This window comes from Pseudoalteromonas sp. T1lg76, from assembly GCF_002964725.1.
In the GTDB taxonomy this organism is placed as follows: Bacteria; Pseudomonadota; Gammaproteobacteria; order Enterobacterales; family Alteromonadaceae; genus Pseudoalteromonas.
Map to the genome: position 1 here is coordinate 57,672 of NZ_PQCE01000002.1, position 82,110 is coordinate 139,781.

Here is an 82,110-nt window from a genome sequence, read left to right on the forward strand (position 1 = left end):
TTTATCTAAATAAACAGACTCTTGGGTACAGTCTACCTGGGGATATAAACTAAACAACTCATTGCGATTAACTGGTTAGTTTGGCGCAGAATCTGCTACCATATAACGCTTAATCAGCCCCCGATAGCAACATGACCAGCACAGCACCTCATCCTAAAATCACCATCATTGATGTTGCCCACCAGGCCGGAGTGTCTAAATCCACCGTATCTTTGGTGATCACCCAACCGGATAAGGTCAGCGATAAAACCAAGGAAAAGGTACGCCAGGCAATGGCTGAGCTGGGCTATGTGTATAACCGGGATGCGGCGGCGCTGCGCTCAAAACGCTCGACCTTGGTGGCCATTATGCTGCCGACCTTGACTGATCCCAGATTCAATGAGCTGGCAATCACTTTGCAGCAAGGGGTACTTGAGCTGGGTTTTGTGCCCATGTTGCTGTGCAGCAATGATGAGCTTGAGACCCAACAACAACTGATGGAACGCCTGCGGGAGTCTAATGTTACCGCAGTGATCTTGTGTCCGGCCACAGGCACGGATGTCACCTGGCAAAATGCGCTTAGCGAAAGCGGCATGCAGATCATTAATGTGCTCCGTGAAGTGCCTTTTAGCGAAGCTCCTTGTGTACTTGCCGATACCCAGCGCGGTGCTTTTTTGGCGACTCAGGCATTAATAGCCGAGGGCTGTAAATCCCTGACCCTACTGGGCGCTCCTTCAATCAGCGATTACAGCCAGCTGGTGGAAGGATTTGAGCAGGCGCTGCATTTGCATCAAGAGCCTCTGACGCGCCAATTGATTGCCTGTGACAATACCCGCCTAGCTGGCCAGCAGGCCCTAAGTAACTCGGCGCTGGCAGACGCACTCGATGAGGCGTTCTCTACGGAGCTGGCATCGCCCCTGGGCATATTATGCGCCAGCGATCCAATCGCTTATGGTGTGCTCGATTCCCTGCCAAGTCTTGGCCTAAGTGCTGGCAATAAGGTGAAGCTTGTGGGCGTTGGCGACCTGCCGGACTCCGCCATCTTGCCTTGCCCGCTTAGCTCTGTGGCCTATCGCAGTACCGACCTTGCCGAGCACAGCTTGAGCATCTTAACCGCCTTACTCAATGGCCAAAGCGTACCCCGTCGCACCCTTATCGATGTAACCCTTATCAAACGAGCGTCTTGTTTATGACCCAAGTATTAGTGATTGGCTATGTGTGGCCAGAGCCAAATTCCTCGGCGGCCGGCAGCCATATGATGTCGCTATTAAAACTGTTTCGCGCACAAGGATGGCAGGTAGAATTTGCCTCACCGGCACAGCGCACCGAGCATATGGAAGACCTGGCGCAATATGGCATCAGCAGCGCGGATATTGCCCTCAATTGCAGCAGTTTCGATGCTTATCTTGGCGAACTAAAGCCGGATATTGTGATGTTCGACCGTTTTATGATGGAAGAACAATTCGGCTGGCGGGTCGATAAATATGCGCCCAACGCATTAAAAATCCTCGATACCGAGGATCTACAATGTTTACGTGGCGCCCGCCATGAAGCCCATAAAGCGGATAAGGAATTCGATACCGCCGACCTGCACACGGATTTGGCCAAGCGTGAAATCGCCGCTATTTTGCGCAGCGATCTCAGCCTGATCATCTCCAGCTACGAGATGCAGCTGCTCAACCAGGTATTTAAAGTCGACTCTCAGCTCTTACATCACCTGCCCTTTATGGTCGACTTAAGCGCCCTGCCCACGCACACCCCGAGCTTTGCCGAACGTCAACATTTTATGACCATAGGCAACTTCAGACATGCGCCCAACTGGGATGCGGTGCTCTATTTACAACAGATCTGGCCGCTTATCCGCAAGCAACTGCCCAAGGCGGAACTGCATATTTACGGCTCCTACCCGCCGCCAAAAGCCACCGCCTTGCATAACCCCAAGACCGGCTTTTTGATCAAGGGCTGGGCCGATGATGCCCTTAAGGTTATGAGCGCGGCGCGGGTGTGTTTGGCACCGCTGCGTTTTGGTGCCGGTATTAAGGGCAAGCTGCTGGAAGCCATGATCACCGCAACGCCGTCGGTAACCACCTCTATTGGCGCCGAGGGCATGCATTTGGATTTACCTTGGAATGGTGCGCTGCACAACGACCCGCAAGCGTTTGCCGATGCCGCGGTGCGATTGCATGAAAATGAGGCCGAGTTTACTACCGCTCAGGAGCATGGCCGAGCAATACTGAACCAGATTTACGACAGCAACACCCTGGCGTCCGCCTTATTGGCGCGCATCAATGACATGCAACAAAACCTGGCACTGCACCGCCGAGATAACTTCACCGGGCAAATGCTCAAACACCACACCATGCGCAGTACCCAATACATGGCACAGTGGATTGAGGCAAAAAATTCAATAAAATCTTGATAGAAATCAGTAGACAGGTAACCTTAGATTAATAAAATGCGCACGCTCTGTGCATTTTGAACAACAACCGAGGACCCCGCGTGGAAGACGCTCTCTTTAAAGAAAAACGTAAATTTATCGTTAAGCTCGGTAAAATGCTGCATAAATACGGCACTCCGGCCTATCGACTCGAGGCGCACCTGATGGAGGTCGCGACCTATTTGGAGCTGAAATCTTCCTTTGTTATGTCACCCACCTCGGTGACCTTTGTGATCTGGACCGAAGGTCATGAGAACGAGTACACCCATGTCGCCCGCGTTGATCCGGGCGATCATGATCTCGGCTCGCTAGCCAACACCGACGAAGTGGTAAATTCCCTTATCCAGGGCGAATTAACCATTAACGAGGCGGATAAGCGCCTCGATGAAATCGCCGTGATGCCCGCCCCCTACAACCGTTTGGTAACTGCCGGTGCCTTTGCCATGTCTGGTGGCGCCTTTGCCATGCTGATGGGCACCAGCTGGACCGATGTTTTTTATTCCAGCCTGCTCACCCTGGTGGTGTATTTATTCGTGCTCTGGTCAAGCTATTCGCGCCGTGTAGGACACATGCTTGAACCCTTGGTGGCCGTGGTTTCTGCCATTTTAGCCTGTGCCGTTAGCGTGTATTTAGACGCGCAGATCAATATACGTTTAGTAGTGCTCTCCAGTATTATCGTCTTTATCCCCGGCCTCGCCTTGGCGCTGGGTCTGGCCGAACTGGCGGCGCGGCATCTGGTGTCTGGTACGGCGCGAGTAATGGACTCCTTTATGCTGCTGTTTAAGCTTTATTTCGGTGCCTTTATCGGCATCGGCATCGGCTTTGCACTCTTTGGGCAGGCAGAATTTGTAACGCCTGAGCCCTTACCCAAATGGACTGCCTGGCTCGCTATCCTCCTGCTTTGTTCGGCGCTAGTGGTTATTTTTAGAACCAAAGCCAAACATGCACTGTGGTCGCTGGCCTCCGGCTTTATCGCCTATGGTGCCAGTATCGGCTCTGCAGCTTACTTGGATTACACCTTGGGTACCTTTGTTGGCGCCCTGGCGGTGGGGATTTTTAGTAACCTCTTTAACCGTATCGCCAATGCCCCGGCCTCCATCGTTGCCATGCAGGGCTTGATCGTTCTGGTGCCTGGGTCAAAAACCTATATAGGGCTTAATTCACTGATTGAAGGGCAGGATTTTGTCTATGCCGACCATATCGGCCAGCAAACCTTTTTGATCTTTATGTCCCTTGTAGCCGGGCTTATTTTTGCGAACGTGGTGTTGCCACCAAAGAAAAGTCTCTAGTACCAATTCACTTAAATAGCTAATCATTCTAGCGGGCTAGATATCATGCTCACGGCGTTGGAATTTTTCTATGGAGAAGACTACATAAGAAAAATTCCGCCTTGTTATCACATCATCTATCCAGCGCTATATCTGCTCACATACTTAACAGAATTGGTAGCAAAAAAAAAAGGTGAACTTATTGATAGGAGGCCACAGGGAAAAGGCCATAAGTTCACCTGAAAATGTTGTCACAACAATAACAACAACGTACTAGCAAATTGTACTCACCGTATTCCAGCAGAAAAAAAAGGGGGAACTCCTAGGGAGGGAGCCTCATGGGTTAAGGCTACAAGTTCACCCCAAAACACTGCAGGAACAGAACTCAACATTAGCCCTTGGCTAACAACTCTTGATTCACCTGGTCGATACCCACCTCAGAGATACGGGCAATAATTTCTTTTTGCTTGGCATCGAGTAGTGAAATACCCTCGGCGACCAGGTCATAGACGCGCCAGCTTCCGGCCTTGTCTTGGCGCAGTTTAAAGACGATATCTATGGTCGGTTTGCCCGCCTCAACTATCTCGGTTTTCACCGCCGTATAACCATTGCTTGGCGCCGCATTAGGCTTAATAAAGTGTACTTCCTGGCCCTTGTAGCTCATCAAAGCATTGGCATAGGTATGAGCCAAATACGACTCAACGGCATCAATAAAGGCGACTGCCTGCTGCTTATTGATTTCGCGTACATGCTTACCAAGGAGTTTAAAGGACACGAATTTGGTGTCGATATGGGGGATCAACTGCGTCTTAACCAGGGTGCGTAGCTCGGCCTTTTTCTGTTGTTCATCGGCCTCTATATTGCCGATATCTACAAATAGCTGTTCGCCGACCTGCTTAAGCATAGTATAAGGCTCTTCAGCATTGGCTGCCTGCGCCTTGGCGGCCGACAAGCTCAGCATGGCGGTGGTAATAAACAGTAAAAACAGCTTAGGTGCGCGCATTGGCTACTCTCCTCACATCGAATTGGCAGCCATGGTAGCGGATCGTATTTTGAAATATAAGCAACAAATACGCACATTATTGATTCCATATATGCACATATAAATTTATTCTTAGTATTCATATAGTTAGATTATTGGTGCCAAGTTCGCACCACCACTGTGCATTTTCCTCCATTGATCCCTAGCCCCTCACAATGAATAGTACGCGCCCTTTTTGTTGTGAGGTTAAGCGTATGAAATCACTAATGTTAGCCACCTTGGCCGGGGCCTTAAGCCTGGCTCCCCTAGCTGCCAGCCAAGCACAGGAAACGCCACGACATGGCTACACCCTGCATTACATTCAGGGTGAAGGGGATGTACAAGGGATCAAATTAGGTTATCAGTATTATCTCAGCGAATACCTGCCGGAGCGCTTCAATAATTTTGAGGTGTTTTTTGAAAGCAGTGTGAACTTCTGGCGCTATGGCGACAACAATGACTATGATCGCAACTTTGTTGTGGCACTAACCCCGGTATTTCAATACCCCATCACCCAATATCGGGGCCACCCGGTGCTGTTTGAATTTGGCATAGGGTTGTCGCTCTTAGATGACACCCAGTTCGCAGGCAAGGACGTAAGCACCCACTACCAGTTTGAAGACAGAATAGGCGTAGTCTACAAACTGGATAATGCCGAGTTTGGACTGCGCTACCTGCATTATTCCAATGCCGGTTTTGAAAGCCCTAACCCGGGGCTGGACTTTATTTCCTTGTCCTACTCACGTTCATTTTAGTGTGCCCAGATAAGGGCTAATTTTATTCATGCGGTGAGCCTCAGCGTGGCTTAACCGCTACCACGGGGCGCACGGCGGTACTTTGTTGATAGAGTTGACGCAGCGCTTCGCCTACCAATTCGGTATCAAAAGGCAAAATGCGATGGCCGGGTGCCTGAATCTTACCCGAGCCCACATCCTGCAATAGCTGTTGCCCCATAAAGCTTAATTTTTGCTGCGCACACAAGCTATTAGCCAGCCAGGCACCGCCTAAAGACACGGCGGCGATAATGGGCGCGCGGCTAAATAACAGCTCTTGAGGAATTTCGGCAAAGCCATTTAGGCAGGCAATACGGCCGCCAAAGCGCAGATGCGCCAAATCGGTAACAAAGGTGTCACCACCACAACTATTGAGTATGGTGTCAAAACCATCGGGCCCGAGTTCATGCTTAATATCCCGCGCCAGTTGCTCTTCAGTGCTGGCAAAGACTACATCGGCGCCCAACGCCTTAATGCGCTCGTGCTCACGCTCAGGTGCACTGACAAATACCTTGGCACCGCGCTGACGCGCATATTGAATGGCAAAGTGAGCCACCGCCCCACAGCCGGAATTAATATAAATACTCTCGCCGGCCTGCAGCTGAATTTTGTCCAGCGCCGCCAGCGCCGTCATCCCGGCATTGGGCAAGGTGGCGGCCACAGCACTGGGGATGGACTCGGGCACTTCAGCAACCGCATAGTTGGCCACCTTGGTATAGCGCTTAAGTACCCCTTGATCCGCCAAACTGGTAGTAAAGATCACCCGGGTGCCACGCTTAGGAAACACGCCGACCGGCGCCTCAACAACAGTGCCTACCGCATCAATGCCAAGCACATGAGGATATTGCCAACGACAAAAGCCCTCCGCACCAAGGCGCGCATCTATATGGTTCAGACCCACATATTCGACTTCCACCAGCACCTCGCTGGCACCAATGGACGGCACCGGCAATTCTTGCAACTGCAGCGCCAGACTTGGCGAAGCTTCATGTAGTACAAGAGCCTGCATGGTGGAGTTGGGGCCGGACATAGCTATTTCCTATGATTAAAAAGTGGTTTCAACGCCTGATGGCGAATATCATTATCGCGGTTGACGCCGCTGCAATACTCATACTGAGCAAATAGGCGCCAAGATTCAACCTTACCATGGTAAATAACCGCCGCGTCATCAGATACACTGGTTTTATAAAAACATTAATGCCAGAATGGCATCAATAAATTATTGCCCCACCGAGACGCCAGCTATGGATACCACCAGCCGACTTATTATGCTACTTGAGGTAGTGGAGCAGGGTTCTTTTTCCAAGGCCGCGGCCATGCGCAATATAGACAGGTCGGTGATATCTAAACAGATCAGTAAACTGGAAGACGAGCTCGGCGTACGCTTACTTAATCGCACCACCCGCTCGTTTTCATTGACCGCCGCCGGAGCCGAAATGGTCAAAAAGGCCCGAGACTTACGCATGCTGCTGGCCGACACAGTGCAACTGGCGGAAAACTACCATCAGGAGCCGCGCGGTCTGTTGCGCATCGCCACCTCTCACACCCTGGGGCGCCGCTATATTCAGCCGGTGATTAACGACTTCCAAAAACGCTTTCCTCAGGTCAATGTGGATATGCGTCTGGACGACCGCCCGGTGGATATGATCTCCGAAGGCTTTGATCTGGCGTTTCGCATCGGCGAGCCCAGAGATTCGTCATTGATTGCCCGTAAAATTGCCCGCAACCGCATGCTCTTGTTGGCCAGCCCGGAATTTATCGCCACCTATGGCGAGCCTAGGACCATGGAGGAGCTAGGCGCATTGCCCGCGGCCACCTATACCAGCTCCCATAAGCGCTTAGACTCGATAAGCTATATCAATGCCGAAGGTGAGCATTGCGAGCAGGTGATTAACGCCGTCTATACCTCCAATGATGGCGAGGTGCTGATAGACAAGGTGCTTTCCGGCACCGCCTATTGCCTGGTGCCGGCGCTGCTGATCCAGGATGAGATCACCTCTGGCCAATTGCAGCCGCTGCTGAGCGAGATAAACCTGCCGGACTACAGCGCCATGTACGCCCTCTACCCCCATCGCGATCTACCTGTGCGCACCCGCTTATTGTTGGATGCGGTGCGACATTATATCGGCGAGACCGTGCCCCGCTGGGAGTTGAATATCCCCGATCTGGACTCCCTGTACCGCCCTAAATAAGCGCCTTATGTTGATGCACAGCGCTCGGGTTTCTGCGACGCTACATATGTAATTACCCGGCGTAAAATCGCACACTTTTTCACACTTGTGTAAACATCTGTTAAGCGGAGTAATACTATGTAAAACATGGGATTTTTTTGTTTTTTATCGGTCATACTGAGCATCTAGTTCACGATGAATCAAGTATGAAACACAACAATAATAAAGGTCTTAAGCCAACCCTGGCGGCACTTTTTGGCACCGCCTTAGCCAGCCTCAGCGGTTGCGGCGGCAGCTCCGACGGCAACAGCGACTCCGGCAGCATTCAGCTATACAACGGCACCACCAATGGTCCCACCATGACCCTGAGCATCGCCGATGTAGCGCGTACCACGGCAGAGCTGGGTAATGTCACATCAACGCACAGCTACACCACGGATGACTATGATTTTGCCATTCAATACCGTAACGATCAGGGTAACCTGGTCGATATAATCAGCGACACCTTAAGTATTCGTAACGACACTAAGACCTTACTCATGATGTATGGCAATATCGAAGAGCAGAAGCTGCTAAGTGTCGACTTGCCCTATCGTGAAACCAGCGATATGTTCTCACTGCAAATGCTCAATGTGACCAATGCAGAACGTAATTTCGATCTTTATATGGCCGCGGATGATGGTGTATTCGAGCAAGCAGAGCTGGTTGGCTCGGCAATGTTTGAAACCCTGAGCGCCAGTACAGAGCATAAGATAGATGATTATACCTTTTACCTGACCGAGGCCGGCGGCACGACGCCGATTTGGCAATCCGATGAAACCCGCATCAATGTCGATGATGCCCTGGTCATGGCCATTCGCCCCAGTTATGACAATAGCAGCGACTATCTGACGGTGGACATTATCACTAATGGCAATACTCCCTATAGCCTGAAAAACAAGGATGCCCAGGCTCAGGTGCAGTTTTACAACAGCATGGACGAGTATCCAAGCGCCCAATTCACCGCCAGTAAGGGGGATTTCCAGCTAAGTACGGCGAGTACCGACGCTGATACCCTGTCGCAGACACTGCAACTGGCACCGAACAGCTATTCCATTTCCATGCTTGATGAACAAGGCAATACCCTGGTAGATAATTACCTGCTAACCCTGGAGCAGGAGCAAAGCGCTCTGGGCGTTTTTTATAAGGATGCCGAACACGGCCCAAGACTGATGAGTGTGGCGCAAAACCTGGTGCCTAACAGCGTCAGCCATCAGGTGACTGTGGTGAATCTGGTCGATGAGTACGCCGGTTTGCCGGTTAATAAACTGGACATTTATTTTACCCTAGATGGTCAGCCCATTTCGCAAACCGAACATCATCTCGACAGCCTAAACAGCTATGGCGCCAAGTCTTTAACCCTACTCGATAAGACGTACGGATTTTACGCCATTTTAGAGGACAATGGTCAGGAGATAGTGCTGCATCAACAAGGTGCGGTAGATGTGACCGCCGATGGTAACTACATAATGATCTTAGAGGCCGATGCCAGCACAACTTCCGGTTACAAGCTTACTAGCCTGCATACGGTGGCGGCGCAAGGCGAAGAGCTGGCTCAGTGACGGATAGGATAAGCTCCTAGCGCCTGAGATCCTTACCCAGATCCCAACCCTGTTGGTGGGTAGCTGCTCCCCAGTTCCCACCGACATCTTACTGCTACCCGTTGTTTAACCCACCGATTACGAGCTTAATCGCAAACACTGGCTTTCGCAGTGCGCTTTTGTAGAATAGCGACCACTGACAACAAGCGAAGGACAGAGATGAAATTATTGAAATCGACGCTAGCCCTGGCCATGGCCGTGGGTGTAAGCGCTCCAGCATTTGCCAATGACACCATCACGGTTGAAGACATTCCAAAAATAAAAAGCGTTTTACAAACCGCTATCAGCCCGGATGGCGAGCAGGTTGCTTTTACCCGCTCCCTGCCACGTGAGCTCTACAAGGACGAAAACGGTCTTAACTACAGCGAATTGTATGTTATTGATGACGAAGGCGTTGAACGTCCGTTTATAACCGGCAAGGTCAATATTAAGAGCATCAGCTGGTCTGCCGATGCCAAGCATGTTTATTTCCTGGCCAAGCTGGGCGACGATAAATTCACTGCCCTGTACCAGATCCCTGTCGATGGTGGTCAGGCACAAAAAGTCATGGCCCTTAAAGGCCGCGCCATTGCCAGCTATCAGCTAAGCCCCAATGGTGAACAGGTAGCGCTACTGGCCATGCCAGCCAAAGACAAGTCTGAAAAAGAGCTTAAAAAGCTTGGCTTTATGGCCGAAGTGTATGAGCTAGGTCTGGATAACAAACAGCTGCACCTGGTTGACCTTGCCGCCTCTGATAAGCCTCTTGACCCAGAAGCCATCAGCATCGACGGCTATGTCAGCGATATGAACTACTCTGCCGATGGCAAAAAGCTATTGGTTAAGACCCAGCCAACGGCGCTGATTGACGACAAGTACATGAAGTCTCAATGGCACCTGTTCGATCTGGCCTCCAAGCAAGTAACCCTGTCGTTTAAAACCGAAGGCAAGCTAGGCGCCGCCGAGCTGTCGCACGATGGTCGCTATGTGGCGATTCTCGGTGCCGATGACAAGCACGACCCGGCAACGGGCCGCTTATACCTTGCGGACACCGAAACCGGTGAGATCAACGAATGGCTGCCTGACTTTATGGGCCATATCAGCGATTTTGAATGGTCAAACAAGCGCAACACCCTGAACTTTGTGGCCCAGGTCAGCCCTGAGAGCTTTATCGGTCAGATCAAGGTTGGCTCAAACACATACAAGAAGCTGGTTAAAGAAGGTAAGTTTATCGCCGGCTCATTGAGCATTTCCGACTCGGACAAAACCCTGGCCCTGAGCGCCAACAGCGCCAAGCACCCGAACGAGGTGTATATGGTGCGCGGCTCTAAGGCGACCCGTTTAAGCGATTCAAACCCTTGGTTAAACGACAAGCGCTTCGCCAAACAAGAAGCCCTGACCTTCAAGGCCCGCGATGGCGTTGAGATCGGTGGTGTGCTGGTTTACCCGCTCGATTATGAAGAAGGTAAAACCTACCCACTGATCATGGCGGTACACGGCGGTCCTGAAAGCCACGATAAAAACGGCTGGGTAACAAGTTACTCAGATCCAGGCCAAATGGGTGCAGCACGCGGCTATGCGGTTTTCTATCCTAACTACCGTGGTTCAACGGGTAAAGGCGTTGAGTACTCTAAGCTGGGTCAAAACGACTATGCAGGTAAAGAGTTCGACGACCTAGTCGATATGAAGCAATACCTAGTAGATATGGGTTTGGTTGACAGCAAGCGCGTGGGTATTACCGGTGGTTCATACGGTGGTTATGCCTCGGCCTGGGGTGCAACTAAACTGACCGAGCACTTTGCCGCCAGCGTGATGTTTGTGGGTGTAACCAACCAGCTTTCCAAGTTTGGTACCACGGATATTTCCACCGAAATGCACCTGGTACACGCCCGCTCTTACCCTTGGGATAAGTGGCAGTGGTACCTGGAGCGCAGCCCAATCTACTGGGCCGGCCAGTCAAAAACACCTTTGCTTATTATGCATGGTAAAGACGACCCGCGCGTTCACCCGGCACAATCCATGGAGCTATATCGCTATATGAAGGTGCAAGGTAAAGACGTACGCCTGGTGTACTACCCGGGTGAGGGCCATGGTAACCGTAAGGTTGCGGCGCAATACGACTACAGCTTGCGTTTAATGCGCTGGATGGACAACTACTTGATGGCTGGCAACAAAGAAATGCCTGAATTTGAGATTGACCATGCCGCCAAACTAAAAGCGGTAAAAGACGCACAAAAAGAAGATTAAGGCACCGCCTTAAGCAAGCCCTTTGACCCGCACTAACGTGGGTTGACAGATATGCGTTTAAAACGCCTGATGTACTTCATCGGGCGTTTTTTATTTTAAAGCCAACTGCCACCTTGGTTCATTACAAGTAGCCGCCGATTCAGCAACCATCCTTCTTACCTGTTTCAGATCTTTTGGCTTGGCCAGCAGGTACTCATTTTTCAATATAACCTTAACCCTTTGTGCCAGGACCTTCTGATAACACTCATACCCATCTGTCGTCGCGCAACCTCTCCCAAACTGAGTGTAAAGCTGCGGCTATCCACCTGAGCGGTATTGAATACCCCCATCAACATGATGAATTAAAGGCGAGCGAATAATCACCTTAAGTACGCTGAGTTGTTGATTTGAAAACACTCTCCAAAGGGTGCTGAAAAAGTGTCAACCAAATTTAGGAGGGGTTAGCTTGCAAAAAAAAAGCCCTTCATAACGAAGGGCTTTTATTAGCATTTCAGTATCTAATCCAAGTTAAGACCTAGATTAGAAGTTGTAAGTCACGTTTGCGAAGAAACGACGACCTAGGTTGTCATACTGTGAGTACAATGCAGAGTTACCCGTTGCACGTACGTAAGAAGGAGAAACCTGAGGTGGTACCTTATCGAACAGGTTCGAAATACCCATGGTTACGTCTAGATTCTCGAACTGCATGCTACCTGAAAGTGCATGATAGAACGTAGTAGGCGTATGCGCGATAAAGGTCACGTCTTCACCACGGTAGGTAGTTTCGTTGGTATCGTCATAGTATTCATAATCGTTTGTCTTATCGACATAACGAGTAGTCCAAGTAACGCTCCAATCATCATTAGAGTAAGTTAGTCGGCCGATACCTACGTGCTTAGGATCACCGATTTCACCGATGTACTGATCTTCTTCACTGTCAGCAAATAACTGGTACGTACGCTCAAGCTGGATTGTGTGCTCTAGGCTAAAGCGAAGTGAACCAAAGTCAAAGTTGTCCTGGTAGGTGAAGTTTAAGTCCACACCACGTGTACCTTGGCTTGCTACGTTAGTATAGCCACCGAAAACAGTGTCGATACCGTAGTCACCATTCGTACCGTCGTTACGAGTAAACTGTGAACACAGTGGATCGTTCGGGAAGTCCTGTGAACGATAACAACTACCAGTGATATCCGAACCACCTAGGTTCGCAACCTGGTTGCTGATATCAACATTATAATAGTCTGCTGAGAACGCATAAGTGTCTTCTGGGCTGGTCCAAACAAAACCAAAGCCTTCAGATACCGAAGTTTCAGCTTCTAGACGACCGGCACCACCGCTGGTTACAAGCGTTGCACTGCTGGTAGAAGAACCATCATAATCCGCAGGAACACCATCCGCCAAACAGTTGTCAGCCACTTGTTGTGACACACTGCCGCTTTCTAAACGGTTACCCCAATCGTAACAAGGGTCGATTGACATTTGTCCACCGAAGCTTGTTTGACCTGCAAGGTATAGCTCAAACAAAGCAGGTGAACGGAATGATGTACCGCGTGAACCACGGACAGTGAAGCCGTCAACCACTTCCCACGTCAAGCCTAGTTTATAAGTAGTGTCGCTGCCGTAAGTTGACACATCTGTCCAACGACCCGATGCGGTTAAGTCCATGCGGTTAGCCCACGCCTGACCTTCTACGATTGGAACACGGACTTCACCGAATACCGCGCGCGTATTTTGATCACCCGCTGTACGGCTAGCACTTGATAGGCCCCAAGAGTTGCCATTAGCACTGTGTAGACCAGGAGAATCGTCTAGCTCATCCTTTTGGAAAGACATACCAAACGCACTACCTACCGCACCGGCAGGAAGTTCGAATAGATCACCGGTAACATAAGCTTCAACAGTTTGTTGCTTATAAATGGTCTCGCCCTTTTCCGTACCAAATAGGAAGTCACGCACTTCGGCAGAAGGGTTACCATAAATCTGCTGTGGATCTGCCCAAGGCACGTCTACACAGGTTTTGCCTGATACAGCCGTTACTTCACCACTACAAGATGTGCCATTAGCTAAGTGGCTTTGTGCCATCAACATTGAGTCGCGGAAGATAACCTTGTTACCATAAGTACCTTTGTTGTAGCTGTTCTGGTAAGAAACATCCCATTCCCAATCACCAACAATACCTTCAAAGCCAATAACGCCACGGGTATAGTCTACTTCGGTGTCAGAGCCGTAGTGGTCAGTCAATGCAACTGGCATCATAAATGAGGTACCACCAGAGAAGCCATCGAACAGGCCAACCCACTGTGCACCAACATCACCAGTCCAGAATTGACGATAGCCTTGCGTCGTTGTTTCACGTGAGCTATGTAGTAACTCGGTGTAACCACGTACATTTTCGGTAAAGTTAAAGTCACCTTGGAAGAATAGTGACCAAGTTTCCGTCTCTGGGATCATGCTTTCCTTGTCTAGGAAAGGGTGATCGCGATGCCAGTAACCGTCACTTTCTTTGTCATAGGCAACTGGGTACCAGCCGTCTGGAGTTGTGAAGTCATTTGGACCTTGGGCCCAATCGTTGAAGTTTTCATAGTTATTAGCAGCGAAGAAGCCATCATAGTCGTAGAATGCACGAACACCTGGTGGTAAGTTCCCTGCACCGCCGTTCTCTAATGAAGCGTTATATAGCCACAAACCGTAAGGCGTGTCGTTACAATGATAGTCATTAGTACGCGGATCGATAGGATCGGCACGGTTACCATCCGCATCATATAAGCGACGAGCAGAACAATCGAAGAAGTCACGATCACCACGCTGTAATTCTTGTTGGATGTTGTAGTCACCTACTAAACGAACAGAACCGTCTTGGAATTCTTCACCGATAGAGAAGTTAACACGCTGCGTTTCACCGCCTGACTCGAATGGCTGGCTGATGTCCACAGACACTGACTTATCATCGCCTTTTTTAGTGATGATGTTGATTACACCAGCTACCGCATCAGAACCGTATAGAGAAGATGCACCATCTTTAAGAACTTCTACACGCTCAATAGCAGAAATAGGAAGCGCGTTCATATCAAACGCAGAAACCTGACCACGTGTACCCGCTGGGCCGGCACGACGGCCGTTAAGTAGTACTAGGGTACGGTTTGCACCTAGACCACGCATTGAAATGGTTTCTGCACCGGCACCACCCGAGGTTACATAACCTACGGTTAATGCTGACGTGATCTGACTTGAACCCGCTGCAATAGTACTGGTACGTAGTAGTTCACCCAGGGTATTGATACCCTGCTCGGTAGCACTTTCTACAGAAATGATATCGATAGGAGTATCACTTGCGAAACTGTCGGTACGGATACGAGAGCCGGTTACTTCGATACGCTCTGGAGCTGCTTCTTCAACTGCTGCTTCAGCTTCAGCTGCAACAGAAGAAAACGCTGTAACGCTTGAACCTAGAAGCAAAGAGTATTGAATCGCTCTGCCGATTTTAGATTTGTTAAACATTTTTATTCCCTAACATTATTATTATGAACTGCCCAAAGTACCTTAAAAATTGAGCTGAATAGCTTTGTTGAGATTGGGCCCTGTTTTGTTTTACCTACTCTACTAACTTTTTACAACAAAAATAGACAAAAAAATACACACTTTCTCATTAGGGTGAAGTATTTAATTTACCTTAAAGAAACAATCAAGCTTATACCGCCTTAAACCGTACAAAATAATACAATTTAACACCCTTTAATTCATTTTTTCCCTTGACAAAAAAGAGTGGAAATGAAAATAGAAAACAGTTTGGTTTGAAAATAGCAACAACGTAAATTTAAATAAAGCAATTTAAATTCATATAGTTATAATTTATTTCCTTTGCTAAATGTCCTAACAAGGTTTTATTTGGCTACTACTTTTTTTCCATTACCCCAACGAATAAACGATGCCATAAGTTTGCTTTCAAAGGCTTTCCTTGTGAACAAATTGCTATTTCTTCAGGTGTGTTAGCAGCTGCATGGTAATGGGACATAAATCTCATCCCCAAATATTCAGCACTTAACTTAAATGGCGCGGCAAATGCGTCTAGGCCTAGTTCTACATTACTGGTAGACAGCAACGACATTTGCTTTTTACGCAATAGTCTCAATTGCGGACGCAACTCATGTTCAGTCATATATTCGGTGAGGCGATCAAAGAAGTTCTTTAGCTGAGGTGTGGTGTTATACCAGTACATTGGTGAGGCAAAAACCCAATGCTCAAACGTTAGTAATTTAGCCATTAGTGCTTGGAAATCATCCTCGCCATCATTGTTATACTTATTTATTTCATAGCAATAAGGTTTTATTCTAAAATCGTCTAAAAACAAGATGTAGGTATTTAATCGCCGCGCCAGCGTTTGTGCCGCTTTATAAGTGTTACCGTGGCGTCTGGCACTGCTGAAAATAATAATGTGTTGAGTCATAACTAATTGCCTTATTTGAAGTTTAGCAATAGGTTAAAAGCTCAACTTAAGTTTAGGTCAAGAAACATGACACTAGAAGCGAACTTGTCCGTGGGACTGGTGGCCAACCGCGCCGGCGTGAGCATTTCAGCATTACACTTTTACGAAAAAAAAGGGCTTATTCGCAGCTGGCGCAACCAGGGTAACCAGCGCCGCTATAAACGTGATGTGCTCAGGCGCATTGCGGTGATCAAAGCTGCGCAGAAAATGGGCATCACCCTTGAAGAAATAAAAGAAACACTCAGTACCCTACCGGACAAGCGCACCCCAACAAAAGCCGACTGGCAACAGTTGGCGCAGCATTGGCAGCGGCAATTGGATGAGAAAATTGCCTATATGCAAAGGCTTAGAGACAGGGTCGACGGCTGCATTGGGTGCGGCTGCCTGTCCATGGTAAATTGTCCCATTTACAATTCCGACGACTACCTGGGCGAGCAAGACAGTGGCGCCGTGTTACTCGAACATCCAGAACTAGAACGAAGTGGAGATTAGACCCGCTTTTCTATATCTTATTAACTGCGAAAAACAATAATAAATAGCGCCCAGCTAAATTGGCGCAAAAATGACAGGGTTAACAATATGAAGAAGTTCGGTCCCGGCCTGCTCGTTGCCGCCGCTTTTATCGGTCCAGGCACCATTACCACCGCATCGGTAGCCGGTGCCAATTTCGGATTTACCCTGCTATGGGCGCTGTTATTTTCGGTCGTTGCCACCATTTTATTGCAGACTATGGCCGCCCGCCTAGCCCTGGTAAGCGGGCAAGGTCTAGCACCGGCCCTGCGCGCCAATATTAATCAACCCTTATTAAAGTATCTGGCGATCTTTTTAGTGATCAGCGCCATAGGTATCGGCAGCGCCGCTTACGAGGCAGGTAACCTCAGCGGCGCCAGTCTCGGCTTACAAGGTCTGTTCGGCCAGCACACCGGAAGCATCTGGACACCCGTCATAGCCCTGGTCAGCGCCCTGCTTCTTTATAGCGGCAAATACAAGCTGATTGAGCGCACCTTGATACTTCTGGTTGGTGTTATGAGTGTGGTGTTTGTCGCTACCATGGTGCTTGCCCAACCATCCCTTAGCGATCTCTTTGCCGGTTTTAAGCCCAGCCTACCAACTGACTCATTAACCACAGTGCTGGCGCTGATAGGCACCACCATAGTGCCTTATAACTTGTTTTTACACTCGGGAGTCATTGCCAGGGAAGATACCCGGCAACAGGAGGTAGACCAGGCCATTCGTGTTCATAATTGGGATACCGGACTGTCGGTTGGTCTTGGCGGCCTTATCACCCTGGCCATAGTCGCCACCGCCAGTGTTGCCTTCTTTGGCCAACAAACGGGTACTCTCAATGCCGCCACCATGGCTAAACAGCTTGAGCCCCTGCTCGGCACCTATGCTCAGTACTTCTTTGCCATCGGCTTGTTTGCCGCCGGCCTCACCAGTGCCATTACCGCTCCATTAGCCGGTGCCTATGCCGTTTGTGGCATGCTCGGCGGTAAAGACAAGGTAGAAGACACCCGCTTTAAACTGGTGGCCATTGCCATCTTGGTATTTGGCGCTGTGGTAGCGAGCCTCGGACTCGACCCCGTCGCCGTGATCATCTTTGCCCAGGCCAGCAATGCCTTGCTGCTGCCCATAGTTTGTATCTATTTATTGTGGCTTCTCAATAACAAAGCCGTTATGGGTCAGTATAAAAATGGCTGGCTCGTGAACCTCTTGAGCCTGCCTGTCATTATTACCGTGGTAGGCTTAAGTGCTTATAAGCTAGTTTCACTGCTCTAATGTCTGAAGCTCCTTTATTGTCCGCAAAGGGCCTAGGGTGTACATACTAATTTGCTGTATTCATTGCTTCTTTCTTGATCCATCAGCAAATTTCGCTCACTCTTAGTGCAACAAAAAATTCACAATTAGAGATACCGATGAAATACCTGATCAGCACCCTCTTGCTCCTTTGTACCCATCTAGCAAATGCCAACGGCAAACTTGCCAGCGAGCTGCAAGTGTTTGAGCCCTACCTCGGCACCTGGGAGTCCACCTTCAGCATGGGCCCCGAGCAACCGAGTGTCACCGACGTTGGCAAGTGGGAACGAGCACTTAACGGCAAAGCTATACGCACTGTGCACAGTATTAATGACGGTGCCTATGGCGGCGAGTCCCTGATTTTTTGGGATAAAAGTAAAGAATCCCTAGTGTTCTACTACTTCACCACCGCCGACTTTTATACCCAGGGTACATTGGAAGTCACTAAGGATGGCTCCTTCGTTGCCTATGAAGATGTTACCGGCAGCAGCGAGGGGATCACCCAGGTGAAGTCCACCAGCTCTTATGTGGACGGCCAGTTTGTGGTCACTACTCAATATCTAAAAAATGGTGAATGGACCCCAGAACAAAAGCGTCACTACAGCCGCTCGCAAAAAGAAGTGGTGTTTAAATAGCCTGTAGGTCGGTGCTTCGCGCCGACAAAAAGAGAATAGTATGCATCGTTGTCGGGGCTATCGGCAATTGCTCTTGCATTGTTACCTACACGAGAATAGCTGCGATTATCTGTGGGCGAGGCTTTAGCTTGGCTAATGTGCTCTCTTGTCGGGGTTTTCGACAATGTGCTCCTGCATTGTTCTACTACCGCCATCCATGGCGGTAAACTCCGACCTACAGCGGCAAATCCCGACCTACAGTATAAATTTCAAACTAAGTCATAAAACCGTCATATTTATAGCGCATAATTGTCCACAAATCGGCAATAATAGACAGGATATGACCCAGTTTCGCTCCGCGTTGGCAGTATTTTCACTGCGTAACGACAATGCTTTAGCAGACTTTGATAGTTTAACGCAGCAGCCCGTGCTTTTAGGTGCGCCGGGGCAGCCGCCGCAACTGCTTTGCCGTCTGCCCAGCAACACCCAGCCTGGGAACTGCTTACATGCCAGCGTGAGTTTTGCCGAACAGCGCCATGCCTTGTTGCAGGCGCGCCATAGCGTCCATGAGCGCGATCTTCTAAGCACCATGGTGGTGCTGACCCTAAGCCCAGGCGCTGAGTCGATGCAACAGCAAGTTCAGGGACAAGGCCTGTTACAGCTGAGCCTTCACGGTCGCCATGAGATCATCAAAGAAAGCGCTCAATTCAGCGTTCATTTGCACCCGCAAAGCCTGTACCAAAGCCTAAATCCAGATCTGCAAAGTCAATCAAAAGCCCGCCGTTTAGTTAACTACTGCCAACGTATTTGGGGTGATACCAATTCATTTAAATAGCTAATCATTCTAGCGGGCTAAATAGCGTGCTAACTGCGTTGGAACTTTCCTTATGTAGAATAACTACATAAGAAAAATTCCGCCTTGTTATCACATCATTTATCCAGCGCTATATCTGCTCACATACTTAACAGAATTGGTATTAATCAGGAAAGCTGACTTTACCCATGGTAACGCCCGGCATGCCCGGGTGACCAGCCTCACTGCTTGTGCTACCGGCCAAGGTGTCATTGGCCAGCAGGGCAAACAATACGGCTTCCTTAGCATCCGGATTGATGCCCAGTTGCTGCAATGAATTCAGCTCTATACCTGCACTGCAATGCGCCCTAATGCGAGCCATCAGCAAGGGGTTATGAATACCACCACCACTGGCATAAACCTTAATGTCACCGAGTTTTTCCGCCAAGCTATTCAGCTGCCTGGCAATTTCCAGCGCCGCAAACTCGCACAAGGTCGCCAGCACATCGTAATGGCCCAACTCCTGAGTGTGACTCTGCGTCTGGCATTGTGCCAAATAGTTGAGGTTAAACACTTCTGGCCCCGTGGTCTTGGGCATCGCCTTGGCAAGAAAGGGGTGGGCCGTGAGTGCTTGCAGCAATGCCGGTGCAACCTTGCCCTGTTTTGCCAAAGCACTCTCTTTATCATATTCAAGGGGAGCAAAGTAGCGCTGCACATAGGCATCTAGCATGGTATTGCCTGGGCCAATATCGGCGCATAACGTCTGCTCTAACGGCGCATCTTTCGCCAGCACAGTCAGATTGGCAATACCGCCCATATTCAACAGCACCCTATGCTCATCACCGCTGGCGAAATACCAATAATCACCATAGGCGGCCAAGGGCGCCCCTTCACCTCCTGCGGCTATGTGTTTTTGGCGAAAATCACTCAGGGTAATAATTCCAGTTTCTCGCGCCAGGTGACAGCCATCGCCAAGTTGCAAAGTGGCATTGCCATAATCGCTAAGCCCATGCTGACTTTGCGGGCAGTGATAAACGGTTTGCCCATGACTGGCGATGATATCAACACTCTGTGGGTCTATATGCCAACTTGCCAGACACGCATTGACCAATTGCCCGTGCAACTGCCCTATCCAGGGATTGAGCAAGGTGAGGTGCTGCAGATCTATATCGCGCCTGGCAAAAATCTGGCGCACCCGCTGCTGATAGCTTTCGGTGTAGGGGCAAGTGGTAAATTGCAGCACATCCACCTGAGTATTCGAGCCGGCGCCGCGAATGCGGCACAGAGCCACATCAAGGCCATCCATGGACGTGCCACTCATTAATCCGATAATAAGTCGCTCCGACTTGGCGGCGATATCATAAAGGCGTTCAATATGTGCATGCATAGGGGGGAACCTAAAAATCAATTACCGCCAATCTAAGCGAATGACCGGCAGAACTCAAATCCCGTCCGCATCTTATTCCCGTAGAAATGGAGATTTGTGTGCATTTTTGCGCTATTCAATACACTACAACGCCTTAAAGCAAAAATTCTAGATCATGTTTTTGCAAATTGGTCGTTATATATGCTGCGCCATCTCCCTGTTATCAGGAAGCGGGTAAATTTCTGCGCGCCTCTTTTTAGCGCCCGCGGTATTGCGTATTATTGCGTTTTCGCCAGGTAGTAAATGGGGTGCTATGAATATCCAACAGGTAATTGACGACATTAGCGCGGACGTTCGGGCCCGTTTGCCTGAGATGGCAGGCGAGGTAGCCAGTTATATTCCGGCGCTCGCCGAGGTAAAAGGTGAGCAGTTTGCCATGGCGGTGCATACAGTTGATGGACAGAGCTATTTCAGCGGCGACAGCGAACAGTGCTTTAGCATTCAGTCAGTTTCCAAGGTTTTGACCCTCACCCTGGCGCTGCAGCGCTATGGCGATACCCTATGGCAACGGGTGGGCAAGGAGCCCTCGGGCACAGCCTTTAACTCCCTGACCCAGCTCGAATTTGAGCAGGGTATTCCCCGCAACCCCTTTATCAACGCCGGCGCTATAGTCACCTGCGATGCGCTTTATTCGCGTCTCAGTGCGCCCACCCATCATATGCTGGCGACCGTGCGTCAGCTCAGCGGCAACCCGCGTATTAATATCAATCAGCGGGTATCGCGATCCGAATATCAACACCGTCACCGCAACGCGGCGATGGCCTATTTAATGGCGTCCTTTAATAACTTTGAAAACGAAGTGGAAGAAGTGTTGAAGGTGTATTTCGGCTTTTGTGCCATCGAGATGAATTGTGCCGAATTGGCGCGCACCTTTTCCTATCTGGCAAACAGGGGGGTTGATGTGGCCTCAAAGCGGCGCATTCTTGCCGCCAAGCAAAACTCCCAGCTCAACTCCCTGCTCTTTACCAGTGGTTTGTATGATGCTGCAGGGGATTTTGCCTACCGGGTCGGTATGCCGGGTAAATCCGGGGTGGGCGGCGCCATTATTGCCGTGGTGCCGGGGAAGTTTACGGTCGCGGTCTGGTCGCCTAAGCTCAATGAATACGGCAACTCCAGCGCCGGTATTTATGCGCTGGAGCAGTTTGCCGACAGGCTTAAACTACAGCTCTTCTAGCACTTCCTGAGCGGCTTGTGCGGTCGCTTTTTTCGACTCTGCTTTTGACGCCGACTGCGGCTTATCAAAAATACCCAGGCGAATGCGAATAAAGTGGAAGATCTCTCGCGCCACATCTATGGCAGTGGCCTGTTCCAGGCCTTCAAAACCCGGGCTGGAGTTGGCTTCACAAATTTTAAAGTGCTGCTCATCGAACAGCAAATCGATACCAGCCACATCCAAGTCCAGGGCATTGGCGGTTTGCGTTGCCAACCATTCGATTTCCGGGGTAATGGCATACAAGGAGCCTGTGCCGCCGGCGCTGACATTGGCCTTAAAGTTATCACCACCACTGTTGCGCTCCATGCAGGCAACCGCTCTACCACCTATGGTCAGAACCCTTAAATCACGACCATGGCTGCTTTTAACAAACTGCTGCAAAATAATATTGGCCTGAGGGCTGGTCGCCTCAATAAGTTGCATTAAATCGTCAAATTCATTGCGGGTTTTGCTCAAAAATACGCCGCTACCCTGCGAGCCGGAAAGGGTTTTCACCACCACGGGAAAACCAATTTGCTGTTCAACCAGGGCGATATTTACCGGGAACTTAACCAACATGGTGGTCGGCGTCGGCAGATTTTGCTTGGCTAAGATTTGCTGGGCATAAAGCTTGTCTTTGACCGTTTCAATGGCGTGGGCCCCATTGACGCAGTACACCCCAAGGCGCTCCAAATGACGGATAATGGCAAGGGCGAAGTAGGTGGTTCCGGCCCCCATACGCGGCATAACAAAGTCCGGTAAGGGCACGGGTTTACCGTCAATCAGAATACTTTTTTCGTCTTCACGGGTCACCAGCAGGTCGAATTGATCCGGAGCATAGACCTCCAGCTCGATATTCTCTTCTTTGGCAACGGCCACTAACCGTTCAATTTCATACCGCTCTGGTTTTAATAGATTGGCGCCATCAGTGTAGATAATCCAGCCGCGCATAGTGCCCTCTCGACAAGCAAAAGGCGGCATTATGCGTTGAGCGTCAACATGGGTAAAACAAGAATATTTTATCGTGGCGATAAAATATCACACTGAAAACTTACTATTTCCCCATATTAATTTGCATCCCTGGTGGCAAATTCCGACCTACAAGGTGTCGACAAAAGAGTCGGCTTGCTCTAGCAAGGCCAGTGCCTGGGGTAGGCTGACCGGCTTGGAATAATAATAGCCCTGGCTGAAATGGCAGCCATAATCATGCAGCTGTTGGTGCTGATCAGCGCAGTCGACGCCCTCCGCGATCACTTCCATATCCAGCTCTGAGGCTATGTTGATCAGGCTGGCGATCACCACCTGATGCTTATGTTCACTCAGCAGTTTATGAGTAAAAGATTTATCAATTTTCAGGTAATCAGCACGTAAATCAATAAGATGACTAAGTGAAGAATAGCCGGTACAGAAATCGTCCAGGGCTACCTTAACGCCCTGCTCGCGCAAAATATTGAGTTGATCCTGCACCTGTTGCACGCCTATGGCCACAGACTCGGTCACCTCTATGGTGAGCTGATGGGTGGCGATCTGATGTTCGTGCAGCGCCGCTAAAATGACTTCGACCGGCTGCAATAACTGATTGAATTCTGATACCGAACGATTGACCGACAGACAGATATGAGGATAACCGCGTTTGTGCAGGGTGGATAAGTCTGCCAAGGCCCGCTGCAGCACAAATTGCCCGAGCTGGGAAATCAGCCCAAACTCCTCAGCAATGACAATAAATTCTTCGGGATCGATGGTGCCAAGCTCGGCATCATGCCAACGGGCCAGGGCCTCAAACTTGATGATTTTACCACTGCGAAAATTGACAATGGGCTGATAGGCGACGGTCAATTCATTGGCTTTGAGGGCCTTAGCGAGTTTATCGCGCAATTGAATTTTACGTAGATACCGACCTTCAATTTCGTCGCTGTAGATGGCAATGCTTTGCGACTGAGTTCGTTTAGCGCTGAGCATGGCATGATTGGCATTGCGTACAAACACAGTAGCGCTATCTAGCTGCTCGTCGATATGGGCGATACCCAGGCTACAGCTGAGCTCGATATTCAGCTCGCCCAGGCGAACGGGCTGACAGACATGGGTTAGAATACGCTGCGCACAGGCATAGGCCTGCTGCTTTGTGCTGTTGGCCAGCAGCAGGGTAAATTCATCGCCACCATAACGGCTAAGCACATCCGAGCTGACAACGCAGTGCTGCAGTCGTAAGGCCACCGCCACCAACACCTTATCTCCAACCTCCGGGCCATAGAGGTCGTTAATATCTTTAAAACGGTCGAGATTTAAAAACAACAAAGAGCTGGGGGTGTTTTGATCATGATGCAGGCTAATATGCTGCTCTACCCGCTCTAAAAAGCTGCGCCTGTTGTGTAACCCGGTGAGCGGCTCCTGAGAGGCATAAAAGCGCAATTGTCGCTCACTTTCTTTCCAATCGCTGATATCGCGAAACAGACCGATATAATGAGAGATCTCGCCCTGCTCATCGCGGTTGACTGTGATCGATAATTCCTCCGGATACACCTCACCGGTTTTGCGGCGATTATAAACCTCACCACGCCAGTGCCCATGGGTGTGCAACTGCTGCCACATATTGGCGTAAAACTGCTGATCATGACGACCTGAGGCCAAGAGCCCGGGAGAGCGCCCTAACAATTCGCTTTCATGATAACCCGTGTAGAATTCAAAGGCCGGATTCACGCGCAGGATTTTATTCTCAGCGTCGGTGATCATAATGGCTTCTTTGCTTTGCTCAAATACTATATTTCGCAGCGACAGCTCCGCCAGCATGGCATTTTTTCTTTCTATGTCTATCTCGTGACGGGCTTGCGCGGCTACAATAAAGGCCAGGTCTTGAAACCACTGCAGGCTTTGCGCGCTGAAGTTTTGCGGTTGCTCAAACATGGCCACCAGAATACCTATGGGCCGACGGGACACATCGCGCATTGTCATGCCTAAGTAGGCCTTAATACCCAGCTCATTGAGCATGGCATCGTGAGGAAATAAGGCCGCGACTTGATCCTGATAAATACAGACATCGACGCTGCAGATAGCATCAGCACAGGGAGTCGATTCAAGCTCATATTCTATGTTGTCCAGCACCTGACCTTGAGAGTGAAAGGCCAAGGTGCGCACCTGTAAGCCATCGTCACTTAGGCGACCAATAAAACAGTATTTAGCGGCAAACACTTGGTCAATCATTGACAAGGCCAGCTCATAAGCTTGCTCACTGCTGCTTGTTTGGTACAGTGCGTTGAAGGACTGGGTCATGAAATAGTGTTAATCTTTTTGTATTATTTTCTTGTAGCTTAGCACAATATCGCCGCTGAACCTGAGTGTATTGCGATATATGAAAGCGATATAAAACAATGACTTCAAGATGACAGCTTTATCACTGTGACAAAAAGTCAGCCTTTTATTTGTACCACTTACAAATACAAAGAGCAATCATACCAAATTCTGTTAATTAGGTGATCAGAGATAACGCAGGAGCTTGTCCTAAAGCTCTGCAACTTCGGTGCGATTACGGCCATTGTTTTTTGCCTTGTACAGCGCATTGTCAGCGGCTTTTAATGCCGCCTTTAGTTCTACACCGCCCTGCCACAGACTCACACCCACAGACACTGTAACCTGCGTCACTGGCTTAAAACTATGCTCGGCAACCTGCTGGCGCAAGCGATCGGCCAGTTCTTGTGCCCTGTCAATATCAAGCCCAGGCAACAACAGCATAAACTCCTCACCACCACTGCGACACACATAGTCATACTCGCGACATCCCAGCTTAAGCAATCGGGCCAGGGTTTTGATCACCTGATCACCAACATCATGACCAAAGCGATCATTGATACACTTAAAATGGTCGATATCCAGGGCCAGTACGGCAAACGTTTGTCCCTGCTCTCGCATCGAGTCCAGACAGGTTTGCAGGTAGCGACGATTGCCTATGCCGGTCAGGGGATCGGTATTACTCGCCAGATTAAGGGCACTGATACGTTGCAACTGTTCATGGCTATAGGCTGCAATGGCCCGCTTCAGGGTTTTCGCCTCGGCATACCAGGCGGGAATATCGTTAAAGGTTTTGTCGTTATCGCGCACCCGTTGGGCCAGAATTTGCAATGGCGCACTGATGGTGCCGGCAAGCAACCAAATGGCCAAAAGCGTGATTAAGGTCACCGGTGCACCTTTTTCCATCAGGTTGCCTATGGTATTGCCAACACTGTTGACCACATGCTGCTGTGCACTCGAAACCAACACCACCCAGCGCATGTCCTTAACCGGTGCATAACCTATTAACTGGGCGCTGCCCTGCGTGCTGACCATGGCACCGCTTTGCCCGGCTTGCGCTTGCATAAACGCGTCCCACAACGGGTGCATTTCACCCACTGTCATACCAATCTGCCGGCTCTGACTGTCGTAAACCACGGCGCCATTCTCACTGAGCACCATAATACGCGCTTCCGCACCATGAAAATGGGTGCCCAGCAGGCGCGACAAGATATTATTGCCATGCAAATAAATATTGCCGGAAATATAGCCCAGATAACGCTGGGGCTCTGTGTCTGACATGATCGGATGCGAGGGGCTGACCACCAGGTTACCCAAGGGCGATACATAGGGCTGCGGCATCATGGCTTGTGGCACCATTAATGACTGCTTGGTGGCAGAGGCGTGCAAAATAATACCCACGGCACCCAATTGCTCAGGGGCGGCGCTGATCACCTCGCCGCGGCGGTCGACAATCACCACCGAATTAAAAGACTGGGTTTGTGATAGTAAACGCTGTGCTTCTTGCTCACGGCGGGCGGCGTTATCCAGATCACCGCTCAGCGACTTGGCGCTATAAGACAGTTGCATTTGCAATGATTGAATAAACTGGCTGGTAATATCGGCCAGTTTACCGGCATAGGCACGGTTTGCCTCAAGGCTTTGCGTCATGGCCTGTTGGGTATAAACCCGGTCGCTAATCACAAACTGGTTAGCCAGGGTAATAAGCACCAAGAGCAGAGTAAAACCTAAAATTACTTGGCGCAGATCGAGTATAAACAATCGCGGAAGACGCATTAACCATTCACCACTAATACTTATTCATTAAGCGAGAGTAACAAAAAGTCATGCTAATAATTTGTTATTAGTCAATGTAATCGCACAAAATAAGCACCATTACCTTACTCTCTAAAGCACTAATATCTCACAGAACAGGCAATTAACCTATTGAATTTTAAAATGACTCTATAAGGGTATGGCATAATTTATGGATTAGCTGTTAGACTAGGGATAGATAACAGAAATTTTACTTATGTTTCGGAAATGAGATTAGCTTTTCTACTACTTTTCACCCTAGCCCTGTTGCAAGCTAGCGAGACCGAGGCGCGAGAATATAACCGCGCTATGTGTATTCTATTAAAACAGCAAATGGCGCAGTTCGATCATGCGCGTACGCACCCCAGTTACCGTAAGGCGCGACGGGATTACGACAGCAACAACTGCCAGCAAATTGATAAGGCACAAGCACAGCAACAGACAAGAACTCAGGTTACCTCAACCGCGCCCGAGCGCTCGGCCTTGGTAAAACCAGAGCCTTTTACAGAGCAGGTTAAAAGCACCAGCGGTGCCGACCTAGCGCTGGCCTCGGCACAGGTGCAAAGCGAGCTGAGCGAAGGTATCGCTAGCGAAAACACCAAGCTCGAAACCAGCGATCCCCTGACTGAGCCACAACAAGCCACTGGCGACCTAGTAACCGAAACCAAAAGCGCTGTTGCGGCGCAGGCCAGTGAGTTAACCACGCCAGCAGATAACACGCCGCTCGAAACTAAGCTGGCAGCTAAGGGCACTCCCGCTGAAGCCGCCAAAACTCAGCTTGCAGCGGCCAAGGTAAGCCCGAAACCACAGCCAGTTGCACAAACCGAAACATCTGGCCTGATGGACGTGATGCTCCCAGCGCTAATTGGTTTACTCGTGCTCATAGTCGGCATTGCCGCACTCATCATGGTGCGTAAAAAACGCCAGAGCTCAATTAAAGTCGCCAAACCGAAACTCTCTTCCGAAGGCAAACCGCAAGTCATGGGTAAGCCTTCAGAATTTAAAAAGGCGCTGAAGAAGTTGCTTGGCAATCAAAAAGCCACCCTGGATCCGCAGCTCTACAGCAAGTTTACCAATGTGCCCATCGCCACGGGTGAGGAAGGAAAAAGCACTAACATAGAGCATCTTTTGCTAAGCCCCTTTGGTGTCTTTATGGTCGCCCATATCGATGCAATCGGTGATATTTATGGCGGCGAAAAGGCCCAGGACTGGACCAACCGCCACCATGGCGAAGACGACAAGTTTGCTAACCCTCTTACCGCACTGCGTGAACAAGCGCAGCCATTGGCTGAGCTACTGGCTCTGCCAATGGAAGAGATCCACTGTCTTATCGTGTTTAACAACGAGGCGGTATTTAAGTCTCCAATGCCGAGTTTCGTTATTCATGAGAAAGAGTTTGTTGACCATGTGCTGAGCATTAGTACATCTGACTATGGCGAAAAGCAAAGCTCCATCCATAAAGACATGATTAAACATCTGCAGACCTATGGTGCCCACGCAGCGCTCAGCCCCGAACTGACCAGAACACTGTTGAACGAAAAAGCGGATGCCCTGTTGGGAACACCGTCAGCTGAAGCTTCAGCTGAGTCCTCGACCGAGTCCTCGACCGAGTCCCCAACCGAGCAAGCACCGCAAGCCGATGGCAACGACGAGCCACAGCCGCAGAATGTTGCGCCGCTGCGCCGTACTGCGGCTACCAGCAAAGCGGCCTGCCATAGCGAGCACCAGCATTGCGCCGAAATCCACCCCTTTGTGCGTAAAAAAGCGCAAGCCAATGCTGAGCAGCCGAGCCCGACACCTGCAACCGAGCCCACGGCTACCCCAGAGGCCGAGACAAACGCACAGCCGGAAGAAGATATGCGTGCAGCCACATCGCAACCGACCAGTAAAGATTGGTCGAGCATGTCAGATGAAGAATTTCAGGCCTATTTAAACCAGGCAAGCGGCTCAAACACCACGCAAACGACTGACAGTACGCCAGCTGAGCAAGAGCCCCAAAGTCACCAAGGTAGCCACCAAGGTGAACCAAACAGCGAAGAGTCACAGCTTCCTGCTGAGGACGAGCCCAGCATGGAAAATCCGACTCACGCTGAGGAGATCGAGCAAACGCCCGAACCACAGCAAGATCTCGAAGAAGCCGTTAATGAGCAGGCTCTAGAGCAACCGAATGCGGCCCAATCTATTGAGGCCCAACCGAATGCGGCCCAACCTACTGAAGCTCAGACTGAGATAGTTGAGCCTCTCGCCACGCCAATGCTTGAAGACGAGCAAGGCGAAGTGGAGCAAGCCGAAGCGCAACCTATCAACACCCAAGCCATTACTGACGAGCCAAGCGAAATCGAGCCTGAGCCAGAGCTCAATCTGGAACTCAACGAGCCCGAAACACAATCACTGGACGACGCCCTAATGGAATTAGAGTCAGCCCTGGCACAACAAACGCCTGTTCAAGAGCAAGAACTGGCTCCAGAAACCGAGGTTGAAGAAGACAAAGAGCAGAACAAAAAAGCCAAGGCCAACCCCTTCGCCAACCTGTCACTCGACCCCGACTTCACTCCTCAGGAAGAAAAGATAGATATAGGCGCAGGCCCGCTGGAAAGCGAAAAGTCCTAATGTGAAATGGCGCCCGATGGGCGCCATTTTATTGTGTGAAAAAGTGCAATAGAGCCGATAAGTTACCACTCCTGCAATTGCTGCAATTCACGTAAACGCCCGCGCTGCAATACCAAAGCGGCAAACAAGTCGTCTATCGAACGATTGCCCACTCCTAAGCCAGGTAGCGCCAGATTGGCCTCGGCGAAAAAGCGCTGCGAAAGCATGCTTTCTTTTTCCGTTTCCCAGGCTTGTTGCCACCAGTGGCGTATATGTTCCCCTGCATGAAGCAAACGGGTATTGCTAGGCAATCGGTCGCGCTTTTCATTATTGGCTTTGGGTGTACTCGGTAATAAATTCCATAAATCGTTATTTGGCCAGCGTGAAAAAGGCATGCAATGATCAACATCAAAACCTTGCTGCAGCGAACGTTGCGTCCAGACACAATGAATCGCATCACCCTCTTCAGCCATATCGGTCACTCGCTGGCGCACTTCTGTGGTCGTGCGCTTAGGGTCAAGCCAGTTTAATGCCTGAGAAAAGATATATGGCTGCTGGTTTAAGTGAATCGCATTACCGCGATAACTTGCCATGGTTTTTGCCCATTCGCTGACTAAAACGGGTTCAATCCAACAGGCATAACGATTCAGAGCTGTCCAAACATGCTCGGGCAGGGAAAATTCGCCCCATTGGCACAGACCCTCAAAATCTAAAAACAGGGTGTCCTTGGCACGAACGACTTGGCTCGCAAGCTCGAATACACAACGTTCGGTGTTGGGAAAGGTAATGTATTTGCAGGGCATATTGCGGATATTCTGCACTGCGTGGGAGAGAGTTCGATGCAAGGCTCGCGCATCCTCACCCACAAATTGGTTGCCGACGCGAAAATCTGTTGAGTTCAGGTGCCTTAATTTATGCCAGCCATCGTCTTTCATAAACCCCATGTTTGGACTGGCGTTGGGCGTTTGATACAGATCGTAGTGATCGATCAAATCCTTATACTGATGACACCAATACAAGGCGACCAAACCCGCGGGCAAAATGACGCGATTGTCCTCCCTGCGTATCACGGCTCCTGGGTGACCATCGGCAATGCGCAACAGCACCCGCATCAGTGCCAATTTATGAGTCGCAGATTTACCATCATTGAGGGCTACATGACGAATTAAACTAAAAGAGCCACTCCCATCATCAGGCAAGCGCAGTACCACTGTTTGCCAATGTACATCTGCACGATTGAGCTCGTCAGTTTGGAGCTCGGTACACAAAATACACTGCAAGCCAACTTGCGTTGCTAATTGCTTTAACGTATCGGCGCATACCTGATACATACCGCGCTCTTTGCGTTCCACCTCTCCTTGCCCATGGCGCAGGGAGATAACCAGTTGGCCGCCAGGTTTCAGTAAGTTTGCCAGCTTGCGGATCGCTCGCGGACGTTGCCCTTCGGGAATATGCATCCAAACGGCACTGAGCAAAATAAGGTCAAAACTGATTTCTTTGCTGGTAACACTTTCTAATTCCGGCAAGGAATCTTCTAGCCAATGAACCGCATAGTCTTTGGTATGTCTGGCGCCTAGCTCGGCAAGCATTTGCGCCGGCTCAACCGCATATACCTCAACATCTTGTCCGTGCTGAGCCAGATATAAGGCATCCCGACCGGCTCCCGCACCAATATCCAGCATACGACATTGTGGCTTTTGCAGTAACGGCTGAAGCAGGTGCAACCAAGCCGCATGTACCTTTTCAAAATCGGTGCTTAAGTATTGCTCGGCCAATTGCGAAGCATGCTGGTTATAAAACTGAGCGCTCAAGAAGAATCCTTTCTACTACTTATAGTTATGAAGGAAAAGTAACACACCAAATAGCAATAACAAAGGCCGGTAAACTTTTCTTGGCACAAAAAAACGCCCCTTGCGGGGCGTTCTGGTGCGTATATGAATTAATGGCGACGGCTTAGGATTTCTACAATCTCCAGGCTGTTTTCCAGTACCCGGAAAATGTCGCCGTGCATATCAACAATCACGTGGCCGTGGCGGTCGCGGCGCAGTATTCTGCCGTGACGGTATAGGTCATAATCAATATGGTGACCTACACGCCAGTAGCGGTCATGGCGGCGATGGCTGTAATGGTCGCAGTAGTAGTGACGATTACGTTTATGCTTTTTATGATAGCCATAGTAGCGGCGATCATGGTGACTGTCATAGTGGCGGTCCCTTTTATGCTTACTATGATGTTTATCATGGCGTTTTCTGTCCCGCTCGTGGCGGTCATACCGCTTTCTGTCACCTTCATGGCGATATTTGTGATCACGGTCGTCGTGATTCACCAGTTTTTTCTCTTGGCCCGGCGGTACGAAGTGTTCAGGTTTCGCCAGAGCTGCATCCAGGGGTGCCAAACAAAATAGTGCCGCACCGATAACAAATGTAGTGAGTCGCATAAGGACCTCCTTTTTCGGTCTGTTGACCTCTTTGTAATATCTTTACTCTAGTGGCAATTCCATGAACCCCAGATAAACCAACGTGTCCTTTACATTTATTTACACACGCCAAAAATTCCTTAATGAAAACTGAACAAAGTTACGCAGATATCAATCCCTACACTATACTTTTTTCTTACTACCGCGAGCTCTACTACCAACAACTAACACTAAAGAATCCGGCTCGATAACTCTTAGCTAAACAGTTGTAGGAACCAATTTGAGCAACAATGAAAATACCATCATCTTGCTTTTCGATTGTGGCGGGCTTTGCAATGCTGTCTTCCCTCGTCATTTGCAGCGCTACCTGGGCCTGCATATAGACGAGTTTGCGTTTCGTACCAGTGTCGAAACTCTGAACTTTAGCGCCCTGCTTTTAGATGAGCATTATTGGGTGAAGACCGAATGCGAGAACGGTGAGTATCAAGGTGACTTGCATGTGTGCAGCGGTGAGCTGGCATATATTATGGTTTCCCTGCAAAGACGCCTGTCCGGCTACCACCAACTGAGTAATGCCGAACGTCTGCAAAACATTATCAACAGCACCCGAGCCGGGACCTGGGAGTGGAACTATCAAACCGGGGAAGTGATCTTAAACGAGCGCTGGGCGCAAATTCTCGGCTATACCCTGGAAGAACTCTCCCCCATCTCCATAGATACTTGGCTGGAATTTGCCCACCCAGATGATATTAAGCGTTCCAACAGTGCCCTGGAGCGCCACTTTTGCGGTGACGACGAGGTTTACCTGTGCGAGGTGCGCTTAAAACACAAGGATGGCCACTGGGTTTGGGTTCGGGATTGCGGCCGGGTAGCCACCCGTACAGCCAATAATCAGCCGGAGTGGATCACCGGCACCCATATAGATATCAGCAACCGCATCAACACCATTAACGAGCTGCAGCAAGTACGTAACGAGCTTAACTCCATTATCGACAGCCTGCCGGCAGCGGTGTTTAAAAGCCCACTCAATCGGCTTGGCTACTTTACCTATATGTCGGTAGAAGTAGAGCGCATCACCGGCTATAAGGTCGCCGACATACAACGCAACAGTCATTGGTGGCTGGCGCAAATACATCCGGAAGACAGAGAAGCGCTGCAGGCGGAGTATAATCACTGGCTTGCCCAGGGAGCGCAAGGCGTGTGTAAATGCGATTACCGCTTTCGCCATAGTCAGGGCCATTATGTGTGGCTGTGCGAACATAGCCAACGCATTAAAGCACCAAAAGGCAATAATGGCGCTGAGGATGCCCTGGTTGGCTCACTGTTCGATAAAACCGAGAACATGAGCCTGCATACGCGCATGGATGCCCTGGCACAGATCATCCCGGGTATGATCTATCAATTTGTGCTGACGGCCTCGCGCTCCTGGCACTTTCTTTATGCCAGTGAGGGAGTAAAACGTATTTTCGAGGTGACACCCGAGCAGGCGCTGCAAAACCCGGCACGCATGTTGAGCAAGGTGGCCCACAGCGACAGAGAGAATATGCTTGAGGAAATCGTCCACTCGGCGGCCAAGCTGGAAGACTTCGAATGTGAATTTAAAGTCACCCTGAGCGTTGGCTACAAGTGGCTGTTTGCCCACGCTATTCCGCAGCGCCAAAGCGACGGCGGCATTATGTGGACCGGCATGGTGATAGATATAACCGAGCGCAAGCTGCTGGAACTGAGGTTGCGTAAAGAGTCGACCACAGATCCCCTAACCGGGCTTTATAATCGCCGCTTTTTCTTCGCGCAATTGCAACTGCGCCTCGACCAGGCGGTGCGCGAAGAGCAGCCATTGGCGTTGATCATTCTCGATCTTGACCTGTTTAAACAAATTAACGACAACTTCGGTCATCATGGCGGCGATTTGGTACTGCAAACCGTGGCCCAGCTGCTCAATACGGTGATCCGTAAATACGATATCGTGGCCCGCATTGGCGGCGAAGAGTTTGCCATTATTCTGCCCAATACCACACAGGAGCAAGGGGTGAGTGTGGCGGAAAAAATCCGCGAGAAAATTGCTCAGGCCAGCATTTGCATTAATCAGGAGATGGTCGAGATCACTGCCACCTTAGGGGTAGCCAGCACCGAGTATACCAAGTCTCAGGTTAATGCCTTGTTTAAACAGGCAGACTTGTGTTTGTATCAGGGCAAACGCTTGCGGCGCAACTGCGTCATTAGTAGTTCGCTGTAACGCCGCCGCTCCCTATTACAGCAAGTTGCCGTCGTCAGCATAGGCCTTTAAGCGCAAACCATCGGCGTCTTGTTCATTCTCGCCCGGCACCCATTTGTTCATGCAGCTGGGTGTTTGTGTGCAGGGATCGGTTAAGGTTGCCAAGAATGCCAATAAGTCTTCGATTTGCTGTGGCTCATAACTCTGTGGCTGCAACTGTGACTTACCCTCACTTTGCAGTCTGTCCAGTTGCGCTAAGGCCAGCTCGGTGTTGTCTCGCCAATGCGCTATTTGTATTCCCGGCTGAGTGTCATCGGGCACATAATCATTGATGCTTTGATGAGGTTGCAGGTGATGCACAAGCATATCGCTGAGCTCGGTAAAGGCGCCGCTGTGTCCCCAGGGTCCGGTTTGCGTGACATTCAGCAGGGTCGGCGTTCTAAATGCATACTTATCATCCGCCGCCTTGGTTTCCCGGTAACGGCCAAAGTCATCGTCTCCCCACTCGCCATCACCTTTACCACGACCTATCTGCGGCACCGCCAGCACATGGAAAGACTCGTCGGTGAAAAAGCCACCCTGATGGCAACTGGCACAAGCAAAGCCGCCCCGCTCGCTTGCTTTGTAAAATAGCAGCGCCCCACGCTTGGCTTGCTCGCTGATGGCATTTTGCTCGCCGTTTAGATACGCGGCCCAGGGGTTATCGATTAGCACCTGGGAGTTTTCATACGCGGCAATGGCCAGGGTGATGTTATCAAAGGTCAGCAATGAAGCTGCGCTGCCTTCGGGTTGCTCCAGGCCTTGACGAAAGGCGTCCAGCCAGTTGTTGATGGCCAGTTCGTCGGTGTTGCCCTGAAAACGCGCTTGCAGAGCGGCACGTAAATCGTCGTTATTACCATCAATAACAAAGTCAAAGCCACGCATCTCCTCTTTTGAGGTCACCGGGAATCGCGCTTGCGCCTGAGCCAGAGAAACGCCGGCCTTATCATCACGCTCGCCGAAGGCGGAGTCTGGAGTGCGCATTTCGCCTTGTTCATCTAGCACTTCGATACGCCCATCATGGAACAAGGTACGTTGATAGAATGCCAGGTTAAAGGTGCTGGGGGAGTTACGGGGAACGGTGGGCCCGCCATCATGGTGATAACCGCTGGCATCATGAAGACGACCCGGCCCAAGCAGGTCGGGCTCCAGCGCTTCCACGCCCACCGGCAAGCTTAAGGCATCGCCACCGCCTAAATTGGGGTGATGGCAGCTGGCACAGGCGGTGTCTAAATTGCCACTGAGCGCCTTGGTAAAAAATAGCTGCTTGCCTAATTGTGCCAACGGACTACCGATGGCGACGGCCTCTTGCGGTGGTGCTAAAGGGGCAATCTTGTCTGTGGCGATCAGGCTTTGCAGCTCGACTTCTACCGCAGAGGCCTCAACGGAGGGTGGCTCCTGGGTTTGAGTATCGCTGGAATCACAGGCACTCAGCATAAAGCACACGGCCAGAGGCAGCGCTATTTTTGTTGTCATTGCGTTATTCTCATTAATTGAATTTATTATTGCTTTGCTACGCCAGGCTACACATCAAGCATGCTGCAAGCTAGATAGCAGGCGTTCAGAATGCGGGCATGATATCCCAAGTGCACCTCTATTAACATTACTTAACATTACACAAGGCGCTATATTGGCATTTGAGGGAGGGTTTATACCTATACCTAGTTAAAATATAACTAGGCTATGCACTATGTAAGGGGGAAAAGCGGAATAAATGACTAGAATTCGTCCCTTAAAAAATGACATAATTACATGATTATTACAAATAAATAACAACAATAAGGGAATTATCCATGAAGAAGCTCACCTTAGCTGCCCTGATCTCTGCCACGCTCGTGGGTTGTGGGGGCTCGGACAATAATGACGATTCGACCCCGACTCCGATAAACAAAAACACTTCCCCGACGCTTAGCGGCCCCCTCACTTACGATGTAAAAGCCGCCGCAGAATACCAAGCGGTATTAAATCTAGCCGATGCCGATGGCGACACCATCTCAGTTTCGGTAGCAGATAAACCTGCGTGGTTAAACACAGAGGTAGCAAATTCGCAGCTCACTTTAACCTTAGCTCCAGGCTTTTTTGATATTGGCGAACACGCAGTTACTTTACAAGTAAGCGATGGCAAGGCCAGTGTCGATTATCAACTGACATTAACCGTAGGGGATAACCCAGAAAAATGGCAAGACATTGCGCTTGGAGATGGGGTACTCGAAGGTTTATGGACTAACCCTGCTAACGGCAATTCTTTAGCATTCACCGAAAGCAACAACGGGGTTATGACCGATGCCAATGGTGATATCCATCATTTTTCCTATGAAGTGAGTGACACAGGTTTTACTACAGATATCAAAAAATATGCCTGTCTATCATGCACAGAATATGACTCGCTGGAATTCGAAGTTGTTGCTCAAGAACAGGATAAGATTCGTGTGGTGCTGAGCACGGGTGAAACAGAAACCGTTATGAATTTAAATAAAACGGTTCACCCTGAGTTACAACCGAGCTATTTCTTCATCGACGAGCCATCAAGCTATTATGGGGTCGGCCAGCTTGCGCCAAGCACCAATAAAGCCAGCCTGCCTGTATTCTTTGCAAGAATAAAAGGGAAAGACTTCAATAGCACGACTATCAATACCCAAATAGAAGGTAATCGGCTGGTTATTCCTGCTCTTTCAGAGGATTTTTCGAGGTCATTCTATGATATCGATTATAACTATGTGGAATTATTTTTTACTCATCATATAGACGGCATTAAAGTACTGGCGCAAACGGAGCAAGGCTTAGCCATTGAGTTACTGCACTACAATGATTTAAAGGCAGAATCTCAAGGTGTCAGCTTGCTTAATCCCAGTGAGTTAGAAGACGCGCTTATGCCGCAAGCAGATGTGCTCATTTATAGCAAAGTAGATAAGATCTCTGCGCCAGCGCTGGCGACTGGTGCTAGTTACTCGGGACGCTTTATTACAGAGGCGACCACAATTGGTGAAGAAGAGTATTTGATTGGTGGTACGGTCCTGACATTGGAGTCGGCAAGCAAGGCTAAAACGCAAATTTACAGTCCTAAAACCAAGCAAAGTGAGGAACGCACTGTCACCCTGACTCAGGGCGCGGATATCCTGGCAGTAAATGATGGAACAACGACCACGGAATACAGCTTCTTTAGTAATGGAGAGAGAACCTGGGCAGCTCGGTATTTTGCAGAGTCAGAAAGTTATCTTGCCTACCCCTTTATGGAAGTGGATACCAACCTGGCATCGGCTAACACGCTGAGCGATGTTATCGGCATATACCAGCATCAGGATGCATTCACTAGCTTGGATAGCAAAGACACCACTAATTATATGTGGTTGCACAGCGACGGCTTTGGCAATTATAGCGAGCTCTTTAATTATCAGCCAAACCTGAATGAGCTCTACAGTGGACGAGACCTATGGAAGCTTGATGAAGAAGGCAGAATTCAGTTTATCTCAAACTATTATTGCCCTACTGCTACAAACTATGATGAATGTTATACCGAGACGCTGGCGACTCCAGAAGCAGTGTATTTTATGCGTTCGCTACGTCCGCTGCACAGCGAAGGTGGTCAGATCCTCTTTAGTTACAGCTTTGCCGTAAAAAGTGGTGCAAGTGACTACTCATATCAGAGCCTAAGACTGCTCAATAAAGTTGAGTAAATAGAATAAAAAAGCCGAGCAGAAGCTCGGCTTTTCTTTTCTGATTAAAGCGGTTCGTTAACTTTAACGACCATTTTACCGAAGTTGCGCCCATTGAGTACGTCGTTCAATCCCGCCGGCGCATTTTCAAGGCCTTCTATCATATGCTCCTTGTACTTGATCTTACCCTCGCTCACCCACTGTTGCATATCCTTGGCGAACTCGTCATAACGGTGGCCGTAATCATCGTAAATGATAAAGCCTTTTACCGTCACGCGCGTTACCTGCAAAAATGACATCAACTGGTATGAGCGGTCCGGCCCCTCTGGCAGCTCGTCACTATTGTACTGGGAAATATTGCCGCACAAAGGAATGCGGGCGCAGGGGTTTAATAACGGTAATACCGCATCGAACACCTTACCGCCAACGTTTTCAAAATACACATCTATGCCCTTGTCACAGACGGCGGCTAATTGCTCAGCAAAATCATCCGCCTTATGGTCGATACAGGCATCAAAGCCAAGCTCTTCAACCACGTAGCGACATTTTTCTTCGCCACCGGCAATGCCCACCACCTTGGCGCCTTTAATTTTTGCAATCTGACCCACGTTCGAGCCCACCGCACCGCTGGCCGCCGCGACCACCACGGTTTCGCCTGGCTGAGGATTGCCGATATCCAGCAAGCCCATATAGGCGGTAAAGCCGGGCATACCCAAGACACCCAAGGCCCAGGATGGCTTACTGGGATTTTTACCCAGGTTAATCGCCATCTCGCCTGTGCTGATGGCATAGTCCTGCCAGCCGTTAATCGACAGCACCCAGTCACCGACGGCATAACCATCCAGGTTAGACTCCACTACTTGCGCCACCGTGCCACCGAACATCACCCCGCCAAGAGCAACCGGCTCGGCGTAAGACTTGGCGTCACTCATGCGCCCACGCATATAAGGGTCGAGGGAAAGATAAACGGTACGCAGTAGCATTTCCCCTTGTTTTGGACTCGGGATCTCCCCCTGGTGCAAACGAAAGTTTTCGGCTGTGGGTTCCCCGACCGGGCGTGAGTTCAACAGGATTTGACGATTAACTGTATTCATTAATAATTCCTAAACATTTTTGAATGGTTACTCAAGTATAATTGGGATCGTCACTCGGCTTTCAAGACGGCAAAGCGTTGCAAAGTGTAATTCTAGGTAATAAAGCGTTATTAGCGCTAACAAGTCGAGGCGCGCCAGTGAAGAAACCTGGGCAAAGGCGTTCATCATTCGGTAGACTCTTTACAAAAGTCCCGTTGTCGAATCTCATGAGCTTTAACCCGCATTTGCCCCTGGTTTATCACCCAAATTACTCATTCAGCTTTGATCCCAACCATAGGTTCGTAATGAGCAAATTTGCGCGCCTGTATAAGCATGTGAAGGAGTTGGGCTTAGTGCGAAACAACCTGCATCAACCGGAAATAGGCTATCCGGAAGATCTCGCCCTGGTTCACTGCGACACCTATATCGACGATCTGTGGCACAATCGTCTCGATGCCAAGGCCATGCGGCGCATCGGTTTACCCTGGTCACCCAGCTTAATGGCCCGTACCTTTACCGCCCCGCTGGGAACACTGAAAACCGCCCGCCTGGCACTTAAAAATGGGCTTGCCTGTCATCTCGCCGGGGGTACCCATCATGCGCATTATGATTTCGGCTCCGGCTACTGCATGGTTAACGACCTGGCCTTCACCGCCCAAACCCTGATCCAATCGGGCGAGGTGACCAATGTGCTTGTCTTTGATCTGGATGTACATCAGGGCGATGGCACCGCAGCGCTTTTGCAACATCAGCCCTATGCCTACACCTGTTCAATCCACTGTGAGAAGAACTTCCCGTTTCGAAAATGTGCCAGCGATCTCGACATAGGCCTGGCCAATAATATGGGCGATGAGGAATATTTGGGCATAGTCGATGACACCCTCAGCCATTTATTGCACAGCTTAAACCCAGATTTAGTGCTCTACGATGCCGGCGTCGATATCTGGCAAGAGGATGGCCTGGGCAAGTTGGATATCAGTTGGCAGGGCATAGCACGTCGGGATCACCTGGTTCTCAAACGCTGCCTGGAGCACAATACCCCGGTAGCAACCGTAATAGGCGGTGGCTATGACAAGGATCATGCCCGCTTAGCGGCGCGTCACGCCATCGTCGTAGAGCAGGCCGCACGCCTGTAAGAAAAAAGGCTCCGAGGAGCCTTTGCTTATCATTTACTATTGGGAATATGCCGCTTTGGCGCGCTCACCTGAGACTAGGTCAGCGCTATGAGCTGTGGACCCGCGGCATGATAATCCACAGCCATGGTAATGCTTAAAATGGTGATATTAACGATGGAAAAGGCAAACACCTGCCTTGCCCAACCGGAAACATCGATATTGCGACGATAGCCGCGCAGCGCCATCAGCAACCACCAGAAACTGGTGGTGCAGGCCACCGCCGTAAAGGCCAAGCCGGTGTAGCCACCAAGGGGCAGCAAGATCACCACTAAGGCATATAAGGCGATGTACAAGACGATTTGCCGCTTGGCCCGCTCGATTCCCTGTGCCACGGGGAGCACAGGAATGTTGGCGTCTTGATAGTCTTGATAGCGAAAGATAGCGATGGCGTAGGAGTGTGGCATTTGCCAGACGCAGAACATCAGTAGCAAGACGGCGGCACCGGCATCGAACTGGCCGCTTACCGCACAATAGCCCACCACCGGCGGTACCGCCCCCGACAAGCTGCCCACCAGGGTGCCATACACCGAATTGCGCTTCATATAGAGGCTATAGACGCCTACATAAATAACAAACCAAAGGCTGCAAAGCCCAACGCCAAGGTATTGGTGTACCAGTACAATGCGCCAAAACCTAATACCGCCAACACCAAGGCGTGGAACAATGCCGCCGTTGCCGACATTTCGCCCGTTACCGTCACTCGGCGTTTGGTGCGCGCCATCTTGGCATCGATATCGCGGTCAATGACATTATTGATGGCACAGCCCGAGGCCACCACCAAAGACAATCCGACCAAGGTTGCCAGCATCAAGGCAAGGTCCACTTCCCCGCGAGCGGCTAGCAAGAAGCCCCCCGCGACGGAAATAAGATTCCCCATAATGATGCCGGGTTTGGTCACCGTAAAGTAACGACGAAACATAAGCACGACCCTTTTCTTAGTACATCATCATGGCGTTGGATTCATAGATGATCCACACCGACAGGCCGACCACCATAACGATGATCAGGGCACTAAAAATAAACGACACACTGTTGGCCTTGCCCTCATCGGTGACAAAGTTAAGGTGTAAGAAGTATTTCAAGTGCACCCAGATTTGCACTATGGCCGCCACCACCACGGTGGCCATAGTACTGCCTTGCGACAGCGCCCCCGTCATCACCGCCCAAAAAGGGATGGCGGTTAACAACACCGAGAGCACAAAGCCGATAACATAGTCTTTAACCTGACTAGACGCCTGCTGATGGCTTATTTCTTCAACTATTTCAATTTGTTGAATTTCGCTATGACTCATTACATGGCTCCCATCAAGTACACTACGCTAAACACACAGATCCAAACGATGTCCAGGAAGTGCCAAAACAAACTCAGGCAGCTTAAACGGGTCACCGTTTGCTTGCCCAAACCACGGCGCAGCACTTCAATCATCATCACCGTCATCCAAATCAAACCGGCAGTAACGTGCATACCGTGCAGGCCCACCAAGGAGAAGAAGGAGGTTAAAAACGCACTCTGCTGTGGCCCGTTACCATGGGCAATCAAATGATGGAATTCATACACTTCCATGCCGATAAAGACGGCGCCAAAGGCAAAGGTGACCGCCAGCCAACCCAGAGTCTGTGCTTTTTTCTGGCCGTTGGCGGCTATCATGGCAAAACCAAAGGTAATACTGCTCAGCAGCAGCGCCGCCGTTTCCACTGCGACAAAGTCGAGTTCAAAGATATCCTTGCCGGACACGCCGCCGGCGGTATTCATATAGAGCACCGCATAGGTTGCAAAAAAGGACGCAAACAACAAACAGTCGGTCATCAGGTATAACCAAAAACCGAATACAGTGTTGCCGCCGCTGTCATGATGCTCATGGTGGTGCTCATGCGCGTGCACGCCCGCTAAGGCATTGATTGAAGCTGAAGTTGTGGCACTCATAGCGACCCTCCCGCTGTAGCTTGCTGAATATGGGCGCCTTCGATGCGTTCAATTTCATCAACCGGCACGTAGTAATCGACATCCCTGGTGTAACAACGCTTAATAAACATGGCGATGGCACCGGCTAGGCCTACCATGGCCAACCACCAGATATGCCAGATCATGGCGAAGCAAAATAGCGTGATCCCGGCACTCATCAGTACACCCGCCGAGGTGTTCTTCGGCATATGGATAGGCGCGTAACTTAATCCTGGCTGATAGGCCTTGCCCTGCTCTTTCACCTCGGTCCAGGCATCGATATCCGAAACCACCGGAGTTTTGGCAAAGTTGTAGTATTGCGGCGGTGATGCCGTTGACCACTCCAGGGTGTGACCATTCCAAGGATCGCCACTGGTGTCTTTAAGCTGCTCGCGGTTTTTGTAGCTCACATAGAGTTGGATCACCTGGCAGACAATGCCAACCATGATGATCACCGCACCGACAAAGGCAATGTACAGCCAGATATTCCAATCCGGGTTATTGGTGTGGTTAAGACGGCGGGTCATACCCAAAAAGCCCAGCACGTACAGCGGCATAAAGGCCACGAAGAAGCCCACCAGCCAGCACCAGAAAGACGCCTTGCCCCAACGCTCATCGAGCTTATAGCCCATGGCTTTAGGGAACCAGTAAGCAAACCCGGCCAGGTAGCCGAACACCGCACCACCGATAATGGTGTTATGGAAGTGGGCAATCAGGAACAGGCTGTTGTGCAGCACATAGTCGGCACCCGGGATGGCCAGTAACACGCCGGTCATACCGCCAACGGTAAAGGTCAGCATAAAGCCGATGGTCCACAGCACCGGCACGGTAATGCGCAGGCGCCCGCGATACATGGTGAACAGCCAGTTAAACAGCTTCACCCCGGTGGGCACGGCTATCACCATGGTCATGACCCCAAAGAAGGCGTTGACGTTGGCACTTGAGCCCATGGTAAAGAAGTGGTGCAGCCAGACGATAAAGCCGAGGATAGAAATGGCGCCGCTGGCATAGACCATTGACTTATAACCGAACAGGCGTTTGCCGGTAAAGGTGGAGATCACCTCGGAGAAAATGCCGAAAGCAGGCAAGATCAGGATATATACCTCAGGGTGACCCCAGGCCCAAAACAGGTTGATATACATCATGGCATTACCACCGGCTTCATTGGTGAAGAAGTGGAAGTCCAGGTAACGATCAAGCGTTAACATCGCCAATACCGCCGTCAAAATAGGGAAAGAGGCGGCGATCAGGATGTTGGCCCAGGTACAGGTCCAGGTAAAGATGGGCATTTTCATCAGGCTCATACCCGGCGCACGCATCTTAAATACGGTGACCAGGAAGTTCACCGCGGTCAGCAAGGTGCCAAGCCCGGATATTTGCAGCGCCCAGATATAGTAGTCGACCCCCACGCCCGGGCTAAAGGAGAGCTCGGATAAAGGCGGATACGCCACCCAACCGGTTTTAGCAAATTCCCCCAGTCCAAGAGACAGGTTGATCAACACGGCACCGCCGGCGGTCAACCAAAAGCTGAGGTTGTTCAAAAACGGAAAGGCCACATCACGAGCACCAATTTGCAAAGGCACTATGATGTTCATCAAGCCAATCATAAAGGGCATGGCCATAAAGATGATCATGATCACCCCATGGGCGGTAAAGATTTGGTCATAATGCTCCGGCGGCAAATATCCCGCCGCGCCGCTGGTGGCCATGGCCAGTTGCGTACGCATCATAATGGCGTCGGCAAAACCGCGAAACAGCATGATCAGCGCCAAGGTGATATACATCACTCCCAGGCGTTTATGGTCGATGGAAGTGATCCACTCATACCAGAGCACTCCCCACTTTTTGTATTTTGTAAGCGCGGCCGCCAGTAGCAAGCCGACCACGGCCACCACCGCCAAGGTCACCATAATAATGGGCTCATGGTAGGGGATGGCATCGATTGATAGCTTTCCAAATAAACTCATATTCACTCCTCGACGCCGTGCTGGATGTGCGCCGAATGCTCGGGTTTAGCGTAATAGTTCATCTCGCCATGACCCTGCATATACTTCATAACAATGCTGTGGAATAAGCCGTTTTCCACGGCGCCATAGTAGGTAACCGGGTGGTATTCACTGGGCTTGGCAAGTTGCTCGTAAGTGGCCTTGTCCAATGTCTGCCCCTTTGCCTTCACCTCGGCCACCCAGTTATCGAAATCCGCCTGGGTTGGCGTGGCAATGGCATCAAACTGCATTCCGGTGAAACCGGCGCCGCTGTAGTTGGCGGAAAATCCATTAAAGGTGCCGGCTTCATCGGCTATCAGGTGTAATTGGGTTTCCATGCCGGCCATGGAATAAATTTGGCTGCCCAATTGCGGGATAAAGAAAGAGTTCATGGTGCTTTCCGAGGTGATCTTATATTCCACCGGTACATTGGCTGGGAACACCAGTTCATTCACCGTGGCTATGCCCTGCTCGGGATAGATAAACAGCCACTTCCAGTTTAACGACACCACTTGCACCTTGAGGTGCTCGCCCTTGCCTTCAAGCGGCTTATAGGGGTCCAGCGACTGGGTCGAACGCCAGGTGATCACCCCCAGCACTATGATGATGACAATCGGAATGGTCCATACCGCCGCTTCTATCTTGGTGGAGTGGGCCCACTTGGGTGCATAAATTTCATGGTCACGACCATCGCGGTATTTCCAGGCAAAATACAAGGTCATGACAATCACGGGGATCACCACAAGTAACATAAGAAGAGTGGCGATAATGATGAGGTTTTTCTCATCCACGCCAATTTGCCCCTTGGGGTCCAGCACTCCGCCGCTACAGCCGCTGAGCGCCAGCACCATCAGGGCCAGAGCTATTGAAAAGAGTTTGCGAGTTAACAAAACACTACCCTACAACCTAAAGGTTAAACCTCGCCACCGGCGCGCGAGTGTATATCCGACGCACGGGGCCTGAGATGTTTAAGCACGGCATAGCTATGCTCAAAGCGCATTAATTCGCGGTAGTAAGGTATTTTTTGGTTGGCAGCACACACGGAAATGAATGCAAACCAGAGGTGCCCGACGCACCGCGAACAATACTGCGGTGGGTTGACTGTGTTCAGTGACAGGTATTAAGCAGACGCACTGAGGCCGTTACTTGGAAAGACGCATATTCCTACTTGTGCACAACAAGGTGTAACGGTGCTGACAATCAACCGGCAATGAGGGGTGGCGCGCGACAACCGTGGGCATCGTGCACCGGTTGGCTGCGCGTGGGCGCAACAAAGGCAAAGGCCGCTTTACGCAGAAAAATACCCGCGCGTTTGGCCACAAAGACATGAAATAACAACCAACACAGACCAATCAGCAACTGCGCACTGAGCACCGGATGGGCAAGGAATTGCGCCAAGGTCACCAGCACAGATTCATGCTGTAGGCCATTGCCAAGCGCGGCCTCCAGTTCAGCTGCATCACCCAGCACACCGCTAAATAACAGTATGAGGTTCATGCACACAAACACCAACGCCATGGTGACTGCCCGCCCATACACACGACTTTGCTCCACATTCGCAAATAGCGACTGGGGCAGACAGTTTAACTTGTGTAGGCTTGGCTTTAGCACTCGGTGTTTCCAGATTGGTTCGGGTAACGTAAGTTTATTTCGAAGTTTCACTACTTACTGAAACTTCGAGCGCGAGTATATCAAAGGCCAGCTGGGTTTCAATAGTCGAGAAAGTTTTCCTGGTTATCGATGAGTCATAAACTGCTATTTAATGTAACCGAGGGCGCGCTTTGTAACCTTAGTAATTGACTTTAAGTCATTCCATTGCCAGATTTAACTTATTGAGGCTAAAGGCTTTGGAGCACAGTATGGCGAATTGGTTAGAGGCAAAAGTAAAACGGCTGATCTGGTGGAATGAAAAGCTATTTAGTTTAGTGGTCACCGCGGATATTGAACCATTTACGGCCGGACAATACACCAAGCTGGCGCTGCAAATCGGCGATGAGCGCGTAGCAAGAGCTTATTCCTTTGTTAATCCACCGAGCTCAAAGAACCTGGAGTTTTACCTGATCAAGCTGGATGATGGCGCCCTTTCCGCAGCCCTGGCACGCTTAGAGCCCGGTGACAGCGTGCAAATTGCCGCCAAGAGCAATGGCTTTTTCACCCTGGATGAGGTGCCAAGTGCCGAGCAGCTGTGGATGTTAAGCACGGGCACCGCCATCGGCCCGTTTTTATCTATGCTGCAAGAGCAACGGGTATGGCAACAATTTCAACATCTGGTACTGGTACACTGTGTTCGTCACAGCAAGGATCTCAGCTATAAAGAGATGATCCTGGAATTACAGGAGCAATACCCACAATTACACTATGTGCCCGTGGTCACCCGCGAGAGCGAAGCCACGCCACTGAAACAGCGCATTCCGCAACTTATTACAAGTGGCGAACTTTTTGCGCACGTTCAGCTTGAAGCCACCCCGGATGTGGCACAGTTTATGATTTGCGGTAATCCCGACATGGTCAAAGAAACCAGTCAATGTTTAATGGATTTAGGCTACAATCGCAATCGCCGCCGAAGCCCGGGGCAAATAACCGTAGAGCAATACTGGTAGTAACCAAAGGACTAACACCCACTATGAAAACCCATATTGTCGCTATCTTGGCAGCCCTGCTTTGGCAACCGGCACTGGCCAATGACAGCGCAAAACCGCTAAGCGCCCAAGCAAGCGAGCTGGTTGAGAATCAACTCGAGCAGCAAACCGCAAAGCAATTAAGCAAGGCACAACAACAGGCCGTTGCCGTGGTCGATGCCCTGCTGAGCGCTTACAACGACAAGGATATCGATACCTTTATTAGCTATTTTGCCGAAGACATTTCCTTTTATATGTTCCCGGATCAGCTGATGTTTAGTGGCAAGGAACAGTTAATCGCCCGCTATGGCGCCATGTTTAAAAGCCTGCAATGCGTAAAAAGCACACCCATTAAGCGCATAGTTCATGGTAAATACGTGATAGATCAGGAGCTTTCCGAGTCATGCTCCAAAGACCCCGAGGTGGTGGATAAGCGTGGCGAAGTGGTTGCCAGCTATGAAATCAATAATGCCAAGGTAACCAAGGTCTTGTTTTTTAGAGGTAAATAACTACCGCTCAGCAAGCACTCTTACAGAAAAAAAGGCGGCCATTGGCCGCCGTTTTTATATTTAAATCTATTTCGATTAGCCGTTAACTATGTCGTTAAAGCTGGCATTATCGTGCAGGCTGGCAAAAGCGCTTTCGTGAAGCAGCTCATTGCGTAGATTTGGCGAATATTCCAGGGCCATACGTATATCCGCCAGGGCATCGCTGTGCTTATGCAGCAAAGAGTATGCACAGGCGCGCTGCCAATAGGCGTAACCATAGTCTGAGTCGATATCCAAAGCCAGATTACACAACATAATGGCCTGCTGAGTATCGCCTAACTCCAATAAAGCATCCGCCTTGTAGGCGATGGCTTCAACGTCTTCGGGCTTACGGGAAAGGATTTCGTCATAGATTTCCACCTTAGTGCCGTAATCACTTTCAAGATTGGCGCGCATCCACAAGGAGTGGATTTCATTGGTAATGGTGATCTTTTTCTGATTATTGAGTATGGCTTCAGAGCGTTCACGCAACTGACTTTCTAACCCGGCCAGTCGCGATTCATACTCTTCCGTAATCGCTTTTACCCGGGTGTTAACTATATCTTCTACCTTGTTTTTCACATCACGCAATGAATTCCAGCCCACCAATACCAGGATGGATACTGTGGCGGTAATAAGAATAAAGAGGTTATTCATTGTATCTGTGGTGTAGCCAAGGGCGCGGTCGGCGGTGTCCAACTGAGCATGAGCTATTTTTTCCACGTATTCGGCGCGCAATGCCTGCTGATCTTTGCGAACCGCCTGCAGTTCATCGAGAATATAACGTTCGATCAAGGGGCGGTACATGGGCCCATCCAACTGTGAAACCGATTGCTGCGCCTGAGCTTGTTGCTCTTGAGAAAGTCCTTTCGCTTGTTGCTCGGGGAGCGTAACCGGCTCCTGCTCGGCCTGTGCCCACGCATTTTGCGCCGTTGAAACACTCAAAATAACACCAAATAGCAGGTAACTCGCCCATTTCAGCATGCTTAGATCCTTTTTCTCTTATTTTTGCAGCCCCTATGATGCCAGCTTGGCAACGCCTAGGCAAAAAAAAGCCAGCTACAAATGTAGCTGGCTAACCTGCTTAACAACAATAAAGGTTCAAGGAACATTAACAGGAGTGAATGGCCATAGTATTCCTCACACACTGAACCCATACTTAATTTATCTTATTGTTAGTTATATTTTTTTGCTGCTAGATTCGTCAGTATTTTTAGGCATAATAGGTAACACTTGTGTAACTTTAAAGCAGTGTTCTCGTCAACTTATAAGATTTGGTTAACGCAACAATTGCGGCTCCCTCGGATTGAGCGGCTTTCAAGACAAAAGTTAAAGATACATGGGGACGAGCCCGAGCGTGAATAAACTTTATCCTGGTGAGGCAAGACTCTGATATACAGGGCAAGTCTCCTTAACCTTTTGGATAAGAGCAAATCTGGCAGGATCGACACCAGACACAATTATGTGGCTTTATTGGATAATCGGTTTGCAACTGGGAAAATGTGGGCTTTACTTCCTAATAAGGCCGTTTTCAGCACGGTACACAAGAACACAAATAATAATAACGCGGTTACCAACAGGAAGTGTATATAAACGCGAAATTCACCTAGCTTATAGGGTATTGATAAGGGTAAGGACTTGCCAGATCATGCTGATTTAGGATTATAAATGTTTGATATAAGCAAAATTTACAAAGGTAAGATTTTTTTGTTTGCAGTGGCCATATCGGCTTTATCAACCTTATCTATGATACTGTTTTATAAGCTTTTTGCGCAAAATATGAACAACACCGCCAAGGTGCTTTTTTTGCTCAGCTCACAACTGCTGGTAACCTTCGCCTTGTTGCTTCTGGTGTTCAAGAAGGTTAACAAGCATGCAGGCGTTATCAAGCAGCTACTCAACTCCATTAACGATGTAGTGCTGATCAAGGACTATCAGGGCAACTTCCAGTTTTGCAACGACACCATGGCCAAGCTGTACAACAGCTCGCCGGAGCAAATGCTTGGCAAAGACGACTTTTACTTTATAAACAATAAAGAGCAGGCCGACTTCTTCAAAGAAAATGTTCAGGCCATTATGCGCCGCTTTGAAATAGAAGAAGTGTACGAGTCGACCACAGATGCAAATACCGGAGAAATCCGGCACTTTCACTCCATAAAGGTGCCATTTCGCGACGTTCGTGACCGACTTCATATTGCAGTTATCGCCAAAGACATCACAGAGATCACCCGCTTAAAAGAAGAAGCGGATCGCAACAAAAAGCGCTTAGAGCATGTGTTGGACGTTTCCGAAGAAGGGCTGTGGGAATGGAACGTACAGACCAATCAGGTGCTGCATAATCGCCAGTGGGAACTGATCACCGGCATTGAACATAGCGACAGTTCATTTAAGGAATTTGAGCAATGTATCGTCCCTGAAGACCGTCCCATGGTTGCCAAGGTGCTGAAAACTCTGATGCGCAACCACAAGTCCTACAGCATCGAATTTCGCATGAGAAAGCCCAACGGCGAGGTGATCTGGATATGGGATCGAGGCCGTGTTGCCGAATTCGACGACAATAACGAGCCACTGTGGCTGGTAGGCCTGGCACTGGATATTACCGAAGAGAAAAGAAATCAGGATAAGATAGTTAACCTCGCCTATTATGATCAGCTCACCGGCTTACTCAATCGCACACGATTGGAAACAGAGTTAGAAAAAGCAATAAAATCAAACCAGGAAACAGACAGTTATAGTGCATTACTGTTTCTCGATCTGGATCGTTTTAAATTATTAAACGACAGTTTTGGCCACCATATCGGTGATCAGCTACTCAAGGTAGTGGCCGAGCGTCTAAAGCATATCAATCAGGGCCAGGGGATTATTTCCCGCTTTGGTGGCGATGAATTTGTGATTGTCCTTCCCCAGCTCAACAAGGTTCAAGGTGAAGCATTACGCATCGCAGAACATTATGCCGAACTGGTACTTAAAGAAATTTCCAAATCAATATCCTTGGCCAGCGACATACAGAATATAGATATCGACTACTCGATCACCGGCAGTATTGGCGGTGTGGTGTTTACCGCCGATGATCTATGCACCATGAAGTTGCTGCAGCTGGCAGATATGGCCTTGTATCGCACCAAGGCCAGCGGTGGTCAAAAGGCGATGATCTTCGATACCAATATGCAGGATGAACTGCGCCAGATCAGTGAATTGCAAAAAGCCATGCATGACTCCATCGCCAATCGTGATTTTTGCATTTATCTGCAGCCCAAGTTCGATATGAAAGCCACCCTGATTGGCGCCGAAGCCCTAATTCGCTGGCAGCACCCTACCCTGGGTTTGCTCTCTCCTGATGTATTTATGCACATGGCCGAAGAAAGCAATCTGATCGTGCCCATGGGCGCCATAGTGCTCGAGCGCGCCTGCCAGCAACTTGAGCAATGGCAGCGCCATGACCACAGCAAACACCTGCATATAGCGGTTAATCTTAGCGCTAAAGAGATCTGGCGCGCCCACTTTGTCGAAGACTTTATTAAGGTGGTGCAGCAATACCAGATTGACCACAGCAAGCTGATCGTTGAAGTGACCGAGTCCGTGCTTATTCGTGATATCAATGATGCCACAGACAAGCTCAATAAACTCAGAAAGTTTGGTGTCTCCATCGCCCTTGATGACTTTGGCACCGGCTACTCATCATTGAGTTATTTGCGCTCGCTGCCCATAGATGAAATTAAAATCGACCGCTCCTTTGTGCAAGACATGGTCACAGATGAACATGCCCACCTGGTGGTGAAATCCATTATCGATTTGGCGAATAACTTTAATCTCACCGTGGTCGCTGAAGGTGTTGAAACGCAAGAACATTTTAATTTACTGAAAAGCTACCAGGTCGACTCTTACCAGGGTTACTATTTCAGTAAGCCGATATCTGCAACTGAGCTTGAACGCCTGTTTATCACCTCTGATGCCAAGGTTGAGCAAGGTAACAGCTCACAGCTGGGTTCGGCGATAATAACAGACTAATAAATAAACGGAACTCATGCCATGACCGAATTATCAGCAGCAAGGCAGCACAACGCAGACGATAACTGGCTGGATGCCGAAGTCTGCTACATCGAATTGGAAGGTGGCTTTTTTGGCCTGCTCACCAACGACGGTAAACGCCTGCTGCCATTAAACCTGCCCAAGGCATTCTGCAAACCAGGCGCCAAGGTCAAACTGCGCGGTCACGAGCAGCGCGAGATAATGACCATACAGCAGTGGGGCACCCCCTTTCACCTTACCCAGATTGAATTTATCGACCCAGAGAGCAACTCCAAGCTACATAACCCCCTGATTTAAAAAACGTTGCAAACGCTAACTTGCTTGGCCCAGATACGCTACAATGGGCCGGCGGCACGCCCCAAGGGCTCTATGACGCAAGGAACCGAGTTAAGCCACACAGATCATGGATGAAAAAATGAAATCACGCCGATTAAGTAAACCCCTGGTGTTTGTTTTAGTGCCCTTATTGGCCATTGTTTTACCTGGCCTTGTCACCTACACCTATACCCCTTACACGCTAACAATCAAGGATGTCATCCTAGATCGCACCAGTGGCACCCTGGTCAAATACCAGGGCGAATACGGCCCACGCACCCCCTGGTCGGATTATGTTGCAGTACGTATTCCCAGTAATCTCGATGGGGTGAGTATCACCCGCATCGCGCCGTCAGCGTTTGAGCGTATCCGGCTATCCAAGGTCATTATTGCCGATTCGGTCACCCACATCGGCAAGCGCGCCTTTTGGGACAGCACACTCAGCGGCGTTCGCCTGCCCGCAGCCCTGACACACATTGGCGAAGATGCCTTTAGATTTAATGAGTTAGTAAGCGTAGATTTACCGGACACGCTGAGCAGGATTGACGCCGGGGCGTTCGAGTACAATCAGCTGACCCAGGTTAATCTGCCCGACTCGCTGAGTCATTTGGGGGCGGATGCCTTTCGGGTCAACAAGCTCACTTCGGTAGCTATTCCCGCGGCGGTGACACGGATTGATGAAGGCACCTTTGAGCACAATACCCTTACGGCCATCACCCTGCCAAAAACACTGGAGCATATTCACTATTCCGCGTTTCGCTATAACCGAATTGAAAAGGTAAACGGCAAGATCACACATGGTTTTATTTATGGGGAAGAGTCTAACCGCACCTTGATTGCCTATGGCGGCGAGCGTAAGGCCATTACCCTGGCCGATTCGGTCACCAGCATTGCCCCTCATGTCTTTGATTGCCAACACCTAACAGCCGTCACCCTGCCAGACTCGCTGATCCATATAGGCACTAGCGCCTTTGATAGTAACGAGCTCACCGAGGTGATCCTGCCCGACTCCGTTACCTCGATTGGTAGTTATGCGTTTTGGGGGAATCCAACGGCCGAGATAACTGCTCCGGCAGCACTGAAAAGTATGGGCACCGACGCGTTAAAAACGCGCCTACACCCAAGTTGGGACTATATGGATGAGCTCAGAAGAAGTCTATGCATAGTTGATGAGCCAGCCTAACCAATACGCCCTTTACTCATTGGCTAGGGCGTATAACTCATCGATATCACTGATGTAGATCTTTTTACGCTTAACCTCGAGCACGCCCTCTTGCTTTAAGCGGGTGAACTCGCGGCAGACCGCCTCGGAGGACACACCCAGTAAATTAGCAATATCGGCACGACTCATGGGTAACTCAAAACACAGGGTCGGCACCCTTGAGCTGCCCAGGCGCGAGGAAAGGTTCAGCAATAAGGAAGCGACGGCCGACTTAATGCTTTTGGTCGGCAGTTGACGTAGGTGCTGATCGGCGGAAAACTCCTGGCTGATCAGACTTAGCATGGTCAGCAATACATCGGAGTTGGCAACCGAGTCCTGTAGCAGACGAGCAAAAGGAATTTCGCACACTCGCGAGTCCTGCAACGCCGACACCGAATAAAAGTGTTGCTGCTGTGCCAAACCGCCAACGCCAATAACATCGCCGGGAAAATACAGCCCGGTGAGCACTTCCTTGCCCGAGGCCGTTAGTCGATAACTTTTGAATGCACCGGATTGCACCAGGTAAAGCGCTTTAAATTCATCCTCTTGGCGGAACAAGTGCTGCTCGGCGTCAAGGGATTTGCTGCCCTTTACCAGCTCGCTTAGGCGCACCTGAGGTGTCTTCTGAGCGGCCTTGGCCTGCTTGCCTAAGCCCAGCTTAGGTGCCAACAGGTTAAAAATACTTCCTTGCATAGCCAGCTCCAAATTCACAGTGTTCAATGGCATGTTGTGATCAATCATGGGTGCCTCGCTACATTCAATTCGCTGTTCGTGTCTTGCATGCTGCTAATTTAGCCAATTCAATGGGGCGCTCGCTATGCGTAGATGTACCTATGGGGGATCGGAAACTACTTATATTGACGTAAAAGTGAACATGGTAGCGTGCCTTATCAGTTGTTTTTTAGGTCGAGGCCTTGCCCATGAAGTTAATACGCACCGCACTCACCCCTTTAGTTTTATCCGCTCCAGGATTTGTCACTGTGGCTGCCCACGCCGATGGCATGGAGCATATTGAGGTGCTCAGCAGCACCTCGAACTTTTATCAATCCAGTCTGCAATTAATCGAGGTCCAGCACATCGACCCGCAGCAAGCCCAGGGCTCACCATTGCAATTGTCGGAATTGCTGGCGCAGGAGCCGACCATTTCCCTAAACGGTCAAGGCGGCATGATGCAGATGTACAGTATGCGCGGCTTTTCCCGCTGGCGGGTGCAAACCCTGATAGAGGGCATTCCCATTTACAGCGATCGCCGCGCCGGCAGCGCCGCCGAGTTTATCGACCCGGCGTTAATCGGCCAGGTGCAGGTAATTCCTGGCGCCGCTTCAACCTACTATGGATCCGGAGCCATGGGCGGCGCCGTGGATATCAAACTGAACCGCGTCGAGGGTCAACAATTGGATGCCCAATGGCAAAGCAATAACCAAGCGCAACATCTGGCCTGGCAAGGGAGCAAGGAAGGCATTTCCTGGGGACTGTCGACCCGCACAGCCGATGAAGGCGAAAGCGCCGATGGCAACAGCATCTACAACGGCTACGAAAATCACAATGTGTTTTTAAGTGCCGACCTTGAGCTTCCCTACCTCACGCGTGCCTGGGTGCTCTATAGCGAAGGCAACAATCTGGGTAAGGCCAGTGCTTCGCCACTGAGCAAGAAACGCACCCTCTACCCACGCAATGATCATCTCTTAGCCAAGGCGGAGTTTGATTTTGACCAGATTTATGCCGATGTCTATGTGCACAATGCCCATCTCGATACCTATATTGAGCGCCCCAACAAGCGCATCAATACCCTGAGTAATTCATCCTTGGATTATGGGGCGGCGCTTTACGGCTATCAGTATTTTGGCGATTGGCAGGGCAAATGGCGTTTGTCCTTCGATGCCAGAACCCAGGTGCAAGCGACAGAAAATGAGCTTGATTTAGCCTCGGGCCTAACCAGCAGCGACACCGTGCTGGACGCCAGCCAGTACCAGGGCGCCCTTGTGTACGATGCCACCCGTAGCCTGGATAACATCGACCTGTTGCTTGGTGGCCGCCTCGATTACAGTAAAACCAAGGCACAACAAGGGAGCCGCAACGACACCAATGTCAGTGGCTTTGCCGGTATTAGCTGGGCACTCACGCCCGAATTAGCGGCGAAGTTTATCACCAGTACGGCCTTTCGCCAGCCGGCGCTGACGGAAAGCTACTTTTTTGGTGAAACCCCCCGCGGCCGCGTGGAGGGCAATCTGGAGCTCGAGCCGGAGCAAAGCCTGGGCTTTGAAGCCAAGCTCTCCTACCAGAAATCGGATTTTAACTGGAGCCTTAGCGCCTTTTCCCAGCACATTGACGACTATATCGAGCGCATCGATATCGATGCCGATACGCGTCGCTATATCAATGTTGGCTCCGGGAAAATTAAAGGACTGGCATACAAGGCGGCATATCAGGTAACCGACAACTTCTCCCTCGGCCTCGGTGGTCAGTGGCTTAACGGCGAGGATGAACAGGGTCGCCCCCTTGCCGACATTGGCGCCGGCGAACATAAACTCACTTCGAGCTACCAGGGCGACCGTTGGCAATGGGATCTGGGTGCAACATTACGCAGTGCCAAGGACGAGGTGGGACCCTCCGAGTTACCCCTGCCCAGCCATACCTTGCTTTCGACCAAGCTGACCTATCAGCTCAATGAACGAACCAAGGTACGTCTGTGGCTCGACAATGCTGGTGATCGCCTCTATCGCGTCAGCGCCGATGACAGTGCACCCTACGCGCCGGGGCGAAACGTGGGCATTGCCATCACCTACCAGTTTTGAGCGCTATTGAAGCAGTTGGGTGCTAGTTTTCGCCCAACTGCTGTGCCGCCAGCTTGTCTTTATTAAACAATGCGTTGACTTCTTTATCCGTTAAAATTAGTTCCGACATAAAAAAGTCGTCGATAACGCCGGCAAAGGCATGCTTGCCTTGGGTGGCATGTTGCTTGGGGATCCCCCCTAAAAACACATCATTGACGATAGAGCTAACGCTAATGTTGGCGTCTTGGGCGGCATCAAGCTCGCCGTTAATAAACAGCCGCGCTTGTTTACCATTATGCACCACAGCAACGTGCGTCCACTGGCCGTTTACCAGGCGAGTGTTGCTTTTAACCACTGATTTTGGCTGGTATCCGGAGCTTGAGTAGATCAACAGTTCTACACGCCTATCCACCACCCTGAGCTTGTTACTTTGTACATCGCCATACCAGCCACCATACAAGGGATAAATTTGCTTGTCTTCCAGGGCCAGGGGCTTGAGCCACATGGCGATACTGATGCCACCATTTTCAAAGGTCACCTCACGCCAACGCGTAGTCGACAGCGGCTTACCGATTTTACAGCAAATATCCACGCCCATATGAGCGTCCTGATGCACCGAGAAGTCTAGACCCTTGCCGGTTTTACCGGCACTGCGCACGGCGCCGTGCAAGGTCCCTGGCCAAAAGCTGGCAAAGTCATCCAGTACTTGGTCGCCCTCGCCCTCAAAGGAATAATAGCTGGAGTGACCGTGTAAATTGACCTGCAACACCTTGGATAATTCGTCTTCAACCTGTGTTTGTTCAACTCGCTGCAGCTGAGAAAACGCCAAGGCCGCTATGATGATAAAAATGGCGCACAGCAGCAGGGTCACTCGCAGCGCAAAGCTCATTTTAAACGTCATAAGCCACCTCCTCGCCAACGGCAGGTAAGGTCAAAGTAAAGTCGCATCCGCCCTGAGCATTGGCCTGATACTTCAAGGTACCATTGTGCGCCTTGGCAATCGCCAAGCTGATTGACAGTCCCACACCCATGCCTTGCTTCTTACTGGTATAAAAGGGTTCAAAAAGATGCTCGACGGCCTCGCCACTCACCCCCACGCCTTCGTCGTGAATGCACAACTCCACCTCATTATTCTCGCTGTTAAGGCAGGTAGAAATAACCACCTGAGCGCCCGGGTGACTGGCCTCAATGGCGTTTTTAATCAGGTTAATGCTCACCTGTTGCAACTGAACCGGATCGCCCTCTACATACAAGGGCGACGGATTGAATTTGAGTACCAGGCTCACCTGGTTACTGTTGGCCGTGGTCTCCACCATATCGCCCACTTCGCGAAGCATGGTATTCACATCCAGCCGCTGCATATCCATGGCCCGCAATTTCACAAAGTTGCGGATCCGTTGCAGCACCTTGCCACTGCGCAGCGCCTGCTCGGAAATTTTCTTTAAGGTAGTCGCTAACCATTGCTGCAGCTCAGCCTGCTGCTCGGGCCGGGCGCTGTCGATACGGCGGGTGGCACTTTGGGCATAACTGGCAATGGCGGTTAGAGGCTGATTGATTTCATGGGTGATGGTGCTGACCATCTCACCCATGCTGTTGAGCCTGTCGAGGTGGGCGATTTGGTCGCGACTGGCCAATAGTTTTTGCTCTGCTTCTTGGCGTCTTTGCAGCTCATCGCCAAGACGTAATTGCATGCCGTTGAGGGCGCTCACCACGGTTTGCAGCTCATCCGGAGCGTTTCTTTCCTTCGCATCTCTATCCAGAACTAAGGGTGGTATAGGCTTATCAAAGGTCAGGTTTTGTGCAAAGTCACTGATTTTACTGAGATGACGAGTGACCAGGTATTGAAACAGATAGAGGATAAAACCGGCCACCAAAAAGGTTTTAATACCATTACTGATAACAATAAAATACACTCGGTCGGTGAGGCGGCTATATAACTCATCCAGACCCACCACGATTTGCAAAATCCCCAGGGGCGGCTCCTGCTCCCTGCCATGCTGATACAAGACAAAACGTTCATCGATAATTTCATTGGACATCACCTCACCGGCACGCCATTTCACCCTGTCGGTGGTAACAATACTGATACGCTCGATCCCAGGCAGTTTAACCAGTCCATCAAGTTGCAGCTGGAGCAACTGTATATTGCGGTCTTGCACATTGAGGGCAATGCTTTCAAGCTGGCTGTCTTTGATTTGATGGATCTCGGCATTGATCTCCGCCACCCCCTGAGTGTATTCCAAGTACAGTTGCAGCGCCGACGATATTAGAGTGATCGCCGAGCTAAACAGGATGATATAGAGGATCAGCCGTCTGACCGTTCTATGCCGAGAAGAAAAGGTACGCATGGTATGAGTCCTCAACTGACTACCTCCCTTAGCCTGCGCCAAGGCGGTGTATTACTCTCTTTACCATACCTTAAATGACGCAAACAGCCACTATAAACACAGCGACAATTAATTGTTTCCTTTATCCTTTTGGTCCTTTTTCTGCTTGCTGATGGCGTTTTCTACCGGCAGTCGGCCAATGGGCATCACCTTAACGGGCTTGGCGTTTGCGCACTCTTGCTGACGCTCCTCGGCGCTGATATCACGTAGCGATTTTGATTCGCCCTTGGCCGCATTAGCAGCTATTTTAGCCTTGGCAGGCTGTGTTTGGTTCGGCTTTTGTTGCTCAGTCATAGACGTTTTCTGTTCATTGAGTTTGCGCTCCACGGGCAATTGATGCAAAGGGATCACCCTGGTTTCGCCCTCACACTCCGGTTTAGAAGCCACTTGTTCAGGCTGTGCTTCCTTTTCAGGTTTGACATTAGTTGTCACCTTAGGAGGCTTGCTTTGGTTGGTGTCAACTTCGCCGTTATGGGCAAAAACGGGTGCGCTTACATTGAGGGTCATGAACGCAGTCATGCCAATTAATAATCCGGGCTTAAAGGTTTTCATAATAACTGTCTCCTAAAGCAAATAAGGCGCCGAAACTCGGCGCCTTAGGGTTAGTTTTACGCTTTTCTGCGAACCAGAGTTAACGCTGCTAGCATGAACAGTAGGTGGAACAGTGAACCACTGCTGCCCTTCAGCTTGTCGTTATCGGTTATTTTGACCGTGGTAACCACCTCGGCGTTCAATAACGTCTCATCGTCGGCACTGAGCAGGATATTAAACGACTCCATGGTTTCTACCTCGGCGTCATCCACCAGCTTAACGGTGAAGGACTTCGCCTCCCCATCTTGGTCATCCCAGTACAGCATGCCCGACGCAGGTTGATAATCCGCCAGCGCTTTAGCTGTGCCATCAAGACTTTGATAGTTCAGTGCCACGGCGCCATCGCTGCCGCCGGTACGTTGTACCGTCACCACGACTTGATTGTCACCTTCATTAACTTCATAGGCGCTCACCGCAAAGCCAAACTCGCCCAACACGGGTTCGTTGACATTCAGGGTTACGGCAATTTCGTGGGCCGCGTAGGCGGTATCGTCTTGCAGTAACAAGGTGGTCTGGTAGACACCCGGAGCCAAGGCGGCCGCATCGGCACCCAGGGTCAGGGCCTGTTGCTCGCCGACATTTAACGCTCCACCATCTTCGGAGTAGGTGAACCAGCTTGCTTGCGGCTGTGCACACACCTGTTGCTGCCCCGAGGCAAGGCTAAAGGTGCGCGACATTACCAGGTCCATGGCATGCAAGGTGCCATCACAATCGAGGTCTAGACCCGCTTGCGAAAAGCTATTCATACCATCTACACGCGTTGCCCCAACCAGGCTTAGTTCGTTGTGCAAATCAACAACGTACAGATCTAAGATCTGATCGGCCTTGTCACTGCCTACCCCATTCTCGCCATTGGCGCTGACATACAGATGACCAACATTCGGGTTGTAGGCCAAACCAAAGGCAGGTAGACCAAGGTCGTATTCGGCGCTGACGCTGCCATCGAAGTTCACGCGATACAATTTCTGTGCATTGTAGCTACTGACCAGTAACTGATCGGCATGCGGATCATAGGCCAAGCCGCCAACCCCATTACCGTCCAGGTCTGGACACACGCGCTTGCCCGTCAACTGCATGGCGTTAAGGTCAAGCTCATGGATACAGTTTGCATCACTGAAAATGGCCTGCCAAGCGGTGTTGGTGCGGGTGTTAAACGCAAGATCCGCAACCAGATCATCGCCTGCCGCTAGCGGATTCAGGTCGATTACATCGCCGGTTTTCTGGCCCTGTTCGTCTAAACGATAGAGCTTGTTGTCACCGCCGAAGGCTTTGGCACTGTTAACCCAAACGCTGTTGGTCACCTTATCAACCACCATGCCATACGGGCGGGCAATGTTCAAAGCCTGTGCTTGCTGGTTATCGCCCAGGCTTGCCTCACTCGGGTTATCACCACTGGGTAGGGCGACTTCAGCAACCTTGTAGTTAAGCCCATAACTGCCTTCGTTGGCCAAGGTGATATCGCTGGCAACTTTGCGTCCGGCAACCACATCCAGTTCGAGCGCCTGCGCCGAGCTGGTTAGCAGACCGGCATTAAGGGCAACATTAAGCTCGCTGACCTGATCGTTGGCGATGCTTACGCTTTGCTCGGCCTGCGCATAGCCGCTAAGGGCGATGCTCATGCTCTGCTCACCGGCGGCATTAAACTGACGATAGAAGCCATCCTGAGCGGTTAATGTAACCTTACCCTGCTGGTTTTGTACCTGAGCTTGCGCTAACGGGGCCTGGGTATTGGCATCGGTGATCATCCCTGCCAGCAAACCACCTTCGGCAAAGCCACAGCCTAAACCGAACTCAACATTATCGATTTGCACATACCAGTCATAGGCATTATCAACACTCAGGGTGTAATAACGCCATCTTAGTCTGAAACTCTCAGCGCCATCTAGGTAAGTGCCCAAGTCAACAACGACCTTGCCGATGCTGTCTGTGATCAGATTATGAATGTTCAGCCATTGACCACCGTCAACGCTGATATCAAAATCGAATACCGACTGGGCATACGCCTTAAAGGCCTGCTCATAACTCACGGTTTCAAAGCCTTGCAACGAAGCAACAGAGATAACAGGAGTGATCAACTCGGTATCGTAAAGGTTACGACCGCCGCGGTCGCTGTCCGCCGCCGCCGACATACCGCTGCCAGCGGTTAAGTTAGGACGACTCCATTGCTCACTGGTTTTCCACACCACGCCAGTACCGGCATTATCGACAACGGTCCAATCCGTAGGTGGGAAGTTCACATCTTCAAATTCGACCACAGAGGAGGTGCTGCTATCGGCCTTATTGTAACCGGGAGCAACACACACATCCTTGTTCACCTGCAGGGCAATGTTACCTAGCTCGGTATCGCCATTGGCCTGAGTCGCCACATTTTGCGGATTATAACTGACGGACGATGCCATCAGGTTTACCGGCCATCCGGCGTAACCATCGAGGGTAAATTCACCACTGATGGGGTCGGTGTTGATCACCGTATAAGGCACCAACTCGCCGCTTAGCTGCAAGCTTGCCGGTAATCCCCAACCGTGACCTGAACCATCAACCACCTTACCGCTAATGGTTGCCTTGGGTAGGGAAACCAAAGACGCGTCCTTAGTTAACTCACCTTCGCTGGCCACCTGCACCGACCCCAAGTTGGTCATCGGGTGACCATAAGCACGTGCCTTAAATTCATAGCTACCCAGAGGTAAAGACAGTGTATAGACGCCTTGTGCATCGGCTATGGTGCTGTAGTCGCCAAAACGTACTTCGGCGCCTGCCAGTGCTGCATTTGTTTCGCTGTCACGGACAACCCCAGTGACCACGCCTTGCGGCTCGGCCTGACATTGATCGAGCTGGAATTTCGCGATGCGTGTTCCCCAAAGGGTTTCGAAATCGGTGTCAGCACCGTACTCACTGGAAAACCAGAAGGTGCAGTCATCGCTTGGGTCGATGGTCATTTGCGCACGCTCGCCCCAGCTGCCGTCGAACGAGTTAACCTGAGGTGCTAAACCTTCGGTGACGCTGCCTTCGCCATAGCCAAGTTGGCCAAGAGGATCACTGGCTAAACGGCCACTGTAACGCATCGCCGGCAACATATCGGCACTGGAAACGCTGTAGCCTAGAGCGATGTTGCCCACCGCATCCATGGCCATAGTGCCTAGCCAACGGCTGGCGGCATCGGGCGCATAGGTGCCTTGCTGATGAATCGTGGCTTCACTACCTGGGTTACGCACTTCATACCAGCGCACACCAAAATGCTTATCACCGGTTGCCACCGTGTGGTTTACCACCAGGCTGTCATGATCGCCAAAGTTGCGGTAAGCCAAGCGGTACATCAGCGCTTGCTGATGAGCGTCTAGGGCGTTATAGCTGTCGCCACCCCAGGAGTCCTGAGCAACACAGGTTTTACCACAGCTTTGATCGATATCGAAAGGCTCGGTAGCCAAGGTCGCTAGCAAGGCAAAGTTACTTTGCTCCGGGTTTTGCCAATCGGCCTCTAAGCCCCACAGCTGCAATGCGTCCGCGGCAACGCCATGAACCTGATCATCGAGCATTTGCATAAAGTAGTTAGGCGAGCCTGCCTGTGGTGCGCGCATGCCATCCATATCCGCCGGTAAGGCGTTGTGCATATCGGCTTGGTCGAAATACAAGGTTTGTGCCGCTAGACCATGGAGCATTTTTTCACGCTCAAAGGCCACAACCGCCATCCCTTGCTTAGACTTGTCGACAGGAGAATATTGTGGCGCGGCCATATAATAGCCATCACCCCAGACACCGAATTGCGCCTTGTCATACCATTTCGAGTCGGTGGCAATAAAATCGTAAAGATGCCACTCGCCGGTGGGATCGCCACTTTTCGACACCGCCACACATTGGTGCATCTTGGCGCCGTCAAACGCAGTTTGGCTTAGTAACCAGCGATCCGCTAAAACGTCATACAGGACCGCGCCATCGCGGTCTTGTTGCGCTGTCCAACCGACAATAGCCGGTGGCTTGGCATCTGGATCGGCACACACGCCACCAAGCTCCTGCCAAAGCTGTGTAGTTGGCGTACGCCCTTGAACTAATTGGCCGTTTTTATCCCATACCGCATAGGACATGTTGACCACTTGCACTACGTGGTTGGCGCCTACATCTAAACTGGTATCAGGTACGGCGGCATCGCCCCAGTCGGCGCCCTGGCCATCCAGGTTAAGACTGGGTTCGGGGATGGCTCGCTCACCCAGCGTAGTTTGTACTAGGGGATCGGTAAATCCATCTAAAGCCATTGAAACCAGGCTTTGTTGTTGTGCGTTATACAATTCGAGCTGATCCTCGAACTGGCCTGTTACTGACTTTGAAAGCGGCGCCTTACCCGCGGTGGCCAAGGTTGGGCTCACCGGTTTTAACGCCATGGCTGCATTGCTAGTACTCTGGCTTGTTACATTCTTGACTGACTCACCAACCACTGGAGCCTGCGGCATCTCGGCAAAGGCATGATTACTGCCTATTAGCCCGAGCAAGCCAATAAGCACACAGCTTTGCAATTTTGACTTGTTGAAGTTCATCAAAAGTCTCCTGTTATTTACTTTTATGACTCACGTATTCGCACTGCCGGTAACCAAACTCGAAATTATGCGATCTAGATACGTGTAAATAGCCGTTACATTTGTGCCTTTTGTATACTCATGCCAAAGTACGAAACTATCGTCGGGCTGTAACTGACAATTATCAGTTAACAGGATGTTATTTTTGTTTACTTGTTGTTTTTAACTTAGGGGTATGAATTTGCGGGGGAAAATTCCGGGCCACATCAGCAATTGAAGAGCCCGGAGAACATGGAAAGAGGATGTTTAACGCTCGGCCATCAATTAACGATAGGCCTCCAAGGAAAGGGTCAAGGTGGTGTTGTCCTTAAGTTGCGCCGGCAGTTGCGCCGCCAACAACAAGCCACTGGACAGGGAAGCATGGATTTTTCGCTTTAACAATGGCGAGGCCGACACTAGCAGCTTTTCGCTGCGATGTTCAAATTCATTCAGTTGCACCGTCAGATCCTGTAGCTGCTTACGTAGAGCCAGGTAACGAGCCTGTAGGGAAGTATTCCCTCCTGCGGCGGCGGTGCCGAAGTTCGCCAGCAGCGCATTATTGGCATCGGCTAATCGGGTCAGCTGTGCACTTAAGTGGTCGACAAAATAATAACTGCCTTTGTCGAAATCCAGGTCATGTTGACCGCTTGGCTCCAGCGCCGGGGATGTTTGCTGTGCATCACTCACCTGCAGCGCTAATTGCTGCACCTGAGCGTTTAAATCTAAAAAGCGCGCAACCAGGCGCTCCTGCTCGCTATTAAAAGCGTGTAACTTATTGATCTTGCTTTTTTTCTCCTGCTTCATCGCTTGCCAACTTTGCGCCTCAACCGGTGCGGAAAGAGCGCCGGCAGCTAGGCAAAAAACACCGATAAGAAGTAATTTATTCATGGTTAACTCCTAAGGGAAATAAGGAGCTCTAGGAGCTCCTTAGTTACAGGGTACTACTTTACGCGTTAGTCTTTAGCGCACGACCGTGGCCGCGTCTAAACAAGGCTAACGTGGCCAGTAGCATTAGTACAAATGGGTGGCTGCTACCGCCGCTGCTCTTAGACTTGGCGTCTTCGATCTCAACCGTTGCCAATACCTGGCTTGAAAGCGTTGCGCCGCCGTCAACCTGGTGCAAACGCACGGAGAAGGACTCACTCTGTTCTTTCTCGCCGTCGTTCATCACGGCAATGGTGATTTCCTTGTCGCCGTCGTCCAGGTCTTGCCAATGTAATTGGCCGCTGGCGCTTTGGTAATCGCTACCGGCAACCGCCGTAGCATCCAAAGTTTCATAGCTTACGCTTAGGGCATTATCGCTGCCGCCTTGACGAGATACGGTCAAAGTCACCGAACCTTGGTTTTCGTTCACGCGATATTGGCTCACGGTAAAGCCCAACTCACCGGGGGTGCGCTCAAGTACGTTGAGGTTAACCAATACATTTTGCGCTAGGTAAGGCGAATCATTGGCCATCAACAATTGTGCCTGATAGAAGCCAGGCTCCATGTCTTTGGCATCAACATCGATTTGTACTTGCTGCATCTGTTCCAGAGCAAGTTGACCCTTGCTTGGCGTCGAGCTTAACCAGTCCACTTCTTTGAATTCGCAGACCCCGGTTTCACCAGACTTAATCTGGATCATCTGCTGGCTTTCGATATCCAACACCCACAGGTTGCCGTCGCAATCCAGGCTGATACCAGAGCCACCGCCGTCGGCACGGCCAGGCACTGAATAACCACCGACCACGCGATATTCGTCGCTTACATCCAGCACATAGATATCGATATCCATAGGCGCAAAGCTGTTAGCGGCGACAAACAAGTGATTGGTTGCCGGGTTAAAGGCTAGACCGGCCACAGGCAGACCCACATCGGTCGACTCTAACAAAGTACCATCGCTGGCAAAACGGTGTACCAGACCATCAATAAACGAACCAGAGAAGAATTGGTCGCCATTGGGATCATACGCCAGGCCACGTTGTGAGCTAGGCAGATCTGGACAAATACGGTTACCGGTAGCGCTTAGGCTGTTGGTATCGAATTCATAGATACAACGGTCGCCGCCAACGATGATCTGCCAGAGCTTACCGGTACGCTTATTAAACGCCATGCCGGCATGGGCACCACGGGTGCTTAGCAAGGGGCTCACATCCATGGTTTGATCCGTTTTCGTACCGTCGGTTTTAAAGCGATAGATTTTATCGTCACCACCGAATACACCCAGGTTATTGAGCCATAGATCGCCGGTGCTTTGGTCAAAGGCAACACCATTGGTGGCAACCAGGTCGATCGGCCAGCTTTGTACCAGCTCGGCATTCATTTTCGGTGCATCCGGGAAGATAAATGGCACACGAATATCACGGGTGTTTAAGTCCCATAGATCTTTAGGGCCAAACTTACGGCCACCGATAGCAAACGCAGGACCTACCATGTCTTGGCGCGGCGCCGCATTGATTTCTTCGATATTGAAGTTCAATACGTCCGAACCCTTATTGGCGAGATTCAACGCCGTTGACAGGCTACGGCCACTGGTCACAGACAGCTCTAGAGTTTGCGTATCCACATCCAATTTACCGGCATTAAGCGTGAAGTCCTGCTCTAGCACTTCATTGACCGCCACGCTCAACGTCTCACTTTGTAGCGTATAACCGGCCTGTTTCACCGCCAATTCTACGTCACCCAGATCGGTGAACAGAAGATAGCTACCATCGGCTTTGGTTGATGTGCTGCGACCTTTGTCCGTACTGACGACCGCATTAGCCACCGGCTCGCCGGTATTGGCATCCAGCACGTGTCCCGATACCAGACCACCTTCAACACTGGCACAGCTTTGGGCTATGGTCACATCATCGACTTGGGCCCAGTTATCGAACTGTTCTCCGTCCCAGATTGTGTGATAACGCCAACGTAAACGGAAACTCTGCGCACCTACCAGGTGTTCGGCCAGGTCATAATCGACGCGGAATTCACGCATGGTATTGCCATAGCTCAGCACCGTATTCCAGGCACCGCCGTCAAGACTGATGTCCATATCCAGCATGGAGCCACCGTAGATGCCACCAACGAAGTCCATTTTGAACTGCAAGCTGGTTACACCGTTCAGATCGCTAACCGCAATCTCAGGCGTGATCAGATCCGAGTCGTAACGACCCCAACCATAACGGTCGTTGTCGATAGCCGCGGCATGACCGCTGCCACCGGTATAGTTAGGACGTGCCCAGTCGGTGCTGGTTTTCCAGATAATTTCATCGCTGCTGGCATTATTTACCACGTTCCAACCGGCCGGCGGGAAGGCCGTGCCATCGAAATCTTCAACAATACCCAAAGACTGATAGCCCGGAGCTACACAGGCTTTGCTGTCAACCATCAGGGCAATTTCACCCAGATCATTGGTTTGCAAAGTATCGACTTTCACCTCTTGAGCAACATAGCCCTCGCCCAGTGAAGCAACCTTAATGGCATAAGGCCAGCCTTGATATACTTCAATGCTGAATTCGCCGGTGCTGGAGTCGTTGCTGAAGTTCACATCTTTGGTTAGATCGCCCATCAGGGTTAAAGATGCTGGAATTGGCCAGGCATGACCTGAACCATCGACAACACGACCCACTAGTGTGGTTTTCGGTAGCTCTGACAAGGTGGCATCAACCACTTTTGTGCCATCTTTGACCACATTGATGGCGCTGAAGTCGACCTGCGCATAACCGTAAGCCACCATGGCGACATCATATTCGCCTACCGGGGCCAGAATTTCATAGTAACCAGACTCATCGGTAAAGGTAGTCATGGCACCTACGCTGATCTGCGCTTGCGCTAAAGGTTCCCCGGTACTGCCATACAAGTGACCCTTTAGGGTACCTGTTGGGCCTGCGGTACAGTTAGGGAATTTGAACGAGCCGATACGGGTACGCCAGTCAATGCCGCCCGGGTTGGTGTCGCCGTAATATTCCTGGGTATACCAGAAGGTACAGTCATCAACCGGGTCGATGTTCATAGAGCTGTAGTCACCCCAACGGCCATTGGCACCGAGCTGTGAGCTGCCACCAGCAACTATTTCCTGCTCACCCTGAGCCATCATATTAAGAGGGTCTGAGGCTAAACGACCGGTGTAACGTACTGAAGGATAAGTATTTTCTCCGCTTACGGTATAACCTAGGGCCATATTGCCCATGGCATCCATGGCCACACTGCCCATCCAGCGCGAGTCGCCATCTGGCGCATAACTGCCCTGCTGATGCAGTACGGCTTCGGTGCTCGGATTACGAATTTCATACCAGCGCGGGCTCCAACGAGCGGCACCGGTTTCCGTTGGTGTATAAACCGTGTGGTTCACCACCAAAGATTCATGATCGCCAAAGTTACGATACGCCAGGCGGTTCATAAGACGGTAAGGGATTTTATCCAGGTAGTTTTCGGCTGATACACCCGGCTGCGGAATACAGCCGCCGCTACAGCTGCTGAAATCCATACCGGTCACCGGCACCGCGGCCACCTGCTCAAAGGTTGAGTTTTCTGGGTTTTCCCAGTCTGCTTTAAAGGCCCAGACATGCATTTCGTCGCTGTCGTAACCTTGCGACTCATCGATGGGTTGCAAGAAGTAGTTCGGCGCGCCCTCTGGCGGCGGCGTCATACCATCGAGATCGGACGGTAACATACCACCGAGTACTGGGTGCGGATCGTCGAAATAGATCATTCGCGCCGATTCGCCGCGCAACATTTTATCACGCTCAAAGGCAACGACACCGGCACCACCCCACTGATCTTCACGACCATCAAGGTAGAATTGGTTGACCGACATATAATAGCCATCGGGCCAAACCCCGAAGTGCGGATAGTCGTTCATTTTGACTTCACTGATTTTGAAGTCATATAAGTGCCACTCGCCGGTCGGATCCGAGGTTTTGGAGATGGCGATACATTCATGATAATCGCTTGGGTTGATGGCAAACTGACTCACCATCCAACGCTCGGCAAATTGATCGTACAGCACAATGGGGTCGCCATCGTTATTCGACGCACAGATACCACCGAGTTCATTCCACAGGGCATTGGTCGGGGTTGGCTCAATCAGCATATTGCCTTGCTTATCCCATACCGCAAACGATACGTTCACCATTTGCACATAGTGATTCGGGCCGACATCACCTACAGTGTCGGGCGGTGCTACGCGATTGACGTTATCGACGCCGTCAAAGCTTAACAGCGGCGCCGGCATGGTATCGCCGGCAAAGTCGGTTTGCACGTTTTTCGCCGCCATAAACGGCTCAAGCATGGATAGATTGCTGTATGCGTCTAATGTGGATGCATGTTTTTGCGATTCGCTGGTTACAAACGGCAGCTCGAAGTTTTGAATCACTTCGCTGGTTTTATGCGACACTTCACCGCTGATGGCATCCATTTTACCGATCTGCAGACGTGCTTTAGCGTCTTTATTGACCGCTGCGGCCAACTGAATTAAAGGGCGAGTTGTGGTGTGTACCACAGCTTCATTGACGATCGGCTGTGCCGATTTTGCATAACTGACCGGGCCAGCAACCAACGTTGCTGCACCCAAGGAGATGCATAAGCTAATTTGTGACTTTTTGAAATTCATCAAAAGCCTCCTCAACATGTGTTTGTCGGTTTCCCTAAGGCGGGGGAAACGCATTTGCCCGACGCGGCAGATGCACACGCGAGCGCTTATTGAGTTTGGTTTTGTATACTTGGCCAGTTCAATTTACAGAAAACACACGAGCGCCAACTGACAAAAGTCAGTTAGCGTTATATTTATGTAAAAAAGATGTGTTATGGAAAGATAAATGGCGCCCTGACCGGCCAGCGCCGGCACCTAAGGGCTGGGACCTAAGGGCTGGGACCTAAGGGCTGGGACCTAAGGGCTGGGATAGGTGAGCGCTAAGAGTCTAGCAGGGTGTTCATTCGTACCAGCTCGGCCAACGAACGCACGGCCATTTTTTTAAACACCCGGGCGCGGTGAATTTCCACCGTGCGTTGGCTCACACCCAGCTCGATAGCCATCACCTTGTTAGCCTTGCCGGCGACCACCAGATCATAAATTTCGCGCTCCCGGTTAGTTAGGGTTGCCAGCCGTTCCTTAATCTCAGCCTGTCCCGCTTGCCCCGCCCTGGCCTCCTTGTCTTTTTTCAAGGCGCCATAAATGCATTCAAGCAAGTCATTGTCTCTAAATGGTTTTTCAATGAGATCAAAGGCACCCTCGCGCATCGCCCGCACCGCCAGCGAAACATCGGCATGGCCGCTGATAAAAATAATGGGAAGCTTGGCATTAATGTCGCTTAAGCGCTTTTGCAACTCCATGCCGTTCATCTCGGGCATACGAATATCAAGCAGCAGGCAGCCGCTCATGTCATCGTTGTAGGCATCGAAAAACTGCTGCGCCGAAGCATAGGTATGGGTGTTTAACTCGACGGATTGCAGCAGCTCGGCAATGGCATCAAGCACCACAGGATCGTCATCAACTACATACACACTTTGGGTTTCGCTACCACTCATAAGCCTTACACCGTGAATATTTATTTAGTTTTTGTGATTATTTTATTAGTGCATATTTTTCCACAAATATCCACCGCCACCGATTTTGACAAACCCAGAAACCACTGCTTCATTCTTTTGTTAAATATGTAACAAAGATGATCTGGATCATGCCAGTTTTTACGCAGTCGCTAATACTGGTTATGGATAGTTTTTGCAGTGCTCGATTTATCGCTGAGCTGGCACGTCCCATCACATCGCGGGCCTGTATACCTGTGTGTATTCAAGAACAAAATATGCACACAACCAAATACTAGGGTTATAACCCGACAACACACGGAGTAAGGACTATGGGTGTAAAAACACTGTGGATCACTCTGGCTATAACGGCCTCTTCCTACCTTGGCACAGCTTCAGCACTCCCCGTTGAAGACGCCGTACTTACTGCCCCCCCGCATGTGCCTCCGGCTATTAGCCGCGATCATAATGCGCGCGTGGTAGTGCACCTGGAAACAATCGAAAAAATCGGCACCATGGCCGATGGCGTAGAATACGTGTACTGGTCTTTTGGCGGTACTGTGCCGGGCAGTTTTATTCGCGTTAAAGAAGGGGATGAGATTGAATTCCATCTTTCCAACCACCCAAGCTCAAAAATGCCGCACAATATCGACCTGCACGCGGTTACCGGGCCAGGGGGTGGCGCAGTTTCATCCTTTACCGCTCCGGGACACACCTCTACTTTTGCGTTTCAGGCTCTGAACCCGGGCTTATACGTGTATCACTGCGCGACGGCACCAGTAGGTATGCACATAGCCAACGGCATGTACGGCCTTATCTTGGTTGAGCCAAAAGATGGCCTGCCTAAGGTGGACCGTGAATACTATGTGATGCAGGGTGATTTTTACACCAAGGGCAAATACGGTGAAGCCGGCCTGCAACCCTTCGATATGGAAAAAGCCATAGAAGAAAACGCTGACTATGTGGTCTTCAATGGTGCCGTGGGCAGCCTTACAGGGGAAAACTCCTTAACTGCCAAGGTAGGCGAAACCATCCGCCTCTACGTGGGTAATGGCGGTCCTAATCTAGTGTCTTCCTTCCATGTTATCGGTGAGATTTTCGATACCGTGTATATCGAGGGTGGCGACGCCAAAAACCATAATATTCAAACCACCTTGGTACCGGCAGGCGGCTCGGCAATTGTCGATTTTAAAGTACAAGTACCAGGCAATTTGATCATGGTGGATCACTCCATCTTCCGCGCCTTTAACAAGGGTGCCCTGGGCATGATCAATGTCAAAGGTGAAGAAGATAAGGTGGTCTATTCGGGTAAGATCAGCGATGCCATCTATCAACCAGAAGGCTCGGCTATCCAAACCATAGAAGGGGAATACCAGGTCGCCAAAGCGCAAAGCAAAGAGGATAAGATCACCTTCGGTAAGCGTATCTATAATGCCAACTGCGCCGCCTGTCACCAACCCAATGGCCAAGGCATTGCTCAAGCCTTCCCACCACTGGCTAAGTCCGACTACTTTAACGAAGATCCAACCCGGGGGATCAGCGCCATTGTTCATGGTCTTGAAGGCCCGATTAAAGTCAACGGCGAAAGCTTTAACAGCGTGATGCCGGCCATGCAGCTTGATGACAACGAAATTGCCAATGTTTTAACCTTCATCTTAAACTCTTGGGATAATAAGGGTGGTGAGATCACGGTTGAACAGGTGCAAAAGGTTCGTAAGCAAAAAGCGCATTAAGGTAAGAGCGAATATGCTTAGCACCTCCCTGCTACTGGTATCTGTTTCACTGGCTCTAAGCGGAGCCGGTGAGCAGGTGCTAGTGAGCGGCGGCGATTATCGCCCCCTGTATATGAGCAAAGACAGCCCGATGCAATCGGTCGCCAGTTTTTACCTCGATAAATACCCGGTGACCAATCAGGAATTCTGGCAGTTTACCCAAGACCACCCGAGGTGGCGTAAAGAACGAATGGCGGCGCTTTTTGCCGAGCCTACCTACCTGCAACACTGGCACGAACGGCAAGGTTCAGTGCCTTTTAGCGCACCTAAGGCTCCCGTCACTCATGTATCCTGGTTTGCTGCCGATGCCTATTGTCGGACCCAGGGAAAACGCCTGCCCAGCGTGGCCGAATGGGAGCTTGCGGCACTGGCTAGCGAGACTCAGGCCGATGGCTCACAAGAGCCTGGATATAAACAAAAGATCTTAACCTGGTACAGCACCCCAAGCCAAGGCGCCCTGGCCGATATCGGCTTGACCGAGAGCAACTTCTGGGGGGTGTACGACCTCCATGGTTTGGTATGGGAATGGACTGAGGACTTTAATTCCTCCTTGGTGACCGGCGAGTCTCGCGCCGACAGCGCCATAGATACCAAACTATTTTGTGCTGCAGGCGTCACTGGCGCCGTTGACCCAGGTGATTATGCCGCCTTTATGCGCTACGGCTTTCGCAGTAGCTTAGAGGCCAAATATACCCTTCCCAATTTAGGTTTTCGCTGCGCTGCCAATGCGGCATCAGCACCCGGAGAAGAAGATGAAAAAATTCACTAGTTTGCTAATAACATCCACATTTTTATTATTTTCCAGCGCTAAAAGCCTGGCCGGCGACCTCGCTGGCGAACTGACTGCTGAGCTACCCGGCGATTCCATTTATCACCTTAATAGCCAGTGGCAAACCCAGGATAATAAGGCCCTTAACATAGCGGCCCTGCAGGGGAAAAAACAGTTGGTCAGCCTGATTTACACCCACTGCCTGCATACCTGCCCGACCATAGTGATGACCATGCAACAGGTGCAGCAATCGCTCCCAGCCGAGCTGCAAAACGAGGTCGGTTTTGTTTTGGTGTCTTTAACTCCGGACTCGGATACCCCAGAGATGCTTAAGTCCTTTGCCGAGCGCCGCAAGCTGGCACCCGATCATTGGACCCTGTTAACGGGCGACTCTCAGGATGTCAGAGCCCTGGCCATGGCACTCAATATCAAATACCAAAAAAGCGATGACAACGAAGTGGCCCACTCTAATCTAATGACGCTATTGGACGAGCAAGGTCGAGTGGTCTTTCAGGAAATTGGCGATGTTGATAAGGCCAAGCCAACCCTGACCCGCATAGTGGACATGCAATAAATTGTAGGTCGGTGCTTCGCGCCGACATCGCCTGCTTAGAGCATATTTGTCGCGATAAAATCCCGACCTACAACCATGGCGACAAAGCAACTTTTTGAAAAATATCCCTTTATAAATTTAAACTAAACTTATATCTAACAGGACGTGATTTACTAATTTGCTCCTAACCTTGGGCGAGCTACATGAAATTAAGATACATCCCGCTTTGGTTCGTTTTGCTAACCAGCTTAATGGCATGCAGCGACAGCGACTCAAATACCGCTTTCGGTATTCTTGAGCGTGACAGGGTGACCTTGCTGGCCACCGCCAATGAGGTGATCACGGCTCAACCCATTGCCGAAGGCGCCGAGGTCAAAGCGGGCGATATCCTGGTTGAATTTAATCAAACAAAGCAATTGGCCACCTTAAATATGGCCAAGGCGCTTGAGCAGCAAGCCCAGATGCAGCTGACCAAATTACTCAATGGCGAAAGAGCAGAAGACATTCGCGCTGCTGAGGCGAACCTGGCCTCGGCAAAGGCTCGCGCCCATGAGGCCGAATTGCAGCTGAAGCGCGCACATGAGCTGGTAGCAAAATCCCTGGCCTCACAAGCGGAGCTGGATAACACCATTGCCACCCGAGATTCGGCCACAGCGGCTGTCGAGGTAGCACATCAAAGCCTCAACAAACTGCAAAGCGGTTCTCGGATAGAAGACATTCAACAAGCTCAGTTTGCACTCAAAGCGGCGCAAGCGGATGTGCAGTATAAACAAGCCCAGTTAGCGGATATGACCATCAGGGCCTCTCGCGACGGCATTTTAGACTCACTCCCCTACAACATAGCGAGCGGGTGAAAGAAAACAGTATAGTGGCAATCATACAGGCCAACAGCACTCCCTATGCCCGGGTTTATGTTCCCGAGCCATACAAGGCGAAAATGGCCGCCGGCACAAAAATAATGGTGCGCATCGATGGGGTGGAAAATGAAGTCGCCGGCATTATTCGCTGGGTGTCCGTGGAACCCGCCTTTACCCCCTATCGCAGCATGAGCGAAGGCGATCGCTCGCGCCTGGTCTATCTGACCGAAATTGACTTACCGGCGAGCACCAACGCCCTGCCTGCGGGTATTCCCGTGCAGATAAAGCTGCGCTAAGGGTGCGCTAAGCATGGGCGAATTAGTGATTAAGGCTCATAATGTCACCAAGCAATTTGGTGACCTAAAGGCCATCAACAATATTTCGCTGAATGTGGAAAAAGGCAAAATTTATGGCTTTTTGGGGCCCAATGGCTGCGGCAAATCGACCACTATTCGCGTACTTACCGGGCTGCTCACTCCTTCTGCTGGCCAGGTTGAGGTGTTAGGGCTGAGCATCCCAAAGCAGGCGGACGCATTAAGGCTGCGGATCGGCTATATGACCCAGAAATTCTCGTTATATGAAGATTTAACGGTGGCAGAAAACCTGCTTTTTATGGGGCAAATTTACGGTATCAGTAGAGCCAAACTCAAAAGTCGCACTCAGGAGCAGATGCAAACCTACGGACTGGATAAATTACAAAAACAGATTGTCGGCGGCATGAGCGGCGGCCAAAAGCAACGTTTATCCTTGGCCTGCGCCACCATTAACAAGCCCGAACTCTTGTTTTTAGATGAACCAACCTCCGCCGTGGACCCAGAAAATCGCCGTAATTTTTGGGAGAAGTTATTCGACTTATCCGAGCTAGGCACCACCATCTTGGTCACCACTCACTATATGGACGAAGCGGAGCGTTGCCATCGCTTGGCGATTATGGAATCCGGGGTGATACGGGCCGATGGCTCGCCGGAAGAGTTAATGCGCAATATGGGGGTAAACATAGTTGAGGTTAAAACTACTGGCTTGCGCTCGTTAAAATCTAAACTGATTGCCAATAAACAGGTGCGCTCCGCCGCGCAGTTAGGAGTACGGCTTAGGGTTCTGGTCGATGAGCAAGTCGCAAACCCTATCGCATGGCTTAAATCTCAATTCCCGGAATTACAGCAGGTGGAGCTGACCCTGGCGCGCCCCACCTTGGAAGATGTGTTTGTGAGCGTTACCGGAGCGAGCCGAGCATGATCTCATTTGTCCGTATTCGTGCCGTGATGTTCAAAGAAGTAAAGCAGCTGACGCGCGATCGCCTTACCTTTGCCATGATAGTGATTATTCCCTTAATACAACTACTGTTGTTTGGTTATGCCATCAATACCGATGTACGTCATATCCCCGTCGCCTTCGTCGACCAAAGCCATAATCAAACCGGACGCTTGCTGCTTGAAACCGTGCGCGCAACCCAGGTAGTTGATTTTACAAAAGCCTTTGAGACCCCAGAAGCGGCAAAAGCCGCCATACAAGCCGGTGAAGTGCGGGCGGTACTCGTCATTCCTCATGATATCAATCAGCGCCTGGCGCAACAGCGGGCCCTTGCACACTGGCTGGTTGATGGCACCGACAGCGTTATTGGCGGCGCTATCTCCGCCTTGCAGAATATGCCTTTTACGCTCGACCCTAAATCAGCCAATAGCCAACAGGCATTAGGGAGTGCCGGCAATACCTTTGAAATCGCCCTGTATTACAACCCCAGCCGCAGAACTGCGGTGAATATAGTGCCCGGTTTACTTGCCATCATCTTGAGCATGACCATGGTGCTGTTCACCAGCATTGCCATAGTGCGCGAGCGGGAAAGGGGTAACCTGGAGCTGTTAATTAACACCCCGGTACGCCCCCTTGAGCTGATGATAGCCAAGATTGTGCCCTATATTTTCGTCGGCTTAATTCAGGTGGTGATCGTCTTAGGCTTAGGCCACTTTCTGTTTGATGTGCCGATCAATGGCAAGCCTCTGGATATCTTGTTGAGTTCTCTGCTGTTTATTTCTGCCAGTTTGACCTTGGGGCTGTTAATTTCGACCTTTGCCAAAAACCAGTTGCAGGCGATGCAAATGACCCTGTTTGTGTTGTTGCCGTCCATTTTACTTTCGGGGTTTATGTTTCCCTATGAAGGCATGCCCGTTGCGGCACAATGGCTTGCTGAAACCCTGCCCGCAACGCATTTTATTCGCATGATCAGAGCCCTGGTGCTGCGCAGCGCCGAAATCAGCAGTTTATGGCAAGACTCACTCTGGCTTAGCGCCTTTACCATTTTCGGTATTATCGCCGCTGCCAAGCGTTTCACCAAGCGGCTGGATTGATACCATGTGTACCCTAACCTCAACGCCCAAGGATCGCATCTAGACTTGGCTGCCCTTGTAGCGCTTTGTAACAAAACCGCCGTTTTCATTTCAAAAAAATTGGCATATGGTGTGCTCACCACAGAGAAAAGGACGCAGTGATGAAAGAGTTACAAAAATTAGTGGGCAGCCTGAATAAATCAGGAGCGCTCAGTGGCTTCTTAGGCGGCGTGGCCGGTGGCGGATTAACCAACCTGGCAACAAGCAAAAAAGGTAAGAAGGTGGGTAAAAAGGCGTTTAAATATGGCGCCTTAGCCGCCGTGGGTGGGCTTGCGTGGAAGGCCTACCAGCAATATTCGCAAAAAAGCGAGACCAGCCAATCGGGCCAGGTAAACAGGGAATACCCACCGCAATCAGCTCAGGACACGCACTCGGCCAATAGCAGTGGCCGCACCTTTGATTACACCCCGGCACGCATGCCAGAGCAGGCCTTTACCGAGGTGGTCGATGATAACAATGAGTCGGGGCAATTACTGCTTATGCGGGCGATGATAGCCGCCGCCTATGCCGATGGCCATATCGACGAAGCGGAGCGTCAAAAGATTTTTGCCAGCGTGGAAAATATGGCCCTTACGGTCACGGAAAAAGCCATGCTCTTCGATGAGCTGCGAAAGCCCATGACCTTGTCCGAACTAGTAAACACAGTGCCGGATGCACAAACCGGTATCGAGGTGTATGCCGCCAGCGTCACTGCTATCGACTTGCAACAAGCCGCCTCTACTCATTACCTGGAGGCGCTGGCAAATCAGCTTTGCATTCCTAGGGAATTGGTCGCCAGTATTCATAATCAGTTGGAACATAAGTAATACGCCAAGCGAAATGAAACTAGTAAATCGAGCCTCGCCTGCATGCGGGGCTTTTTTGTCCCTATTCATCCTTAACCCTAAAGTACCAATCACAACATTGAACATTGCCATGACGCAAAAGGCTTCTAGACTTAGGAAGTTAAGCTGGTCTGTGCGGCTGTTCTTAACATCCAAAATTGGCAGCCAATATTTGCATCCCATTTGGTAACTAAGTGCACAGTAACGGGCCTAAGGTCAGGAGATGACCTTGCGGTAACGCCGACAGGAAACATTTAAAAAGTTCAAAGGAGAGAAAAAGTGCAAAGTTTTCATCGTCTTTTGTTATCGCTACTGTTTGTCCTGAGTTATAGCCATGCCCATGCAGCTCCTAGCACCATAGAGGGTGCCGTCGAGGTTCCAGGCCGCTATGACATTCCCGCTTACGCCCCGGATCGGGTGCTGGTGAAATTCAAACCGGGTACCAAGGCTGAAGAGGTTCGCCAGCTGGCGGCCATGGCCGGCGGCTCACCACAAAGAGTCATATCCCCGCTCAGCGTGCATATCATTAAAGTGCCCGCTGGCAGTGTCGGCAAAAGCATCAAGATGTTCAGCAATAACCCCAATGTCCTTTACGCCGAGCCAGATCACTATCGAGTCTTATTGATCCCGGATGAAGGACAGGATCCACCGCCCACCGGCACCGACAACCAATGGTTTAAAGAGCAATGGGGTCTGAATAATACCGGGCAATTGCTGATGAACCCGCAAACTGGGTTGCAAGAATTTATCGGTCGGGTGGACGCGGATATAGATGCGCCAGAAGGCTGGGATATCAGCACCGGCTCCAGCCAGGTGAAAATTGCCATTCTCGATACCGGCGTCGACTGCCGCACCGCCGCTCGCCCCGGTGGCAGCCTTGAATTTATTGCCCCAGGAAAATGCGTCGAAGAAGTCAGTTTTGTCACCGACTACAGCACCACACTCGATGATGTCGCCGCTCACGGCAGCCATGTGGCGGGCATAGCCGCAGCGGCCACCAACAATGACATAGGCATTGCCGGGGTTGGCTGGAACAGCGCCGTGGGTAACCTGAAAACCTGTTTTGAATACACCATAGATCTAATGCCGCCATTGGGCATTTATGTGATAGTCGGTATCTGCCCTGTGTCTTCGTCTGCAGCGGCGATCACCTACGCCGCCGATAACGGCTATCATGTGATCAATATGAGCTATGCCAGCGATGCCGTAGATGAAAACGGTGAGCCTGCAGGCTTAGGCGGCTGGACACAAACAGAGTCCGATGCCGTCGACTATGCCTGGAGCAAAGGCGCAGTGCTTATCGCTGCAGCGGGTAATGACGGTGTTAACACCCTCACCTATCCGGCGGCCTATGACCCTGTGTTGGCCGTAGGTGCCACGGAGCGAAATGATGACAGGGCTTCATTTTCTAATTTCGGTAACTGGATATCCATGATGGCGCCCGGCGACCATATTATCTCCACGGTTCCCAATGAGCTCTGTGTTTTCTACGCGGAAATACTGGGAACGATTTTTGACCCCGATAACGATGCCTGCCTGGATTGGTATTCCGGCACATCCATGGCCAGCCCCTTTGTTGCCGGCGCGGCGGCTGTGGTCTGGGCGCACTTTTATAGCGATGGCCTGGCCGACCCTGCTAGTTGCGAAGCGGCTCCCGGTGTGCCCTGTAACCAGGCGGTGCGTGAGCGCCTGGAGCAAGGTGCCGATGTCAGTGGAGCCGGAGGCCAGAATATGCAGGCCTGGTCGCTAAATGGACGCTTGAATCTGGCCGGTGCCCTCAATGCCAGCAGCAATCCGCTGCCACCTCTGACGCCGGGAAATTTTGCGGTTCTTGATGGTGGCGATGGCACCGCAGTCATAAGTTGGAATGATGTAAGCGACGAAAGCGGCTATGAGCTGCAACGAGAAAAGGCCCATAAAAAACTAGCGGGTGTGTGGCAATCCACCACTTCTATTGGCCCTGTCAGTGCAGACCAAACCGCCTTGGTGGATGCCAGCGGCACAGGCACCTTCCGCTATCGTCTACGTGCATTTAATAACAGCGGCGCATCAAGCTGGTCGAACTGGATAGGTGTGGATGTTACCGAAAGCGGCGGGGGCAGCGGTGGGGGCGGCGATAAGCCCTGCCGCGGGAAAAACTGCAGCAACTAGTTGCTACGCAATAGGCGATAAACGCTAGGCGTTACGCGCAGAAGTGACAGGCACAAAAAAGCACGCTTTCGCGTGCTTTTTTAATTCGTTAGCGTTTAGAAGCTAAAACTTACTTTGGCGTAGTAGGTCATACCATCAAAACCATAAGGCACTGCGCGAAGCGGGTATTTAAATGCCTGATTTGAAATAAAATCAAGCACTTCATCTTCACCTAGCTCATCCGGCGTTTCGTCAAACAGGTTGTCGATACCCACAGACAGCATTACCTCATCAGACAGGTGATAACCCACATTTACGTCCACTAGCACGGCTGATTCAACGGTACTGGTGTCTTTAAATGAACCCGTAGGTGACAACTCATCCGGTAGAGGGATGTGATCCTGACCGAAGTAACTCACATCGGTTTCACCATAATAGTTAAAACGCAACATGCTGTTGTAATCGCCACGCTCATATTCGAACGTTAAAGTTGCACGCTCGCCTGGTTGGCCATCGGTTAAGAAGCTACGTTGTAGATCATCTAGGGCAATGTTATCAGGGATGCCCTGCGGCGCGTTTACATCGTCGATTTCGGTCTCATTTAAGTTACCGGCGAAGGTCGCTGAGAAAGCACCATCGTATAAATCTGTGTTATACGCGGCGATGATATCCACCCCTTTGGTGGTTGAGTCTACCGAGTTAGAGAAGTAGTTTGCCTGCGCAGCACCTGTGGCGTTAAGGGCTGCCACAGCTTCTGGGCTGAAGGCCACATCTTCGGCAGACATCAAGCTACCTAGAGTAATGCGGTCTTTAATCTCAACGTGATAGAAGTCAACGGTAAGCGACAACTCGCTGCTGAAATCCCAAACAAAGCCAAAACTCAGGTTTTCTGAACTCTCAAGCTCCAGGCTATCCACACCCAAAGCAGAAGGGAAATCCGAGCCAGCCGTTGCCGTAAACGACTGCTCTAATTCACCACTGGCACCCAGGTTAGTGGTGTAGGCAGTGTAAGCACTTTGTTGTAGTGACGGCGCTCTAAAGCCCGACGAAATTGCACCTCGAATGGCGAAGTCATCATTTACTTCATAGCGAGTCGCAAGTTTACCTATGATGTCGTCGCCGGCATCGGAGAAATCTTCATAACGCAGCGCCGCACTCACCTGCCAAGCGTCGGTGATCAAGGTTTCGGCATCCGCATACAAGGCATAGCTGTGTCGACTTTCATCGTTTGAGGCTTCAGGACGCAAGCCGTTATAGGCCTGGAAACCGCACTCGGCAAACTGATCAGGATCGTTTACCGACGGGTAAGAGGTATCCATATTGGCCAAACCACAAGCATAAGAGGCTTCTTCACCTGGGACGATTTCATAATTCTCTTTACGGTATTCGGCACCAACAGACAGATACACAGGATCTGCGCGGCCGATATCAAGCGTACCATTTAGATCCGCATTAACCGTGGTTTGATCAAAACGGAAACCACCAGAATAACCACCGCGAGGGCCTGCATTGGCTATGATATCCGCATCCGATGCATCCGGGTTATTGAACACATACTCGGCCGCATATGAGGCGTTGATGGTGTTTTTTGAGTGGAAGTCATAGGTGTTTTCACCATAAACCGCTGAAACATCATAGCCCCAATCCGGGTTTATCTCGCCGCGAAGACCAAGAGCGAAGGAAATATCTTCCGCCTCGTTATCAATGCGCGGTAAGAAACCATCGCCGTAAACCTGCACCACGTTTTTGGCGGCCTGATCGAAGTTTCGATAAAAGCCATTACCCAAGGCAGTACGGTTTGAGTAGCCACCGAACGAATACAGCTCGATGTCGTCCATAGGCAGGACCATATTGTAAAACAGTGAGGTAAATTCGCTATCGGCATTACCCTGTCCCCAACGCACTTCGTCGGATAAGGTGCCATACGGCACATCGACCGAGCCACCAATGTCGCGCTCGGCACGGTTGGTGCCATCAGCATCACGATATTCAACTGAGAAGTTGATAAATCCACCGTCATCGCCGATATCAAAGCCACGGTTTAGGCCGATGGAAATGGTATCACCATCACCCTCGCCTGTGCTGCCAGCTTGAACGTAACCTGTTGTAACACCAGTTGAATTGTTTAAAGAAAGGTTAATAACACCGGCAATGGCATCTGAGCCATATTGCGCAGCGGCACCATCACGCAAAACTTCAACGCCTTTTAGCGCAATCAATGGAATAGCGTTCATGTCGGTACCCGCCGCACCCGCGCCGACCGTACCATTTAGGCCAAAGATAGACTGGTTATGACGACGCTTACCATTGATCAGCACCAGGGTTTGGTCCGGCTGTAAACCACGAAGAGTCGCGGGACGGAACAAGTCAGAGCCGTCCGACACCTGGGTACGAGAAAAGTTAAACGAAGGCGCAGTAGCCTGTAAGCTTTGACCCAGTTCGGTAAAGCCGCCCTTATTTAGGTCGTCCGAGTCAATCAAATCAACCGGCGATGTAGACTCTGTGGCCGTGCGATTGGCCATGCGCGAGCCCAGTACCGAAATTACTTCAATTTTTTCATCTGCTTTGACTTGTTGTGACTCTTCAGCCTGCACTGAGACCGTAGAAACGGCTAAGCCGACGGCAACTGCCAGCATATTTAATCGATGTGTTGTCATATATGTCCTGTTGATTATCCTGCCTGCTCTTCTTGCTCAATTGACGCACCTGAGGGTGGAGAGGAAGAAGAGTAAGCTAAAGCACTTATTATAATTTCTATGATGGTTATCGCGGCTAACTCAGGCCAGCCGATTTAACCTTTAGGAAACATCCTATCAACAAAAAAAAAGATTGAAAGAAAAAATAGCTACGACTTAAGTGTGAAAATACAATTATTCAGTTATTTGAAATAGTTATAGACTATTTTATGCACTGCTACGACCAGTTGGCGCTATTTTAGGAGATGAAAAAGCGCGCGCAGCGATAAAACTCGGGAGTAAACAAGACACCCACTTTAAAAAAAATAATAAAGACACCCATCTTAAAAGACATAACCAAGACAGCCATTTTAAAGATAGAGTTTTTGCAACGTAATGAGGGGAGATGGATTTTAAAACGAGTATTGCCCAGTTTGAACGTTTTTCGTCGATTTACCTTTCGTTATTATCATTTTCGTGAATTTTGGACGTGCGAAGCCTGCCTCTCGCGAGCCTGGTCAAGAATAGAGAGGAAAGAAGCGTTGCCTAAGCAAACAGCGCTTGGCTGTTGCTTAAATCCACACGTCGTTTTCGGTGTTGATGCTGACAATAGGTTGTTAATGCTTGATCCTTACCCACCGCACCGTGAAAAACCTTGGTGAACGAGGTGGTCAGGGACAGCCAATTTACTGGGCTAATATCGAGTCGTTCAAGTATG

At 50.5% G+C, this 82,110-nt stretch carries 58 protein-coding genes and 1 pseudogene; 31 read left to right on the top strand and 28 right to left on the bottom strand.

Going from position 1 to position 82,110, the window contains the following annotated elements:
- The first annotated feature begins 131 nt into the window (after nt 1–131).
- The 3 genes from C2M35_RS00285 (at nt 132) to C2M35_RS00295 (ending at nt 3,705) form a co-directional block, all read left to right on the top strand.
- Nucleotides 132–1,172, top strand: a complete 1,041-nt coding sequence (locus C2M35_RS00285) for a LacI family DNA-binding transcriptional regulator (protein ID WP_105264356.1) — start codon at nt 132–134, stop codon at nt 1,170–1,172.
- On the top strand, nt 1,169–2,398 hold the full coding sequence (locus tag C2M35_RS00290) for a glycosyltransferase (protein WP_105264357.1): 1,230 nt from the start codon (nt 1,169–1,171) through the stop codon (nt 2,396–2,398). Before C2M35_RS00285 ends, C2M35_RS00290 begins: the two co-directional genes overlap by 4 nt.
- Nucleotides 2,399–2,478: 80 nt before the next feature.
- Nucleotides 2,479–3,705 (top strand): threonine/serine ThrE exporter family protein, encoded by a 1,227-nt coding sequence (locus C2M35_RS00295; RefSeq protein ID WP_105201610.1) that lies wholly within the window; start codon nt 2,479–2,481, stop codon nt 3,703–3,705.
- Nucleotides 3,706–4,075: 370 nt separating this feature from the next.
- On the opposite strand, the gene C2M35_RS00300 is transcribed toward C2M35_RS00295, so the two are convergent.
- Entirely contained in the window at nt 4,076–4,687 is a 612-nt protein-coding gene (locus C2M35_RS00300) for an MlaC/ttg2D family ABC transporter substrate-binding protein (RefSeq protein WP_105214441.1), read from the bottom strand.
- A gap of 233 nt (nt 4,688–4,920) precedes the next feature.
- On the opposite strand from C2M35_RS00300, the gene C2M35_RS00305 reads away from it, so the two are divergent.
- Entirely contained in the window at nt 4,921–5,460 is a 540-nt protein-coding gene (locus tag C2M35_RS00305) for an acyloxyacyl hydrolase (RefSeq protein WP_105214443.1), read from the top strand.
- 40 nt (nt 5,461–5,500) lie between these two features.
- Here the strand turns inward: C2M35_RS00305 and C2M35_RS00310 are convergent, their stop codons facing one another.
- Nucleotides 5,501–6,508, bottom strand: coding sequence for a zinc-binding dehydrogenase (locus C2M35_RS00310; protein ID WP_105264358.1), 1,008 nt, complete (start codon nt 6,506–6,508; stop codon nt 5,501–5,503).
- A 214-nt stretch (nt 6,509–6,722) separates the two neighbouring features.
- Here C2M35_RS00310 and C2M35_RS00315 point away from each other — a divergent pair, with 214 nt between their 5' ends.
- From C2M35_RS00315 to C2M35_RS00325, 3 genes are all read left to right on the top strand, one after another.
- Entirely contained in the window at nt 6,723–7,670 is a 948-nt protein-coding gene (locus C2M35_RS00315; RefSeq protein WP_105201613.1) for a LysR family transcriptional regulator, read from the top strand.
- A 185-nt stretch (nt 7,671–7,855) separates the two neighbouring features.
- Entirely contained in the window at nt 7,856–9,250 is a 1,395-nt protein-coding gene (locus C2M35_RS00320; protein ID WP_158677876.1) for a hypothetical protein, read from the top strand.
- Nucleotides 9,251–9,448: 198 nt separating this feature from the next.
- The gene (locus tag C2M35_RS00325; protein ID WP_105264360.1) at nt 9,449–11,512 is read left to right on the top strand and encodes a S9 family peptidase; all 2,064 of its coding nucleotides are present in this window, start codon (nt 9,449–9,451) and stop codon (nt 11,510–11,512) included.
- Between the two features lie 519 nt (nt 11,513–12,031).
- Here C2M35_RS00325 and C2M35_RS00330 read toward each other — a convergent pair.
- Both C2M35_RS00330 and C2M35_RS00335 read right to left on the bottom strand, forming a co-directional pair.
- Entirely contained in the window at nt 12,032–14,989 is a 2,958-nt protein-coding gene (locus C2M35_RS00330; RefSeq protein WP_105264361.1) for a TonB-dependent receptor plug domain-containing protein, read from the bottom strand.
- 394 nt (nt 14,990–15,383) lie between these two features.
- A complete protein-coding gene (locus tag C2M35_RS00335; protein ID WP_105201617.1) occupies nt 15,384–15,935 on the bottom strand; it encodes a flavodoxin family protein in 552 nt (183 codons plus the stop codon).
- A 66-nt stretch (nt 15,936–16,001) separates the two neighbouring features.
- On the opposite strand from C2M35_RS00335, the gene soxR reads away from it, so the two are divergent.
- The 4 genes from soxR to C2M35_RS00355 all read left to right on the top strand — a co-directional run bounded on the left by soxR (nt 16,002) and on the right by C2M35_RS00355 (nt 19,220).
- On the top strand, nt 16,002–16,466 hold the full coding sequence (soxR, locus tag C2M35_RS00340) for a redox-sensitive transcriptional activator SoxR (protein WP_105258821.1): 465 nt from the start codon (nt 16,002–16,004) through the stop codon (nt 16,464–16,466).
- Between the two features lie 87 nt (nt 16,467–16,553).
- Entirely contained in the window at nt 16,554–17,753 is a 1,200-nt protein-coding gene (locus tag C2M35_RS00345) for an Nramp family divalent metal transporter (RefSeq protein ID WP_105201619.1), read from the top strand.
- 137 nt (nt 17,754–17,890) lie between these two features.
- Nucleotides 17,891–18,406 carry a hypothetical protein gene (locus C2M35_RS00350; protein WP_105264362.1) on the top strand — a complete coding sequence of 172 codons (516 nt, stop codon included), beginning with the start codon at nt 17,891–17,893 and terminating at the stop codon, nt 18,404–18,406.
- A 319-nt stretch (nt 18,407–18,725) separates the two neighbouring features.
- Complete coding sequence (locus C2M35_RS00355; RefSeq protein WP_158677877.1) at nt 18,726–19,220, top strand: hypothetical protein; 495 nt, start codon at nt 18,726–18,728, stop codon at nt 19,218–19,220.
- Between the two features lie 142 nt (nt 19,221–19,362).
- On the opposite strand, the gene C2M35_RS00360 is transcribed toward C2M35_RS00355, so the two are convergent.
- The gene (locus C2M35_RS00360; protein WP_105264364.1) at nt 19,363–20,565 is read right to left on the bottom strand and encodes an anhydro-N-acetylmuramic acid kinase; all 1,203 of its coding nucleotides are present in this window, start codon (nt 20,563–20,565) and stop codon (nt 19,363–19,365) included.
- A gap of 292 nt (nt 20,566–20,857) precedes the next feature.
- Here C2M35_RS00360 and glsB point away from each other — a divergent pair, with 292 nt between their 5' ends.
- Nucleotides 20,858–21,778, top strand: a complete 921-nt coding sequence (gene glsB / locus C2M35_RS00365) for a glutaminase B (protein WP_105201623.1) — start codon at nt 20,858–20,860, stop codon at nt 21,776–21,778.
- On the opposite strand, the gene C2M35_RS00370 is transcribed toward glsB, so the two are convergent.
- From C2M35_RS00370 to C2M35_RS00380, 3 genes are all read right to left on the bottom strand, one after another.
- Nucleotides 21,764–22,747 carry an ATP-grasp domain-containing protein gene (locus tag C2M35_RS00370; protein WP_105264365.1) on the bottom strand — a complete coding sequence of 328 codons (984 nt, stop codon included), beginning with the start codon at nt 22,745–22,747 and terminating at the stop codon, nt 21,764–21,766. The genes glsB and C2M35_RS00370 overlap by 15 nt on opposite strands.
- A 147-nt stretch (nt 22,748–22,894) precedes the next feature.
- A complete protein-coding gene (locus C2M35_RS00375) occupies nt 22,895–25,063 on the bottom strand; it encodes a bifunctional diguanylate cyclase/phosphodiesterase (RefSeq protein ID WP_105264366.1) in 2,169 nt (722 codons plus the stop codon).
- Between the two features lie 228 nt (nt 25,064–25,291).
- Nucleotides 25,292–26,854 (bottom strand): sensor domain-containing diguanylate cyclase, encoded by a 1,563-nt coding sequence (locus tag C2M35_RS00380; protein ID WP_105264367.1) that lies wholly within the window; start codon nt 26,852–26,854, stop codon nt 25,292–25,294.
- Between the two features lie 246 nt (nt 26,855–27,100).
- Here C2M35_RS00380 and C2M35_RS00385 point away from each other — a divergent pair, with 246 nt between their 5' ends.
- Nucleotides 27,101–29,482, top strand: a complete 2,382-nt coding sequence (locus C2M35_RS00385; RefSeq protein ID WP_105264368.1) for a nuclease-related domain-containing protein — start codon at nt 27,101–27,103, stop codon at nt 29,480–29,482.
- A gap of 62 nt (nt 29,483–29,544) precedes the next feature.
- Here the strand turns inward: C2M35_RS00385 and C2M35_RS00390 are convergent, their stop codons facing one another.
- Both C2M35_RS00390 and C2M35_RS00395 read right to left on the bottom strand, forming a co-directional pair.
- Nucleotides 29,545–31,272 carry a class I SAM-dependent methyltransferase gene (locus C2M35_RS00390; RefSeq protein ID WP_105258829.1) on the bottom strand — a complete coding sequence of 576 codons (1,728 nt, stop codon included), beginning with the start codon at nt 31,270–31,272 and terminating at the stop codon, nt 29,545–29,547.
- A gap of 128 nt (nt 31,273–31,400) precedes the next feature.
- The gene (locus tag C2M35_RS00395; protein WP_105264369.1) at nt 31,401–31,898 is read right to left on the bottom strand and encodes a hypothetical protein; all 498 of its coding nucleotides are present in this window, start codon (nt 31,896–31,898) and stop codon (nt 31,401–31,403) included.
- 259 nt (nt 31,899–32,157) lie between these two features.
- On the opposite strand from C2M35_RS00395, the gene C2M35_RS00400 reads away from it, so the two are divergent.
- Nucleotides 32,158–34,113, top strand: coding sequence for a GGDEF domain-containing protein (locus tag C2M35_RS00400; RefSeq protein WP_105264370.1), 1,956 nt, complete (start codon nt 32,158–32,160; stop codon nt 34,111–34,113).
- 15 nt (nt 34,114–34,128) lie between these two features.
- Here the strand turns inward: C2M35_RS00400 and C2M35_RS00405 are convergent, their stop codons facing one another.
- The gene (locus C2M35_RS00405; protein WP_105264371.1) at nt 34,129–35,607 is read right to left on the bottom strand and encodes a cytochrome-c peroxidase; all 1,479 of its coding nucleotides are present in this window, start codon (nt 35,605–35,607) and stop codon (nt 34,129–34,131) included.
- Between the two features lie 317 nt (nt 35,608–35,924).
- On the opposite strand from C2M35_RS00405, the gene C2M35_RS00410 reads away from it, so the two are divergent.
- Complete coding sequence (locus C2M35_RS00410) at nt 35,925–37,805, top strand: hypothetical protein (protein ID WP_105264372.1); 1,881 nt, start codon at nt 35,925–35,927, stop codon at nt 37,803–37,805.
- A 44-nt stretch (nt 37,806–37,849) separates the two neighbouring features.
- Here the strand turns inward: C2M35_RS00410 and C2M35_RS00415 are convergent, their stop codons facing one another.
- The gene (locus C2M35_RS00415) at nt 37,850–38,878 is read right to left on the bottom strand and encodes an NADP-dependent oxidoreductase (protein ID WP_105264373.1); all 1,029 of its coding nucleotides are present in this window, start codon (nt 38,876–38,878) and stop codon (nt 37,850–37,852) included.
- Between the two features lie 206 nt (nt 38,879–39,084).
- Here C2M35_RS00415 and C2M35_RS00420 point away from each other — a divergent pair, with 206 nt between their 5' ends.
- Complete coding sequence (locus tag C2M35_RS00420; protein ID WP_105264374.1) at nt 39,085–39,993, top strand: histone deacetylase family protein; 909 nt, start codon at nt 39,085–39,087, stop codon at nt 39,991–39,993.
- Between the two features lie 74 nt (nt 39,994–40,067).
- On the opposite strand, the pseudogene cyoE reads toward C2M35_RS00420, so the two are convergent.
- From cyoE to C2M35_RS00450, 6 genes and pseudogenes are all read right to left on the bottom strand, one after another.
- Nucleotides 40,068–40,951 (bottom strand): annotated as a pseudogene (gene cyoE / locus C2M35_RS00425) (heme o synthase).
- A gap of 16 nt (nt 40,952–40,967) precedes the next feature.
- Nucleotides 40,968–41,324 (bottom strand): cytochrome o ubiquinol oxidase subunit IV, encoded by a 357-nt coding sequence (cyoD, locus tag C2M35_RS00430; RefSeq protein ID WP_105214483.1) that lies wholly within the window; start codon nt 41,322–41,324, stop codon nt 40,968–40,970.
- Nucleotides 41,324–41,956: a cytochrome o ubiquinol oxidase subunit III gene (gene cyoC / locus C2M35_RS00435; protein ID WP_105264375.1), complete on the bottom strand. Its 633-nt coding sequence runs from the start codon at nt 41,954–41,956 to the stop codon at nt 41,324–41,326. Before cyoC ends, cyoD begins: the two co-directional genes overlap by 1 nt.
- Nucleotides 41,953–43,941, bottom strand: a complete 1,989-nt coding sequence (gene cyoB, locus C2M35_RS00440) for a cytochrome o ubiquinol oxidase subunit I (RefSeq protein ID WP_105214487.1) — start codon at nt 43,939–43,941, stop codon at nt 41,953–41,955. Before cyoB ends, cyoC begins: the two co-directional genes overlap by 4 nt.
- Before the next feature lie 2 nt (nt 43,942–43,943).
- Entirely contained in the window at nt 43,944–44,849 is a 906-nt protein-coding gene (gene cyoA / locus C2M35_RS00445) for a ubiquinol oxidase subunit II (protein WP_105264376.1), read from the bottom strand.
- A 310-nt stretch (nt 44,850–45,159) separates the two neighbouring features.
- Complete coding sequence (locus C2M35_RS00450) at nt 45,160–45,456, bottom strand: hypothetical protein (RefSeq protein ID WP_158677878.1); 297 nt, start codon at nt 45,454–45,456, stop codon at nt 45,160–45,162.
- A 362-nt stretch (nt 45,457–45,818) separates the two neighbouring features.
- Here C2M35_RS00450 and C2M35_RS00455 point away from each other — a divergent pair, with 362 nt between their 5' ends.
- Together C2M35_RS00455 and C2M35_RS00460 are read left to right on the top strand one after the other, a co-directional pair.
- Nucleotides 45,819–46,559 (top strand): ferredoxin--NADP reductase, encoded by a 741-nt coding sequence (locus tag C2M35_RS00455; protein WP_105201640.1) that lies wholly within the window; start codon nt 45,819–45,821, stop codon nt 46,557–46,559.
- A 23-nt stretch (nt 46,560–46,582) separates the two neighbouring features.
- Nucleotides 46,583–47,086 (top strand): nuclear transport factor 2 family protein, encoded by a 504-nt coding sequence (locus C2M35_RS00460; protein WP_158677879.1) that lies wholly within the window; start codon nt 46,583–46,585, stop codon nt 47,084–47,086.
- A 75-nt stretch (nt 47,087–47,161) separates the two neighbouring features.
- Here the strand turns inward: C2M35_RS00460 and C2M35_RS00465 are convergent, their stop codons facing one another.
- Nucleotides 47,162–48,088 carry a tetratricopeptide repeat protein gene (locus C2M35_RS00465; RefSeq protein ID WP_105201642.1) on the bottom strand — a complete coding sequence of 309 codons (927 nt, stop codon included), beginning with the start codon at nt 48,086–48,088 and terminating at the stop codon, nt 47,162–47,164.
- 795 nt (nt 48,089–48,883) lie between these two features.
- Here C2M35_RS00465 and C2M35_RS00470 point away from each other — a divergent pair.
- The 3 genes from C2M35_RS00470 (at nt 48,884) to C2M35_RS00480 (ending at nt 52,631) form a co-directional block, all read left to right on the top strand.
- Nucleotides 48,884–51,112 carry a bifunctional diguanylate cyclase/phosphodiesterase gene (locus C2M35_RS00470; protein ID WP_158677880.1) on the top strand — a complete coding sequence of 743 codons (2,229 nt, stop codon included), beginning with the start codon at nt 48,884–48,886 and terminating at the stop codon, nt 51,110–51,112.
- 21 nt (nt 51,113–51,133) lie between these two features.
- Nucleotides 51,134–51,430, top strand: a complete 297-nt coding sequence (locus tag C2M35_RS00475; RefSeq protein ID WP_105264379.1) for a hypothetical protein — start codon at nt 51,134–51,136, stop codon at nt 51,428–51,430.
- A gap of 118 nt (nt 51,431–51,548) precedes the next feature.
- Entirely contained in the window at nt 51,549–52,631 is a 1,083-nt protein-coding gene (locus tag C2M35_RS00480; RefSeq protein WP_158677881.1) for a leucine-rich repeat domain-containing protein, read from the top strand.
- Between the two features lie 12 nt (nt 52,632–52,643).
- Here the strand turns inward: C2M35_RS00480 and C2M35_RS00485 are convergent, their stop codons facing one another.
- Nucleotides 52,644–53,342 (bottom strand): Crp/Fnr family transcriptional regulator, encoded by a 699-nt coding sequence (locus tag C2M35_RS00485; protein ID WP_158677882.1) that lies wholly within the window; start codon nt 53,340–53,342, stop codon nt 52,644–52,646.
- Nucleotides 53,343–53,569: 227 nt separating this feature from the next.
- Here C2M35_RS00485 and C2M35_RS00490 point away from each other — a divergent pair, with 227 nt between their 5' ends.
- Nucleotides 53,570–55,444 carry a TonB-dependent receptor gene (locus tag C2M35_RS00490; RefSeq protein ID WP_105264381.1) on the top strand — a complete coding sequence of 625 codons (1,875 nt, stop codon included), beginning with the start codon at nt 53,570–53,572 and terminating at the stop codon, nt 55,442–55,444.
- Nucleotides 55,445–55,466: 22 nt separating this feature from the next.
- Here the strand turns inward: C2M35_RS00490 and C2M35_RS00495 are convergent, their stop codons facing one another.
- The 7 genes from C2M35_RS00495 to C2M35_RS00525 all read right to left on the bottom strand — a co-directional run bounded on the left by C2M35_RS00495 (nt 55,467) and on the right by C2M35_RS00525 (nt 69,431).
- A complete protein-coding gene (locus tag C2M35_RS00495) occupies nt 55,467–56,324 on the bottom strand; it encodes a LamG domain-containing protein (RefSeq protein ID WP_105214503.1) in 858 nt (285 codons plus the stop codon).
- Nucleotides 56,314–57,771 carry a sensor histidine kinase gene (locus tag C2M35_RS00500; RefSeq protein ID WP_105214505.1) on the bottom strand — a complete coding sequence of 486 codons (1,458 nt, stop codon included), beginning with the start codon at nt 57,769–57,771 and terminating at the stop codon, nt 56,314–56,316. The genes C2M35_RS00495 and C2M35_RS00500 overlap by 11 nt, the downstream gene beginning before the upstream one ends.
- A 108-nt stretch (nt 57,772–57,879) precedes the next feature.
- A complete protein-coding gene (locus C2M35_RS00505) occupies nt 57,880–58,362 on the bottom strand; it encodes a hypothetical protein (RefSeq protein WP_105264382.1) in 483 nt (160 codons plus the stop codon).
- 56 nt (nt 58,363–58,418) lie between these two features.
- Nucleotides 58,419–62,927: a carboxypeptidase regulatory-like domain-containing protein gene (locus C2M35_RS00510; protein WP_105264383.1), complete on the bottom strand. Its 4,509-nt coding sequence runs from the start codon at nt 62,925–62,927 to the stop codon at nt 58,419–58,421.
- Between the two features lie 303 nt (nt 62,928–63,230).
- On the bottom strand, nt 63,231–63,833 hold the full coding sequence (locus tag C2M35_RS00515) for a hypothetical protein (protein WP_105258842.1): 603 nt from the start codon (nt 63,831–63,833) through the stop codon (nt 63,231–63,233).
- Between the two features lie 58 nt (nt 63,834–63,891).
- Nucleotides 63,892–68,517: a carboxypeptidase regulatory-like domain-containing protein gene (locus C2M35_RS00520; RefSeq protein WP_158677883.1), complete on the bottom strand. Its 4,626-nt coding sequence runs from the start codon at nt 68,515–68,517 to the stop codon at nt 63,892–63,894.
- Nucleotides 68,518–68,816: 299 nt separating this feature from the next.
- A complete protein-coding gene (locus C2M35_RS00525; protein ID WP_105201654.1) occupies nt 68,817–69,431 on the bottom strand; it encodes a response regulator transcription factor in 615 nt (204 codons plus the stop codon).
- Nucleotides 69,432–69,760: 329 nt separating this feature from the next.
- Here C2M35_RS00525 and nirK point away from each other — a divergent pair, with 329 nt between their 5' ends.
- The 9 genes from nirK (at nt 69,761) to C2M35_RS00565 (ending at nt 78,738) form a co-directional block, all read left to right on the top strand.
- Complete coding sequence (gene nirK, locus C2M35_RS00530) at nt 69,761–71,161, top strand: copper-containing nitrite reductase (protein WP_105264385.1); 1,401 nt, start codon at nt 69,761–69,763, stop codon at nt 71,159–71,161.
- A gap of 13 nt (nt 71,162–71,174) precedes the next feature.
- The gene (locus C2M35_RS00535; RefSeq protein WP_105264386.1) at nt 71,175–71,969 is read left to right on the top strand and encodes a formylglycine-generating enzyme family protein; all 795 of its coding nucleotides are present in this window, start codon (nt 71,175–71,177) and stop codon (nt 71,967–71,969) included.
- Nucleotides 71,953–72,543 carry an SCO family protein gene (locus tag C2M35_RS00540; RefSeq protein WP_105201657.1) on the top strand — a complete coding sequence of 197 codons (591 nt, stop codon included), beginning with the start codon at nt 71,953–71,955 and terminating at the stop codon, nt 72,541–72,543. Before C2M35_RS00535 ends, C2M35_RS00540 begins: the two co-directional genes overlap by 17 nt.
- 182 nt (nt 72,544–72,725) lie before the next feature.
- Nucleotides 72,726–73,376 carry an HlyD family secretion protein gene (locus C2M35_RS00545; RefSeq protein WP_199774367.1) on the top strand — a complete coding sequence of 217 codons (651 nt, stop codon included), beginning with the start codon at nt 72,726–72,728 and terminating at the stop codon, nt 73,374–73,376.
- A gap of 14 nt (nt 73,377–73,390) precedes the next feature.
- The gene (locus tag C2M35_RS15700) at nt 73,391–73,675 is read left to right on the top strand and encodes a hypothetical protein (RefSeq protein WP_199774368.1); all 285 of its coding nucleotides are present in this window, start codon (nt 73,391–73,393) and stop codon (nt 73,673–73,675) included.
- A gap of 13 nt (nt 73,676–73,688) precedes the next feature.
- Nucleotides 73,689–74,615 carry an ABC transporter ATP-binding protein gene (locus tag C2M35_RS00550; RefSeq protein ID WP_105258848.1) on the top strand — a complete coding sequence of 309 codons (927 nt, stop codon included), beginning with the start codon at nt 73,689–73,691 and terminating at the stop codon, nt 74,613–74,615.
- Nucleotides 74,612–75,724, top strand: a complete 1,113-nt coding sequence (locus C2M35_RS00555) for an ABC transporter permease (RefSeq protein ID WP_105264387.1) — start codon at nt 74,612–74,614, stop codon at nt 75,722–75,724. Before C2M35_RS00550 ends, C2M35_RS00555 begins: the two co-directional genes overlap by 4 nt.
- A gap of 140 nt (nt 75,725–75,864) precedes the next feature.
- The gene (locus C2M35_RS00560; RefSeq protein ID WP_105264388.1) at nt 75,865–76,569 is read left to right on the top strand and encodes a tellurite resistance TerB family protein; all 705 of its coding nucleotides are present in this window, start codon (nt 75,865–75,867) and stop codon (nt 76,567–76,569) included.
- 297 nt (nt 76,570–76,866) lie between these two features.
- On the top strand, nt 76,867–78,738 hold the full coding sequence (locus C2M35_RS00565; RefSeq protein WP_105258851.1) for a S8 family serine peptidase: 1,872 nt from the start codon (nt 76,867–76,869) through the stop codon (nt 78,736–78,738).
- A 95-nt stretch (nt 78,739–78,833) separates the two neighbouring features.
- Here the strand turns inward: C2M35_RS00565 and C2M35_RS00570 are convergent, their stop codons facing one another.
- The gene (locus tag C2M35_RS00570; protein ID WP_105214526.1) at nt 78,834–81,374 is read right to left on the bottom strand and encodes a TonB-dependent receptor plug domain-containing protein; all 2,541 of its coding nucleotides are present in this window, start codon (nt 81,372–81,374) and stop codon (nt 78,834–78,836) included.
- Between the last annotated feature and the right edge of the window lie 736 nt (nt 81,375–82,110).

Excerpts from the sequence above, each read along its gene's own strand:
- C2M35_RS00380 (WP_105264367.1), bottom strand. The coding sequence starts at position 26,854 with ATGCGTCTTCCGCGATTGTTTATACTCGATCTGCGCCAAGTAATTTTA.
- C2M35_RS00410 (WP_105264372.1), top strand. The coding sequence starts at position 35,925 with ATGAAGAAGCTCACCTTAGCTGCCCTGATCTCTGCCACGCTCGTGGGT.
- C2M35_RS00550 (WP_105258848.1), top strand. The coding sequence starts at position 73,689 with ATGGGCGAATTAGTGATTAAGGCTCATAATGTCACCAAGCAATTTGGT.
- C2M35_RS00455 (WP_105201640.1), top strand. The coding sequence starts at position 45,819 with ATGGCGAATTGGTTAGAGGCAAAAGTAAAACGGCTGATCTGGTGGAAT.
- C2M35_RS00510 (WP_105264383.1), bottom strand. The coding sequence starts at position 62,927 with ATGAACTTCAACAAGTCAAAATTGCAAAGCTGTGTGCTTATTGGCTTG.
- C2M35_RS00460 (WP_158677879.1), top strand. The coding sequence starts at position 46,583 with ATGAAAACCCATATTGTCGCTATCTTGGCAGCCCTGCTTTGGCAACCG.
- cyoD (WP_105214483.1), bottom strand. The coding sequence starts at position 41,324 with ATGAGTCATAGCGAAATTCAACAAATTGAAATAGTTGAAGAAATAAGC.
- C2M35_RS00375 (WP_105264366.1), bottom strand. The coding sequence starts at position 25,063 with ATGACCCAGTCCTTCAACGCACTGTACCAAACAAGCAGCAGTGAGCAA.
- C2M35_RS00465 (WP_105201642.1), bottom strand. The coding sequence starts at position 48,088 with ATGCTGAAATGGGCGAGTTACCTGCTATTTGGTGTTATTTTGAGTGTT.
- C2M35_RS00325 (WP_105264360.1), top strand. The coding sequence starts at position 9,449 with ATGAAATTATTGAAATCGACGCTAGCCCTGGCCATGGCCGTGGGTGTA.
- nirK (WP_105264385.1), top strand. The coding sequence starts at position 69,761 with ATGGGTGTAAAAACACTGTGGATCACTCTGGCTATAACGGCCTCTTCC.
- glsB (WP_105201623.1), top strand. The coding sequence starts at position 20,858 with ATGAATATCCAACAGGTAATTGACGACATTAGCGCGGACGTTCGGGCC.
- C2M35_RS00290 (WP_105264357.1), top strand. The coding sequence starts at position 1,169 with ATGACCCAAGTATTAGTGATTGGCTATGTGTGGCCAGAGCCAAATTCC.
- C2M35_RS00350 (WP_105264362.1), top strand. The coding sequence starts at position 17,891 with ATGAAATACCTGATCAGCACCCTCTTGCTCCTTTGTACCCATCTAGCA.
- C2M35_RS00310 (WP_105264358.1), bottom strand. The coding sequence starts at position 6,508 with ATGTCCGGCCCCAACTCCACCATGCAGGCTCTTGTACTACATGAAGCT.
- C2M35_RS00470 (WP_158677880.1), top strand. The coding sequence starts at position 48,884 with ATGAACAACACCGCCAAGGTGCTTTTTTTGCTCAGCTCACAACTGCTG.
- C2M35_RS00560 (WP_105264388.1), top strand. The coding sequence starts at position 75,865 with ATGAAAGAGTTACAAAAATTAGTGGGCAGCCTGAATAAATCAGGAGCG.
- C2M35_RS00475 (WP_105264379.1), top strand. The coding sequence starts at position 51,134 with ATGACCGAATTATCAGCAGCAAGGCAGCACAACGCAGACGATAACTGG.
- C2M35_RS00395 (WP_105264369.1), bottom strand. The coding sequence starts at position 31,898 with ATGCGACTCACTACATTTGTTATCGGTGCGGCACTATTTTGTTTGGCA.
- C2M35_RS00525 (WP_105201654.1), bottom strand. The coding sequence starts at position 69,431 with ATGAGTGGTAGCGAAACCCAAAGTGTGTATGTAGTTGATGACGATCCT.
- C2M35_RS00345 (WP_105201619.1), top strand. The coding sequence starts at position 16,554 with ATGAAGAAGTTCGGTCCCGGCCTGCTCGTTGCCGCCGCTTTTATCGGT.
- C2M35_RS00385 (WP_105264368.1), top strand. The coding sequence starts at position 27,101 with ATGAGATTAGCTTTTCTACTACTTTTCACCCTAGCCCTGTTGCAAGCT.
- C2M35_RS00305 (WP_105214443.1), top strand. The coding sequence starts at position 4,921 with ATGAAATCACTAATGTTAGCCACCTTGGCCGGGGCCTTAAGCCTGGCT.
- C2M35_RS00570 (WP_105214526.1), bottom strand. The coding sequence starts at position 81,374 with ATGACAACACATCGATTAAATATGCTGGCAGTTGCCGTCGGCTTAGCC.
- C2M35_RS00450 (WP_158677878.1), bottom strand. The coding sequence starts at position 45,456 with ATGAACCTCATACTGTTATTTAGCGGTGTGCTGGGTGATGCAGCTGAA.
- C2M35_RS00360 (WP_105264364.1), bottom strand. The coding sequence starts at position 20,565 with ATGCATGCACATATTGAACGCCTTTATGATATCGCCGCCAAGTCGGAG.
- C2M35_RS00540 (WP_105201657.1), top strand. The coding sequence starts at position 71,953 with ATGAAAAAATTCACTAGTTTGCTAATAACATCCACATTTTTATTATTT.
- C2M35_RS00535 (WP_105264386.1), top strand. The coding sequence starts at position 71,175 with ATGCTTAGCACCTCCCTGCTACTGGTATCTGTTTCACTGGCTCTAAGC.
- C2M35_RS00315 (WP_105201613.1), top strand. The coding sequence starts at position 6,723 with ATGGATACCACCAGCCGACTTATTATGCTACTTGAGGTAGTGGAGCAG.
- C2M35_RS00415 (WP_105264373.1), bottom strand. The coding sequence starts at position 38,878 with ATGAATACAGTTAATCGTCAAATCCTGTTGAACTCACGCCCGGTCGGG.
- C2M35_RS00545 (WP_199774367.1), top strand. The coding sequence starts at position 72,726 with ATGAAATTAAGATACATCCCGCTTTGGTTCGTTTTGCTAACCAGCTTA.
- C2M35_RS00335 (WP_105201617.1), bottom strand. The coding sequence starts at position 15,935 with ATGACTCAACACATTATTATTTTCAGCAGTGCCAGACGCCACGGTAAC.
- C2M35_RS00285 (WP_105264356.1), top strand. The coding sequence starts at position 132 with ATGACCAGCACAGCACCTCATCCTAAAATCACCATCATTGATGTTGCC.
- C2M35_RS00515 (WP_105258842.1), bottom strand. The coding sequence starts at position 63,833 with ATGAATAAATTACTTCTTATCGGTGTTTTTTGCCTAGCTGCCGGCGCT.
- C2M35_RS00330 (WP_105264361.1), bottom strand. The coding sequence starts at position 14,989 with ATGTTTAACAAATCTAAAATCGGCAGAGCGATTCAATACTCTTTGCTT.
- C2M35_RS00320 (WP_158677876.1), top strand. The coding sequence starts at position 7,856 with ATGAAACACAACAATAATAAAGGTCTTAAGCCAACCCTGGCGGCACTT.
- cyoC (WP_105264375.1), bottom strand. The coding sequence starts at position 41,956 with ATGAGTGCCACAACTTCAGCTTCAATCAATGCCTTAGCGGGCGTGCAC.
- C2M35_RS00480 (WP_158677881.1), top strand. The coding sequence starts at position 51,549 with ATGAAATCACGCCGATTAAGTAAACCCCTGGTGTTTGTTTTAGTGCCC.
- C2M35_RS00370 (WP_105264365.1), bottom strand. The coding sequence starts at position 22,747 with ATGCGCGGCTGGATTATCTACACTGATGGCGCCAATCTATTAAAACCA.
- C2M35_RS00420 (WP_105264374.1), top strand. The coding sequence starts at position 39,085 with ATGAGCTTTAACCCGCATTTGCCCCTGGTTTATCACCCAAATTACTCA.
- soxR (WP_105258821.1), top strand. The coding sequence starts at position 16,002 with ATGACACTAGAAGCGAACTTGTCCGTGGGACTGGTGGCCAACCGCGCC.
- C2M35_RS00520 (WP_158677883.1), bottom strand. The coding sequence starts at position 68,517 with ATGAATTTCAAAAAGTCACAAATTAGCTTATGCATCTCCTTGGGTGCA.
- C2M35_RS00505 (WP_105264382.1), bottom strand. The coding sequence starts at position 58,362 with ATGAAAACCTTTAAGCCCGGATTATTAATTGGCATGACTGCGTTCATG.
- C2M35_RS00500 (WP_105214505.1), bottom strand. The coding sequence starts at position 57,771 with ATGCGTACCTTTTCTTCTCGGCATAGAACGGTCAGACGGCTGATCCTC.
- C2M35_RS00485 (WP_158677882.1), bottom strand. The coding sequence starts at position 53,342 with ATGCAAGGAAGTATTTTTAACCTGTTGGCACCTAAGCTGGGCTTAGGC.
- C2M35_RS00405 (WP_105264371.1), bottom strand. The coding sequence starts at position 35,607 with ATGACAACAAAAATAGCGCTGCCTCTGGCCGTGTGCTTTATGCTGAGT.
- C2M35_RS00300 (WP_105214441.1), bottom strand. The coding sequence starts at position 4,687 with ATGCGCGCACCTAAGCTGTTTTTACTGTTTATTACCACCGCCATGCTG.
- C2M35_RS00355 (WP_158677877.1), top strand. The coding sequence starts at position 18,726 with ATGACCCAGTTTCGCTCCGCGTTGGCAGTATTTTCACTGCGTAACGAC.
- C2M35_RS00495 (WP_105214503.1), bottom strand. The coding sequence starts at position 56,324 with ATGACGTTTAAAATGAGCTTTGCGCTGCGAGTGACCCTGCTGCTGTGC.
- C2M35_RS00490 (WP_105264381.1), top strand. The coding sequence starts at position 53,570 with ATGAAGTTAATACGCACCGCACTCACCCCTTTAGTTTTATCCGCTCCA.
- C2M35_RS00555 (WP_105264387.1), top strand. The coding sequence starts at position 74,612 with ATGATCTCATTTGTCCGTATTCGTGCCGTGATGTTCAAAGAAGTAAAG.
- cyoB (WP_105214487.1), bottom strand. The coding sequence starts at position 43,941 with ATGAGTTTATTTGGAAAGCTATCAATCGATGCCATCCCCTACCATGAG.